103 protein-coding genes, 1 tRNA gene and 1 pseudogene (1 of these 105 only partly in view) are annotated in these 115,343 nt (G+C 42.9%); 53 read left to right on the top strand and 52 right to left on the bottom strand.

What is annotated here, in order from left to right:
* Together L2729_RS02635 and L2729_RS02630 are read left to right on the top strand one after the other, a co-directional pair.
* A protein-coding gene (locus tag L2729_RS02635) for a peptidoglycan DD-metalloendopeptidase family protein (RefSeq protein ID WP_248986853.1) crosses the window boundary here: on the top strand, positions 1-381 show its final stretch. Its footprint begins 1,041 nt before the window's first position; 381 of the gene's 1,422 nt are visible here — the last part of the coding sequence; its start codon lies beyond the left edge, outside the window; the stop codon is at positions 379-381.
* Positions 382-713: 332 nt separating this feature from the next.
* Positions 714-1,823 (top strand): anhydro-N-acetylmuramic acid kinase, encoded by a 1,110-nt coding sequence (locus L2729_RS02630; RefSeq protein WP_248986852.1) that lies wholly within the window; start codon positions 714-716, stop codon positions 1,821-1,823.
* A gap of 18 nt (positions 1,824-1,841) precedes the next feature.
* On the opposite strand, the gene L2729_RS02625 is transcribed toward L2729_RS02630, so the two are convergent.
* A complete protein-coding gene (locus L2729_RS02625) occupies positions 1,842-3,980 on the bottom strand; it encodes a winged helix-turn-helix domain-containing protein (protein WP_248986851.1) in 2,139 nt (712 codons plus the stop codon).
* 360 nt (positions 3,981-4,340) lie between these two features.
* Here L2729_RS02625 and L2729_RS02620 point away from each other — a divergent pair, with 360 nt between their 5' ends.
* From L2729_RS02620 to L2729_RS02600, 5 genes are all read left to right on the top strand, one after another.
* Positions 4,341-7,100 carry a TonB-dependent receptor plug domain-containing protein gene (locus tag L2729_RS02620; protein ID WP_248986850.1) on the top strand — a complete coding sequence of 920 codons (2,760 nt, stop codon included), beginning with the start codon at positions 4,341-4,343 and terminating at the stop codon, positions 7,098-7,100.
* 90 nt (positions 7,101-7,190) lie between these two features.
* Positions 7,191-8,642 carry an alkaline phosphatase gene (locus tag L2729_RS02615; protein WP_248986849.1) on the top strand — a complete coding sequence of 484 codons (1,452 nt, stop codon included), beginning with the start codon at positions 7,191-7,193 and terminating at the stop codon, positions 8,640-8,642.
* 188 nt (positions 8,643-8,830) lie between these two features.
* A complete protein-coding gene (gene aqpZ / locus L2729_RS02610) occupies positions 8,831-9,526 on the top strand; it encodes an aquaporin Z (protein ID WP_248986848.1) in 696 nt (231 codons plus the stop codon).
* Between the two features lie 134 nt (positions 9,527-9,660).
* Positions 9,661-10,041: a DUF2750 domain-containing protein gene (locus tag L2729_RS02605; protein WP_101090528.1), complete on the top strand. Its 381-nt coding sequence runs from the start codon at positions 9,661-9,663 to the stop codon at positions 10,039-10,041.
* Positions 10,042-10,117: 76 nt separating this feature from the next.
* Entirely contained in the window at positions 10,118-10,549 is a 432-nt protein-coding gene (locus tag L2729_RS02600) for a hypothetical protein (RefSeq protein ID WP_248986847.1), read from the top strand.
* A gap of 82 nt (positions 10,550-10,631) precedes the next feature.
* On the opposite strand, the gene erpA is transcribed toward L2729_RS02600, so the two are convergent.
* Both erpA and L2729_RS02590 read right to left on the bottom strand, forming a co-directional pair.
* Positions 10,632-10,982 (bottom strand): iron-sulfur cluster insertion protein ErpA, encoded by a 351-nt coding sequence (gene erpA / locus L2729_RS02595; protein ID WP_101090530.1) that lies wholly within the window; start codon positions 10,980-10,982, stop codon positions 10,632-10,634.
* Complete coding sequence (locus L2729_RS02590; RefSeq protein ID WP_248986846.1) at positions 10,975-11,778, bottom strand: DUF6776 family protein; 804 nt, start codon at positions 11,776-11,778, stop codon at positions 10,975-10,977. Before L2729_RS02590 ends, erpA begins: the two co-directional genes overlap by 8 nt.
* A gap of 66 nt (positions 11,779-11,844) precedes the next feature.
* Between L2729_RS02590 and L2729_RS02585 the strand changes: the two genes are divergently transcribed.
* The 10 genes from L2729_RS02585 (at position 11,845) to L2729_RS02540 (ending at position 21,542) form a co-directional block, all read left to right on the top strand.
* A complete protein-coding gene (locus tag L2729_RS02585; RefSeq protein ID WP_248986845.1) occupies positions 11,845-13,560 on the top strand; it encodes a chloride channel protein in 1,716 nt (571 codons plus the stop codon).
* A gap of 552 nt (positions 13,561-14,112) precedes the next feature.
* Positions 14,113-14,433, top strand: a complete 321-nt coding sequence (locus L2729_RS02580; protein ID WP_248986844.1) for a c-type cytochrome — start codon at positions 14,113-14,115, stop codon at positions 14,431-14,433.
* Positions 14,433-15,659 (top strand): sulfite oxidase, encoded by a 1,227-nt coding sequence (locus L2729_RS02575; protein WP_248986843.1) that lies wholly within the window; start codon positions 14,433-14,435, stop codon positions 15,657-15,659. Before L2729_RS02580 ends, L2729_RS02575 begins: the two co-directional genes overlap by 1 nt.
* Complete coding sequence (locus tag L2729_RS02570; RefSeq protein ID WP_428848216.1) at positions 15,656-16,066, top strand: cytochrome C; 411 nt, start codon at positions 15,656-15,658, stop codon at positions 16,064-16,066. Before L2729_RS02575 ends, L2729_RS02570 begins: the two co-directional genes overlap by 4 nt.
* A 1-nt stretch (position 16,067) precedes the next feature.
* The gene (locus tag L2729_RS02565; protein WP_248986841.1) at positions 16,068-16,475 is read left to right on the top strand and encodes a c-type cytochrome; all 408 of its coding nucleotides are present in this window, start codon (positions 16,068-16,070) and stop codon (positions 16,473-16,475) included.
* A gap of 326 nt (positions 16,476-16,801) precedes the next feature.
* Positions 16,802-17,914, top strand: a complete 1,113-nt coding sequence (locus L2729_RS02560) for a glucosaminidase domain-containing protein (protein WP_248986840.1) — start codon at positions 16,802-16,804, stop codon at positions 17,912-17,914.
* Between the two features lie 348 nt (positions 17,915-18,262).
* Positions 18,263-19,210, top strand: a complete 948-nt coding sequence (gene lhpI / locus L2729_RS02555; protein ID WP_248986839.1) for a bifunctional Delta(1)-pyrroline-2-carboxylate/Delta(1)-piperideine-2-carboxylate reductase — start codon at positions 18,263-18,265, stop codon at positions 19,208-19,210.
* 222 nt (positions 19,211-19,432) lie between these two features.
* A complete protein-coding gene (locus tag L2729_RS02550; RefSeq protein ID WP_248986838.1) occupies positions 19,433-19,966 on the top strand; it encodes an RNA polymerase sigma factor in 534 nt (177 codons plus the stop codon).
* Positions 19,967-20,073: 107 nt separating this feature from the next.
* Positions 20,074-20,604: a hypothetical protein gene (locus L2729_RS02545; protein ID WP_248986837.1), complete on the top strand. Its 531-nt coding sequence runs from the start codon at positions 20,074-20,076 to the stop codon at positions 20,602-20,604.
* Entirely contained in the window at positions 20,601-21,542 is a 942-nt protein-coding gene (locus L2729_RS02540) for a DUF4097 family beta strand repeat-containing protein (protein ID WP_248986836.1), read from the top strand. Before L2729_RS02545 ends, L2729_RS02540 begins: the two co-directional genes overlap by 4 nt.
* 411 nt (positions 21,543-21,953) lie before the next feature.
* Here L2729_RS02540 and L2729_RS02535 read toward each other — a convergent pair whose 3' ends face one another.
* Entirely contained in the window at positions 21,954-22,646 is a 693-nt protein-coding gene (locus L2729_RS02535) for a pseudouridine synthase (RefSeq protein ID WP_248986835.1), read from the bottom strand.
* A 183-nt stretch (positions 22,647-22,829) separates the two neighbouring features.
* On the opposite strand from L2729_RS02535, the gene L2729_RS02530 reads away from it, so the two are divergent.
* From L2729_RS02530 to L2729_RS02510, 5 genes are all read left to right on the top strand, one after another.
* Positions 22,830-23,384 (top strand): sugar O-acetyltransferase, encoded by a 555-nt coding sequence (locus tag L2729_RS02530; protein ID WP_248986834.1) that lies wholly within the window; start codon positions 22,830-22,832, stop codon positions 23,382-23,384.
* A 505-nt stretch (positions 23,385-23,889) separates the two neighbouring features.
* Positions 23,890-25,974, top strand: a complete 2,085-nt coding sequence (locus L2729_RS02525; RefSeq protein ID WP_248986833.1) for a M13 family metallopeptidase — start codon at positions 23,890-23,892, stop codon at positions 25,972-25,974.
* Between the two features lie 184 nt (positions 25,975-26,158).
* Complete coding sequence (locus L2729_RS02520) at positions 26,159-26,941, top strand: RelA/SpoT domain-containing protein (RefSeq protein WP_248986832.1); 783 nt, start codon at positions 26,159-26,161, stop codon at positions 26,939-26,941.
* A 132-nt stretch (positions 26,942-27,073) separates the two neighbouring features.
* Positions 27,074-27,475: an SMI1/KNR4 family protein gene (locus tag L2729_RS02515; RefSeq protein WP_101092905.1), complete on the top strand. Its 402-nt coding sequence runs from the start codon at positions 27,074-27,076 to the stop codon at positions 27,473-27,475.
* Positions 27,476-27,501: 26 nt separating this feature from the next.
* Complete coding sequence (locus L2729_RS02510) at positions 27,502-28,002, top strand: DUF4447 family protein (RefSeq protein WP_248986831.1); 501 nt, start codon at positions 27,502-27,504, stop codon at positions 28,000-28,002.
* 148 nt (positions 28,003-28,150) lie between these two features.
* On the opposite strand, the gene L2729_RS02505 is transcribed toward L2729_RS02510, so the two are convergent.
* Complete coding sequence (locus L2729_RS02505; RefSeq protein ID WP_248986830.1) at positions 28,151-28,774, bottom strand: glutathione S-transferase family protein; 624 nt, start codon at positions 28,772-28,774, stop codon at positions 28,151-28,153.
* Between the two features lie 203 nt (positions 28,775-28,977).
* Between L2729_RS02505 and L2729_RS02500 the strand changes: the two genes are divergently transcribed.
* From L2729_RS02500 to L2729_RS02465, 8 genes are all read left to right on the top strand, one after another.
* Positions 28,978-29,508 (top strand): PH domain-containing protein, encoded by a 531-nt coding sequence (locus L2729_RS02500; RefSeq protein WP_248986829.1) that lies wholly within the window; start codon positions 28,978-28,980, stop codon positions 29,506-29,508.
* 66 nt (positions 29,509-29,574) lie between these two features.
* The gene (locus L2729_RS02495) at positions 29,575-30,840 is read left to right on the top strand and encodes an Nramp family divalent metal transporter (protein WP_428848215.1); all 1,266 of its coding nucleotides are present in this window, start codon (positions 29,575-29,577) and stop codon (positions 30,838-30,840) included.
* A 15-nt stretch (positions 30,841-30,855) separates the two neighbouring features.
* On the top strand, positions 30,856-32,013 hold the full coding sequence (locus tag L2729_RS02490; protein WP_248986828.1) for a serine hydrolase domain-containing protein: 1,158 nt from the start codon (positions 30,856-30,858) through the stop codon (positions 32,011-32,013).
* A 77-nt stretch (positions 32,014-32,090) separates the two neighbouring features.
* The gene (locus L2729_RS02485; RefSeq protein WP_101092916.1) at positions 32,091-32,573 is read left to right on the top strand and encodes a YehS family protein; all 483 of its coding nucleotides are present in this window, start codon (positions 32,091-32,093) and stop codon (positions 32,571-32,573) included.
* Positions 32,574-32,773: 200 nt separating this feature from the next.
* Complete coding sequence (locus L2729_RS02480; RefSeq protein WP_102038171.1) at positions 32,774-34,462, top strand: NAD-dependent malic enzyme; 1,689 nt, start codon at positions 32,774-32,776, stop codon at positions 34,460-34,462.
* 333 nt (positions 34,463-34,795) lie between these two features.
* A complete protein-coding gene (locus tag L2729_RS02475) occupies positions 34,796-35,488 on the top strand; it encodes a YajG family lipoprotein (protein WP_248986827.1) in 693 nt (230 codons plus the stop codon).
* Positions 35,489-35,883: 395 nt separating this feature from the next.
* Complete coding sequence (locus L2729_RS02470; protein WP_248986826.1) at positions 35,884-36,504, top strand: DUF1326 domain-containing protein; 621 nt, start codon at positions 35,884-35,886, stop codon at positions 36,502-36,504.
* A gap of 130 nt (positions 36,505-36,634) precedes the next feature.
* A complete protein-coding gene (locus tag L2729_RS02465) occupies positions 36,635-37,282 on the top strand; it encodes a DUF2182 domain-containing protein (RefSeq protein WP_248986825.1) in 648 nt (215 codons plus the stop codon).
* Positions 37,283-37,400: 118 nt separating this feature from the next.
* Here the strand turns inward: L2729_RS02465 and L2729_RS02460 are convergent, their stop codons facing one another.
* Positions 37,401-37,838 carry a DUF3069 domain-containing protein gene (locus L2729_RS02460; RefSeq protein ID WP_248986824.1) on the bottom strand — a complete coding sequence of 146 codons (438 nt, stop codon included), beginning with the start codon at positions 37,836-37,838 and terminating at the stop codon, positions 37,401-37,403.
* A gap of 32 nt (positions 37,839-37,870) precedes the next feature.
* Positions 37,871-38,395 carry a phosphatase PAP2 family protein gene (locus L2729_RS02455; RefSeq protein WP_248986823.1) on the bottom strand — a complete coding sequence of 175 codons (525 nt, stop codon included), beginning with the start codon at positions 38,393-38,395 and terminating at the stop codon, positions 37,871-37,873.
* Between the two features lie 213 nt (positions 38,396-38,608).
* Between L2729_RS02455 and queG the strand changes: the two genes are divergently transcribed.
* Entirely contained in the window at positions 38,609-39,793 is a 1,185-nt protein-coding gene (queG, locus tag L2729_RS02450; protein ID WP_248986822.1) for a tRNA epoxyqueuosine(34) reductase QueG, read from the top strand.
* Positions 39,794-39,836: 43 nt separating this feature from the next.
* Here the strand turns inward: queG and L2729_RS02445 are convergent, their stop codons facing one another.
* From L2729_RS02445 to metE, 6 genes are all read right to left on the bottom strand, one after another.
* On the bottom strand, positions 39,837-40,046 hold the full coding sequence (locus L2729_RS02445; RefSeq protein WP_101092934.1) for a dodecin: 210 nt from the start codon (positions 40,044-40,046) through the stop codon (positions 39,837-39,839).
* A gap of 205 nt (positions 40,047-40,251) precedes the next feature.
* On the bottom strand, positions 40,252-40,776 hold the full coding sequence (locus tag L2729_RS02440; protein ID WP_248986821.1) for a protein disulfide oxidoreductase: 525 nt from the start codon (positions 40,774-40,776) through the stop codon (positions 40,252-40,254).
* Positions 40,776-41,555: a DsbA family protein gene (locus L2729_RS02435; RefSeq protein WP_248986820.1), complete on the bottom strand. Its 780-nt coding sequence runs from the start codon at positions 41,553-41,555 to the stop codon at positions 40,776-40,778. Before L2729_RS02435 ends, L2729_RS02440 begins: the two co-directional genes overlap by 1 nt.
* A 120-nt stretch (positions 41,556-41,675) precedes the next feature.
* Positions 41,676-43,739, bottom strand: coding sequence for a protein-disulfide reductase DsbD family protein (locus L2729_RS02430; protein WP_428848214.1), 2,064 nt, complete (start codon positions 43,737-43,739; stop codon positions 41,676-41,678).
* Between the two features lie 215 nt (positions 43,740-43,954).
* Positions 43,955-44,290, bottom strand: coding sequence for a hypothetical protein (locus L2729_RS02425; protein WP_248986819.1), 336 nt, complete (start codon positions 44,288-44,290; stop codon positions 43,955-43,957).
* A 228-nt stretch (positions 44,291-44,518) separates the two neighbouring features.
* Positions 44,519-46,789 carry a 5-methyltetrahydropteroyltriglutamate--homocysteine S-methyltransferase gene (metE, locus tag L2729_RS02420; RefSeq protein WP_248986818.1) on the bottom strand — a complete coding sequence of 757 codons (2,271 nt, stop codon included), beginning with the start codon at positions 46,787-46,789 and terminating at the stop codon, positions 44,519-44,521.
* 175 nt (positions 46,790-46,964) lie between these two features.
* Here metE and L2729_RS02415 point away from each other — a divergent pair, with 175 nt between their 5' ends.
* Complete coding sequence (locus L2729_RS02415) at positions 46,965-47,867, top strand: LysR substrate-binding domain-containing protein (RefSeq protein WP_248986817.1); 903 nt, start codon at positions 46,965-46,967, stop codon at positions 47,865-47,867.
* Positions 47,868-47,923: 56 nt separating this feature from the next.
* On the opposite strand, the gene L2729_RS02410 is transcribed toward L2729_RS02415, so the two are convergent.
* Positions 47,924-48,652 carry an HDOD domain-containing protein gene (locus L2729_RS02410; protein ID WP_248986816.1) on the bottom strand — a complete coding sequence of 243 codons (729 nt, stop codon included), beginning with the start codon at positions 48,650-48,652 and terminating at the stop codon, positions 47,924-47,926.
* A gap of 336 nt (positions 48,653-48,988) precedes the next feature.
* Positions 48,989-49,582, bottom strand: a complete 594-nt coding sequence (locus L2729_RS02405; RefSeq protein WP_248986815.1) for a GDSL-type esterase/lipase family protein — start codon at positions 49,580-49,582, stop codon at positions 48,989-48,991.
* 125 nt (positions 49,583-49,707) lie between these two features.
* On the opposite strand from L2729_RS02405, the pseudogene L2729_RS02400 reads away from it, so the two are divergent.
* Positions 49,708-49,905: pseudogene (locus L2729_RS02400) on the top strand (hypothetical protein); the annotation flags it as partial.
* Positions 49,906-49,996: 91 nt separating this feature from the next.
* Here the strand turns inward: L2729_RS02400 and lgt are convergent.
* Positions 49,997-50,782 carry a prolipoprotein diacylglyceryl transferase gene (gene lgt, locus L2729_RS02395; protein WP_248986814.1) on the bottom strand — a complete coding sequence of 262 codons (786 nt, stop codon included), beginning with the start codon at positions 50,780-50,782 and terminating at the stop codon, positions 49,997-49,999.
* Positions 50,783-51,461: 679 nt separating this feature from the next.
* Here lgt and L2729_RS02390 point away from each other — a divergent pair.
* From L2729_RS02390 to nhaD, 3 genes are all read left to right on the top strand, one after another.
* The gene (locus L2729_RS02390; RefSeq protein WP_248986813.1) at positions 51,462-52,481 is read left to right on the top strand and encodes an aspartate carbamoyltransferase; all 1,020 of its coding nucleotides are present in this window, start codon (positions 51,462-51,464) and stop codon (positions 52,479-52,481) included.
* Between the two features lie 28 nt (positions 52,482-52,509).
* Entirely contained in the window at positions 52,510-53,799 is a 1,290-nt protein-coding gene (gene hemL / locus L2729_RS02385) for a glutamate-1-semialdehyde 2,1-aminomutase (protein WP_248986812.1), read from the top strand.
* Between the two features lie 653 nt (positions 53,800-54,452).
* The gene (gene nhaD / locus L2729_RS02380) at positions 54,453-55,700 is read left to right on the top strand and encodes a sodium:proton antiporter NhaD (protein ID WP_248986811.1); all 1,248 of its coding nucleotides are present in this window, start codon (positions 54,453-54,455) and stop codon (positions 55,698-55,700) included.
* Positions 55,701-55,792: 92 nt separating this feature from the next.
* On the opposite strand, the gene L2729_RS02375 is transcribed toward nhaD, so the two are convergent.
* Entirely contained in the window at positions 55,793-56,809 is a 1,017-nt protein-coding gene (locus L2729_RS02375) for a general secretion pathway protein GspB (RefSeq protein ID WP_248986810.1), read from the bottom strand.
* Complete coding sequence (locus tag L2729_RS02370) at positions 56,809-58,428, bottom strand: ExeA family protein (protein ID WP_248986809.1); 1,620 nt, start codon at positions 58,426-58,428, stop codon at positions 56,809-56,811. Before L2729_RS02370 ends, L2729_RS02375 begins: the two co-directional genes overlap by 1 nt.
* A gap of 313 nt (positions 58,429-58,741) precedes the next feature.
* Between L2729_RS02370 and L2729_RS02365 the strand changes: the two genes are divergently transcribed.
* On the top strand, positions 58,742-59,971 hold the full coding sequence (locus L2729_RS02365) for a multifunctional CCA addition/repair protein (protein ID WP_248986808.1): 1,230 nt from the start codon (positions 58,742-58,744) through the stop codon (positions 59,969-59,971).
* Positions 59,972-60,200: 229 nt separating this feature from the next.
* On the top strand, positions 60,201-60,467 hold the full coding sequence (locus L2729_RS02360) for an Lpp/OprI family alanine-zipper lipoprotein (protein WP_101092969.1): 267 nt from the start codon (positions 60,201-60,203) through the stop codon (positions 60,465-60,467).
* Positions 60,468-60,699: 232 nt separating this feature from the next.
* On the opposite strand, the gene L2729_RS02355 is transcribed toward L2729_RS02360, so the two are convergent.
* From L2729_RS02355 to L2729_RS02335, 5 genes are all read right to left on the bottom strand, one after another.
* Entirely contained in the window at positions 60,700-61,623 is a 924-nt protein-coding gene (locus tag L2729_RS02355; protein WP_248986807.1) for a WYL domain-containing protein, read from the bottom strand.
* Between the two features lie 83 nt (positions 61,624-61,706).
* Positions 61,707-63,029, bottom strand: coding sequence for a phospholipase D-like domain-containing protein (locus L2729_RS02350; protein ID WP_248986806.1), 1,323 nt, complete (start codon positions 63,027-63,029; stop codon positions 61,707-61,709).
* Positions 63,030-63,092: 63 nt separating this feature from the next.
* Positions 63,093-63,806, bottom strand: a complete 714-nt coding sequence (locus tag L2729_RS02345; protein WP_248986805.1) for a M48 family metallopeptidase — start codon at positions 63,804-63,806, stop codon at positions 63,093-63,095.
* A 2-nt stretch (positions 63,807-63,808) separates the two neighbouring features.
* On the bottom strand, positions 63,809-67,024 hold the full coding sequence (locus L2729_RS02340; protein WP_248986804.1) for a type I restriction endonuclease subunit R: 3,216 nt from the start codon (positions 67,022-67,024) through the stop codon (positions 63,809-63,811).
* Positions 67,025-67,099: 75 nt separating this feature from the next.
* A complete protein-coding gene (locus L2729_RS02335; protein ID WP_248986803.1) occupies positions 67,100-68,257 on the bottom strand; it encodes a PDDEXK-like family protein in 1,158 nt (385 codons plus the stop codon).
* A gap of 225 nt (positions 68,258-68,482) precedes the next feature.
* On the opposite strand from L2729_RS02335, the gene L2729_RS02330 reads away from it, so the two are divergent.
* Complete coding sequence (locus tag L2729_RS02330; protein WP_248986802.1) at positions 68,483-68,638, top strand: hypothetical protein; 156 nt, start codon at positions 68,483-68,485, stop codon at positions 68,636-68,638.
* 212 nt (positions 68,639-68,850) lie between these two features.
* Here L2729_RS02330 and L2729_RS02325 read toward each other — a convergent pair whose 3' ends face one another.
* The 11 genes from L2729_RS02325 to folB form a co-directional block, all read right to left on the bottom strand.
* Positions 68,851-70,215: a hypothetical protein gene (locus L2729_RS02325; RefSeq protein WP_248986801.1), complete on the bottom strand. Its 1,365-nt coding sequence runs from the start codon at positions 70,213-70,215 to the stop codon at positions 68,851-68,853.
* Positions 70,216-70,280: 65 nt separating this feature from the next.
* Positions 70,281-71,567: a restriction endonuclease subunit S gene (locus L2729_RS02320; RefSeq protein ID WP_248986800.1), complete on the bottom strand. Its 1,287-nt coding sequence runs from the start codon at positions 71,565-71,567 to the stop codon at positions 70,281-70,283.
* Positions 71,567-73,477, bottom strand: coding sequence for a type I restriction-modification system subunit M (locus L2729_RS02315; protein ID WP_248986799.1), 1,911 nt, complete (start codon positions 73,475-73,477; stop codon positions 71,567-71,569). The genes L2729_RS02320 and L2729_RS02315 overlap by 1 nt, the downstream gene beginning before the upstream one ends.
* A 287-nt stretch (positions 73,478-73,764) precedes the next feature.
* On the bottom strand, positions 73,765-74,331 hold the full coding sequence (locus L2729_RS02310; protein WP_487250769.1) for a YagK/YfjJ domain-containing protein: 567 nt from the start codon (positions 74,329-74,331) through the stop codon (positions 73,765-73,767).
* A 395-nt stretch (positions 74,332-74,726) separates the two neighbouring features.
* A complete protein-coding gene (locus L2729_RS02305; RefSeq protein ID WP_248986797.1) occupies positions 74,727-75,080 on the bottom strand; it encodes a hypothetical protein in 354 nt (117 codons plus the stop codon).
* Positions 75,081-76,227: 1,147 nt separating this feature from the next.
* Positions 76,228-77,508 carry a tyrosine-type recombinase/integrase gene (locus tag L2729_RS02300; protein WP_248986796.1) on the bottom strand — a complete coding sequence of 427 codons (1,281 nt, stop codon included), beginning with the start codon at positions 77,506-77,508 and terminating at the stop codon, positions 76,228-76,230.
* A gap of 387 nt (positions 77,509-77,895) precedes the next feature.
* Positions 77,896-78,792: a L,D-transpeptidase family protein gene (locus tag L2729_RS02295; RefSeq protein ID WP_248986795.1), complete on the bottom strand. Its 897-nt coding sequence runs from the start codon at positions 78,790-78,792 to the stop codon at positions 77,896-77,898.
* Positions 78,793-78,845: 53 nt separating this feature from the next.
* Complete coding sequence (locus L2729_RS02290) at positions 78,846-79,679, bottom strand: putative RNA methyltransferase (RefSeq protein WP_248986794.1); 834 nt, start codon at positions 79,677-79,679, stop codon at positions 78,846-78,848.
* 51 nt (positions 79,680-79,730) lie between these two features.
* Complete coding sequence (locus L2729_RS02285; RefSeq protein ID WP_248986793.1) at positions 79,731-80,531, bottom strand: undecaprenyl-diphosphate phosphatase; 801 nt, start codon at positions 80,529-80,531, stop codon at positions 79,731-79,733.
* Between the two features lie 24 nt (positions 80,532-80,555).
* Positions 80,556-81,047 (bottom strand): 2-amino-4-hydroxy-6-hydroxymethyldihydropteridine diphosphokinase, encoded by a 492-nt coding sequence (gene folK / locus L2729_RS02280; RefSeq protein ID WP_248986792.1) that lies wholly within the window; start codon positions 81,045-81,047, stop codon positions 80,556-80,558.
* Entirely contained in the window at positions 81,048-81,401 is a 354-nt protein-coding gene (folB, locus tag L2729_RS02275; protein WP_248986791.1) for a dihydroneopterin aldolase, read from the bottom strand.
* Between the two features lie 312 nt (positions 81,402-81,713).
* On the opposite strand from folB, the gene plsY reads away from it, so the two are divergent.
* The gene (plsY, locus tag L2729_RS02270) at positions 81,714-82,325 is read left to right on the top strand and encodes a glycerol-3-phosphate 1-O-acyltransferase PlsY (protein ID WP_283104099.1); all 612 of its coding nucleotides are present in this window, start codon (positions 81,714-81,716) and stop codon (positions 82,323-82,325) included.
* A gap of 94 nt (positions 82,326-82,419) precedes the next feature.
* Here the strand turns inward: plsY and tsaD are convergent, their stop codons facing one another.
* The gene (gene tsaD / locus L2729_RS02265) at positions 82,420-83,436 is read right to left on the bottom strand and encodes a tRNA (adenosine(37)-N6)-threonylcarbamoyltransferase complex transferase subunit TsaD (protein WP_248986790.1); all 1,017 of its coding nucleotides are present in this window, start codon (positions 83,434-83,436) and stop codon (positions 82,420-82,422) included.
* Positions 83,437-83,664: 228 nt separating this feature from the next.
* Between tsaD and rpsU the strand changes: the two genes are divergently transcribed.
* The 5 genes from rpsU (at position 83,665) to L2729_RS02240 (ending at position 88,443) form a co-directional block, all read left to right on the top strand.
* Positions 83,665-83,880 carry a 30S ribosomal protein S21 gene (gene rpsU, locus L2729_RS02260; RefSeq protein WP_020911290.1) on the top strand — a complete coding sequence of 72 codons (216 nt, stop codon included), beginning with the start codon at positions 83,665-83,667 and terminating at the stop codon, positions 83,878-83,880.
* 7 nt (positions 83,881-83,887) lie between these two features.
* A complete protein-coding gene (locus L2729_RS02255) occupies positions 83,888-84,331 on the top strand; it encodes a GatB/YqeY domain-containing protein (protein ID WP_101092985.1) in 444 nt (147 codons plus the stop codon).
* 104 nt (positions 84,332-84,435) lie between these two features.
* Positions 84,436-86,166, top strand: coding sequence for a DNA primase (dnaG, locus tag L2729_RS02250; RefSeq protein WP_248986789.1), 1,731 nt, complete (start codon positions 84,436-84,438; stop codon positions 86,164-86,166).
* Positions 86,167-86,292: 126 nt separating this feature from the next.
* Positions 86,293-88,122 carry an RNA polymerase sigma factor RpoD gene (rpoD, locus tag L2729_RS02245; RefSeq protein WP_180960981.1) on the top strand — a complete coding sequence of 610 codons (1,830 nt, stop codon included), beginning with the start codon at positions 86,293-86,295 and terminating at the stop codon, positions 88,120-88,122.
* Positions 88,123-88,366: 244 nt separating this feature from the next.
* Positions 88,367-88,443: transfer RNA gene (locus L2729_RS02240), tRNA-Ile, on the top strand.
* 768 nt (positions 88,444-89,211) lie between these two features.
* Here the strand turns inward: L2729_RS02240 and L2729_RS02235 are convergent.
* The 8 genes from L2729_RS02235 to L2729_RS02205 form a co-directional block, all read right to left on the bottom strand.
* A complete protein-coding gene (locus tag L2729_RS02235; protein ID WP_248986788.1) occupies positions 89,212-90,786 on the bottom strand; it encodes a right-handed parallel beta-helix repeat-containing protein in 1,575 nt (524 codons plus the stop codon).
* A gap of 345 nt (positions 90,787-91,131) precedes the next feature.
* Positions 91,132-92,319, bottom strand: coding sequence for a site-specific integrase (locus L2729_RS02230; RefSeq protein WP_248986787.1), 1,188 nt, complete (start codon positions 92,317-92,319; stop codon positions 91,132-91,134).
* 68 nt (positions 92,320-92,387) lie between these two features.
* On the bottom strand, positions 92,388-92,864 hold the full coding sequence (locus L2729_RS02225; protein ID WP_248986786.1) for a DUF2787 family protein: 477 nt from the start codon (positions 92,862-92,864) through the stop codon (positions 92,388-92,390).
* A 55-nt stretch (positions 92,865-92,919) separates the two neighbouring features.
* Positions 92,920-93,045: a hypothetical protein gene (locus tag L2729_RS21610; RefSeq protein WP_283104098.1), complete on the bottom strand. Its 126-nt coding sequence runs from the start codon at positions 93,043-93,045 to the stop codon at positions 92,920-92,922.
* Between the two features lie 15 nt (positions 93,046-93,060).
* The gene (locus L2729_RS02220; RefSeq protein WP_248986785.1) at positions 93,061-93,456 is read right to left on the bottom strand and encodes a hypothetical protein; all 396 of its coding nucleotides are present in this window, start codon (positions 93,454-93,456) and stop codon (positions 93,061-93,063) included.
* Entirely contained in the window at positions 93,446-93,832 is a 387-nt protein-coding gene (locus L2729_RS02215; RefSeq protein WP_248986784.1) for a hypothetical protein, read from the bottom strand. Before L2729_RS02215 ends, L2729_RS02220 begins: the two co-directional genes overlap by 11 nt.
* A gap of 54 nt (positions 93,833-93,886) precedes the next feature.
* Positions 93,887-95,062 (bottom strand): DUF262 domain-containing protein, encoded by a 1,176-nt coding sequence (locus L2729_RS02210; protein ID WP_248986783.1) that lies wholly within the window; start codon positions 95,060-95,062, stop codon positions 93,887-93,889.
* On the bottom strand, positions 95,062-95,793 hold the full coding sequence (locus L2729_RS02205; RefSeq protein WP_248986782.1) for an FRG domain-containing protein: 732 nt from the start codon (positions 95,791-95,793) through the stop codon (positions 95,062-95,064). The genes L2729_RS02210 and L2729_RS02205 overlap by 1 nt, the downstream gene beginning before the upstream one ends.
* A 1,189-nt stretch (positions 95,794-96,982) precedes the next feature.
* Between L2729_RS02205 and L2729_RS02200 the strand changes: the two genes are divergently transcribed.
* Together L2729_RS02200 and L2729_RS02195 are read left to right on the top strand one after the other, a co-directional pair.
* On the top strand, positions 96,983-97,663 hold the full coding sequence (locus L2729_RS02200; RefSeq protein WP_248986781.1) for a hypothetical protein: 681 nt from the start codon (positions 96,983-96,985) through the stop codon (positions 97,661-97,663).
* Positions 97,656-98,780: a helix-turn-helix domain-containing protein gene (locus tag L2729_RS02195; RefSeq protein WP_248986780.1), complete on the top strand. Its 1,125-nt coding sequence runs from the start codon at positions 97,656-97,658 to the stop codon at positions 98,778-98,780. The genes L2729_RS02200 and L2729_RS02195 overlap by 8 nt, the downstream gene beginning before the upstream one ends.
* A 120-nt stretch (positions 98,781-98,900) precedes the next feature.
* Here L2729_RS02195 and L2729_RS02190 read toward each other — a convergent pair whose 3' ends face one another.
* The 3 genes from L2729_RS02190 to L2729_RS02180 form a co-directional block, all read right to left on the bottom strand.
* Positions 98,901-100,352 carry an ATP-binding protein gene (locus tag L2729_RS02190; protein WP_248986779.1) on the bottom strand — a complete coding sequence of 484 codons (1,452 nt, stop codon included), beginning with the start codon at positions 100,350-100,352 and terminating at the stop codon, positions 98,901-98,903.
* 5 nt (positions 100,353-100,357) lie between these two features.
* Positions 100,358-101,245 carry a DNA polymerase gene (locus tag L2729_RS02185; protein WP_248986778.1) on the bottom strand — a complete coding sequence of 296 codons (888 nt, stop codon included), beginning with the start codon at positions 101,243-101,245 and terminating at the stop codon, positions 100,358-100,360.
* Positions 101,246-101,440: 195 nt separating this feature from the next.
* Positions 101,441-102,328, bottom strand: a complete 888-nt coding sequence (locus L2729_RS02180; RefSeq protein WP_248986777.1) for a hypothetical protein — start codon at positions 102,326-102,328, stop codon at positions 101,441-101,443.
* 344 nt (positions 102,329-102,672) lie between these two features.
* Between L2729_RS02180 and L2729_RS02175 the strand changes: the two genes are divergently transcribed.
* Entirely contained in the window at positions 102,673-103,239 is a 567-nt protein-coding gene (locus tag L2729_RS02175) for a helix-turn-helix domain-containing protein (protein WP_248986776.1), read from the top strand.
* 1,199 nt (positions 103,240-104,438) lie between these two features.
* Positions 104,439-104,795: a hypothetical protein gene (locus L2729_RS02170; protein WP_248986775.1), complete on the top strand. Its 357-nt coding sequence runs from the start codon at positions 104,439-104,441 to the stop codon at positions 104,793-104,795.
* A 502-nt stretch (positions 104,796-105,297) separates the two neighbouring features.
* On the opposite strand, the gene L2729_RS02165 is transcribed toward L2729_RS02170, so the two are convergent.
* Positions 105,298-105,888 (bottom strand): HAD-IB family hydrolase, encoded by a 591-nt coding sequence (locus L2729_RS02165; RefSeq protein ID WP_248986774.1) that lies wholly within the window; start codon positions 105,886-105,888, stop codon positions 105,298-105,300.
* A gap of 147 nt (positions 105,889-106,035) precedes the next feature.
* Positions 106,036-107,505 (bottom strand): carbon starvation CstA family protein, encoded by a 1,470-nt coding sequence (locus tag L2729_RS02160; protein ID WP_248986773.1) that lies wholly within the window; start codon positions 107,503-107,505, stop codon positions 106,036-106,038.
* A gap of 495 nt (positions 107,506-108,000) precedes the next feature.
* Here L2729_RS02160 and L2729_RS02155 point away from each other — a divergent pair, with 495 nt between their 5' ends.
* Positions 108,001-108,417 (top strand): hypothetical protein, encoded by a 417-nt coding sequence (locus L2729_RS02155; protein WP_248986772.1) that lies wholly within the window; start codon positions 108,001-108,003, stop codon positions 108,415-108,417.
* 22 nt (positions 108,418-108,439) lie between these two features.
* On the opposite strand, the gene L2729_RS02150 is transcribed toward L2729_RS02155, so the two are convergent.
* The 4 genes from L2729_RS02150 to L2729_RS02135 all read right to left on the bottom strand — a co-directional run bounded on the left by L2729_RS02150 (position 108,440) and on the right by L2729_RS02135 (position 113,114).
* Entirely contained in the window at positions 108,440-109,468 is a 1,029-nt protein-coding gene (locus L2729_RS02150; protein WP_248986771.1) for a hypothetical protein, read from the bottom strand.
* 315 nt (positions 109,469-109,783) lie between these two features.
* Entirely contained in the window at positions 109,784-110,974 is a 1,191-nt protein-coding gene (locus tag L2729_RS02145) for an alginate export family protein (protein ID WP_248986770.1), read from the bottom strand.
* A 305-nt stretch (positions 110,975-111,279) separates the two neighbouring features.
* Complete coding sequence (locus tag L2729_RS02140) at positions 111,280-112,143, bottom strand: nuclear transport factor 2 family protein (protein ID WP_248986769.1); 864 nt, start codon at positions 112,141-112,143, stop codon at positions 111,280-111,282.
* A 95-nt stretch (positions 112,144-112,238) separates the two neighbouring features.
* The gene (locus L2729_RS02135; protein WP_248986768.1) at positions 112,239-113,114 is read right to left on the bottom strand and encodes an AraC family transcriptional regulator; all 876 of its coding nucleotides are present in this window, start codon (positions 113,112-113,114) and stop codon (positions 112,239-112,241) included.
* A gap of 141 nt (positions 113,115-113,255) precedes the next feature.
* Between L2729_RS02135 and L2729_RS02130 the strand changes: the two genes are divergently transcribed.
* The 3 genes from L2729_RS02130 to L2729_RS02120 all read left to right on the top strand — a co-directional run bounded on the left by L2729_RS02130 (position 113,256) and on the right by L2729_RS02120 (position 115,316).
* Entirely contained in the window at positions 113,256-113,495 is a 240-nt protein-coding gene (locus L2729_RS02130; RefSeq protein ID WP_248986767.1) for an HP1242/YdcH family protein, read from the top strand.
* A 211-nt stretch (positions 113,496-113,706) separates the two neighbouring features.
* Positions 113,707-114,612 carry a prohibitin family protein gene (locus tag L2729_RS02125; protein WP_248986766.1) on the top strand — a complete coding sequence of 302 codons (906 nt, stop codon included), beginning with the start codon at positions 113,707-113,709 and terminating at the stop codon, positions 114,610-114,612.
* A gap of 413 nt (positions 114,613-115,025) precedes the next feature.
* On the top strand, positions 115,026-115,316 hold the full coding sequence (locus L2729_RS02120) for a putative quinol monooxygenase (RefSeq protein WP_248986765.1): 291 nt from the start codon (positions 115,026-115,028) through the stop codon (positions 115,314-115,316).
* The last annotated feature ends 27 nt before the right edge of the window (positions 115,317-115,343 follow it).

Genomic DNA, 115,343 nt, shown 5'->3' with positions numbered 1-115,343 from the left:
GTGGGAACACCGATTAAGGCCGCAGGTAAGGGCCGAGTGATAAAGTCGAGCTATAATCAATATAATGGTAATTACGTTTTTATTAAGCACAACGATACGTACACCACTAAGTACTTGCACCTTAAGAAGCGTAAAGTAAAAACTGGCGCTTCGGTTAAGCAAGGGCAAATTATCGGTACACTGGGCTCAACAGGCCGTGTCACTGGCGCTCATTTACATTATGAATTTATTGTTAATGGGGTTCATCGCAACCCGCGCACGGTGAAGCTACCTAAGTCAGAAGCTATCGCCAAGAAAGAAAGAAATCAATTTGCCATCGTCAGTAAAACGTTGATGACCGAGCTTGAACGTAATAAGCAGGTACAGATAGCATCGCATTAGGGGCTGTTGATCTTTCGAGCTTAGTTTTTGTTCGACTCTTTCCCGTAAAGAATAATGATTTTAGTACAGGGCTTGAGCGATGATTTAGCAATCTAAGCGAAAGCGCGTAACGCATTCTAGTCATAAAAGACTAAAAGCATTGAAACGAACCCGAAGGGCCGCGCTTCTTGGCTATTTTCACGGTGTTGTAGGCTATTTGTGGAGAATGACTAAACGACATAGCCTCCGCCTTGTCAAAATAGCCAATAAACGGCGGCAAAAACAACCGTGAAAGATCTACAGCCCCTAGTGTTTCTTATGCTTAATCAACGCCAACAGAAGAGTTCAATACTATGAACAAAAGCTATTACATTGGCCTCATGTCAGGCACCAGTATGGATGGTGTCGATGCCGTGCTGGTTAAATTTACCGCTGACACACCTACTTTGGTTGAATATCATTCTGAAGCTATTCCTGCGCCGCTGTTAAACAACTTACAGAAGTTATGTTTGCCTGGAAACGACGAGATAAACCGTTTAGGTCACCTAGACCGCGCTGTGGGTAAGCTATTTGCTACAGCCGTCAATAACTTACTTGAGAAAGCAGGGGTTGATAAACTTGCCGTTATTGCCATCGGCAGCCATGGCCAAACCGTCCGCCATATGCCGAATTTGGAGATGGGCTTCACATTACAAATTGGCGATCCCAATACCATTGCCGCCGAAACGGGCATTGATGTTATCGCCGACTTTAGGCGTAAAGATATTGCGCTCGGTGGCCAAGGCGCTCCATTGGTACCCGCCTTTCATCAGCACGTATTTGCAATGCCAAACCACAAGCGCATCATTCTCAATATTGGTGGCATCGCCAACATTACTTACCTGCCGGGTAACACCGACGCAGTGACGGGTTTTGATACGGGTCCAGGCAATACATTAATTGATGCATGGATCCAGCATCAGCAAGATCTCCCCTATGACAAAGAGGGAGCATGGGCTAAAGCAGGAACAACCGATGAGAAAATGCTTCAGCATTTGCTATCGCACCCTTATTTTGCTTTAGCGGCACCAAAAAGCACCGGTCGAGAACTGTTTAACCAAGCGTGGCTAGAGCAACAACTGGCCGAGTTTAATTATTTATCCGCAGCGGATATTCAGTCAACCCTACTGGACTTAACCTGTTACAGCATTGCCAATGACGCATTAGCACTGGCAAATGAGGCTGAGATGTACGTTTGTGGCGGCGGAGCTTACAACACCGAACTGATGTGTCGTCTGCAAAAGTTACTGCCTAATTACAAAATAGTCACCACCGCAGAGCTTGGTATCAACCCACAATGGGTTGAAGGTATTGCCTTTGCGTGGCTCGCAATGCGCTTCCATTTGGGGCTACCGGGCAATTTACCCGCGGTCACGGGAGCCAGTCGAGCAGCAATACTGGGCGGCAAGTTTTACGCCCTTTAGTCAAATACAAACGTTCTGTTATTTGAGCAGCTTGTGCTGCAGCATCATGACATCGCGATCAGAATATTTGAGCGTCATCAACAGTTGTTGCTGATGCTCATTAAAACTCATTGAGCCAAATGAGCTTAAGCTTGATGAGGGCAGACGCAGTATTGGCTCAATCACCTTTAGGGTAAAGTCCCAGTAATTTATCTGTTGATAACCCACGCTATTCGCTTTAAAAAAGATGCCATTATCAGTCACTGTCCAATTATGATTTTCTTTAAATACCTCTGACGGTACCTGCATAGTAAGCTTATCAGGGGCGGCTAATGATAGCGCCCACAAACCATTACGATCCTCTCTGGTAAACAACAATCGATTATCACTGGTTGCGTGAGCCAAACGTACTGCAACGCTAGAGATAAGTCTCACCTGGGGCTTACCGAGATAAAACTGACTTAAACCATCTTTGGTCGAAGTGAAAATTGAGGCGTCATCATAGCTCCAGTTCAAACGGCCATGATCGATATAGGGCGAGGCTAAAATGCTTAAGCTTTGGCTCGCCAAATTGAGCACATGGATCACATTGCCCTCGCCTTTAGCATCTGGCGCTAAAAAAGCGATATCCTTGCCATCGTGAGACCAACGAGGATAAGCCACTCGTTGATTGAGCGTTGTTAACTGGCGGCGATTCTCGCCATTATTATCTGCGGTCCAAAGCTCATTTGCGCCAGTAACATTCGATACATAAACAATGCGTTTAGTTTGGGCTGAATAATCAGGATTACGAAAACTAAAGCCGGACTGCAACAAAGGAAACGGCGCACTTGGCACGGTTGAATGTGTGGGTAAATAAACAATTTTATACTCTTTGTTATGACGTTCGAAGACTAACGCATCACTGTTGTCTAAAAACTTAGGATAACTTAAGCCTTTGATATCTAATGCGTGTGTCTGATTACTATTAATATCAATAATAAAACCATTGCGTACACCTGATGTCTCAGTACTAAACACCACACGCTGATTATCATGGTGCCAAGTAATCCCTCGAATATCTTCCAAGCCTTCCGTTAAGCGCACCTCTTCACCGGTATGACGGTTGCGAATAAAGATATCTTCGGAAATATTGCCAAAGCGCCGTGCAATGGCTAACCATTTTCCATCATGGCTATAAGCCAGATCGCGGTCTCTGTAGTTACAATCCACTAAGCAAGAAAGCCTGACAGGCTGTGCTCCCGCTTCAGCTAGCTTAAATAGATACAGCCCACCAATGTCATACTCAGAGTCGAAGCCTATATAGGCAAGTTCGCCGCCGTTAGGTGATATATCAAGTGCTGACATATAACTATTACAACGGACCAATGGAACCGTCTTGGCCGTCGCGACAGTAAAGTGATTAATAATACACTGGCCGCTTTGTTTGTCTTCACTTGGAAAATACAGCGCGGTGCCATCTTGACTCCAAACTGCACGCGCTTCTCGGCTAGAATTAGAAGTGAGTCGTTTCGGGCTACTGTTAAAATCGCTGAGGTCTTTCAGGTATAAGCTATAGCTTTGACCATTACTACGACTGCCAAACACTAGCCATTTGCCGTCTGGCGATACCGCCGGAAATCGTTCAGCTTCCCCGCCCCAAGATAAGCGGGTTATCTGCGTCTGCATCATTTTAATACGATCATGATAGAGGTGATAGCCGAGCGTCATCAGGCTAATAACACAGATAACAAAAATACTTATCCAACTACGTTTAAGAGCAATGGTTAGCTTATCGACTTGCCTTTGCACTTGCTGCAATACATCGACATCATCAACCAAATCCGCTGGATTATATTTGGGTTCTACCAATAAACGATAACCGCTTTTACGCACCGTCTCGATAACAGGCTGGTCAGAGATCGGGTTGAGTTGCTGGCGTAAATGCCATATTGCATTAGTTAGCGCTTTACTGCCGACATACGCATTGCCGTCCCAAACGTGTTCAATAATCTCTTCACGAGATACCACTTCAGGGTATCGGCTAGCAAGGTACGTGAGCACTTCAATAAATTTGGGTTGCAGTGTAACGTTGCCATCAGTCGAAGTATGCTCGTTAGCTGCCGTAAAACGTAAGCTATGATCGCTTGGGTCAATAATGCAGCTTGCAAGCTCAAACCTAATCATTAATTTCTTCATTGCCGCTACACCTCTGTGCATATTTAGCCAAACATGAACTGACTCTGCACGTTATCCATTACTGCCGCTGTGGCCATCATAGTGATCACGATCATTTAACCCACACATTTAACATTACAAACCACGCCCCAAAAACTATACTAACTCATTAATTAAAAACAGAATAGATATTAAATAGATATATAAACAACGAATAAACGACACACAAACCATTGCTAGAGGTTAACAAAGTATTTACAAGTTAAGTCCGGGCAAACTGAAGGGACCGCACCACACCTAAAGACATAGCTCCTATAAAAAAATAGCCAGAGAATCTCCCCACTGTTATTGGCTAAATAAAACAAAAAAGGACGACAACTGATGAAACGAACAATATTGAGTATGGCGATTGCGCTCGCCACAGTAGCACCGACTACGGCACTTGCTGCAGACATCACTCCAGCGCAAAATGCAGAGCAGCCAATAGAGAAAATTCAGGTAACAGGTTCGCGGATCAAACGTACCGACTTTGAAGGTGTCGCCCCGGTAACCGTTATTACTGCCGAAGAGATAGCCAATAGCGGACTCAGCTCTATCGCTGAAGTACTGCAATCATCAATAGCCAGCAGTGGCGGCTCTTTAAATGGTGAAAGCGATGGCTTCACCGACAGCGCTAGCTCAGTCAACTTACGCGGTATGGGTGCCAATAGAACCTTAGTTCTCATCAATGGCCGTCGTCAGGCATCTTTTCCAAGTGCAGCAGGTGGAACATCAAACTTTGTTGACGTTTCAGACATCCCTACCGCCGCCGTTGAACGTATTGAAATACTAACGGGTGGCGCCTCGGCAATTTATGGCTCTGATGCTGTTGGTGGTGTGGTGAACATCATATTAAAAACCGAATATGAAGGCAGTAAAATCGCGGTTAAATATAACGACCCAACACAGGGGGGTGGCGAACAGCTCGACCTATCTTACCTGCAGGGCTTTAATACCGATAAAAGCCAAACGCTGCTGATGATCGAATATAAAAACGTACAGCAGATCCAAACGGACCAGAGAGATCTACTCTACAGTCCTGCTTATTACGAAGATGAAGACGGTGATAAGCGTTGGGGAGCTGGCCCATACGGCGATGCATCAGCCTCTAGCTGGGCATCATGGGTTCGCGATTACGATAGCGTCTACACTGATGATAAATACAGCCCAGTCGATGAAGCACAATGTGAAAACCTATTTGGTGATAAAGGTGTTTATACGCCAGTGGGTAAATACGATTGTTACTATGACAAGTATGCAGACCGTGGTTTGCAATCAGCATATGACCGCATCAACTTAGTTCTCAGCAGCACTTATGATCTCAATGACGATTGGCAGCTTTACGGCATGGTCAACGCCTCTTATAAAGAATCGACCAAGTACAAAGATGAGAAAGGCTTCGGCACTTATATCTACGAAGATGATGCTACCGGCGCACTCAGTTATGAAAAAACTGACTTTGACGATTACAACAAGTTCCAAATGCGTCGCCGTATGGAAGAATTCTCTGGAACACGTACTTACGATACCCAAAATACCAAAGCAGCGCTCTCGTTTGGCGTCGACGGTAATATCGGTGAGTATGAGCTCGATGTCTCTTGGTCAAGCAGTTACAACAAGTACGAGAAGCAAAATCATCACATGGTCAAAGCGGATGCACTTTTGGACATGCTGACATTCAATCCTAGCGATACAGATGCCGCTAAGTGGTATCCAAATAACAAGCTCAGCACGGAACAAGCAAATGCATTGATTGGTGATTCAACCAAAGAATCAGACTCAAGCATGCATCAATTTCAAGCGGTATTCACTGGCGACTTGATGGAGCTATCTGCGGGTACTGTTGGCTTTGCAACAACCGCTGAGTGGGCTCGAGAAAGTTATGAAGACACACTAGATGCCGTCACTACAAGCGGCGGTTATATCGGTATGGGTGGCACGGGCGGTAAAGGCGACCGCGATCGCGTCGCCGTTGCGGGTGAATTACAGATCCCACTGCTCTCCAATATCACTGCGGTTAAATCACTCGAGCTTTCAGCTGCACTACGTTATGACCAATATTTAGATGATTCCGACGTTGGCGGCGCCACCACACCGCAAGTTGGTCTGATGTATCGCCCAATTGATGAAGTGCTTGTTCGTGCCAACTGGGGCAAAAGTTTTAGAGCACCAGATATGCATCGTCTATACGCCGGTATCACCCGTAGTTTTGGCAGCACTGAGTACCCTCATCCAACCATACCTGATGAAGTTTACGACGATCAATATGATGGCATCAGCTCGGGCAATATCAATCTGACCGAAGAAAAAGGTGATTTCTGGAACCTAGGTTTGGTCGCTAATATCACCGACAACGCAGACTTAACCTTAGACTGGTGGAACATAGAACTAGAAGGTGCCGTAAAAACCATCTCAACCGATGAAATGTTAGATGATGCCGCTCTGTATGATCAAACAGGCAATTACACCAGCTGCGATCAAATGAATATTGTTGGCTACTTAAATGAACTTGATGACGACGGTATTGAAAACCTAGCCTGCATGCGTAAAGGCCCAATTAACAGCGCTTATGAAGCCTCTGAAGGTATTGACGCAAGTTTTAATTATCAATTCCCAGAAACTGCAGCAGGTGAGTTTAAATTGAAACTAGCCGCCTCTTACTTAATCAAAAAAGAGTATCAAGAAACTGTTGAAAGCGAGATTGAGGAACAGACTGAAACCGATTATTTTCCTAAATGGAAAGGTCAGGCAAGCGTAAATTGGAAGATGGATGATTTCTCAGCCACGTTAGCCTATTACTACACCGGTGAAGCCAAAGGCCAAGATACCTTTACCTTAATAGATGCCGATGGTGACGAGTATGAAGAAGAAGACTACACCGATGTGCTTGGTGCCTATCAAACCCTTAACCTGACGCTAAGTTACAGTGCGCCTTGGGACGGAAAGTTCACCGCCGGAGTCAAAAACCTGACTGACGAAATGCCGCCTCTCTATGATGAGCGTAACGACGAGCATGACAGCTGGCCTTTCTACGAAGAGGATAACAGCAGCTACTCGGCTGTAGGCCGTAGCGTATTCTTCGGTTATTCACAGAAGTTCTAACATCGCCCTTTATGGCGCCTAACTCTCTTTCTAGGCGCCCTTTTTAAATGCACACTAAGACACTCGGCTTAGCCTCCCTTTTTTAGGGGAATGTTTACTATCGAAGCGACGCCGAGCCTGCTCTTTACTGCCATTATTGTGTTTCAATTTAGGGATATTCCTATGCAGTACTTATTGAAATCCTGCGTGTTACTGTTTCCACTTTTGACCGTTTTTACAGCTCAATCGGTAACAGAGTCAGTACCAATTTCCGCTCAAAGCACAGCCCAAAAGAGTGTTGGACAATCAAGCACTCAAGCACCTAAAAACATCATCTACGTCATTGGCGATGGCATGGGGCCAGCCTACACCAGTGCTTATCGTTATTTTAATGACGACCCAGCAACTCAAGCCGTCGAGCCAACTATATTCGATCAACTCTTGGTTGGCATGTCGAGTACCTATCCCGACGATGACACCTATGTCACCGATTCAGCAGCCGCTGCCACGGCACTGGCCACCAGCCATAAAACCTATAACGGGGCTATCTCTGTCACCAAAGATCAGCAACCTTTAACCACCCTGCTTGAGCAAGCGAAAGCGGCCAACAAAACCACCGCGGTAGTGGTGACCTCTCAAATTAATCACGCGACCCCAGCAAGCTTTTTGGCGCATAACGAATATCGTCGCAACTATGACGCCATCGCCGACAGCTATCTGACCAACCTTATCAATGGTCAGCCAGTAGCAGACCTGATGCTCGGCGGCGGGCAAAAGTACTTTGTCCGGGATGATAAAGACCTCACTAAAAGCTTTATCGACCGCGGCTACCATTACATTGATAACATGGACAACCTCAATCAGCTTACAAAGCTGCCCGCTCTCGGTCTGTTTGCGAACAAAGGATTAGCGCCAGCACTGGGCAGCAAATATCCAGCGCGTTTAATGCAGATGACGGATAAAGCGTTGCAGCTTGTTAGTGCACGTGAGCAACCTTTTGTGATGATGGTAGAAGCGAGTCAAATCGACTGGTGTGGTCACAGCAATGATATTAGCTGCGCGATGGCCGAAATGGATGATTTAGCCAAAACGGTAAGCTTAATCAAAGCCTATATTGATCACCATCCGGATACCTTGCTAGTGATGACCGCTGACCATTCAACCGGGGGGTTAAGCTTAGGCCGCGCGGGCACTTATCAATGGAAAGGCCAGGCATTGAAACATGTCACTATGATGCCCAGTGCCATTGCAGCCAAGATGCTTGATTCTACGCAGCCGCTAAAACTGTGGCAGCAAGCGACTCAACTCCCCTTAACTGAAGCGCAACAAGCATTGTTAACCGCCAATGTTGCAACGGCAAAAACAGCAAAAAAACCGCTTAAAAAACTCACCCACTCAGTAAAGCTATTAATTGATGAAGTGACTTATACCGGATGGACCACCAGCGGCCACGATGGCGTAGATGTTCCGGTGTTTGCCTATGGCATGGGCTACCAAGCCTTTATAGGTCATCAGGACAATACTGATATCGCCAAGACCTTAATGCAGATGATCGCCCTTTAGTCCCCCCTCTCGTCACGCTTGTAGATCAATTCAAACAAGCGTGGCGAATATCATCAAATTAACATTTCTTTGAATTATGCTTTATATTCAATAGCGAGTGCGCAAGTTTTATACATAAACCACATAATGAATGGTGAGTGCAGTCTGTTCATTGAGGTATGTCGGTAAAATCAAAAGGATCAGGATTTATGAATATATCTCAAAAAATGATGGCTGAATTTATTGGCACACTATGGTTAGTACTAGGCGGCTGTGGTAGTGCAGTAATGGCAGCCGCTTTCCCCGAGGTTGGTATTGGTTTACTGGGGGTTGCATTTGCCTTTGGTCTTACCGTTCTCACTATGGCATTTGCGATTGGTCACATATCGGGCTGCCATTTAAACCCTGCGGTTTCTTTCGGTTTATGGGCGGGTGGCCGTTTCCCTGCATCGGATCTGGCACCTTACATTATTGCTCAAGTTGCTGGCGGCATTGCAGGTGCTGGCATTTTGTACTTGATTGCGTCAGGCCAAGATGGCTTTAGCTTATCAGCAGGCTTTGCCTCAAATGGATATGGTGAGCACTCGCCAGGAGGTTATAGCTTAACGGCCGCGTTGATTTGCGAAATCGTGATGACCCTTTTCTTCCTCATTATTATTCTCGGTGCCACTGATGAGCGCGCACCAAAAGGCTTTGCGCCCATTGCTATTGGCTTAGGGCTAACGCTTATCCATCTGATCAGTATTCCAGTGACCAACACCTCGGTAAACCCAGCCCGCAGTACAGGTCCGGCACTCTTTGTCGGTGATTGGGCATTGTCACAACTTTGGCTATTTTGGGTCGCACCGATTATCGGCGCTATATTAGCGGGTGTTATTTATAAGTTCTTTAATGCTAAAACATAGCAATAACTAAAAGCAGAGCCTATTCGGCTCTGTTTTCTTTTTCATTCCCCTGCTAAATGTTACTATCCGTTCCAATTCGGCGCATTGAGTGCATAGCTTACGCCCGCCCCATTTAAAATTAAGAGATGTAGACCATGAGCAACAAAAGCAAAAGCATGAAGCAGATTACTGAAATGACGCCAGAATCTCGTTACGACTACCTTGTAGAGCAAGTAACAGAGCACAAAACATTGTGGTCTCTACAGGATGCAGATGGTTGCGTAATGCTAACCACCGATGATGAAGACTGTATCCCAATGTGGCCAACCGAAGAAGCTGCTGCGCTTTGGGCTGTTGATGACTGGCAAGATTGCCAAACATTGGCTATCCCACTTGATGAATGGTTAGAGCGTTGGGTTCCTGGCATGCAAGATGACGACCTTTTCGTTGCTGTATTCCCTGTACAAGAAGATCTTGGTGTAGTGATTCAACCGTTTGAGTTAGAAGAGCGCCTTGCACCAAAAAAGAGCCACTAATTTAGTAAAGCTTCACGGCTAGCAACTTCCTGCTAGCCGCAGCCAAACTATCTGCCTGCCTAAAAGAGAATAAAAAGTGGATACCAAGAACCCTGTCACCGCTTCCAATACGCTTAGCAAAGTTATCCTGCCGAAACGCCTTATCGCCCTATTAGTCTTTTTGGTATTGATATCTATCACTGGCCTGATAATGAAGCAAGGGGTGTTGTTTTGTATTCTCACCCTGTTCATGGTGCTAGCCATTATAGGTAAGCAAAAAGCGGGATTAATCATGCTGCGTGTATATACCTCTTTGCAGCTGGCCATTGTGAGTATGTTACCTTTAGTGCTTTACGATCCTGAAAACTTGGCATCAAGTTTTGCTATCGGCAGCTTTAACGCACAAGTGCCTGACTGGATAATATTTAGTATTTTGATTTTGATAGCCATCGTACAAGTATGGATAGCCTTCACACGTAAGGTTGGACAATACTTTAATCGGGAAGTTAATCTCAACATTATGCGTTGATTGAAACCACAGACACAAAAAAGCCGTCAATTGACGGCTTTTTTTATTGAATGACACTTCAGTGCCTAGCGCTATAATCAGTTTACACTGAGAAGCTAGCACCACAACCACAGGTTGTCGTTGCATTCGGGTTTTTCACGAAAAAGCGTGAACCTTCTAGGCCTGTAGTGTAATCCACTTCACCACCAACAAGGTATTGTAGGCTCATAGGGTCAACAACTAACTGAACACCCTGCTTCTCTACAGTAAAGTCACCCTCGTTTACTTTTTCATCAAAAGTAAAGCCGTATTGGAAACCAGAGCAACCGCCACCTGTTACGTATACACGTAGTTTAAGTGCGTCATTTTCTTCTTCATCAAGCAAGGTTTTTACTTTTGACGCTGCCGCATCAGTAAAGCGGATTGGCAGAGCATCTTCAGCTTGTTCAGTCATTATTACCTCTTACATCTAATTGCTGTGCAGAATTATCTAATACCTGACCGTTTTGTTCAAGTACTATGCTCTGCTCATTTTCAGTGACTCGTAATTCTTGTGAACTGTATTCTTGTTCAGTTTGTGAACCTTTAGCCCAACGACTCGCTGGCACGGTAACTTTGGCCTTCACTCTAGACAAGATAAAGCCATCTGGCAAAGTGAATTCTGTCTCTAACACCTGAAAATACCTAAACTTAAATTTAAAAGATGCATCACTTAACTCAGATAACTTAATCGACTTAGGTTTACCGTCTTCAAACCCGATAAATGTCACTTCACTTCGCCCTGATACTGAACGCTTGCGCTTTTCGAGTTGAGTGAGTACTAATTTAAGCCTATATTGACCAGGTATAAGTTCAGCAGATACCTCTAAGCCATTAATCGCAACGCCATCGGCGCTGTTTTCCGGTGCCATTACACTGCGATAAAAAGCCAGTTCTCGCGCTAACGCTTGCTGCTTACCCTCTTGCTCAACAAACATGGTGTGCATATTGGCATTAGCCTCTCGCGCTAATGCTAATTCAATATTGCGTGCGGCGAGGGTCTTTGCTTGTGCATGTAGCTGCGCTGAAAGCGCCTCAGTTCGATCAACTGGTTGCTCTACTTTCACTGCAAAATAGGGAGAGCCAACATCAAAGCACAGTGCCCCTAATACTAATGAAGACACTACCAACAAAGATAAATATACGCTTGAGGTACGAAATTGTCGTTCAATCACTTGCAAGCGATCGATCCAACGATGATAATTTGCCATTAAGTAACAGCCCCTTAATAAAAATCTCACATTTCAATGCGAATGTGACAATCAAAAATTTTGGAAATGTCTGTGTATCAAACAATCACTAAAATGCGACAGCAAACAAAAAAGTATCTCAACACTGATCTCAAAGATACGCTTTCTCAAGCGAAAGTCAGTGTTCAGCTGTGTTTACTCGCATTGCTTTTTGCGTTGTTTGCGTCAGCTGTCATCCTACTTTTTAGATTGCTCTTAGTGTGGTTTGACACCTATACCCAGACTCAAGCTCTGAATTTTACGGATATCATCGACGACTGGCGAGTGTTATTGCCACTTTTCGGCGCTTTTTTAATTTGGGGTGTGGCAAAGATGGGATCTCAGCGTTATAAGCGCATGGGAATAGCCTATGTAATTCATCGTGTTAAGCTTCATTACGGCAAAGTCCCATTGCAATCAGCTCCAGGGCAATTCTTCCAAGCCTTGTTTGCACTTGCCACTAACTTTTCGGTCGGACGTGAAGGTCCCGCCGTTCATCTTGGTGCTGTCAGCGCCAGCGTACTGGCCGAAAAATTTAAACTGCCCGACAACAGTGTTCGCATTATGTGTGCCAGTGGCATCGCTGCCGGTATCGCTGCCATTTTTAACGCTCCTCTCGCCGCTGTAATCTTTGTTTTTGAAGTGGTGTTGCGTGAGTACAAAATCCACTACTTTTTCCCGATTATGCTATCTGCCATTTGCGGTGCATTAAGTAGCCAAGTGGTTTTTGGCAACGTCCATGAATTTGAACAGATTGGTGCTGCCGTCATTCCTCTGAGCCAGTATCCCTTGCTTGCACTGTTTGGCATTGTGTTGGGTTGCATTGCCGCTGTGTTCAATCACACCTTGCTTAGCGTCACCGCCATGGGGCAACAGTGGCCACTGCTGCAACGCTTATTATTGGCAGGTGCGATCACCACTCTCGTCGGCCTTATCTTGCCCGAAGCTATTGGTAGCGGGGAGTTAGCCATTGCAGAAACCATTAGTGAGCATCCCAGTATTCTCTTTTTAAGCGCCATATTGATTGGTAAAATGGTGGCAACGATTGCCGCTATTGGACTTGGGATCCCTGGTGGTTTGATTGGTCCGCTTTATGGCATAGGGGCATTGCTCGGTACTATCTTGGCCTTGGTTTGCGCCATGTTTTTCCCCTCTATTGCGCCTTATATTGGCTTATACACCATCATTGGTATGACAGGCATGATGGGCGTCTGTTTAAGCGCGCCGCTTGCCGCATTAGTCGCTCTAATAGAGCTGACTGATAATGCATCTATCATTCTGCCATCGATGTTTGTGGTTATCCCGGCATTTTTGATTTCACATCAAGGATTTAAAACCAAATCGATTTTCTTCAAACAACTTGAGATTATGGGCCTGGGATATAAGGTGGCCCCGGTTAATTTAGGGCTGCAAAAAGTCGGTGTTCGTCACCTTATGGACAAACGTTTCGTAATTATTAGTAATAATGACGAGCTGCTGCTTGAAGTGTTAAAACGCGCAGAAGGTCGCTCGGTGTTAGTGCGTAATGCCATAAACGAAGTCGAGATGATACAACTTGAGCTGCAAGCGAGTGATGATGCGACGACGTTGACTCGCCACCCTATTCAAGGAGTACCTGATACCGCAACACTCAATGAGGTGTATTTGATTTTGTCGAAAGCACGACGAGGCGAAGTTTACATTTACCAAGAAAATAAAGACTATATAGTCGGTGTCATCAACTGGGCCTCGCTGCAAAAAGAGATCCGTTCTGGCCAGGTTTAATTAATGAGTTTAATCATCATTAAACGCTCTTCCCTACAGAAAAATAACAACTATCCCGCATTGGTGTTAGTCAGTTTTAAACAATGATTAGCGCCATATTAGTCCATACATAATCAATATTGTTGCTTCTAATACCCACTGATAACACCATCAAAATGGCTCAGTCAACACTTCCCCTGTCGCTCCTAGCGGCTAAAGCCCCTTCAGTCAACATTCACTCACCAATAACTAAACCTCTAACCAAGTTCGGATTAATAGGTTAATTCTCGTTATAAGAAGCAATTTACATTCTATTAAATGGGTTCTTTTATAACTTTTCACAACTTTTTACAGGCTAAAGATCACATTTATCTGTAGTTTTACGATCTCAATCGCCGCACAGGTTAGCGATGTACATTTTCATGTGCTGTTCCAAAAGGCATTGGCAACTATTGCGTACACGAAACATGACGCAACGGGTTAGTGAGCAAAAACATCGTCAGATAATCACGCTAAAGGCATCGAGCCTTCGGCGTAGGAATAGCAATAATATCATCCCGAAAAGGGCTATCTATGAGTGTAATGAAGATTAAGTTAGCTGCGTTTATGTTAGTACTTGCTCCGCTTACTGGGCAGGTGCAACAAGCACAGGCACAAGACAATCAAAAACTGCTCAATATGTGTATCGCCTGCCATGGTATTGATGGCAGCAACAGCTATGGCTCTATCCCTAACTTAAAGGGCCAAAATACGCAATATATGGTTGAACAGCTTAAACAATTCAAGTCAGATCAACGTCAAGATAAGACAATGAGCAAAGTCGCCAAACTGCTAACAGAAGAGCAGATGCAGTTTATGGCACATTATTTTAGCACTGGGAAGGAACAATACTGATGGCAATCGATAGACGTAATTTTTTAAAAGGGGCTGTCGCCACCTCGGTAACTGCAATGCTTCCAGCAAGTTGGGCCTTTGCCCAAAACCGCCCAGCTGGAATGGCACCACTTGATGTGTCAGCGGTCACTTGGTCAAAAGTAGATGATCTGCCTAGCCACTTTAAAGTACTGAACTCCAACCCATTGAATGCCTTTCCCCCTGAGCATCTGCTTGCACCGGTAAAGACCCCTGCCGACGTTGCATTTATTCGTTGGAATGGACAGATGCCAGACTTTGCTAGCATCAATCCCGACACTTGGGAGTTCACCGTTGACGGTGAGTCGATTGAAACCCCAAAAACCTACACCATTGCTGAGTTAAAGGAAAAATTCAAAACCGTGACCCAGCAACTGGTACTAGAGTGTGGCGGTAATAGCCGTGAGAACTTCTACCCCAATGCCAAAGGTAACCAGTGGAGTAATACCGCTGTGTTCTGCGCCGAGTGGACCGGCGTATTAGTAAAAGACGTACTGGCTGACTGCGGCGTAAAAAGTGATGCAGTGTATACCGCTCACTATGGCGTTGATAAACACTTAAGTGGTAAAGGCGCGGCCATCTCACGTGGGGTTCCTATTGAAGCTGCCATGAATGAAAACGCGATGATTGCTTGGGGCATGAATGGCGAAGATATCCCTTATATGCACGGATATCCTTTACGCATTGTTTTCGGCGGCCGCCCAGGATCCGTATCTCAAAAATGTGCCATCGGCATGGGTGTTCGTGATCGTGTTCACGACGGCAAGAAGATGGGTGCTCCCGCTTATCAAGTACCAAAGAATCCTGTTGCACCAGGCGAGAAGGTCGATAATAAAGACTTTAAAATTATCGAAGAGATGATTGTAAAGTCTCTTATTACTGCACCACAAACTGGCGGTGAGTTATCGCTAGGCGATAAATTGCAGGTCAGCGGACACGCCTGGGCCGGTACTCGCGATGTGGCTAAAGTGGAAGTCAGCTACGACTATGGCACCACATGGCAAACAGCTTCGTTAACCAAAGCCGTTAACCCGATGGCATGGCAGCAGTGGAGCATTAATATAACACTGCCTCAAACGGGTTATTACGAAGTTTGGGCGCGTGCTACTGACATTAAAGGTGATAGCCAACCTATGGTACAACCACAGTGGAACCCTAAAGGATACCTCTTCAACGGTTGCCATCGAGTAGCAGTAAGGGTTGTATGATGAAAAAAGCACTCTTATTAGTAGCAGTGCTGAGCGCGATGTCTTTACCTGCCGCTATGGCGGCAGATACCGCCCCAGTCAAGAGCTATCCGGTTGACCCCACTACAGGTCTTATCATGGCACCTGGCTGGGAAGTGGTTAAGCATCAATGTAACGCATGCCACACCAGTCTTATCATTCCACAGAATGTCGGCAGTCGTGAAGTATGGCGCGAGACCATCCAATGGATGATCGATACCCAAGGTCTTTGGGATCTTTCTGATACTTGGGACCCTGTACTCGATTATCTATCGACCTATTACAACGAAACGGAGATTGATATGAAGATCTTCAGACGTAAGCCATTAGATGCAGACAAAATGCCACCAATGCCAGTGGTATTGTCATCATCGAACAAGGAACATTAATATGGCTAACCGTATATCAAAGGCGATATTGGCCAGTGCGCTAATATCAGGTTTACTGTGCAGTAATGTTCAAGCTACTGATAGCTCATTTAAGGACACGCTTGCCGTTGCCGAACTAAAACTTGATAGCAGAGTGCTTAATTATCAAGCCGATGCCAGCAAAGGGGAAGTATTGGTCAACCAACGTTGTATTGCTTGTCATGGAGATGCCATGCTTAAAATCATGGCAACTTACCCTAACCTTAAAGGGCAAAAGGGTGCTTATTTGTTTAAGCAGCTAGTCCAGTTTAAACGTGGCGAACGTACTAACCCAATAATGCAAGGTCAAGCAGGTATGCTTTCTGAAACTGAAATGAAAGATGTGGCTTACTATTACTCCCAACAAGTCCCTGCTGATTTGAGCAAGTAATCCCCTATACTCGCTATTAACATAAAGCCCAGATTAACCCTCTGGGCTTTTTAGCACTTGCCAATGAGCCTTGCACAATCTGTTATCACAACTTGAAAAAACAACTTAACCACCTGCATTAATGTGTAATATGTGAAAAATGTAAATATTCACACGCCATAACCTATCCGAAAACCGACTGATACCCATCGCCATATTTCGCCACAATAAAGCGCCAACTTTACAAATGAGTAACAATAAAGGAATATTGAATAAGGATCGACTAGATTTAGGCTGTGGCAATGACATTGATACAGCCTCATCGTTATCACCTAAAGGACGCTTCGATGCTTAGAAAACCTCAGACCCAACTTGCCCTGCTTGCCGTCTCAGTCCTGCTGCTACTTTATGCTGCTAACTCTCAGTTCAATCCCGACAACAGTGACGTAGTCGTTAATACTCCAGCGCCCGTCACTAGCGCTAAAGTGGCACTCAAAAACCAAGTTAATCAAAGCAAATCAGAGCCAGATAAAATAGGTTCCGCACAGCAACGCATAGTCGCAGCTGATCTTGCTACTGCATCAAATTCAACTGAAACCCAAATGAGCTTTATTAATGTCTCGGATGCTCGCCCCACTAAGGCACCTAAAGAGATAAAAATAAACTCACTTGATGAATTGTCGTCACTGTTTGATTCGCTAAATTATAATACTCAAAGCTGGATCGATGGCAATCGAGAGGTCCCTAGGCTAACGTTTGAGTCGGTCAGTGAACGCTGGCAGGAAACCTCTAATAACATCCCCGTGCAGCAAAAGAAGATGGTATTTTTCAGGCTAATCGCACCGCTTATTTTAGTTGCGAATGAAAATATCCTTTTAGAAAGGCGATTAATTGAATCAGCACCATTAGATGATATTGTATTGCTCAATATCGCCGCTAAATATCGGATAATAACCCGCCTTGACCAGACGATTACAGAGCAGCAGAGACAGATGCTATTAGAGGAGATAGACATACTGCCGCCGTCATTAGTATTAGCGCAAGCGGCTGAAGAAAGTGGCTGGGCAACCTCCAGATTTACGGTCGAAGGCAATGCATTTTTCGGTCAATGGGATTTCAGTGGTAATGGCATGATCCCGAAACAGCAGCGTAAGGAGCTTGGCAATTATGGCTTAGCGCGTTTCGACACGCCTTTAGCATCTGTTGAGGGCTACATGCTTAATCTGAACACCAATAATGCCTATAAAAAGTTACGTAGCCTAAGGGCCAGCCTTCGTGCCAGCAACGCCGCTATTACCGGCATTGAACTGGCGGGTACTTTAGACAAATACTCAGAAAGAGGCCAAGCCTACATTGATGGAATAAGGCAGATGATCCGTTATAACAAGTTAGACCAAGTTGACGAAGCCTACTTAAGTGACGCTGCGCCGCTACACCTGCTTTCAAGTGCCAAGCAATAGCGAGTTTTTTAAGAGAGTATCAACACTGCTAAAGCGCTGCATATTTAACAAACGCAAAGTAAAAAGGGTTAGCTTATTCAGCTAACCCTTTCGATAGATGAAACTTTACCTTTAACTACACCTTAAATTTACTCACGGCATGCAGTAAAAACTCAGCCCGCTCTTTAACGTTCTCACTGCACTTATTCACCATTGCATTACTCATCAATAAAACATCAGACTCTTTTGGGTTTGCACGCTTTTGGTACTGTTGCTGGTCGCGCTAAATTAACCATATAGCAATATAAAGTTGATTGATTCATACTGCGACAACAAATGATATAAAATATACCGTTATCAGGAGCCCTTATGCTAGTCATCAATGCCGAGTCTGTGCACCAGTCTTTAAATTTTAATGAGCTTGTCGACGCGCTCGACGAAACATTCTCTCGTCCCGCAGGTATGCCCCAAAGGCAGGTTTTTAGTCTGGATGAGTCAGCAAGCCACAGTGATGCATTTGCGGTATTACCCTCTTGGAACGACAAAACCATTGCCGTTAAAGCCTTTACTTACTTTCCGGATAATCCACAAAAAGATCCTAAGCTCGCCAGTCTCTATTCCAAAATATTAATCTTTAATCGGGTCACCGGTGAGCCACAAGCATTGGTCGATGGTACCAGTGTGACGTATTGGCGCACGGCGGCTGTTTCTGCACTGGGTAGCCGTTATTTGTCGCGTGAAGACTCGAGTCAGTTACTGGTATGTGGTACCGGTAACTTGGCATCATTTATGGCTTTGGCTCATGCTAGTGTGCGGCCGATCACCCAGATTAGCGTTTGGGGACGTAATCAAGATAAAGCGCATGCGACAATGACGCTTATCCGCAATCAACGTCCTGACATTGAGGTTATCTATTGTGACAATCTCGAAACCAGCGTACGTAATGCAGACATCATTAGCTGTGCAACAGGCTCACCTACCCCCCTGTTTCCTGGCGAATGGGTTCAAGCAGGCACCCATACCGATTTTGTCGGCAACCACAACCACGATCGCCGTGAGTGTGATACAACACTCATCCAAAAATCGGCAGTATTTGTTGATTCAAAAATCAATGTCTTTGCCGAGGCGGGAGAGCTACTCATTCCAATTGCAGAAGGGCAATTTTGCTTAGATGACGTCAAGGGCGAACTGGCACAATTGAGCCAGTCTACAATCTCCGCGCGCGAAAGCGCTGAGCAGATCACCCTATTTAAAACTGTTGGCACTGCGTTATCAGATCTTGTCGGCGCTCAACTCGTCTACGCCAAGTTAACTTAAGCTAGAACTTAGCTTTTTATCCGGTGAGGCCACAGATACTGGCCTCATTGTTAGCAGCATTTCTTATCTCCTTCCCCCTAAAATCGCATCCCATCGAGGCATATTCCCCCTCACTAATTAAAATGGCGATTGCGCAAAAAATAATTTATTTTATTTTCGTTTAAACCTTTTTATAGGTTAGCTTTGTCTTATCTATATCGGCAAGCTCATAAGGAACATGTAGTGACAGCACAAATAAAGGTCTTGCAGCAGAGTTCATTCAACGAGCCGGATCTTATCGATAGCGCAAAAAAAGGCGACAAAGCTGCATTTAAACAGCTTTACCAACAACACCATCAACGTGTGTATGCGCTGTGCTTTCGCATCACCGGCCAAGTCGCCTTAGCAGAAGATGCCACCCAAGACTGTTTTGTCACCTTGTGGCAGAAATTGCCGCAATTTAAAGGCCAAAGCCAATTTACCACTTGGTTGCACAGTTTATCGGTTAACCAAGCGCTCAATAGCCTCAAGAAACATCGTTCGTTTTGGTCTCGATTTGTGGCAGCAGAGACCGATATTGCCGCGGTACAAGATGAATATGAAGATCTGGATAAAATTTTAGTTAAATTGCCAGAAAGAGCTCGTATTGTTTTTGTGCTCTATGCACTCGAAGGCTATAAGCATGAAGAGATTGGCCAACTTATGGGGATTGCCTCAGGCACCAGTAAAGCGCAATACCATAGAGCCCAAAAGTTACTGGCGCAGATGTTGGAATAAGTATAAGCGTCAGTCTATAAGCCTTTTTGTTAAACTGCTTACCTTTATTTTATCAACTTAAGAGTGAGCAGTTATCCCAGTAATACATTGTGTAAGAGGTCAGTAAAATGAGTCATTCAGAGGATAAATTAGAGCAGCTCATTACCAAAGCGCCTAAGACGATGAGCCCTGAGCGTTCGCTGTGGTCGGATATTGAAAAGCAGCTGGATAAACCTGAGTTCATTCAGCCCAATCATTGGCGCCGCGTCGCGGTGGCAAGCGTGGTGTTTTTGGTGGCAGTGCTAAGCACCGTGATGTGGGATCGTCAGCAACTGGTTTCTATTGAAACAGCTCAAGTGGAGGTATCGCCGCTGCTGAACACTTTGAATGACATTCGAACGCAACATCAACAACAAGTCGCCCTATTACAGCAAAGTCAGAAGGTGAATTGGCAAGCAACAGAGAAAGGGTTGCCATTAGAGAAAGGCATTGAGCAGCTAAGAAAAGCCGCACTGCAGATATTTGAAACACTACAGAAAAGCCCCAATGACAAACAGCTATGGCAGCTATGGCTTTGGACACAACAAAGAGAATTAGAGTTACTGCAACAGGGACAACAACTTCCAGCAGTCACACAACATCAGGGAGCACTAATATGAATACAGCAAAGCTTACCAGCCTAACCATAGCAGCACTTTTACTCAGTCAATCTGTCATCGCAGCTGAAGCCGTTGAAGAATCAAAACAAGTTAAGCCGAACTCGAAAGTCGACGTCAGCATACAGCGGGGCAATGTCACCTTTAAGTCTTGGGATAAAAGCGAGATATCTGTAAAAGGCCAACTCGACGAGTTAAGTGAAGGATTCACTTTCACGGTTAAGGGCGGCAATGTTGTCATCGAAGATAAGATGCCAAGACAATATAACGGCAGCAATAAAGATGGCTCTGAGCTGACCATCACACTGCCTAGCCAAATCAAGCTTCAAGCCGAAGGAGTATCAGCCAATTACACCTTAAGCACCCTCAATGGTAAAATTAGCATCAGCTCTGTGAGTGGGGATATTCGCGCGACTCAGCTGAGTAAAAAGGTAATGATCCGCACGGTTTCAGGCGATATTTTAAGCCGCGATTTGAGTGGTAAAGTGATGTTAGAAACGGTATCAGGCGAAATTAAAGATACCGACAGTGATGGGCAGATTGCCTACAGCCTCGTCAGTGGTGAGCTCACCGCGACAACCAAAGCTGCGCAAGTGTCGGTTGAACTGGTGTCAGGAGACGCAACTGTCACCTTAGCAAACGTAGATAATTTAAATATCAAGAGCGTCAGTGGCGATCTCGATGTGTCATTAAACTCGCTCAATGACAGGGCTAAATTAGCCAGTGTCAGTGGCGATATGAGTATTCAGTTTATCAGTAAAGCCAATGTGTCCTTCGACATCAACGGCGGCCCAAGTGGCAAGATCAGCAATAAATTAACCGATGATAAAGTCACCAAAGAAAAGTATTCGCCACAAACCTACCTTAAGTTTCAGTCGGGTGATGGCAGCGCAAAACTCAGCGCATCCACCATCAGTGGCGACATAGCCTTGTCTCATTAGCCATACCAAGCAAAGAGCAATCGATTTCGCGATTGCTCTTTGCCAGCCGAAACATGGTTACCCACTACAATGATTCGGGTGGTAGCTTAGGTTTATTAGCGTTAGCACTATTGGACTTACTAGGAGGGGCGCGTAAAAGATACATTAATCTGTAAGAGCACTAACGTTAAGCATTTACGATTTTCTAACCTTGTCTTTGGGCCCTCAGCTGAGGCCTTTTTTTATCCGCTTTGTTCAATACTAAAAGAAACTTATTCAACTGTTACGAATAGTTAATGATAGCTCCAAATACAAAAAAACACCGAACGCAGCCACGTTCAGTGCTTTATCTAACCAGCGACTATCCGCTATCTATTCCACTTAGCTACGCTGATATTACTTATCCAAATAGCGTCACGCTGACTTAAAGAGCTACTTTACGGACTTGGCCTCAGCGTCAGTTAAAAAGCGCCATTCACCTAGCTCAAGCGTGCTATCAAGTTCAATTTCGCCCACTTTTTCACGGTGTAATTTAGTCACGTGATTACCAACCGATGCCAGCATACGTTTAACTTGATGGTACTTACCTTCGGTAATCGTTAAGCGCGCTTGATGCATGCCCAATAATTCAAGGATTGCAGGCTTAGTGAGGCCATCTTCATTATTGAGTTGTAACCCTGTGGCAAACTGCTCAACCAAATCAGCGCCAAGTGGCTCTGCCGTTTCTAGCAAGTAGCGTTTGCCACACTCTTTTTTAGGCGAGGTTACTTTGTGCGACCATTTACCGTCCGTCGTAATCAAGGTTAGACCAGTGGTGTCAGCATCAAGGCGCCCAGCAATATGCAAGTCTTCAGGTCGAATAACATCTAATAAACCGATAACTGACGGATACTCTTCATCAATAGTTGAACAGATAGTATCAACCGGCTTGTTAAGCATGATGTAACGTGGGCCAATGACCTTAAGGACCACACCTTCTAAACGAATTTCATGGTCATCAGTGACTTTAAAACCCGAGGTTTTAACCACTTCACCGTTGCAAGTCACATCACCACGATGCAGTGCTTTCTTTGCCGAAACACGAGAATGGGAAGTTGACTCACAAATATATTTATCTAAACGCACTGTAACACTCAGCTATATGACCATAATGGCCGACATTATGGGGCTAGTCAGGCTAAAGGGCAAAGATTTGCTGGTAATACCTATTCCATTAAGTATGTGATCAATTCAGAGCTCTTTAATGGAATTGGTATAAGCTCTCCAACGGAAAGACTATTGTGCCATGAGTTAAACAAGGATTGATCGATGACGCCATTACTGACTTCTGCCCAAAACAAACAATTTAATAAGATGGTGAGGGGTGAACAATACAATTGTTTTGATCCTGAACTATCAAACTATTGGCAACAGCAACAAGCACTTAACCATCGAGTTAATCTCTCTTGTAACATTGACCGAGATTTACTGCCTAACATTGCGACAGATACAGTGATCCGAACACCTTTCTTTATCAGTTACGGCATTAACCTTTTTATTGCGGAACAAGTCTTTATTAATGCCAACGTCACGCTACAAGACAACGCTCCGATCCACATTGGCCGTCAAACGATGCTCGGGCCTAATGTACAACTTTACACCGCCAACCATCCATTAGATCCGACAAAGCGTTGCCAAGGGTTTGAAATCGCTCAATCGATTCATATTGGTGAACGGGTATGGATTGGTGGCGGCGCGATAATTTTACCGGGGGTGAGCATTGGCGACGATGCAGTCGTTGCCGCAGGAGCTGTTGTCACTAAAGATGTCCCGACAGCAACCGTGGTAGCTGGAAACCCTGCGAAGTGGTTAAAGTCGATATAATTAGGGCTCAAGCTAGGGGCTGTTGATCTTTCACGGTTGTTTTTGCCGCAGTTTATTGGCTATTTTAACAAGGCGGAGGCTATGTCGTTTAGTCATTCTCCACAAATAGCCTACAACACCGTAAAAATAGCCAAGAAGCGCGGCCCTTAGGGTTCGTTTCAATGCTTTTAGTCTTTTATGACTAGAGTGCGTTACGAGATTTTAGCTTAGATTGCTAAATCATCGCTCAAGCCTTGTACTAAAATCATTCTTCTTTACGGGAAAGAGTCGAACAAAAACTAAGCTCGAAAGATCAACAGCCCCTAGACTAATGACCGATAAGGAAACCTTTTCTTACAGATCATTAAGCGATTATTGCTCTGAGTTAGCAACATAGGCTTGTTCACGCAAACAAAAAAGCCTTAACATGTGTTGCTTGATGTAACTTGCAGCTTATTAACATGCATTTTAGTTGTCATTAATTGCAAAAATAATAACAAATTGACGGTATATAAAAGGAAGAAAAATGAAAAAAGTACTCGTTGGGGGCTTATGCGCTTCCCTTATCGTTGGCCTAAGTGCGTGTAATAGCGACACTGCAGCACCGAAGATACCAGAAACAACTAAAACGGAAACGGCTGTAGCCGTACAAAAAGCCCTTTCATCAGGCATTGATTTTGCTAATTTCGATAAGTCAGTTCGTCCGCAAGATGACTTTTACTCTTATGTAAACGGCACTTGGATAAAGAACACGACTATTCCTAGCGACCGCACTAGCTCTGGTGCATTTTACGATCTCCGTGAAAAGTCACGTGATGATGTAAAAGCCATTATCGAAGAAGTTGCTGCAACACCCAACCTGAAAGCCGGCAGTGACGAGCAAAAAGTTGCCGATCTATATCGTTCATTCATGGATACTGAAACCCTCAATAAATTGGGCATTAAGCCAATCCAAAGCGAACTGGATAACGTCAGCGCGATTAAGTCAAAAGATGAACTCGTGACTTACTTTGCCCATAGCCAAGTTGTCGGTGGCGGTACGCCAATGGCATTTTACATCGGCGTAGATGCTAAAAACTCTAGCCGTTATGCTACGCATATCTGGCAATACGGCCTAAGCCTGCCAGAAAAAGATTACTACTTTAACCAAGATGAACGCTTCGTCAACATCCGTAAGGCGTTTGTAGAGCACATCGAAAAAATGTACACCTTGGCTGGATTGGCTAATCCTAAAGCCAGTGCTGAAGCGGTACTTGCACTTGAAACATCAATTGCTGAAAAGCATTGGGATGTGGTTGAAACACGCGATAGCACTAAGACTTACAACTTATACCAAGTTAAAGACTTAGCGACACTGGCACCGGACATGAATTGGGACGGTTACCTAGCAACACTGGGCGCTGATAAGCAGGCTGATATCATCATCAACCAGCCTAGCTATATCTCAGGTCTAAATGACGTTATCAAAAATACTGATCTTGATACTTGGAAGACCTACATGCAGTGGCAGGTACTGACACATGCAGCAAGTAGCCTAAGTGAAGCACTTGATACTGAAAACTTCGAGTTTTTCTCTAAAACTCTTAACGGCCAAGAAGAGCAAGAACCTCGCTGGAAGCGTGGCGTTTCCTCAGTCAACAGTCTGCTCGGTGAAGTCGTTGGTAAAGTCTATGTTAAGCGTCATTTTGCTCCTGAAGCAAAGACGCGTATGCAAACGTTGGTTGAAAACCTACGGGGCTCTTACGGTGATAGCATTGAGTCTTTAGAGTGGATGAGCGCTGACACTAAAGTCGCCGCGAAAGATAAGTTAGCTAAATTTAATCCTAAGATTGGTTATCCCGACCGTTGGGAAAGCTACGACAAGCTAGCCATTAAAGCTGACGACCTATTTGGTAACAACCTGCGCGCAAGCCAGTTAAGCCATGAAAAAGATCTTGAGAAACTAGGTGGCCCAATCCGCACATGGGAATGGGGTATGACTCCACAAACGGTTAATGCTTACTACAATCCAACGATGAACGAAATCGTATTCCCTGCCGCTATCTTACAACCTCCATTCTTTAATATGGAAGCTGATGATGCAGTAAACTACGGTGGTATTGGTGCGGTTATCGGTCATGAAATGGGCCATGGTTTTGACGACCAAGGTGCTAAGTTTGACGGCGAAGGCAACATGCGTGACTGGTGGACTGAGCAAGACTTAAAAGAGTTCTCTATTCGCGGTAAAGCGCTAATCAATCAATATAATGATTATGCTGTATTTGATGACCTAAACGTTAATGGTGAATTGACACTCGGCGAAAACATTGGCGACCTATCGGGTGTAACCATTGCTTATCGTGCATACAAGAAATCACTTAACGGTCAAGAAGCACCTGTGATTGACGGTCTAACCGGCGATCAGCGTTTCTTTATTGGTTTCACGCAAATTTGGCGTGCAAAAATCAAAGAAGAGTCAATGCGTAACCGTGTCGCAACTGACCCACATTCACCAGCACAGTTCCGCTCACTTGGCGCACTATCTAACATGCCTGAATTTTACAGCACCTATGATGTTAAGCCTGGCGATGCGATGTATATTGCGCCAGAAAAACGCGTAAAAATCTGGTAATTACCAACAGGTAAAAGCCTTTTATAAGCTCAAAAACAAAACCGCTGATGATAATATTCATTAGCGGTTTTTTATTGATTTTTTGCCCCCATATCTCTTTATGAACAAAGCTTAATTTGTCATTCAGCATAGCTTAAGTGTTGAGAGGGTAAGTTAAGCTCACAGCCAACATAAAGGGACTGCTATGAATCGTATATTACGAACTTTTTTCATCTTCTTACTGTTACTTTCTACCCGCTCAGCCTTCGCACAAACGGTGCCGATGGAGCGAGATAGCAACGGCGAAAATGGCAGCTACAGTGCTAAACTTGCATTTACTAACGACATCGACGGACTAACCGCAATTGAGTCGATTCAATATCAACTGCCCAGACAAACCAGTGCCAACCTTGACGCACTGTATGCTAAGGCTCCGACAGCACAGCAAGAGCTGGCAAACTTATTAGCAAACATAAGCAGCCAAACTCAAACCAAGTCGATTCTCGCCGGCATAAAAAGCCGCGAAAGAGCTGAAGCCAAAGTCCACAATAAACTTAACAATGATGCTAGCCAACTAACCGATCTGGTTAGAGCAAGTATTGTGAGTAACGATATTGAAAACTTAATGCAAGCATTTGCATTAGTTAAAGCTGATAGCCAGATCATAAAAGTTAAAAACCGCTTCGCCGAGCCAAAAGACTCTGGCTATCGTGACCTTAACTTGTTGGTTAGATTGCCTGAGTCACAGATGATTGCTGAAATCCAGCTGCATCTATCTGACATTGCAGAGATTAAAAGTGGTGATGAGCATGAGGTTTATCAACAAGTACAAAGTCTACAAGCTAATGCACAGCAACAACAACGCACACTTAGCGACTTTGAAACGGCAAAAATAGTTCAGCTACGTCAGCAGTCGCATAAGCTTTACCACAAAGCTTGGCTCAGGTATAAGCGCTTAGACCAAGCAAGCTTACTCACAGCAGCATAAAGATTATCAAGTTGGGGCTAGGTTAGGCCTATGCCCCATGTTGTAATGTCATACTTTTCCTCAACAGCTTTTTGTGACTTCCCCGATAAAAGTCTATACTCCCGCCCAATAGCCTTAACACACGAAAAAATTATGAACGATATCATTGAGCAGCTACAAGAGATGAGCGAGACAGTTCCGGTACCATTAGAGCTGGCAACCTTTGAACAAATTGTTGAAGTAGAAGAGGAAATTTTAATGCCACTTCCTTTGGCGTTGAAAGAGTACCTGTTGGATGCCAGTGACCTTATCGTTGGCAGCTTAGAGCCAGTGACTGCCAGCGATCCTCACTCGCACACCTTTTTATCAGAGGTTACAGCATACGCTTGGTCTATCGGTTTACCGCGTGAATATATCCCTATTTGCCAGCAGGGTGATAGTTTCTTTTTCATCACCCAAGAAGGCGAAATACAATTATGGCAAGACGGTGAAATCCATGAAGACAGCTGGGAATCATTTTGGGAATGGGCCGAGAATGTTTGGATGCGTAGCTAACCATAAAAACTAACTAAGGAAACACAATGTCTAAAAATATCGGCCTCAATGCCATTGAAATGCAGTATCTTCGCCACTCTCTGGCACTCACAACTGCGCAAGTAGCTGCAATAGGCAAAGTTTCAGAAGCTGATGTTATTGCTTGGGAAGCAGGCGAAAAGCCAGCACATATGCCAGTACAAAAGAAGCTGATAGAAATTGATGAAGTTATCGAAATGCAGGTTCTTAATACGTGCGACGGTATCGAAGCGCTCTTTTCTAAAGAGCCTAAGCGCACTTTAAGTTTTGTGGTTTACCCAACACAAGCGCTATACGCACAATACAATCCTGAGTTTTTAGGCAGCTTACCTTTAGCTGAGTTGTACAACACTTCAGCATGGCGCATTAAAAAAGAGTGCAAGCTGGTACTTGAAGTTGAAGTGGTACTCGTCGCGCTTGAATTCGAATCGTATAAGGCTTACCGCGACAAAGACGGCCTTAAAGAGAGCAGAGAAAATCGTGCTAAGTGGGCTGCAGCTCAGTTATAAAAGCTAGGTTATAGAGTCTAGGAACAAGCTAAGACGAAACAGCCGGATAATCTGAGACGGATAGATTAAAGATGGTTCTAGTCGCTTAATTGAACTCAAAATAAAAAAGCATCCATTTGGATGCTTTTTTAATGACTGTTTATGACTCTTAAACAGCGCATGCTTCCTCTTTTTTCAGAGCACTGGCCATCGCCTTACGCGCGGTTATACGATCTCGATATGCCGCAAGCTTAGGCGGAATATCTTGCTCAAAACGAGTCGCCCACGACAAAGTATGTGCTAATAATATATCGGCAACGCTAATCTCTGCACCGAGCAAGAACGGGGTATCAGGCAACCACTGCTCCGCAATAGCCGCCGCTTTATCAAACTCCCACTTAGCCACGGTAAACATCGCCTCAAGCCTAAGTTCCTCTGGTATCGCAAACTTATGTTTGCCGATAGTCCATAGGGGTTGTTCAAGCTCATTGGTGATAAAGCTTATCCATTGATGGTGCAACGCAGAGGCATCAGAGCCCGCTTTTGGCAGTAAGCGTCCTTTTCCATACTTTTCAGCTAAGAACACAGCAATAGCGGCAGATTCTGTAATAACGTTACCATTGTCGATAAGCGCGGGGACTTTTCCGCACGGGTTAACGGCTAAAAAATCGGGATGTCGGCTGTCGCCTTTTGAGAAGTTAATGAACTGGTAGTCCCACTCAAGTCCTAACTCTTCTAACGTCCATGATACTCTCAGTGACCTGCTCCGTGGGACTCCATATAAAGTAATCATCTTGCGCTTCCTTTGCTGCTTTAACATGTATGAAGTTTTAAACTACTCCGATGAAGTAAAAATTGAAACCAACAAATTATTCTAAAATCATAAAATACTTCAAATTAGATTCGATTTTGCTTAAGTTAACCTAAGGGCAATAACAATAGCCGCCTCAAGTCATAATTACGCTCCATCATCCGTAGTGAAAATAAGGGTTAACCATGCAAAGCAGTCTGGAAAAAAGCATTAAACGAGCAGAGTTTGCTAATAATTTAGGCCTGTATTGGTTAACGCCAGTCACTATCGTACTGACGCTATCCATCATCGGTATTCCATTGTTACTGCTGTGGCTACCTATTGGAAATATTTTTACTCGTCGCTATATCGACAATATGAGCACCGAGCTAACGGACCGAAAACTCATTGTCCGCAAAGGTATTTTCACCCGAACTGAAAACACAGTCCCATTAGATAAGATTACCGACATGGCGTTAATCCAAGGCCCATTGATGCGAGTATTTAAGCTGCATAAATTAACGATTGAAACCGCGGGTCAATCCGGTTCTGGTGCACTATTAAATTTAACAGGGATCATCGACGCTGCCGATTTTAGAAGCCTTGTGTTAGCTCAGAAAGAAACACTAAACCAAATTGAAATGGACAGTACCGCAGATGAAAATAATGACACCCATCTGGTCACACTTTTACAAGAGATCTCTGATACCCTTAAACGCATTGAAAAACAAAACTAATCATTAAATTTCAATTTATTAACTCACCGACCTCCTTTTTATATTTTTTAATAAAGTAGCTAAACAATGAGCAACGGCAGTATTCCTACACTTTCAAAGTCCACTTTTCAGCTAGGTTCTGTCATCGGTGCCATGGGCCCTGGCATTTTAATGGCCGCCGCTGCCATTGGTGCCTCTCATTTAGTTGCCTCTACCCGAGCTGGCGCCGAATTTGGTTGGCAATTAGCTTGGGTTATTTTAGCCGTCAACTTACTCAAGTATCCCTTCTTTGCGGCTGGTGCTAGGTACACTGCTGCCACCGGCGAGAGCTTACTCGATGGCTATTTAAAACAGGGCCGCAACTATTTAATCTTGTTTACTAGCCTTAATGTCATTGCCGCCATAGCAAGTACTGCGGGGGTGGCGATGTTAACCGCGGCAATGTTGACCCAGTTTGTCCCGCTCTCTATCGACCTATTAGCGCTACTGGTGCTGATATCGAGTTTAGTCATACTCATTTTTGGCCATTATGCGCTGCTCGACAAGATGACTAAGGTCATCATGTTGGCACTAACGTTAACCACCTTAATTGCAGTTGCACTCGCATTTAATGCGCCATCGATTGTGCAACCAGGCTTTGTGTCGACTTCACCTTGGCAATGGGCTTATATCGGCTTTTTAGTGGCGATGATGGGCTGGATGCCAGCACCAATTGAAGTCAGCGCTTGGAACTCTCTCTGGTTACTGGAGAAACAAAAAAGCCAACAAGTGACAAAGCAGCAAGCCTTATTCGACTTCAACTTTGGTTATATCATTACCGCCCTGCTCGCAATTGTATTTCTAGCGCTTGGCACTTTGGTGATGCATGGCAGCGGCGAAACGTTTTCAGCCTCTGGCGTGCAGTTCTCTAAGCAGCTAATCAACCTTTATAGCAAGGTAATGGGTAATGAAAGCCGATACTTAATTGGTTTAGTGGCCTTTTTATGTATTTTTAGTACCACAGTTACGGTCATTGATGGCTATAGCAGAACCTTGAATATGGGTTGGCAACTGCTAAAAGGCAGCCAATACAGCCAAAAGAGACTTAACACAGTGATGTGTTTAATGAGCTTATGTGGACTGGCCATTATTTTATTTTTTAAAGGGGCGTTACTGCCATTGCTTGAGTTTGTTATGATCCTCGCGTTTATGACCACAGTTATTTTCGCTTGGCTTAACTATAAATTGATGATCAGCACAGCACTTCCTGTTGAAGACAGGTATGGTAACGCAATGAGAATACTCTCTTTGTTTGGCTTAACTTACCTTATTAGTTTTGCGGTTTTATTCATCTACTGGATGCTTACTAAATAACGGACTACACCTGCGATGCATTTTTTAACGAAAACAATTCTGAGTGTTATATTGCTCACTCTTTGCTTATGGGCTGCGAATAAAGCCAGTGCCAACCGCATAGCCAACAGTGATATAGCCAAACAACTACCCACAATCATTACCCAAAATGAGCGGCCGTTTAACGGGATCATTATGGTGAAACGCAACAACCAACCGCTGTTTACCTATATCTCCGGTGATAATGTCAGTCTGAAATCTGAATTTATTATCGCCTCGCTATCTAAACAGATCACCGCCACGCTAGTGCTTAAAGCCGTTGATGATGGCAAGCTAGCGTTAGATCAATCGGTTAATCATTATCTGGGAACGCAGCCATCACAAAAGAGTCCCGACAATATCCCTGACAGCGTAACCATCTCGCATTTACTCAGTAATACCTCTGGGCTCGTTGAAGCAGGTAAGCCGCCGTTGTTTGAGCCTGGCAGTCAGTTTAAGTACTCAAACTATGGTTATGCCCTACTTGGACAACTACTTGAGACCGTCAATCAACAACCCATTACAGAACAAATCAACGCATTCAACCTGCTGGCAGGATTGGGCGGACTGAGTGCGCACTTAGGCAAAACATCAACCATCAAAAAGACATCCCCACTACTGTTACTTGGCCAAGAAGAAACAAGGCATCAGCAGCAAGACGGCAATGACACCTCAAGTTATGCCGCCTCTGATGTCGAGATTAATCAGCAGCTGCTCACCGCTGGTGGCATGATGGCGTCAGCCGATGCCTATAGTCATTTTCAATATGCGCTATTCACAGGCCAGCTTATTAGTGAACAAAGCCTACTAGAGATGACGACTTCCCATAGCACCCGAGAACATCGTTGGGGAGCATTGGGCTATGGCTATGGCACGCAAATCAGTAATATCAACGGCATAACTGAATATAGTCATAGTGGTTACCTTCCTGGCTATGTCAGCCTTGCACTCTATTACCCACAGTCGAACGTCAACGTGGTCATTTTAGAAAATACCTCTTGGGATCTGCAAGATATCAATCGCACTTTTGGGCTGCACGATAAGATCCGCAATAGTATTAACAGTAAACTGGTGGCGTTAGAAGACAGACCCGTAGCCAAATTATACCAAGCAGGAAAAGAAGCAATCACAGCAACTTTGCTAGCAGCAAAGTAAATACCAAACGATTCTGCTATAATACGCACCGATGATTACGCAGCCGCGCAGTCAAATAGCATAAAGAAAATACAAATATGATTAACAACGATATTATACGTAAAGTCCGCTACATCCTTGATTTAAGCAATGCAAAAATGCTACGCATTTTTGCTAAAGCTAATCACGAAATCAATCAAGAAGAAATCATCAACATGTTGAAAAAAGAGTCTGAAGAGGGCTATCAGCCTTGTAACGACAAAACCATGTGTATGTTCCTTGATGGATTTGTGATCTATAAGCGCGGACTAAAGCCTGGTGCTGAAATACCAGAGCCATTATCACAGCTAACAAACAACCTTATCTTTAAGAAGTTAAGAGTTGCTTTTGAATTGCGTGAAGACGATATTATTGAAGCTCTGACGCTAGCCGAATTTAATATGTCTAAATCGGAACTTGGCGCACTGTTTAGAAAACCTGGCCACAAGCACTATAAAGCGTGCGGCGATCAGGTTTTACGAAACTTCCTAATGGGTTTATCCCTGAAGCATCGTCCAAAACCCGCTGAAACTGAAGCTTAGGCTTTAGTTTGAGTTAAGGAATAAAGCACAGCATTTGCTGTGCTTTTTTGTACCTGAAAAAGTCCACTACTGAACAATATTCTCTGATTAAAAAATTCATCTTATCGGCAGACAAAACGCAACAAAGATCACGGTTTGTGTTAATCTTCCGTGATTAACATCACCTCCTTAAACTAACAAAAACAGAGAAAAGGTTTCTAATGGACGATAACAAACGCCCGCTCTATCTTCCTTTTGCCGGTCCTGCCATTCTTGAAGCACCTTTGATTAACAAAGGCAGCGCATTTTCCGACGAAGAACGTATTTTTTTCAATCTTGAAGGCCTATTGCCGCATGTGATTGAGACAATCGAAGAGCAAGCATCACGCGCCTATGATCAGTATAAGAATTTTTCTAATGATTTAGACAAACACATCTATCTTAGGAACATTCAAGATACTAACGAAACGCTCTATCATCGTTTAGTGCAAAACCACATTTCTGAGATGATGCCTATTATCTATACCCCTACTGTCGGTATGGCATGTGAGCGTTTCTCAAAAGATTATCGTCGTAACCGCGGGCTGTTTATCTCTTACCCGAACAAAGATCGTATCGACGACATCTTAAATAACTCGACTCGCCAAAAAGTAAAAATCATCGTAGTCACCGACGGTGAACGTATTCTAGGTCTTGGCGACCAAGGTATTGGTGGCATGGGGATCCCGATTGGTAAGCTTTCGCTCTACACCAGCTGTGGTGGTATTAGCCCCGCTTATACTTTGCCAATCACGCTTGATGTCGGTACCGATAATCCACATCTACTTGAAGACCCTATGTACATGGGTTGGCGTAACCAACGCATTGGCGGCGAAGAATACAAAGAGTTTGTCGAAGCCTTTATGCAAGCGGTTAGCCGCCGCTGGCCAGATGCACTGATTCAATTTGAAGATTTTGCGCAAAAGAACGCCATGCCATTGCTTGAGCGTTACAAAGATCAATACTGCTGCTTCAATGATGATATTCAAGGCACTGCTGCTGTTACTGTAGGTTCACTACTCGCAGCCTGTAAAGCGGCTGGCACTCAGCTTTGTAAGCAACGAATCACCTTCTTAGGTGCGGGCTCTGCAGGTTGTGGTATTGCCGAAGCTATTGTGGCGCAAATGGTATCTGAAGGCATTAGCGAGACCCAAGCACGCCAACGAGTATTCATGGTTGACCGTTGGGGTTTGTTACAGTCAAACATGCCGAACTTACTGCCTTTTCAACAAAAACTAGCGCAACAATGTAGTGATGTAGAGAGCTGGAATAATTTCAGCGACAACATATCCCTACTCGATGTCGTCAGTAACGCTAGGCCAACCGTGTTGATTGGTGTCTCTGGCTCACCAGGATTATTCAGTGAAGAGATCATCAAGGCGATGCATAGCCATTGTAAACGCCCAATTGTGTTCCCGCTGTCGAACCCTACAAGCCGCGTAGAGGCCACACCAAAAGATATTTTGCATTGGACAAACGGCCAAGCATTAGTTGCAACAGGTAGCCCCTTTGAGCCTGTTGTGATTGATGACATTACCTATGAAATAGCCCAGTGCAATAACAGTTATATCTTTCCTGGCATCGGCCTTGGTGTGTTAGCTGCTGGTGCAGCCCGCGTCAGTGACGCAATGCTAATGGCGTCTAGCCGTGCATTAGCCGAGTGCTCACCTCTTGCAATTAATGGTGAAGGCTCTTTACTACCGAAGCTTGAAGATATCCATAGCGTCAGTAAACATATCGCTTTTGCTGTCGCTAAAGTGGCAGTTGAAGAGGGTCATGCACTGCCGAGCAGCGATGAGTTATTGACTCAAGCAATCGAAGATAACTTTTGGACAGCTGAGTATCGCCGTTATAAGCGAACTTCGTTCTAATTTCAGTTGTGAGCGATTGATCTCAGCGGTTAGAGGCTAAGTTCACAACTAGCACTAAGAATTTACGCTAAAAAAGCTGTCAGTATTTACTGGCAGCTTTTTTTTGTTTTTAAATTAGAGGATACACTTGCAGATTTAATTGCGAATAAAGGTACGGCCTACGGCCAAGGTTAGTCGTAAGCCTCTGCAATATCCGTACATACGGCCGTTCATTCACATCTAAGCGAGATAGAAACCACAATAAAGTACTAATACAATTGAGTTATTAGTATTTTGTTATATATAATCAGCGCCGTTACAACAAATTAATTACAAATGAAAAAAGGACTTACAATGTACAAAATTTTATTAGTGGCATTTGCCATATTAACGTTATCAGGCTGCGTTTCTCCCATTGCTTTGCAAGAACAAACACCTACCCCTGAATATAATAACGCTGCCCCCATTCTTATCAGTGTTATTGATAACCGTAAAAAGGTTAAAGAAGGTAAACCCGAAACTTTCGTTGGTCGCGTACATGCAACCTTTGGTATTCCAGTTGATTGGGATGTAGATACCATCTTGGCAACGGAAAAAGACGATAAGTCGTTAACCTTAAGTCAGTGGCTACAAAAAAGAATCGTAAAAGGGTTAACGGAAAAGGGATGGCAAGTAAAACCTGCTGATTTCAAAACAATACCGACAGAAACCATAGCGAGCTATACGTTAACAGAGCAAGGGTCACAACATCTTTTAGTTCTCGACTTGCAAGAGTGGTTCTTCAGCATCAATTTAAACTGGGTTTCATCATTTAATTTTGATACCAATGTTGATACGTACTTATTTGATAAGGATAACGGCTTAACGTATCAACACAACACTCAAGAAAGAGATGTGATTGAGGAAGAAGCCAATGAGTCACCTCAAAACAACGTCCTTCGCGCTTATCACGACCAATTATTACAGATTCTTTCAGACCCCGCGCTAAAAGCACAAATTCAAGAAAAGGCGCAAACACAAATGGCTGAGTCTACAACGACACTCTAACGGCCATATTAATAAAAACGTCTGTTCCGCCTCGTTATTGCAAATGATATTTTCTATAACGAGGTTGGTTTTCACCCATGTATATAGAGTATTCACTTACGTTCATTCGCATCATGTGACTATAGGAATAAGTCCTTATCGGTTACTTCCACTCTCAATGATCGTTATATTTATTCCTAAACTTCTCGTCCGTTATTAGACTTTTTATGACTGACAGAAAACTGTTAACCCCTTTCTGATATATGCTTTTAAGAACATAACAATAAAAACAACAGTTTGAAAATTGGCGCGAATACCAGAGACTATTTACCGACATTTCCCCCTTGCCAACACCCTATTCCTCAAAGCCACAAGACTATACTTAAACGCACCTTTTCATGATTTGGACAGCCATTATGAGTGTTAATAATAACTGGTCATTGAATATGCACCAAATTGAAACCTGCAACTGTAATCATGGTTGTGGCTGCCAATTTGCAGGCTTCCCCGATTTTGGTACTTGCGAGGCTTTACTGGGTTTCAAGGTCAATGATGGCCACTTTAACGATGTGAAATTTGATGGCTTAAAAATAATACTCGCGATTAAATGGCCAGGAGCAATCCATGAGGGCAATGGCAGCTGTATTTTGTTTATTGATTCGAGTGCCAGCGAAGAGCAAGTGACTGCGTTAGCAACCGTATTCACCGGCCAAGCAGGCGGAATGCCTTTAGAGGCATTAGCGGCAACGTTTAGCAGTTTTCATGGCCCCGTTCTGGCAAAAATCAATATGGATACCAGTGAGAAAACGGCCTCGTTCGATATTGAAGGCGTGGTGGGGGTTCAACAAAAACCACTAATTAATCCGGTGACAGGCGAAGAACAACATGTGCATATTGGCTTTCCTGATGGCGGTTTTATTTGGAATGACGGCCGTATTGGCACCACCGAAAGCATGTGGCTCAAACATGATGCTTTCAGTTTTGACCATGCTGGTAAGTTTGCGGCTAAGGCGAATGTACAATGGCCCAACGGCTAACGCAAACCTCTGGCAACAGTGCTAATCTGACGTTTTGAGCATAATTAGCGCAGCTTGCCGCACTCAACAATTACACTCTCCCATAACTTGGCTGAGTATTGTCCTGCTCGTTGGGCTAAGTTGGTATTACATGCTATTTGGCATGACCATGGTCATGTCTAGCCATTGGCATATTAATGAACTGGCGTTGGTTTTTATGATGTGGGCGGTGATGATGGTTGGCATGATGATGCCCTCGGCCACGCCGATGATTTTACTGTTCGCCAAAATAAGTCGTACGCGCCAACAACGATCGGCCGAGTTTGTCTCGTCTAACTTGTTTATATTGGGCTATCTGCTTTTATGGAGTTTATACAGTCTGGTGATCACTCTAATCCAATGGCAACTTCATCAGTACTCCTTAATGACCCCCATGATGCAAAGCAGCAATGATATTGCCAGTGGTATTTTGCTGCTTGCTATTGGTCTATATCAGGTCTCGCCATTAAAACAGCGCTGCTTACATTACTGCCGTTCACCGCTCAATTTTTTAATGTCCCAGTGGCAAGAGGGCAAACTCGGTGCCATTAGCATGGGGCTCAAGCATGGCCAATATTGTGTTGGTTGTTGTTGGCTATTAATGGCGCTACTGCTAATTGTTGGCGTGATGCATATCGGCTGGATTTTAGCGCTGTCAATTCTAGTTCTACTGGAAAAGGTCCTTCCTTGGCCCAAAGCACTCAACCTTGGCATTAGCGTCTCTTGCCTAGTAGCAGGGCTGTACCTCTTACTTTTCTAATTGAGAAAAACACATAACGACAGATCGTTAGAGGCAATAAATTCCAGACACAAAAAAGGCTATGGTCTCGTGTTCCCATAGCCTTTGTCTTTAACCCATTTGCCGCAAACGAAAGTATTTACTTACCGTCGATAACCGCTTTAATGCTGTTAAGCATTGAGCGATCGGTACGGGCTTTTTTCAGCTTACGTACACTCTCTTTTAGCGACGCATCTGATAAACGGGTGAAAATACCGTTGTATTCTTTCTCGGCGATCTCATCATCTGAGTCGGCCATGTCGGCAATATCTTGTGCTACGCGGCTCAATTGAAACCAAGCATTAGCAATATAAAAACCGTGAAAATCTTCTTGCGGCAATAGCGCTCTGGCACTCGCGGGTAATGCGTTCCAGCCACTATTGAACTTAAGATCGGTATCTTCAATCAACTCATTACAAAGGTTGGCATAGGCTTCTAACAAGCTCTCTGGGATCTGATTCATTGGCATAACGGTATTGCACACGTTTAATGCCACCAGCTCAGCACGAGCTCGATATTCAGCGTTTAATTCAGTCATTTTTTAATCTCTATTACAATTTACAATACGGCCTAGAAAGTGCCGCTAATATACACGCCATAATTGCCGTTACCTACAATTGGCGTGATGGTAATACCTTTATAAGGGTCAGTAAAGTATAAGCCCGATAACACCCCTATCGCCGCGCCGGCTAACACGTCTTCGACCTGATGCTTATCGCTTGCAACCCGTGTATAGCCAACATAAGCTGCACCAACATACGCAGGAATAGCCCACTTCCAACCATAACGCTGCTGCACAAACGTGGCCGCCGCAAAAGTATCGGCAGCGTGCCCTGACGGAAATGAATCATCACCCGAACCATCTGGACGCTCTTTATCTACCGTATATTTAAGCCCTTCAACAACAAGACGAGAAACCACGCCAGTCTTCACCAGTTGCCATGCGCCCTCGTAGTCATCTTCATAGATTAAACTGCCGCCGAGCGCCGCAACAGGGATGAGGAGATGCAAAATATCACCTGATTGCTCTAAATCTGATTTAGCAGATACTGAAAAGCTCATCAGCACCAACAAACAAACCAAAATCTTTTTCATTGAGTTACCTTTGGAGATGAGTCCTCTAAACACGGCGTTGTTATACAGATCCCAACGAGTAATTGCAAAGACTTGTCTCAAGCAAAATGAAATGCAGCAGTCAGCGGTAATATAGTTGCGGATGAGGCTAGCCTTGTTATTTCTCGTAGAAGATTACAGCCTGTAAGTAAATACTGCTATTATTAGCTGTCTCTCTTCATCGCCTCCATCTCTATGCCAAACTCAGTCAATAATCTCGAATCCATCTCTCTGTTAACTCCCGCTGCACTGCGCAAGCTTGCTGAACAGATAAAAGCCTGGGGCAGAGAACTTGGTTTTGCTCAACTAGGCATTTGCGATACCGATCTCACCGCCGAAGAGCCTAAACTGCAGCAATGGCTAGACAACGACTACCATGGTGACATGGGCTATATGGCTAACCACGGCATGATGCGTGCCCGGCCACATGAGTTACACCCAGGAACCCTGCGAGTGATATCTGCCCGTATGGATTACCTGCCGCCAGAGGCCGGTTTTGCCACTAACCTTAGCGATCCTAACTTAGCTTATATCTCTCGTTATGCAGGCGGACGCGACTACCACAAGATGATTAGAAGTCGACTCAAAAAACTGGGGGACCGAATAGAAGCAGAGCTAAAAGAGATGGGTTTCAGTCAGCCAAACTCACGTCCTTTTGTCGATTCAGCCCCCATATTAGAAAGGCCATTGGCTGATAAAGCCGGGCTCGGCTGGACCGGTAAGCACAGCTTACTGCTCAATGCTGATGCAGGTAGTTGGTTTTTCCTCGGTGAGTTGTTTATCAACCTGCCTTTGCCTGTCGATATTCCGGTAAGCGAGAACTGTAACACCTGTGTCGCCTGCATTAAGTCATGCCCGACTAACGCCATTGTCGAGCCTTATGTGGTTGATGGGCGCCGCTGTATCTCCTATCTTACCATTGAACTACAAGGGGCTATTCCAGTCGAGTTTCGTGAGGCCATAGGCAATCGAATTTACGGTTGTGATGATTGCCAACTCGTTTGTCCGGTTAATGGTAAAGCGCCACTTACAAATGAGACTGACTTTCACACCCGTACCCCGCTTAAGCAGCCTCAACTACTGGCGTTGTTTGCATGGACTGAAGCTGAGTTCCTTAAATTGACTGAGGGCAGCCCCATCCGCCGCATTGGCCATAAACGCTGGCTTAGAAATATCGCTATCGCCCTCGGGAATGCGCCTTCCGAGCCCTCTATTATATCGGCACTTGAAGCCCGTAAATTATCAGATGAAGTCGATGAGATGGTAGCAGAACATATTGACTGGGCACTCGAGCAACAAGCAAACAAACAGCGCCTATTAAACCGTAAAACACAGCGGGTCATTCGGACGGTAGAGAAAGGATTGCCACGAGATGCGTAAAGGCTGCTCATTATAGAGCAGCTCTTCGGTATATTAACGGTATTTATTTGGGATTAAGTGTAAAGCCCACTTTGATTGTCACTTGCCAATGAGCCACCATTCCCTCCTCCAAATGACCCCGAGTTTCGGTCACCTGAAACCAGCGCATATGCTGTATTGACTCATTTGCCGCCGCAATGGCATTTTTTATTGCATCATCCGAACTTATCGGGGATGAACCTGTAAGCTCAATAATCTTGTAAGTATGACTCATGGCTAGCTCCAACGCGGTTAAACACAAATATGTTAACCAGTATAGAACACCAATGACGGCGGTGTTTTCCATTTCATTTATAAGATGAGGTGCTTACTAGAGTGCAGATCACCGATGACTCTTTAGTGCGAAAATATAATGGATAATAAAAAGGTAGCCAACTTGGCTACCTTAGACTGAATACAACATGAGGGAACAGCTGGCTTTATGCCAACAGCATTCGCCACCACATTCCTGGTAAGCTCGTAAAGCCGCTGGTATAGAACTGCAGTTCACCGTCTTTAATCACCATCAACGTCGGCGTCACATTGACTGAAAAGTCTCGGGAAAGTAGCCCCTTCGTGTCATTTACCACGGGGAAATCATATTGCTTGTGCTTCAAATACTGGCTGAGTTTTTCATCACTGCCAGAGTTCATCGCCACCGTCACCACCGAGTATTGTGTTGACATCATATCCACCGATGGACTAACAAAGCTGCATACTGGGCACCATGTTCCCCAAAAGTACAGCAGAACAGGCTCTTGATAACTCATCGCCAGAATATCGACGGCATCGCCATTAAGAGTCATCGCTTTTAAGTCTGGCAGATTATCGGTGGGAATATCTTTACTGCGCCACAGATCTAATGCCGCAGAAAACAGAGTAAAAACCACCAGCATAATGGCTATTTGTCTAGCACCATAAAGTACTTTACTCAATAGGGATTTAGAGGCATTCGGCTTCGTCATTATCCTTGTGCCTTAAGCGCTTTTTCAACCTCTTGTTTAAGCGTTTCAAACGGCACTAAACCAGGGATTATCTGCTCACCAATAATCATACTTGGGGTTCCCCGAAGACCGAGTTGTCGCATTAACTGTAGATTTTCATCCACAATGGCGTCCACTCGGCTGTCATTTTTACTCAGCCACTTCTGCGTGTGTGTTAACTTGGCCACTTTGGCGATAGTCGCGGAGTCGAGTCGGCGAGGCGCTGCCATCAAAGTATTTTTAAGTGCAAGGTATTTTTCAGGTTCATTCAGCCAAACCGTTTGCGCCAATTCGACCGCTTCTACAGCACTTTGTCCCTGTAACGGTACCATTTTGATAATGATTTTCAACTGAGGAAATTCGGCTATTAATTTTTCCAACTCTGGCTCTAACTTTTTACAATAAGGGCAGTTAAAATCGGTAAAATAAACCATGGTAACATCTGGTGACTCAGCGCCTTTCCATGGATCTGTTTTTGTATTAAATAGCGCCTGTTCATACTGCTTGATGAGCGACTTAGCGCTCGCTTTCTGCGAACCTTGCTCGCGTACTTGCATAGCAATAATCGCCTCTTTAAGCAGATCTGGGTCATTGAGCAGCATCTCTTTCAATATACCCTTAACTTCTTGCTGCTGCCCTGGACTAAGCTTACCTTCATCCGCATTAACACTTGCGCTACTCACCGTTTTAACCCCGATAAATGTGAATATGACCGCTAGAGCCACGCCTATTATGCTTTTTGCTTTTACGCTTAATGTCATCTTAATACTCTCTTAAAAATGCTATCTTCAAACGGCCCTTTTAGCCATTCTCAGTCATATAGGTTTAGCTCGCTAGCGTCTGTCACTATAGTTGCTAGCGAGTTAGGTTTGCCGTATACGCTAAAAAGGACCTTTAGCTGATGCTTTATTTATCGCCGCCATCACTTGCTCTGTAGATAAGATCACTGGGAGCTGGATCCCATCAGGAGCATTCGGTCCATAAACCACATTAAACGGTACACCATAGCGATTATGACGTTGTAAATAGTCGGTAATAGGCGCCGAAGGTTTAGTCCAATCACCAATAACAAGGTCAATATCAGCTTGTTTTAAGCGGCTATAAACAGGGTCTTGTAATACCACACCCACTTTATTGGCTTTACAGGTAATACACCAATCCGCAGTGACATCAACGAAGACGGTCTGCCCTTTAGCAACCTTTGCCTGAATGTCACTTTGTTGAAGTGGCGTCCAGCTGAGATCGGTAGGTAACGGACTCGCCCATCTATCTGATGTGGCAAATGCACCGATCGCACTCATAATAATACCCATGCTAATACTGGCTATCACAGCAGCGGAGCCATGTACCTTGCCGACAAAAGTGATAAATAACAGCAGCAGTATCGCCGCCACAATCCATAGAATGCCCGTTGCGATGAAGTTTGCTAACAAACTAATAAGCCAAAGACTGGTGAGTAACAGCAAGCCTGAAAAAATAACCTTAACCACATTCATCCAGCGGCCGGGCTTGGGAAAGTAATTAGCCACTTGCGGGACTGCCGCGACCATCAACCATGGCAACGCCATTCCGACAGCTAAAGCGGTGAAGATGACAAATAGGCTGATGACATCAGCGCCCAATGCGAATGCAACTGCAGTACCTAAAAAAGGTGCGCTACAGGGTGTGGCCAATAGTGTCGCGAACATCCCTTGTAAAAAGTGACCACGGTTGTCATTGCCACCGGTCGTCGCCAGCTTTGTTTGCACACTAGAAGGCAAGTTAATTTCAAATGCCCCTAACATGTTTAAGGCAAATACAGAGGTGATCAACGCCATAAAGCCAATAAACCAAGGGTTTTGGAATTGCACGCCCCAACCTATTGCTTGTCCGGTGACTTTTAGGGTAAGAATAAAGCCCGCTAACAGCCAGAAAGAGACCAAAATACCTAAAGCTGACGATAAAAATTGTTGTCTTATCTTAGTTTTATCAAATGCTGGAGCGGCCACCACAGCACTTAATTTCATCCCCAGAACTGGCAACACACATGGCATAACATTCAAGATCAAGCCACCCAGTAGTGCTATCAGCAACATCGTCAGTAATGACGTTCCACTATCAATAATGTCCACCGCAGTCACCGGTGCGCTGTACTCAATAGCCGTATCAGCCTCTATCACAGTGACATTTAACGATTTACCAATGAGATCCGTTTCTCCTAACCAACTGCTACCATCAAAAATGGCTTTTAGTTGTTTAACCCCTTGATCATTGGTACTGGTTTCTACCTTTTTTAATTTAAAGGTAACGTCAGGTTCACCATCAATAATCAGTTGCGGATATTGCCAATCGCCCTCGTTTAGTAAAACTTCTAGTTGTCGCTTTTCTTGATCCCAACCAAGGTTAATGTCGGCGTCAGTCTTATGCTGTGGCACGCTCGATGTTGCCTTGTTATAGGCAAACATCGCGGCGGGATCCGCTGTCATACGCTTAGGATCAATGCTTAAGTGCATTTCATAATCGGTGAGTACGCAGATATTGGTACAGCTGGATAACGTGATGACCGCTTTCAGTTCAAGTGGCTCATTAATATCTTTGCTCTGCAACAACATCGGAAACATCACATCATGCTTATAACCAAATGTCTGTAAACCAAGCAATGAAAACGATTCTGGCGCCGGCCAGTCCCATCTTACATTGGCAAGATTTTCCGATTGTTCCCAATCAATACTCGGCGCTATCCCGCCTTCTCCAGGGCTACGCCAATAGGTTTTCCAATCATCTTCAAGTTTAACCTCTAACACCGCTGGCAAGGTCTTACTCACAGGATCTAGCTCACCAGTAAGCATAAACTTAACTTGAACGGGCGGGTGATTTGGATTTTCAATCCACCCAGTAGATTGGGCAAAGGTTGAGCTCGATATTAACAAGCCAAACATCAGTAAAAAGGATTTAACAATTTTCAATTTCGTCTCCGTAACGATGCATAATCTCAGCTCTCTAATCGATAAAGATGCATAACTTTTGAGCTGAGTTGTTATGTTGTCAGCGCATTTTAAAAAGGCTTACTGATAGCAGCAAGCACACAATATATGGATAAAAGATGGTGTAAAGCGCTCATCAAGCCAATCTAGCGATAAAGGCTGTGGCTGTAGATGTCGATTATAAATGTCATTAAGTCTTACTCTTGAAATCGGCAAAAAGAGAGATGTATTCGTCGTGGTTTAGGCAAAATGGGGACATCGAGAACCCAATGCAATTGGCGGAAAACGATGGGTAACAACGGAATAAAAAACAACAATAGCAATACTAGACTTAGATGCGGTACATCCATGCAAGCCCGCAAAGATTTCTCAGACAGTTCACAAGGCTTTAGCGATAATTCATCCAAAAATGATGCTGCCGTTAGAATTTGCGTACTTAATTGTGGCGCGTCATTACCAATAACCTGATTAATCGTACGCAACATCCCACTATTTTGCATCAAACACAAAAAGACCAACACAGTAAATACCATGATGATCTTACTTTTCGCGGTTTGTATTTTGCAAAAAAAGCGAATAATGAACTCCAAAATTATCGATTATCACCAGCGTCATGCGATAAGACCGAGCTTAAGCGGAATTAGTTCATCAAGATATAAAAATAGTTTGCTATTGAGCCCAAGGACACTCAATTAAACTGAGCGACATTGGACTCTAGGTTATTTTAAGCACTGAAGGCTCCCGTAAAAAGATCAGCGACCTTAACTGAGCTTTCTTCGGAGCTGTTTAGTGGCTTCTACAAGATTGACTAAGGCTGGCTCAACTTCATCCCAAGTACGCGTTTTAAGGCCACAATCGGGGTTAATCCAAAGTTGCTGCACATCAATTTTAGCGGCGGCTTTCTCTATCAATGCCACGATGTCATCAACCGACGGAGTGTTCGGGCTATGAATATCGTAAACGCCTGGACCAATTTCGTTCGGATAATTGAAATCTTCAAATGCATTCAGCAACTCCATCCGTGAACGTGAGGTTTCAATGGTGATCACATCCGCATCCATTGCAGCAATTGCGGCGATGGTTTCATTGAATTCGCTGTAACACATGTGCGTGTGGATCTGGGTGTCATTGACCACACCTGCAGCACTTAATTTAAAGGCATTAACCGCCCAGTTAAGATAGTACTGCCAATCACTCTTTTTAAGCGGTAAGCCTTCACGAAACGCCGGTTCATCGATTTGAATAATACCAATCCCCGCATTTTGCAACTCGACCACTTCATCACGAATAGCCAAACCAATCTGAGTCGCTATCTGTTCACGGCTGATATCTTCTCGGGCAAATGACCAATGCAGGATGGTTACCGGACCTGTTAGCATGCCTTTCACCGGTTTTTCAGTCAGACTTTGAGCAAATTCAGCCCACTCAACCGTCATGGCACTGCGCCGCGATACATCTCCATAAATAAGCGGCGGCTTAACACAGCGAGAGCCATAGCTTTGCACCCAGCCAAATTGCGTAAAGCCGACACCATCAAGCTGCTCACCAAAGTATTCCACCATGTCATTGCGCTCAGCCTCACCATGCACTAATACATCAAGACCAAGCTTTAGCTGACGTTCCACTGTATCTCTTGTGACTTGGCGTAATTGCTCATTGTAGGTGTCTAGCGTGATCTCTCCTTTACGCCAGCGACCTCGTAAGCCCCTAATGGCTGGTGTTTGTGGAAAGCTGCCAATGGTAGTGGTGGGTAATAATGGCAGTTTATATTTCTGCCTTTGCGCTGATTGACGAACGGTAAATACATCATCACGCTCGTAATCAGCAACGCTTAACCCTGCTACTCTGGCAATAACATCTTGATTAGCTGCTTTTGCTCTAACGGCTCGTCGCGCTACACACTGCTTAACAATCTCAAGGCTTTGCGCTGAATTAGCATCCGTTAACAGCTGCTTAAGTTTACTCAGTTCAGAGAGTTTCTGTTTTGCGAAAGAAAGTTGCTGTTTCAATTCTGGCGCTAATTGGGTTTCTACATCCAAATCGACAGGGCTATGCAGTAATGAACATGAAGGTGCTAACCAGAGTCGCTGCTTAAGATCATTGGCCACACTTGAGATAGATTCTGCAATATGGTCCAGGTCTGCCGCCCATACATTACGGCCATTAATGACACCGGCAGATAGCACCTGTGTAGCGTTTAACGTGGCAACAAATGGCGCGAGCTGCTCAGGTGCGCTAACAAGATCAAGATGTAACCCTGCTACGGGTAACTTAGCCACCAATGTATGATGATGGGCGATGCTGCCGTAATAACTTGCCAGTAGAATACTCACTTCACTGCTAGCTAGCGCTTGATAAGCTTGAGTAATCGCTTCGGTCCACTGGCTATCTAACTCGAGCGCTAAAATGGGTTCGTCTAACTGCACCCATTCAACGCCTTGCGCTGCAAATCTAGCCAAAATTTGTCCATAAGCGATTAATAGCGCTGGCAACAATGACCGTTTATCAAACTCACTATCGACCGTTTTTGCCAAGTAAAGAAATGACACAGGCCCAAGCAGTACCGGTTTGGCTTGATAGCCTAACGCCTGTGCTTCTGCGACCTCTTCAAATATTTGTTCATAGCCAATACCGAATTGTTGATTTTCGGTGAGTTCCGGCACGATGTAGTGATAGTTAGTATTGAAATACTTGGTCATTTCTGCGGCGGGAGCGTCTTTTCCTGTTGGCGCTCGGCCACGACCTACGCGAAACAAAGTGTCTAGGTCTACCCCATGTTCACCGCGGTGACGAGCGGGGATCACATCTAAAGTGGCACTCAAATTGAGGATCTGATCATAATATGCAAAATCCCCAACCGGGATTAATGAGACTCCAGCATCAGCTTGCCAGCGCCAGTGTGTTGCACGTAATTCTCGAGCAATATCAAGTAGATCATCCTGACTACTCTCTCCTCTCCAATACTTCTCTACAGCGAACTTCAATTCACGTAACCGACCTATTCTAGGGAAACCCAAACTATTTAATTGCATACTGTATACCTTCTAGTGTTAAGATGAGCAAAATTCAGACATACGCTCATTTGAATAGCATTATTTCAACACCCGCAAGGATGTCTGGACGTCTAGAAGTTTATTGTGATAGTCTCTTTCATCGCAATCGAAATGAATTCAAGAGCAACATGAGAAAACTTCATCTGAGGATAAAATGATAGAGCTTAGACATTTACGTACATTAGTAGCCCTTAAGGAAAGCGGCAGCCTCGCGGGAGCTGCCAAGAAACGCTTTGTCACACAGTCGGCACTGTCTCATCAGATCAAGGAACTTGAAACCAGGATTAATTCGACCATTTTTGTGCGAAAAAGTAAGCCTCTCTCTTTCACCCAAGAAGGTGCCAGATTGCTAAACCTGGCAGAAGATATTTTACCTAAAGTCATTGAAACTGAGTTTGACCTCAAAAAGGGACTTGAAGAGGGTGATAGCAAACTGGGTGTCGGTATTGAATGCCATAGCTGTTTTCGCTGGCTAATGCCCGTTATGGAGCAATTCAGGCAGGAGTATCCACAGGCCGATCTCGACCTTTCGAGTCGCCATCTTTTCGACTCTCTCAACGCGCTTGAATTAGGGGAACTGGATGTGGTGTTAACGTCAGATCCAGTGCCAGGACAAGCAATTGCTTACCAACATCTTTTTGACTTTGAAGTGCGACTTGTTGTGTCCAGCGATCACCCGCTTGCACAAGAGCAATTTGTCACCCCAAAACAACTCGAAAACTTGGCGATTTTAAGTTACCCAGTGTCGCTCGACCGTTTGGATATTTATCGTCATTTCATGGAACCTGCTGGCATTCAAGCAGGACCAGTGATTAAGTGCGATCTCACCATGATGTTACTACAACGTATCGCGTGTAAAGATGGTATCGCAGCGTTACCAAACTGGTCTATCAGCGAAAGCCACGGCTTAAACCTCGTGAGCATTAAATTAGGTAGAGAAGGGTTAAAAAGACCCTTGTTTGGTGCTTATCGCAGAAATGGGGCTAATGCACGTTTAGCGCAGCATTGGCTAGAGATGGTGGCAAAGGAAGGGATTTATCAACAGAAACACGATTAGCGATTTAATACTGTCGCTCATAAAAAAGCCTGCTAACAGCAGGCTTTTTTTATGTTCTATAACGGTCGCAATAATAACTTTCTTTTAGCGAGCGTGCGCCGAAGCACCAATCCTGGTGAAGCAGCATTATGTGTTTGGCGTAAATTATGTGCGATCAAAAACTCATCACGTAACTCTTCATCGAGCCCCAACGATTCGAAAGCTTCCATCGTCAACGTTTGTTGCTGATTTTCAATGACGGCTTTAAGCACACTAAGCGAGTAGGGCTTATCGTTATCATGGTTTAAATAAGCAAACGCAGTCAACGCGATGATGTCACCAAATACGCTAAATAATGCCAATGTTTGCACTTCATCTGGGCTGATGTCAAAGCTGTTCATTTGATGTAGGCTATCAACAGCTTCTGTTGCAACGGCTTCAGTCAGTGCCCAGTAGCCATGAACTAATTTTTTATATGGTTCTTTTAGCTCATCTAACCTTTCTTTCAAATAAAAGGTAAACGCATAACGATAGATGTTCACCTGCCCTAGTCTCACTAAAGCATCTTTCAATGAACGATTCTTTATGGATGGTGCCGAGATTTGATTCGCCGTACTGCTGCGCCACAGTAAGTGTGCCGATAACGCCGGATCTGACGAGACAATATCAATCACATTTCGAATATCACCATCAGCAATGATGGCTTTTTTTAACGGGATAAGTATCCCTCTACGACCAATTACCTGCTCTTCATTGCTGATAATAGCGCGTACTTGAGTAAATACCTGCTGCTCAAGATCTGTCATTTCAAGCGTTAAACCTTTTATTATATTTATTGATATACGCAATCAGCTTAAAGCTCTTAGCCATTGGTATTTGGGGCCAAGCCCTCTTTCCCTAGCTTACCAAGTTTCAGCCATCTAATGCGCATTTAATTTCGTTCAGTGAATAAATCTGTGATTCGATTAACAGTCCAAATAAAGACTGCACTAGAGGTTAAAATCCAAGTAATTAGTCTGTTTTATTAGCTGGCGATTGCTAAAGTCCTCAGCCACTCAGTCAAGAGTCCAATTTACGTTGAGCATTCCTTGGCTAATTCTTTGCTGATAACACTGCCTACGGGATCATTTCCCTATTGATTATCACTGGTTTATTCTTTCAAATATGGCCTTGGCGAGTGCTAAGTAGCCACTATCATTAAGGTGGATGGCATCTGACTTCTGACTCGAACTACTCAGCAAGTCGCTGAGTGCGTCCTCAATGAGCACTAATCGATACTCCTCTGCCAATTCAGCATAAATAGGCGATGGTGATAGAAACAGACTTTTTTGGGGTACCGCTACCAGCAATACTGTCGTCCCTTGTAATTGAGCTTGTTCTATCATGGCTGCCAAATTAGCTTTAGTGCTCGCTTTAGACTGATTTCTGAGAAAGTCATTACCACCTTCAAGCAAAATGAGCAGTTCAGCCGAGTGTTTTGCTAATACGCTAGGCAACCTCTTAGCACCTTGACGGGTTGTTTCTCCCGACACCCCTGCATTAATCACATTTAAACCACTAATATTCGCCAGCTGACTAGGATAATCCATCCCTTTTGTCGCCCCTACACCTGCTGTTAGGCTATCACCGAATGCGATAACGGTAGCGTTATTCGACAATGCTGTCACTTTGGGTTCTTGACAAGCTTGTAGCAGCAATGCGAGCGACAATATAATAAAAAGTAGACTATTTCTCATTAGAGGCCTGTTATCTCAGTTGCAAGGAAAGCGATGCCAGTTAGCATACAAGTTATTGGGTTCAATTTGAAAGCTCAACTTAGCACTCGCTTTAACGACAGAGCGTCTGTAAATTTGTGTTTATGTACGCCCAATTTGATGGCTACACCACGGTTGATGCATCTATCGCTATTCCAGTCTACGAAGGCACCCTGAGCATCGGGATCCAGAACTTGCTCAACGAAGACTATTACACTTACTACTCGCAGACTGTCGGTACAGACACACGTTACTTCAAAGGCATGGGCCGCACCGCCACTATCGGCTTTACCCTGCCGTTTTAATAACGAAATAAGTAGACATTAAAAAAGCCGCTAGCGTTTAACGCTAGCGGCTTTCTTTTATCTCTTATCAAGACTCAAATTTAGCAGTTCATCATGCCTTACGCTTGCGCACATAAGGCAGTATTAATAGTGCGACACCGACGATCAAGAATGGAATACTCAGCAGTTGACCCGCGCTAAATGTCCATGCATCAGCATAAACTGCTTGTTTAACCTTGACCATCTCGATAGCGAATCGCGCACTAAAGACTAATACCAAGAACAAACCAAAGATAGCGCCGTGCTTCTTCTTCATCTCAGTCAGCTTATAAACCGCCCATAGCAACACAAATATTAATAAGTAAGCTATCCCTTCGTACAGCTGCGCTGGGTGGCGAGGTAGCATATCAACTCGCTCAAAAATAACTCCCCACGGTGCATCTGTCGGCAAGCCCAAAATCTCTGAGTTAACAAAGTTGGCCATCCGCACAAAGAAGCCAAAGATAGCGGTCGCTATCGCTAGGCGATCGAGTAAAAACAAGAAGGGGAACTTAACCTGACGCTGGTAATAGTAGAGTGCCAAAATAGCCCCCACACCACCACCATGGCTGGCTAACCCACCTTCCCATATAGCAAAAATCTTCAGTGGATGACTGAAGTAATAGGCCGGATCATAAAATAGACAATGCGCTAAACGAGCACCAACAATAATGCCGACAACGCAATACATCAGTAAGTTATCCAGCGACTCTACCGGCAGTTTTTCCTTTACATAGATACGCTTCATTACCTGAAAGCCCGAGGCTATCGCTAGCGCAAACAATATGCCGTACCAATGTACTTTAAGCCCCATAAAGCTAATCGCTACAGGGTCTACATTCCAAATTATATGGTCCAAATTTAACCTTCCAGATCTATGTCTTTAAATCAAAACGCCTAAAACTATTGCGCAGTTTTACCCTGCAACAAACGATTTAGCAAGTGCTAACAACCATATACCTAGGGGCTGTGGATCTTTCACGATTGTTTTTGCCGCCGTTTATTGGCTATTTTGACAAGGCGGAGGCTATGTCGTTTAGTCATTCTCCACAAATAGCCTACAACACCGTAAAAATAGCCAAGAAGCACGGCCCTTCGGGTTCGTTTCAATGCTTTTAGTCTTTTACAACTAGAGTGCGTTACGCGCTTTTCGCTTAGCCAGCTAAGCATCATCGCTCAAGCCTTGTTCTAAAATCATTATTCCTTACGGTAAAGAATCGAACAAAAACTAAGCTCGGAAGATCAACAGCCCTTGACTCATGGGAACTTAATTAGTTATCTAAAATGTGACCTCATTATTTCAATCAGATCATCAGCACGGCCGATATCTTCAAGTTGCGACGATATTGACCATCATTTGGGGTCTAAAATCCATCCAACTGCAAACATTTAGGTGAGCATATTCAATTGCGCGCATATTCCACTGCAACAGATTTTTTGCTATAGTGCCGCCTCAGCCACCCTACATAAATTTAGGGCTCACTAGCTGCGATTTATCGCCTGCTATAAAGCCCCCCAGAAATTGGAAATATAGGCTGATGACTCAGTTTCAAGGTTCACATATCCTCTCGGTAAACCAACTTAGTTTGGATTCCGTACAGAACATATTCAACGTTGCCACCCGAATGACCCCTTATGCTTTAAGACAAAAACGGACCACCGTCCTTGATGGGGCTGTATTGGGCAATCTTTTCTTTGAACCAAGTACGCGTACTCGCATCAGCTTTGGCTGTGCCTTTAGCTTGCTCGGTGGCAAAGTGAATGAAACCGTGGGTATGGCGTCATCCTCTTTGTCAAAAGGCGAATCCTTATACGATACCGCCAGAGTGCTATCGAGCTACTCTGATGTGATTGCGATGCGTCATCCTGAAGCATTTTCAGTTAAAGAATTTGCCGAGGGCAGTCGTGTTCCAGTCATCAATGGTGGTGATGGCTCAAACGAGCATCCAACTCAAGCATTGCTAGACCTGTTTACCATTCAAAAAGAGCTCGCTGCAGGTGGACGTGATATTAGCGGTATGCATATCGCTATGGTAGGCGACCTGAAATTTGGCCGTACAGTGCATTCACTTTCTCGACTCTTGTGTATGTATAAAGATGTCAGCTTCACGTTAGTGTCACCGAAAGAGTTAGCAATGCCTGACTATGTGATCAATGACATTGAAAATGCTGGGCATACGATCACAATAACAGATCAACTTGAAGGCAATTTAGACCGCGCTGATATACTCTATCTAACGCGTATTCAAGAAGAACGCTTCCCTTCGCAAGATGAAGCAAATAAATACCGTGGAAAATTTAGATTAAACCAAAGTATTTATACAAAACATTGTAAATCGAACACAGTGATCATGCATCCGCTGCCACGAGATTCTCGTAAGCAAGCAAATGAACTGGATAACGATCTTAATAACCACCCTAACCTCGCCATCTTTAGGCAGGCTGATAACGGTTTATTAATTCGTATGGCACTGTTTGCACTGACGCTTGGTGTTGACTCTCAATTAGAGCAATATGAGCGCCCAGTTAATTGGTATTCACGAAAAGCTGACTTTTAATCAAGCTACTGACTTTTAAGGATCTAAAATGACCCGTTCCGACGAACTCTTTGAACAGGCTAAAAAAACCATTCCAGGCGGCGTTAACTCTCCAGTCCGCGCATTTAGTAGTGTTGGTGGTGCTCCACGTTTTATTGAAAAAGCCGATGGCGCATATATCTTTGATGCCGACGGTAAAAAATACATCGATTATGTTGGCTCTTGGGGCCCGATGATCTTGGGTCATAACCACCCAAAAATTCGTGAAGCTGTACTAGCTGCGGTTGAAAACGGCTTATCATTTGGCGCGCCAACTAAACTTGAAGTCACTATGGCTGAAAAAGTCATCGAAATGGTGCCTTCAATGGAACAAGTTCGTATGGTGAGTTCAGGTACTGAAGCCACTATGAGTGCTATCCGTTTGGCACGTGGCTTTACTAACCGTGACAACATCTTAAAGTTTGAAGGTTGCTACCATGGCCACGCTGACTGCTTACTCGTAAAAGCGGGTTCAGGTGCACTCACTTTAGGTCAGCCAAGCTCTCCTGGTATACCTGAAGATTTCGCCAAGCACACGTTAACGGCGACTTATAATGACCTTGATTCGGTTAAGGCAATATTTGAGCAGTATCCAGACAGCATCTCTTGCATCATTCTTGAGCCTGTTGCTGGCAACATGAACTGCATTCCACCAGTTGAAGGTTTCTTACAGGGCCTACGTGCAATCTGTGACCAATACGGTGCATTGATGATTATCGATGAAGTAATGACGGGTTTCCGTGTCTCTAAGGGCGGCGCACAAGGTCACTACGGCGTAACACCCGATCTAACAACACTTGGTAAAGTGATTGGCGGCGGCATGCCAGTGGGTGCTTTTGGGGGCCGTAAAGATGTGATGCAGTTTATTGCACCTACAGGCCCTGTTTATCAAGCGGGTACACTTTCAGGTAATCCAATAGCAATGTCTGCAGGTCTTGCACAATTGGACGCGCTTTGTGAAGACGGTGTTTACGAGCAACTCGCCGCTAAGACACAGTATGTTGCAGAAGGCCTTAAAGCATCTGCAAACAAACACGGCATTCCAATGGCAATCAACTACGTTGGTGGCATGTTTGGTTTCTTCTTTACAGAAGAAGAGCAAGTGACCTCATTTGAGCAAGTGACCAAGTGTGATGCTGAGAAATTCCCAGTGTTTTACCATGGCATGCTAGATGAAGGTATTTACCTAGCACCAAGCGCTTATGAAGCAGGTTTCATGTCTCTCGCTCATGGTGAAGCAGAACTAGAAGCAACGCTTGCTGCTGCTGATCGCGTTTTTGCAAAAATGGCAAAAGGCTAGACTTAGCGCATACAGCTAAGGTTATAGACCAAGTTAACGTTAAAGGAACACCTAGGTGTTCCTTTTTTATGGGCTTAATTTTAGATAAAAAAAGAATGCTTTCGCATCCTCTTATATCAATCACCGTTAGCGTGTTTCAAACGTGTCACTTAACGCTCACGAGTAGCTAAGCTATTGCGCCTAAAATAGGCCAGTTTTAATGATAAAACCCATGATACTGCTCCTAAACACCCAATACCGTAAGGGCATTCTATTATGGCCACAACATACTGCTCATTTAACCCTCAGTAAATAATTTGCCCTAGCCGATATCCCGCTCTTAAGTTCAAGTATAGGTTTTTGCTTAATGGCGATAACTTCTGATTCAATTCCCCTTAGTCAAGCCATCTGTTTGTGTGTATTTTAACCACGAAAAAACAGTCATTATCGCTACACATTAATAACAAGTCAGCGGTTAACACTAAGTTATACAAAATCCACAGTGTTAAGCTCACGTTTCTGCAATAACTTTGATCCAGATAACGGTTGCGTTCTTATTTATGCTGTGGTCTGATCGCCGCGCTCTAGCAAGGAAAGCTTAAACAAACCTTAAATTAGAGCAAGCCTGTACTGATTTCAGTATCCAATATAAAAATCTGTCTGTGAGTAGCCCTATGTTGTACGCATTTTTAATATCGCTAGCTGTACTCGCGTTGTTGAGTATTGTGTTTGAAGAAGTTACCCATCTAAATAAAGCTAAAACCACTCTGTTTTTTGGATGTATCTCTTGGATTGTGCTCTTTATGGCCGCGGGAGATCCCAGCCATGAAAAGTTAGTCGAAGAACAACTAAACGAAAATCTGCTGGAAATTGCCACCTTATGGTTGTTTCTGATGTCTACCATGACCTTTGTTGCGTATCTCAATGCCAAAGGTATGATCCAAGTACTGGTGCAAAAGCTATTTCCTGAACGTGTATCGGTGCGCATGTTAATGCTGCAAGTGGCATTGTTCTCACTGGTACTTTCCGCCATTTGCGACAACGTGACCGCTACGCTGGTTTCTCTAGGCTTACTCACCACTTTCAACCTAGAAAAGAACATACGTAGACGCATGGCCGTGCTCATCATTTTTGCGGTTAACTCGGGTGGAGTCGCGCTTATCACAGGTGATGTGACAACCTTGATGATCTTTCTTGGTGGCCATGTCCATATGTCAGAACTGCTGATGCTATCTATACCTGCTGCGGTTAGCGTCATGCTGCTAGCAGTGCTATTTTCACTTAAAGCTGAAGGTGAAGTCTGTACGACACCCATTAAAACAGAGGTTCGCGCAGTTGATATAGGTATCGCTGTCATCTTCTTTACCACGATTGTAATGACAATGGTGTTAAACATATTATTTGGGATCCCTCCAGTACTCACCTTTTTAACCGGACTGTCGGTGATGTTCCTTGTTGGCCATACAACACGCAGCAATAAAGAGGAGCTGCAGATCCTGGAGTATATCCGTCAAGTTGAATACGACACCCTGCTGTTCTTTTTAGGGATTTTACTGCTTGTAGGCATGCTTAAAGAGATTGGCACCTTGGATCTATTAACTCAGGTTTATACTCAGTTTGACCCTAACATCTCCAACTTTGTTGCCGGTATTGGTTCTGCGTTACTTGATAACGTGCCATTAACCGCGGCATTATTAAAAGCCGAACCCGCGCTTAATACACCGGAATGGTTAGGGCTGACATACTCAGTTGGTGTTGGCGGATCTTTACTTGTTATCGGCTCAGCAGCCGGCATTATCGCCATGAGTAAAGTAAAAGAACTGACCTTTGTTAGCTATCTTAAATATGTACCGGCTCTAGCCCTATGTTATTCCGTCGGCTACGCACTGACCTTACTGCTGGCTTACCATTTCTATGGCTAGCACGATCAACAACAGAAAGTGATACGCATTAAAAAGGCCTAACGATTGTTAGGCCTTTTTGGTGACGTACTGTCCGAAGAGCAGTTGACAATTTAGATGGCAGGAACCTTAAACTCAGTGCCCTGTATCGACAACACCACATCTCGAGGTCTAATCTCTACAATGGTGAGTTTACCTTGGATCTTATCGCCCTGCTGCAGTTCAGCGCCATCCACATTCAACCAGCGATTATCCTCAACACTTGAGTATACATGCGCATTAATAGAAAATTCTGGTACCTGTAACTGCAAGCCTGCGGGTAACTGCCCGTACTTAGGAATACTATCCGTTTTCGGCGTAGTGGGGATAGGGTCTAATGCTGGCTGAGTCACCGGAGTGGCGAAGGCATTTTCTCGCTCAATATCTTTAAGCGCAGCTTCAAAAGCAGCAACGAGGTTATTGTCATTTTGTGGTTTCGGCTTTGAATCTAAACCAACGTCTGCAGCAGCAAGATCGACTTCGTATTGCAGTGATGCCAACATATCCTGACCACGTTGATTTGCATTAGCGCCCAATATAATCGGATCGGGTTCATTGCTAACGGCTTGGCGCTTAACTTCAGCAGGGCTGTCATCCGCTTCAACACTCTGTTGCGCTTTAAGTACTGCCGCGAGTAAGTCGTTACCTGCTGCATCGTTCGACGTTGTCACTCTGCCAGCGGGTACAAACGATGTTTGACGGGCTTGAGATCCACTGTTAGGCATTGCCCTTACTACAGGTAACGCGACTTTGCCAGCAAGCTTTATGCTTGCGTCATTAGCCTCAAACTGACGACTCGCCGCTGATTGAACATTTCCCGACGTATTCGATTTATTCTGCTCTGCTGGCATTGCAAACGTTTGATTAGCGACGTTATCGTTATTAATTTTTTCTGCCATGAAAATTTGGCTCAACAACCACGCTAACGCAACGCTAAGTAACAGTAAAACCGCGAATGCCACGGCGCGTTTAGCCATTTTATGTTCATGACTAACCGTCTTATATTGGGCTCTAGGCGTCATTACAACATCATGTTGTATGCCTTGAGACTGCTGTTTATCTCTCGTCACCGCATCGAGTAAAATTGACATTAATACAACCTCTTAGATTGACCTAAACGAGGTCCTATATCACTTAAGTAGAGGTTTAGCTGTACCAATGTTTGTGCTCCCGCAATACCGTCAGCCGCCAATCCATGTTGACGCTGAAATGCTTTTACTGCTTGCTCTAACTGGCCATCAAACTGATACACTAATCGAGGTGATGATTCCGTCACAATGGCTAAACTATTTTCTAACCACTGCAATTGAGCCTGATTGGCAGATTTACCAATTTCACTGACTTGATTGTGAGGAGCTTGCCAAAGTATTTCGAACGTACCGCTAAAGTGTCGCGTAAACCAATCTCGTTTAACCCACAACTGTTGCTCATTAAGTTGCAGTAACATCTGTTCACCTTGTCTTGCGACAACGGTGCCATAAAATGCTTGTTGTTGCTCATCGACAAGGTAAACAACGGCGGGGAAGTTTAACCTCACTATCGAATTCCAGTTACCCTGCTGCTGATAACAAGACAAGCCTTGTTGCTGCGCAGATTGACAGGCGGATAAGCCGATATAAGGCGCTTTCTCCCACAAGCCTAAGATACTGGCATAAGCGGTGTCGATATCACGACTTTGTGCCATTGCATTTTTGAGTACTCGCTGACTGCTGCTCAATGTTGCTGTAGTGGTATTCACCTCAGTGCTCGCACTTCCATCATTAGAGGCTGAAGCTGGGAAACGATTAGGTTCTGAATTTGTGGTTTCGCTTCCAGGTTGGCTAAAGAGGTAAAATGCCCCCGAGAAAGTCAATATTATTGATGCTGCTAAACCGATGGGAAACCAGATATTTTTCTTTTCAGGTTCTTCACCTAACACTTCTCGTGATGCCATATTGATCATATTTTTATCAATAGGCACTTTAGATTGCGCATAACTGGCCATTAGTGCACGTTCGCACAACAGGTTAATTAACCTAGGGATGCCATCACTGTGCTTATGTAATGTCTTAATGGCACTTTTATGGAATAAAGGTTCATGTCGACCCGCCACTTGCAGTCGATGCTGAACATAGAGTCCAACCTCTTCGAGCGTTAACGGCAATAGGTGGTAACGAGCGGTAATTCGCTGTGCTAACTGGCGCAACTCTTGCCGTTTAAGCAGCTGCTGTAACTCTGGCTGGCCAATTAGAATCACCTGCAATAACTTCTTGGTATCGGTTTCTAGATTAGTCAATAACCTAAGTTGTTCAAGCACTTCCGCTTTAAGGTGCTGCGCCTCATCAATGATAAGTACTGTATTACGGCCGTTACTGTGATTATTGAGCAAAAATGTACTGATGCGGTCCGTCAGTTGTTTAAGGCTTGGAGATTCACAGTAACTTATCTCTAATTCATCACATAATGTCGCCAGTAGCTCTAACTCCGTCAAAGCTGGGTTGAGAATAAAGGCAGTATCTGTGTTCTCGGGCAGTTGATTGAGTAAGCAACGCGACACAGTAGTTTTTCCCGTACCCACCTCCCCCGTCAGCAACACAAAGCCACCGGTTTCACCTAATCCATAGGTCAGATGTGCTAACGCTTCTCTATGGCGATCGCTTAGAAACAGATAATGTGGGTTTGGCGCTATAGAGAAAGGGTTATCTTTCAACCCAAAAAAAGCCTTATACATACTGCTTTTAATCCTTGTTAGAGGAGCAAAACCGCCGATTGGGCCGTTAATCACTCTGCTATTTAGAAAACGTTTGAATGGCTGCAACATAACACTTTGAGTGCCACTAACCTATCAGCTTAATGCTCAACGCTTTGACAATAATCTAGAAATTACACTCACGTTAAAGCCAAGCAGATCAGTTGTCAAAACTTGCGACAACTTAAGCGGCTAAAGTAAGAGGTCTATCGGCTCAAGTAAGAGGTCTATTTTGACAGCGAACATCGATTTATCCATGCTAAACTGCTACTTATGTCCATAAGTGAGCTTTATTGTGAAAATCTATCTCGTTGGCGGCGCTGTCCGCGATAATTTGCTAAATCTGCCGATAAAAGATCGTGACTATATGGTGGTAGGTGCCACGCCAGAGCAGATGCTGGCCTTGGGTTATAAGCAAGTCGGTAAGGACTTCCCGGTATTTCTGCACCCCAGTACCCAACAAGAGTATGCCCTTGCCAGAACCGAGCGAAAAACCGCGGCAGGATATGGGGGCTTTAGCGTGGATGCTGCACCGAATGTGACCCTAGAGCAGGACTTACTCCGCAGGGATCTGACCATTAATGCCATCGCCCAAGATAGTGACGGAAACCAATATGATCCGTACTTGGGTATTGCCGATCTTAATGCCCGTATATTAAGGCATGTGTCCGATGCCTTTGTAGAAGATCCACTTCGCGTACTGCGTGTTGCCCGTTTCGCCGCGCGTTTTCATGCTCTGGGTTTTACCATTGCAGCAGAGACTCTCGAGTTAATGAGAAAGATTAGCCAAAGCGGTGAACTTGAGGCCTTAACGCCTGAGCGAGTTTATATTGAACTCGACAAGGCATTATCGAGCAATGCCCCGCAAGTCTTCTTCAGCGTATTAAAAGACTGTGGTGCTTTGAGTGTTTTATTTCCAGAAATTGATGCGCTTTTTGGCGTACCACAGCCTGAACAATGGCACCCTGAAATTGACACTGGTATCCATACGTTAATGGTGCTTGAGCAAGCCGCAAAGTTGTCTAATGACAATGCTGTTAGGTTTGCCGCACTACTACATGATCTCGGTAAGGCGTTGAGCCCTAAAGAATCGCTACCAAAACATTATGGTCATGGACAAAAAGGATTGCCCCTCATTAAAGCGCTTTGTCATCGCTTTAGAGTGCCAAATGAATACCGCGATCTGGCATTACTGGTCAGCGACCAACATCAAAACATCCATAATGCGATGGATCTTAGGGCTGACACCATCGTTAAGCTGTTCGACAAAGCAGATTTTTGGCGTAAACCGCAACGCATAGACCAGCTCTTACTCAGTTGTGAGGCCGATGCTAGGGGGCGTAAAGGTTTTGAGCTAAATGAGTATCCTCAGGCTGACTACATACAAGCGTGTTTTGATGCCGCATCGAGTGTGGCAGTAAAGACCATTATTGATGACGGTTTTAAAGGTGCGGACATTAAGCAACAACTCAGTATCAAGCGAATTGCAGCGGTACAAGCACTTAAAAACAATCAGCCAAATTAAGACGAAAATAAAAACTCAGCTTAGATTGATATTAATAGACTAAGATTATGATTGTGTGAATTAGCATTAAAATTGCACTTAGCTTGCAATTGAGCAATTATTCGCTAAGGTATTCAGAGCTTAGCATTAAAATTCATAGCAAATTTTTTTGTCTATGACATAATTAAGCTGCTCAGTTGTTATGTGCAGCTGTGCTAATTAAATCCAACCTAAATAAAGGGAATTCCCGATGAATAACAAAATACTTTTGATTGCTGGTGTAGCAATGACTACCCTTCTAGGTGGCTGTGCAAACACTACTGCTCTTGAAGAAAGCGTTGCAAACCTAGGTAACAAAGTTGACCAGCTTTCAGCTGAAGTTAGCTCTCTAAAGTCAGATCATGGCAAAATGTCTGCTGACATTAATGATGCTAAAGCGGCTGCTATGGACGCACAAGCAGAAGCTAAGCGTGCTAACGACCGCATCGACAACGTAGCCACTTCTTACAAGAAGTAATTACGTTGGGTTTATAACTTATTTATCAATAAGTTAAAACCAAAGGCTTGGTTAATGGTGATAAAATGTGACACGCATAGTGACACACGCCAGACCAAGCCTTAAACTTTTCCGCATTAGAAAATATCGTTTATCCACTTAAATATCCGTAATCCCCCAAAAAGTAAACACCGACAAATTTCATAAAATTTAAGTTTTCAGATGAGCAGTTACAGGTTCAGACTGTAACGCACTAAGTTACTTTAAGCCCCTTCATTCGCTTAAGAGCAAAATGACGTTCTTCTTTTCTAAGCTCACAATAGCCACGAATACAAAGCGTGAAACCTTGACCATCTTGGTGCGTAATACTGACTAGCTCGATGGGCTTTATAAGTCTAGGCATATGCGATTTTTCATTTGGTTTTTTATAAGAAAATTTTATATGCTTATCGTGTTTAATTGCATGCCTAATGTTCGCAACACGTTTGGAATATGCTGTTTCAGAAGGAGAAGACGCACCCGAAAATTTTTTGCAGTGATGTTCTTCATGGTGGCAATCCTCACAAAGCAGTTTTAGGTTTGATAGCTCATTAGTACCTCCTCTGCCTAAAGGACTAATATGGTGTAGATGAAGATGCCTTGTATCACCGCATTTACTGCACGCTTTCCCATCTCTTAAAGCTACTTTTCGCTTTCTGTCATCCCAATCTGGAGGATATGATAGAAATAATTCATACACCTCATCAATCCTATCCTGCTGCTCATCAGAGGTCTTGGTTAGGTCTTCAAGTGTACACTCAGCTAAAGATATTGATTCATTAATAGCTTCGACATCGACTTTTGGATCAAAGAAAATAGAACTGATCTTAAAAAAAAAGCCATGGACCTTCTGAAGCTTTTCATACAAAAGCTGAAGCTTAGCTTTTAGTGCTGTGATTTCGATTTCAGTTTGTCTTTTTCTCTCTTGGATAGAACTCAGACAAAGCTCATGAACCATGGAACCATCTGAAAGGTTGACACCATCTGAAATACATTTCTTACAAAATCTGCACGTACTTTTCCCGACGCCAGTAATAAACTGTCCACATGAGCCACATTTTGCTCTCTGAACAATACCATCTAGAGGAACCCTGTTTTTCTGAGAACAAAAAGGACATTTAATGATTTCAGATGACATAACTCAACCTCTATGCAGAATACAAGCAAGGCGCACATAAATATGTGGGGATGATATCCATCCCCACGAATACCAAAACGAAGCTATATCAATTTTCCAACTAAGATTGGACTGTCATTTATCTTTACTGCTCGCAACGCATAGCTAGTTCCTACATCCCCCAAAAAAATGTAGGCGGAGCTTCCTGTTAACTTCTTTTTATAAACAAAAGGCTCTAGTAATACCTTAAGCACTGAATCTGCAAACACGTCTTTATTCTCTTCAATCCAATCTCGCATATCATAACCCAAATTAAAATAATTTCGCTGCTTATCAATAACTTCCATATCTTCGCACCTGATATTTAGACTATCAACGCCAAACCAAGCTGGACATTTAACGCTTATATCAAGAAGCCTATGCTTTATTAAGATAGTTAAGTTAGCATCCGTTGCCTTATCGACATCCCAGTTAGCCTCAAAGCTAACAGAGCAAGACATACCCTTAACAACAGTTACTCCAACATTAGAAACACCATCACAGAAGTATGTAATGCGCCTTTTAGCAACACGAGCCCAAGCTATTTTTCCTGAGTCTTCTAGTAAGAAAAGATAACGGTAAATACGCGCTAGTCTTACGACATCATCATTATTCATAGACCATCGAGTAAAATCACATTTACTGTTGGACGTGAAAGTAAAACTGCTAGTATATTTTTTTGTCTCTGTATCAGGGTTATTTTCAACCCATTTAACCTTTCCTTCAACGACTTCGCTTTGACTAGCTTGTTTTGACAGTATTTCCTCAAGCAACTCCAATGAACGTCTTCTTTCGGCGAGTTTCCTTTGCTCCTCAACTCTTGCTAATCGTAGCTTTTCTTTTTCCTCTCTTCTCTCTAATTCAAGCGATTTTATGTCAATATCTATTGCCTCAGCATCATTAATGAGGGCTTTATAAATTTTGACAAATGGCTTAATAAGTTTTGCCATATCTTCAAGCATTGAAAGAGATATTTCACTTCTTTCACCCGTCCACTCTTCAGTTTGCAAAAGTAGTTTATCAATTTTGTTTTTACTGGTTATTACAATACTAGCTTCTAAATTTTTTGTTCCTCTTGCCGTTAGGTTTTGGCTGCCAACGCTAGCAAACACTCCAGGGACAATAACTAGCTTTGCATGCAGTTTAGGTAAGCCATACAAGGTCACCCCCTTCTTCTTGAGGCTAATTAAGGTCGAAACCGAAGAACTAAGATTGATGAATAACTCTGCAGAAAAAAGAGTGTAAATAACGCATTTTTTACCTATAGCTTTTTCTATCACTACGTCAGCAGTTTTTGAGGATATATAAGGCGAGAATATAATCAGTTGGTCAGCGCTATGCGCTTCAGACTTCCAGCGTTTAGCTATATTACGCAGGTATAATTCCATTTATTTGTCCTTTACCATTTTGAAAATAACGAGAACAGCCCAATTAGTTATAGCGCAATTTGTCTATATCACCAGCCTGCCAGAGTTCAACTTCAGCCACTCTTTGTGCTCGGCGTAATCAGGCATGACTCGCTCTACTTCTTTCCAAAACTTGGGGGAATGGTCGAGCTGTTTCAGATGGCACAGCTCATGGATCACCACGTAATCAACTACTCGATTGGGAGCCATCACGATAAGCCAATTAAAATCGAGTTCGCCTTTAGGGCTGCAGCTTCCCCAACGACTTTTAAACGTCTTAATGCTTACAGACTTCGCTTCTATGCCCATGGCGCTAGAATAGCGACGAACCTTCTCTTTTATCTTGCGTAAGGCATTGAGCTTATACCAACGGATTATCGCATCTCGGACTAGGTTACTGCGTTTAGCGCCATCAGGCAGCGTAGCAACCAAACGCCCTTGGGTAAGCTTTACTGGAACATACTCACCTGTAACCACTTTAAGGCGATAGTTACGCCCAAGATAGGCATAGGCCTCACCAGATATAAATTCTCGGTCACTCGCAGGCTTTGACGCATCATGCAGTGCAATCTTCTGTACTATCCACTGATATTTATCTTCCACCAGCTGCTTAACACGTTCAATGGCAAGCGTTTTAGGCACGACAACAGATACTAAACCATCATCAATCTTAATCGAGGCAGTCTTAGTTCTGCTTGTTCTGACGATATCAACACAAAGCCCTTTGACTTCAACCTGCTCAGGAATCACTGCTTTCACTGCTACTTATTCCCAAACTTAGTCTTGGCCAATTCCATAAAGCGATTTTGCAAGACCAACACTAACGCCTTATCACCAAACGGCTGGTCGAGTACGGCACGCTTAATCTCTTTCTGCATGCGTTTAACTGCATCGCCTTTACTAAAGAAATCGATAATGTCCGTCGCTTCATCAAGCATCGCTACTAACGTTTGTGTGGTTGCTTTAATCGCATCATGAACACTCTCATCAATCACATCGCCATCACTAACTTGAGTCACTTCCGCCATCAAAATACCGTAGAAGGCATACTCGGTTTCAGTTAAACCAACATCTTGTGCCGCTTGCTGGTGGGCGTTTCCAATATCTCCAGTAAGCTCAAATAGCAGTTCAAGCTGCTCGCCCCATTTACCATGGGTCTTTTCGATAATGTCACGTAAGCGTAAACTTAAAGAACGGTAATACTCAGGGTCTTCATCAAGGTTGATGGTGATGTGATGTTGAATCGCACTCTCAATTTCAGAGGCTTTTGACTCATCTGATTTAGTAGGCTTAATGCTCTCTTTAAAGTTAGCATCTAATAGATCAACGGGTGGGATCTTAGGGTCGACTCCCGTACTCAGAATATGCTCATCCACCAGCTGGCGAACCTTCTCACCAATCTCATGCATATCTAAGCCTGCATCGCGATATAGCGTTTTAGAGGCGTTATGGATTTTACCGAGTAACTTCATATCAGGGATAAAAGGTGCGGCAGCAGCATCAGGTAAGATCACATTAAGCTGTGTAGCAAATTGCTTAAACGCCATATCGAACTGAGCGCGGACAGCCTCATCCTTCAGCACAAGCACATAGTCGTCAATATCATCACTACTGATATCCTTAAAGAATGACATTGCACGAGTATGCTTCGCCTTCAACTTAGGGATCTCATCTTTAAGACTTTGAATCGTCCCCTCGACATCTTCACTACTAAACAGATCTAACGCTTCGGTTAAGTAAGTCGCTAAGCCGTGATAATCGACCACATAACCACAGGTTTTACCTTTGTAGGTACGGTTCACTCGGGCAATCGCTTGCATCAAGGTGTGATCTTGTAACTTGCGATCTATATACATTACCTGCGCAATCGGAGCATCAAAGCCCGTGAGCAGCATATCCTTCACAATAAGAAAGGCAGTGTTATCAAACTTTCTATTTTTATCTTCAGTACCCTGCTTATCGATACCAAAGGGCTTTTTAAAGTTACTAATGACTCTTTTCTGACGAACACTATCGGTATGTTCTGCAATGTAAGCTTTGTCATTATGATCACCCGATATAATCACTTCAGACGGGGGTGCATCAAGCTCATCTAAGGTCTTTTTGAAGATAGCTGCTGCATGGCGGCTACCAACAACAATCATGGCTTTAAAACCATCTGGGCGAATGTGCTCTTTGTAATGCTTTATTAGATCTAAACACACCCAGCGAATACGGGCAGGGGCTTCACGTACCGCTTTCGCTACGCCATATTTCTTCTTAATCTCACGCTGCTCTTCCTCAGTGTAATCCCCGAAGTATTCTTCAAACAGCTTGTCGAGTGACTCACCAGCAACCTCAGATATAACCTCACGACCTTCGTAAAGTAATTTTACCGTCGCACCATCTTCCACCGCTTGGTTAATCTTATACTCATCGATATAGCCACCGAAGGCTTGCCCCATCTTTTGGGTTTTGAGCAACGGTGTACCTGTAAAGCCAATCTTTGGCGCATTAGGTAATGCAGCGTTAATGGTCATCGCCAAGCCGCCAAATTGCGTTCGGTGCGCCTCATCGGCAAGTACGATAATCTTGTCGCTAGGGTTAAGGTCAGCAAACCCAGCAGCTACGCCTTGCTGCTTTTCTTGTTCTTTCTCAGTCTCTTTTTCTAAGTCAGAGAACTTCTGCACCATAGCCGTCACAAGGTCAGAACTGTCTTTCTTAAGTAGCTCTTTTAACTGCGCCACAGAGCCCGCGTTATATACTGTTTCACCTTGCGCGTCACGGAAAGTATTAGAAAGCTGTTCATCGAGCTGGGTACGGTCAGTAATAAATACCAACTTGTACTGTTTCAGCTCAGGGTCACGGCGCATCTTCACCGCCAACATCACCATGGTTAGCGACTTACCGCTGCCTTGGGTGTGCCAAACTACACCAGACTTCTCTTTTCTATCTTTACCGCTTTTAAGGCGTTCTATCACCTTGTTTACCGCACGATACTGCTGGTAACGCGCCACTTTCTTAATCAGACGACCATCATCGGTTTCAAACAGAATAAAGTTTTGCAGGATATCTAAGAAGTTCGCTTGGCTAAACATGCCAGCTAATAGCCTTTGTTGCGCCGTCACATGGGTGAGTGCTTCATAGCTCGCTGGTGGCTCATTATATTGGACTGAGGGCTCAGCCACTTTCTGCCAATCTTCCGATGGATCAAGCTCATTAATTAGTGCATCGTCAGGAAGTTCAATCTCAACACGAGAGCGTAAGCCCACCACGTTATCCTGCAGTGACTGCTTAGCCAGTTGTTCATCACTGAAAGGGTAAGCATCTTTCCAGTCACCATAGTGCTGTGCACTCGAACTAATAGTGCCGACTTTGGCTTGGTCGCGACAAGTTGAAACCATTAGCTGGTTATACCAAAACAGCTTTTCTGCCCCTTCATGGTCTTCACTGTGGCGAAGGTTCGCATAGCGGCGTAACTGGTTTATCCCTTCGCTCATCGGGCTGGCGATATAAGGCGACTTGCACTCAATCACGGCTAACGGGATACCATTCACGAAACAGACTATGTCGGGAATGATGTTCTGGTTAACGCCTTCGATTTTGAATTGGTTAGTACAGACAAACTCATTGTTTTCGGGCTGTTCAAAGTCCACCAGCTTAACGGTTTGTCCCTTGCGCCCTTTACCTAAGTCTTGCTCTACCGATAGATAGCTCACTAAGATTTGATAGAAACCGTGGTTATACTCCATCAAGGCGGCAAAGTTAGGATGTGTCACTTCACGCGAGACCTTGCGCAGGTTCTCATCACTTATCCAGGGATTAATGCGCTTTATCGCAGCTTCAAGACGTTTCACCAGCACCACATCACGCAAATAAGCTCGTTCACCGTTTGAATTTTCTGGTGATAGTGCTTTGCCTGGAATGTATTGCCAGCCTAAGCTCACTAACTGAGAAATGGCTGGGGCTTCTACTTTGTTGAACTCATCTTGATTCATAACTGCAGGCTCTGCTTATCATTTAGAAAAAATACATACCGCTGGTACTGCCAATAGAACTTACCTACTTTTGATTCACTGATTAAGCAGTGAAACCACATCCTGTAGCTTAGCGATAATGAAGTCGGCATACGCCTGTCTATTGTTCTCACTAGATAAATACGCAAGATCATCAGAGCTTAAATTCTTAAAGTTAATCTGAGGCTCGGCATAAAACCCTAATGGCATACTATCCCAAACTTCTGCTTTTAAGTCGCTGGAAAAACTTTTTATCTGAGAGAAACTGTCAGTTGTATTTCCGTCGGAGCAATAAACCCCAAAATAAATATGATGGTCTTGCTCCACTAGGAGTGAGGTATTCTTAAAGCCGTCTAACGGTGTGCTGATGTTCAAATATTTTGAGTTGCGACGATTTTCAACATATGACTTGATCAATTTTCTTGGTGCTGGTTGCTTCGTAACAGACTCCTCAAGTAAATCACCAAACTCACTGCTAATGCCTTTATCTATTCGTTCCCATATATCAAGCTGATAATCAACCAAGACTTCGTTATATGCAGCGAGAACATTGGGTATTGCCGCTAGGTTATCGCTTGTTTTCAACAACTGCTTTAACTCTTCCATGTGTTCTTTATTCTCAAGTTTGTGGGTTAATTTAGAAATGATGTCTGAATATTGAATGAGAGCTTCTCGCAAAGGCGCATCAGTCGCTGACACCTCAATATAACGATGAATTAACTCATAAATATCTTGCTCATAACTTGCAAGAGTTAGGTGCTCATCAAGAAACTCTTTCGTGAGGTTTGCTGTACTATCATCACTTGGAGGGTAGCCAGTTAATGTCAGGTAGATGATTTCTATATTGCGAAAACCTTCACTTATCATCACTTCATAGTAACGAGACAGCTGCTCATTCTGATCACCTGCATAAATCTTGTTTTCAACGATGATCGCAGTGTCACCAGACCTAATAAGAATATCAATATTCTTATACTCAACATCAACCAACGCGTCGGTTGTAATGCTCAAGTCAAACTTTTGCAAGAAAAGCTGAAGTAATCTATCCCCATGTTGATGCCCGCCTTTAGGGTTGAGTAAATCACCTAGAAATCGAGAGTGTAAGCGCACTTCGTCAGATTCTGAGCGGAGAACTCTAAAAAGGTTGTATTGTGGCTTTCTAAAATACTGTTTATCTAACAATTTGACGTAATTGAAAAACTGCTCGTTTATCATTTTAACTAATCCCTGTCATTAAGCTTTTGATATAAAGCTTATTATTTTAATAGTACCGTGACTTAGCCTCATTTACAGCAACCGGCTTCTCGTTCACCTTCAAAAAGTTTCAATTAATCTCAATTTGGACAATTCCCCCCCCACTGCAACAACAAATTACTCAGGCATTATTCTCGGCGTTGGCAGAGGCTTCTACCAACATCACTTTCAAATTGGAGATACACAATGAGTAATAACAAAACACCAATGACACCTCAAGCAGCCGCTCGCATTCAAAGCGCGACAGCTCAGAAAGGTAACGTAGCTAAAGGCAGCTTTGCTGCTAAGGCTCAAAGTGCGGCAGCTAAGAACTCTGGCGGCGGTAAAAAGGGAGGTAAGTAACATGTCAAAACATGACGATGATAATCATAGTAATCAACTCAACCCCAATAATGATGAATACTGGGGAAGTCGCGGTGAAGATGAGCGCCCAGACGATTGGGAAGATCAGCTTGATGATTAATCATGGCGTAAAAAACGCCCAGTTTCAGAAAAATTGTTAAGCCCAATCCGCTCAAATAAAAAATAGTCGCTAACTAAACCAGCGACTATTTTTATAAATATTGCTTCAGTGAGTGCTGGTAGTACTTATTATAAGTGGTAAGAACAGCCCTTACCTCAGACTCTATCTCACCCTTTGATATACCTTCCCGCTCAGCTTGCTTTGACAAATAAGTGACTTGCCTATCAATCCCCGTAGCTATCACAAACAAATCGCCAAGAGCACTACTGCCTTGCTCCCCTATAGACTCGTATATATTTCCTAAGAATCGCCGTAGTAAGTCGTTCGTGGGCAAGTCTTTTTTATTTCGCCATGCTTTTAACCTGTCAACTTTCTTACGTTTAAGCTTCGTCGCTGAGTATTCAAGCTCACTTTCATCAACATTAACAGGAATAAAAGCAGCTAAATCTGTCCATGTCATTTTGCGTTCTTGGTTAGGAATGACATCTCTAATCTCATCTAATAACGCCTCAAGACACGATTTAACTTTAGGGGTTGTCGAGTACGATGTAATAGCTCGATTCAATATGCCTTTCTTTGATTCAAGCGATTCATGCTCATCACGATAATAAAGCACGCATCCCACTTCAAAACTTGCAAACGCACCAAAGTAAAAATCAAAATATATAGGTAAATAACAACTAATAAATGATAGCTTTTGTGTGTTTGAATATGTCTCTTTTGAAGCTATTTTCTTAAAGTGGGAAGAAAAATCATTCAGTATCGTTTCATCTACAAGTGAAGATGTATTCCATAAAGGTAGCTGTAGCTGCCAAGCCATACTTGGGTTATTGGTGTCTAACTGCTGTTGTTTGATTTGTTTTTTGGCTAATTCAAGAAAGCTTACGTCTTCACGACATCGTTTCTCTAAAAACTTTATTAGCGGTACCAACTCAAAATAATCATCATTATGTTCTAATTTTGCTTTAGCTTTATACCCCGCAACCCCTGACAACCAATCTCCTGCGTTAGAACCTACTTTGCTAGCTCTATCCATATCGAGTTGGAGCTTTGAACAAGATTGCTTAAAGAAGGGGTCTGCCGCTGTCGTCATCCAATTGAAAACTTCAAAACCAGCTCTTTCAGCCACTCCTTTTTGAGTGAACAAGTCATAACGTGCCGTTCTAGATACCTTTAAAGGCACGCCTGTATGACCTTCTATAAAAGATAACATCTTTAAACTTGGGTTCGTCCAGCCCAAAAGCTGCATAACGGTTGCCCATGAGGGCAAGTATGCTGATTGGGTTCCAAATTTGCTAAAGCGCAACTTATCACCCTGCTCAAAAATACTTTCTAAACCATCGGCTAGATAATCGTATAAGGTAGCCGAACCATCATATCTTTCAATAGGCAATGATGTTTTAGCCTCTGTGGTTTGGGGATACTGGCTTGATTGCGGCAAAGCGTCCTTGCTCATGGTTATCCTTGCTGTTGTGCTTATATGTATTGTCTTGTTACTCAATAGCTAAGTTATGCAGCTTGTTAATCGACTTTCACGCGCACCTTACCCGTGAGTAGATCTTGCATCAGGGCTTTTTTTAGAGCTTTGATTTGTTTAAGTTTTTCATTAAGTTTGTCGACTTTTATCATTGACGAATATATAGAATGCGCGATTTCCTCTTGCTCAATGAGAGGAGGCACTGCAAATATAAACTTTTCAGTTGTACCAATCCCAAAGAAGTTCATTGCACTCCCCGAATCAAGCTGACGCAGTTGCTTTTTGAAATAATCAGATTGAAGTGCAATGTACAAAAATAATGAAGTCACTTTATGTTCATTAACGCGAAGGAATGTAAGTTGCGGTCCAATATTGGCGTCTTCAAGTACTTCAGGAACCAATGCAACATTACCTACATTTGCACCTCGGTTGGTAAAAAGTACGTCGTTAGTCTTAATGTGTGCTTTAGCAAGCTGAAAATGCTTTTCCTTAGAAATAAACTTAAGCTTCGAAAGGTTAACCTTTTGATCATTACCTACTACTGTTGATGTCAAAAATGGTACGCCTTCATCAAGCATTTCAGATGCTTTAGGGTAATCAGCCCCATAGTTACCATCCCTTATTTGAAGCATCATTTGCTTAAGCCTTACAACCTCCCAGCTCTTGGGTATTCTGCCGACGGGTGAGTCTTTGAACTCGGTGTGGGGAATGTAACGTTCTCTACTAGCAGTGCTATTGTTAAGAGTAGCGTCGCCTTGCTTAGTGCCAACACCGTTCGTCAACAGCGTTTGCATCATGGCGGTTTTGAGGTCTTTAAGCTTATCGATTTGCGCTTGGGTCTTTTCAATCACCTCATCCACAGAAGTCAAGATCGCAGCAATTTTTTGCTGTTCTGGGAGTGGGGGACGCAAAAACTGAATATCTCTCATGTCAGATTGATTCAATTTCGCTCTAGTTCCACCATTGATATGCTTCAAAATATTTTTATGCACCAGACTGTAGTGCATAAATTTAGTTATATTCTCATATTTGGCTTTTAAAATATGAGCATGATTATTGACCCAAAACTTTCCATCAACGAGGTACGATATAGGTCTATGTTCCCACTGGTCAAAATTACCTCCATCTTCAGCTAAAAGGACATGTTCTCCTTCAAAAATATAATCATCGATGTAACCTTGAACACCATTAGCTCCATAATATGGATAGATACCTACTCTTTTTGCGCGTTCCTGTGAATTTAATGGAATACGTTTTGAGTCCAAGATCTCGCATGTGTCATTAATTTTTGAGATTCCCCACCCGGTAGGAACAGCATTCGAATTAGCCATTACTCAACCGCTCCTGCGCATCCATTCGCTCGCAGTACTTGTGCATCCTCGGCAACTGTTCCCGACGTTGCTCTACCTCCTGCATCCTTGCAGTCGTGCACATCGTAACCCAGCTCCTTCAGGTAGCCTTGCATCACTTGCTCAGCTTCAGTCACTTCTGCATCGAGCTGGTGGAGTGATACGTGGTACTTATCCCACCAGCGCTCTAGCTGGGCTAATACCACTCCCGCCGCAGGCGCACTTTTTCCAAGAACCGTCGCAGACGCACTCTCATTAAGAGCCGCAGGCGCTAGCTCAGAGCTCTCAACACGCTCAAGGCTGCTCTCGACAAGCGGGCGGATCTGTTCTTTGGTTTCGATTTCAGGCTTAAATGCGTAGTAGCCTTCACTTTTGGGCTCAAACACCACACTGACATCAAAACCCTTTAAGATTTCGTCCCTAATGTAAGTATCTTCCACTTCACGTACAGGGACACCGCCGTGAAGGATGGCGCGTACATCAAAGATCTCTGCTGGTGGCGAGGTGTCGGCGTAGCGGCGAATGTTGAGGTTATAGTCGTTGTCCGCTATCTCGCTCAGTTCGACCAATTTTGAGTAACGCTTAATCTCGGCGTAGCACTCAAATGTTTCGACGATCTTGGTAATATCTCGTGGACGAAGCTTGTTCTGGTTTTTACCCTCTTCAAACTCAAGCTCACTGTTGATGAACAGTACCTTGCCTTTACGTGCTGCAGGCTTTTGCTTATTGATGATCAACAAACACGCTGGAATACCCGTACCATAGAACAAACCTGATGGCAGACCGACAACCGCTTCAAGCAGGTCATCTTCTAGAATGCCTTGGCGAATCGCTTTCTCGCTTGAACCACGAAATAACACCCCATGCGGCATCACTACACCGACCATGCCATCGTTATTGGTACTGGCTATCATGTGCTGCACGAAGGCTAAGTCACCGGCATCTTTTGGCGGTGTGCCGTAAGGGAAGCGACCGAAACCATCGTTATCGCATTCATCCTTGCCCCACTTTTTGAGGGAGAAAGGCGGGTTAGCGATAACGCGGTCAAAGTGCATCAGCTCACCGCCTTGAGTGTGCTTAGGCTCGCGCAAGGTATCGCCCTTACGGATATCAGCACTGTGTACCCCATGCAAGAACATGTTCATCTTACAGATTGCCCAGGTATTGAGGTTCATCTCCTGACCATACAGTGACAAGTTAGCAGCGTTCTCACCATGGACGGCTAGATAGTTGCGCATTTGTACCAACATACCGCCCGAACCTGAGGTCGGGTCATAGATACGCATACCCGCATGGGGCTTAAGCAGTGACACTAGTAGCTGTACCACTTCACTCGGGGTATAGAACTCACCGCCCTTCTTACCCGCGCTATCGGCGAACATCTTGATCAAGTATTCGTAAGCGGTGCCCAATAAGTCGGGGCGCTCGAAGTCTGCATTACGCAGGCGGTGTTTATTGAAGTGCGATAGCAAGTCTTGCAGCTTCTTATCAGACAGCTTGTTCTTGATATTGAAATCGATAGTGACTAGCACGCCTTCAAGGCTTGAGTTGTGCTCTTCAATCGCTTCGGCGGCGGTATTAAGCGCCTCACCTATGTTGTGCTTCAGATCTTTCAGCACTGACCAACGGGCGATAGCAGGCATGAAGAAGGTGTCATCGTACTCATCTTCATCCTCGGCTAACTCTTCTGCTTGTGCCTGGGTCTTACCCTTATCGAGATAGTATTGAACCACCTTCTCGCGCTCTTCATCGAAGGCATCAGACAGACGCTTGAGGAACATCATGCCGAAGATGTAGTCTTTAAATTCAGACGCATCCATATTGCCGCGAAGAATGTCGGCGGTTTCCCACAGAAAAGATTCAAGGGTTTGAAGAGTGAGCTTGTTAGTCATTATTGAGTCCCGAAACTGAAAGCTAAAGCTGAATGCTGCGCCATTAAAAATGCGAGTGGCGATAAGATGTTTAATTGTGCCGGAGAGTGTACTGGTAAGTTCTATTAGGCACAATGAAACTGACTTAAACTTGTTAATGTGTACTGCATCTCTCTATTTAATCGATGGCATTTTTACACGAAATTTGTGCCCTACAACTAACGACCCTAAATCGAACTCATCACGCGAAGTAGCAACCATAAACAACCCAGCTGTACCGATTTTCATTCTAGTTTTATCTAGTTGAGTTAAGGTACTTTCTGCTTGATACGACTTGGCGAGGAGTCTTTGGTTTGCGGTGGGCGATTACCTTTACCTCTGCCTTTAGCAAGGTAACTTATCCGGTAGATAACCTTTCTAATACGCGCGTCATCTGAGCGATGAAAATTGTAAAAGCAATGCTTGGGCACAAAATAACTGCCGCTCATGTTCAGCCACACCTCACGGATATAACGCAGTACCAGATTGGGATAATCTACCTTGCTACCATCAAGAAACAGTACACAATGATAATGCGGTGCAGGGGCAGTCTCTTGCTCTCTAACCCAGAAATAACCGATACGTTTAACACCATACTTCCGCTTTAACCGTTTAAACAGGTTTCGATTGAATCTGGTGATCCGTTTATTGTCTGGCTGATATTTTGCTTGATGTAGATCGAAGCGCAATGCATGCAGTTTATTATGATGACTAAGCATGTTGAATAGTTGGCCCATCATACTTTTTAACATCTTTGTGTAGCACCCACTCACCTTGGCATTGACCAAATATAGCGAAGCGCCCCACTCAATTACACGGGAATGACTTAAATACATAAGGAACAACCTCTCATAGATATTATTAAATACCCACTGACTCGCAAGTTGTCCCATAGGCTGAAAGCCTGTGGTGATGCGGTTTGTTCGGCTGATAATTTGAATTTTCCGGGGTAAGAAACCTCGAACTGATGTTGCAGTTTGTTCTCACGGGTAAAGTCAACATGAGTAAAGATGGTGCCTAAGATAATTTTATAACAGGCGTGAGTTAGCCTTCCAGCTGGAATATTATTCATAAGGTGTTATTCTCTGAAGAGGCTGAGGTGATAGGTCTCCAAACTTCACACCTCAGCCTGTTAAACGGACGACTCTGAGTTTCTACTCAGGGTCGTTTTTCATTTCGCAATCGTTGCTATCACATTGAGATCTCCCCCTTCAATAAAATACGCTCGAAATTAGTCATCATTCGCTGCCACGCTTGGATCCCCTCCAGTTAATATTGCCATAACCCGATCAAATCCCAGCTTCTGCTTGGCGTCGAGTACTCCCTTTTCTAACCGTTTTGTTTTACCCGCAAAGACTGAAGCGCTAACTCGCCGCCTCATCGTATCTCTGTCGTTAAAGAACTCGAAAATCAGCTCATCGGACATCCGGTGTATGCTCTGATTCTTCCAGATTCTTACCGTCTCTATATCGACAAAACATTTAGTGCGTAGCCCACTGATGGTGGTGTCTTCCTTAATACATTCGTGGTCTGCGATGCAGTAGCCTGCAGGCGCTGTAGTGCCGCCATTTAGAAAGATTAACATCACAGTCCTTAATTCACTTTCCATATTGGAAAGCTCCTTAAATACCTCCGGCGCCTGTTGTTCAAGCGAGTCCAGAGTAAAGGGGATTGTCAGTCTTTTGGGCTGAAAACAGCCAAAAACACAATCGAAATTAGTCATCATTCGCTGCCTCCGTCCAATCACCATTGATAAACTGTTCATGGAGGTCGGCACGATACCTAACGCAACGCCGAGTGAGCCGGATTCCCTTGGGATAACGCCCCTCTTTTTCTGCGCGCCAAAGCCAAGTCCGTCCGACGCGGAGTGACCCGCACACTTGCTTTTGAGTCAGAAGTTGTTGAAGATATTCAACCATAATTTAAATCCTTATTAACGGTTGCAAGGTTAAAATTGAACCTGGCAATATTGTTGGATTTGCTTGTGACGCTATTCGTCTTTCAAGCAGATATGTCTCAGCTCTTAACGCACTGAATGGGCTGAATCGATGGCGGTGAGTTTAAGCAAAACACGGAGATTTTGAGTTACGAAACCATAATAGCGCAGAGCTCAAACTCACAAACACCAACATGAACATAACCACTAAAAGTAAATGACGCAACCCATATATTAGTGATAATTAGGTTTGTGCGGATACGCACAAAGTGCTTTACTATCAGTTAGCTAGCTCTATCAAGGGGTTATTTGTTTCTCGACTACAAATACCCCTTAAATATATTTTTATTCACGGCTGAAAGAACTAGCTTTTAACTATTACACACGAAGGTATTCAACCCATGCGACGATTTAGGGGAAGTAGAGAAGTTTAACCATTCCAGTAAAACAGATCGATTAGGTAATCAGAATTCCGAGGTGAATTAAGGCAAGCTGTCGGTAGAGCAGTAATACTTGATAGCGAACCCATGACCATATCTGAGGCAAACAATGTCGGAAACTCCAGCGGTGTACCGAATGAGCGATAAAGTGATCAAAGTTAATATGAAAAAGTCTTATTCGCTTAGTCCACCGCGAGTCATTTATAGCTCAAACAACAAAGTGCATCACTGCCAAGTTATTCCCATACCCACTCGAAGTATGTCTAAGGCGAAGTGAGCTAGGTTTATGCCAGCTTCGCAGGAGAGTTCCTGAGTGTCACTGCGATTTAGTCGCTATGACAAAACCAGCTGATGTTTTAGCTCTGCCTCACTCTAGTTAAGTCTGTAGCCCTTGGCAGAATACTGACATTATCGTCGTCATTTATTAGCAGCTCCAGCCTGTTTAACCATAAAACCATCGCCGCGTCCTTTTCTGGCAGATAATCACTTCGATTATAGATACCTGCTACACCTTTTAGCATATGACCTAGCTGCGACTCTATAACATGGGGCATAACACCTAAGTCAGCTAATCCTGTTGCTACCGTTCTTCTAATATCATGTAGACACCATCTTTGTTGATGACCTAGTTTTTTATGGAGTGATCCGCCCCACACTGATACAGCTTTATCGCTCTTCAATTCTCCTAAAATGTACTCACTGCCACTTAGCTCAGAGACTTCAATCAATGAAGTAATCCAAGGCAGCAGCACATCTGGAATTGCGCGTCTAATTTCAGACTTTGTTTTGCTGTTATCTTTTGGCACTGTCCAAAGCCTAGATTCAAGATTCCACTCACTGATTTTCGATAATCGAGCCTCTCCGGTTCTACAACCGAACGTATAGAGCAGCCTCAAAAGATTGCAGTAGTAAGGAAGACATTGCTCAGACTTAATCCATTTAACGAGTTCAATTAGTTCTTGCCAATTGCCATCTCGAATGAGAGTTCTATCGCGACTTTGAGCTTTTTGACCTCCAATGATATCGATGTCAATTTCAAATAACTCGTTGTTTGCTCTTACATACCCCCTTTTTGCACAGTACTTTAAAACTAGCTTGAGATTTGACAGAACCGTATATGCTGCGACAGGATATTTCTTGACCGCCTCTTTGGGGAAGATTTGAAGTAGATTATGCTTTTCTAGTCGATTAACAGGAAGGCTTTTTACATCGATAGGGAGCCACTTATCCAATTGCTGCTTATTCAACAGTGCATTCTTTCGTGCGTCTAAAGCGTAATTATCAATCCAATAATTCACAGCATCCCACAGGCTAATAGGCATTAGGGTTTTGGCTTCCCCCAGCTTCAACTCGATTGCAGGGTCTTTGCCTTCGGCTAACCACTGGCGACATCGGTCGCGCTTCTTACGAGCTTCCGCAATACTTAAATCAGGATATTTACCAAGCGCTAATTGTTTTGGACTTGTCGTTCGGTCACCAACTCTATATCGAAATAACCACAGTGCGCTTGCTTCATCTTTGCTTGATGGGGTGACTCTTAAGGTTAGCCCTAAACCATCAGCAAAAGTTTGCGCTTTTGCCTTTACCTCTTTTCTAAGCTTATTGATTTTAGCTGCGGTGAGCTTGTTTTCTGCCATTAGCATTTACCCCATTTCGGTGACACACATAGTGACACGCAACAGAGTATACATAGCGAAATAGAGGTGAACAATAAGGAACGCGATTATTCGTAAGCCGATGAAAAATATGGATTAGAAAATTAAATGTCAAACAACAGAATACAAAGATAAACATTGTTTTGGAAATTCTTACAAGAAGTAATTACGTTTAGGCATTAGCTTAATCATTAAGCTAGTACCCAAGGCTTGGTTTCAAGGCAACTTGACCAAGCCTTAAATTTATCTGCACTAACCTCATCACCCTCTCGACGTTCAAACGCGATTAAACTAGCCACTGATTTTAAGCGATAAAAAAGCGCCCAAGATGGACGCCTAATAAAGTTGGTCAAATACACTCGCTCAAAGCTACTGGATATTGGTTGGAATACCACGCTGACTGAGTAAAGCATCATTGGCTTTACTGTAATCGACAACATCTTGACCAATAAACTCGATGACGTCACGACTCATCTCAGTCACACGATTACTTTGCCCTTCAGACTCAGACAATGGCGAGTGAACTTCAATTAATTGTTGTCCATCAGGTTCGGCTGAGGTTTTTACAGCTTGATTAATGACGGTAACAGAGTCGCCGTACTTAACTTTATCAAATAACCATTCAATATCATCAGGGTTTAGGCGAATACAACCCGCACTCACCCGCATCCCAATACCAAAATCTTTATTAGTACCGTGAATAAGATAGCTACCGTCACCATAGGATAGTTGAATAGCAAACTTGCCTAGCGGGTTGTCAGGCCCCGCGAGTACCACTCTTGGTAGCTCTTCGCCACGTTGCTCTAAATGCTCTTTTCGAATACTTGCTGGCGGCGTCCAACTTGGATTAGGGATACGAGATTTAATCTTTGTCACCATTTCTGGTGTTTCTCGCCCCACTCTTCCTATCCCGACAGGGAATACATGGACCTCTTTGCCACCTTTTGGAAAGTAATAGAGCCTCAGTTCGGCCAGATTAATCACCACCCCTTTATGAGGCACATCTGGCAGCAACATTTGCGTTGGGATCAACAAACGGCTTCCTGGCGTAGGTAAGAAAGGGTCTACACCGGGGTTAGATTCCATTAACTCCAAAATACCAATGTTGTACTGTTTAGAGATGGTTTGGAAGTAGTCGCCTTTTTGGACCACATGCTCTTGTAATTCACCGACTAAACGACTGCCGCCTTGAGGGATTTGATAAACATTAGCAAATGAAAACAACGGTAAAGTCGCTAAGATGAACAACAGCAATATACGCATCATCAGTATTTATAATTCCATTGGGTTGAATAAGCAAAGGTTACCCTGAGCCAAGACTATTTTCTAGTCATCAAGTTAATTACAAAATCTATCTCTAGTGAGTCAAACTTTGCGTGTTGTATATGGTGTCGCATACTGTCATTCGCTCGCCAAGCATAAGGCGTCATGTCAAGAAGTGCGATCGCTTGCTCCCCAGACACCTTAACACTGATTGATAGACGCTCGCTCTGCAGTAATTCAAGCTCTTTCGGAAGATTATTACTGACCGACTTTTCGCTAAGCTCTGGATAGATAAACTCTCGAATTTGCCATAAGTGTCTAGGACCAGCTGCCACTTGCAACAAAATACCATCTTGTTTAAGCACTCGAGTCAGCTCTTTTCCCTTAAGCGGTTTATCGATTAAAGTTATCAGGTCAAAACTGTCATCTTTGATTGGTAGATGTTTTAAGTTTGAGACAATATAAGTCGGACCACTTTGTGATTTAGCCGCTGCGAAAATAGCATTCTCAGCTTCAGAAACCCCAGTTTGCTCCAAGGCGGTTTCGGGTTGTTGCTCAGCTAAGATATCCTTAACCGTTCTTAAGAAGTAACCTTCTCCACAATCATAATCTAACTGCGACAATGACGCCCCTTCAGCAAACTGAGGCAAGTTAGCAATGATCTCAGCCAGTTTCTCAGCTAGGGGCACATAGATGCCGGACTCAAGCACATAACGCTTAGCACGCATTACAGCTCGTGAGTCTACTTTAGGTTTTTTGACTAGACCAAAGAGCCAATAGCCCTGTTCATTCTTGTCAAAGTGGTGCTTGTTTTCACAATGCATGCCTTTTGACTCTTCGTGCACCATTAGTGGTGATTGGCAAGTTGGGCAAAGATAAATACTGTTCATGACACGCTCGCTGTTAAAATAAATAAGTAATTAAAGTGTGTGTAAGTCGCTTTAAAAGAAGATAAAGCCACACAACACCGCCCCTAGAACTAGGCGATAAATAACAAACGGAGTCATGCCCATTTTGCTGATAATTTTCAAGAAATAGTGAATACAAACATAGGCTGCAGCAAATGACACAATAATGCCTAAACCTAACGCTTGATAGTCGATAGCTTGACCACTGGATAGGAGATCTTTAGTCACTAATATCGCCGCACCTAAACTGACTGGCACCGACATTAAAAAGGAAAATCGCGCCGCGGCTTCACGACTTAAGCCAAGCATTAACGCTGCCGTAATGGTGGCACCAGAGCGGGATGTCCCTGGAATAAGCGCCATTGCCTGCGCAATACCAATCACCAGTGCTTTTTTCCAACCGACTTGAAACTCAGTAAAACCTTGACGCTGCATTCTGTCTGCCCACCAAAGCAGTAAACCAAAGATAATGGTGGTTGCAGCAATCACTTCAATATTACGAAGATGAGTTGCAATAAAGTCTTTTGCCGTAAAGCCAACAATCACCGCAGGGATCGTCGCCAGTATAATCCACCAAGATAGCTTACTTTCTTCCGTTTGCTTGCCGCTGACCATGCTGCCTATCCACGCTTTAAACATCGAGAGCAGCTCTTTACGAAAATACATCACCACAGCCAACAATGAGCCGGTATTAACTGCCACATCAAACGACAACCCTTGATCTTCCCAATTCAACAATTGAGCAGGCAAGATAAGATGTGCTGAGCTGGAAATGGGTAAAAACTCGGTGAGGCCCTGGATCAGCGCCAATATAATCACCTGAAAAGTGTCCATAACTATCCTATATTAAAAAGCTTTTTATACTGACCAGTCGAATTCAATCGGCCATAAATGTTGTTGAGTCTTCTCATATTCATCCCAAAGGATTTGATATGGCTCATGGGTAACCGGATGAGTTAACTGCGGCGCAATTTCAGCCAACGGCCAAAGTACAAATGCGTTGTATAAAATCTCAGCACGTGGCAGCTCTATTGGCGCCTGACAAACCACGTCATCATAAAGCAGCAAGTCGAGATCTAATGTTCTCGCTGCAAACTTCTTGGCGCCTTTCACCCGACCATGGTCTTGTTCAATCTTTTTAAACGTCGCGACAACGGTCTCTATTGGCATTGCTGTTTCAGCAGCAACGACCATATTTAAAAAATTGGTGCCGTCAAAACCTACCGCTTCACTTTCAAAAACCGACGAAAGCTGCAGTTCATCGAAATGGTAATCCAAATCAATTAAAGCCGCCTTAAGGTGACGAATAGGTTCAATGTTACTGCCTAAACTTATATAAATTTTAGCCATTTATGCATGACCTCGTTCAATCTCGACGCCTACCGCTGCCGCAGTAGGTACAGCGCCAGGCTTCATTACTTTGACTTTCACCCAAGGCACGTTAAATTCCACCATCACACAATGTGCGACTCGCTCAGCAACCGTCTCAATCAGCTCGATTGGCTTTTCCGTGATCAGCGCCGTGAGTCGATTCGACACGGTTTCGTAGCACAAAGCATTTTCATAATCGTCACTCGCGGCGGCTAAGCGATTATCCCAAGCCATATCTAAATCCAGTAACAAGGTTTGATGGATCTGCTTTTCCCATTCATAGACCCCAATGACGGTTTCTATTTTAAGTTCTCTGATCAGTACTTTATCCATGATTTCTCCAAAACCTTAATCTTTACCATTGAGGTCTGATTAGCTAAAGCGAACAAAAAGGATATAATCCGTCGCAAAGCTAAGATATTACTCTTTGGCTCTTTCGAACGAGAGAAAATCCAAGTAGGATAATTCCTCGTAAATAAAGAATTTATAAAAAACAGCGGCTCTATATGCAAGGTAGCTAAGAAAGCTGTAAAAGCTGTTTTTTGTGCTCCAATTCATTGGCTAATTTACAAGTCAGTCAGCTGAGTCTAAAGAGCATTTTTTTATGTTGCGCGATAATACCCTAAGACGGATAAGGAAACCAATTTGACCAGTACTGCACTAACAATAATGATGATAGTGGGCGCCTATTTGGCAGGCTCAATATCGAGTGCTGTACTTGTGTGTAAAATGCGCGGCCTCCCCGACCCAAGAACCGTAGGTTCAGGTAATCCTGGGGCGACCAATGTATTGCGTATCGGCGGCGCGAGTTCCGCAGTACTGGTACTTTTTTTCGATATGCTTAAAGGCGCTGCTCCAGCATATCTCGCTTTTAGATTAGGTGTGGATCCCATAGCGCTTGGGCTTATCGCCATTGCTGCTTGCTTAGGCCATATTTTCCCCATCTTTTTTGGCTTTAAAGGCGGCAAAGGCGTTGCGACCGCATTTGGCGCAATGGCGCCCATTGGTCATTATCTAGCACTGTTTTTAATGCTAACTTGGGCCGCTATAGTCCTAATCACCCGCTACTCATCTTTGGCAGCCATCTGCACAGCATTGCTCGCGCCTGTGTTCACATGGTGGATTGACGATAGGTTTACCATTCCGGTTGCGATGCTATCAACCCTGATTGTCATTCGTCATCGCGATAATATTAGGCGCTTACTAAAGGGCGAAGAGGCTAAGCTGTCGCGAAAGCGTCGTAATAAAACCTCTTAGATAAGTATCCTCATAAATGTCCAAGCTCATACTCGAAACTGCGCCATAAAAAACGGCGCTTAAAAGCGCCGTCATCATGATTAACGATTCAGTACTAATCGACCGGTGCTAACGTATCTAAAGGCCACCTTGGTTGGCCTTTAACGCTTAAATCATCAGTTTGGCCCGCCTTTAAACGCTGTAAGCCCGCATAAGCTATCATCGCGCCGTTATCGGTACAAAACTCATCACGAGGGTAATACACCTTGCCGCCGAGATTTTTCATCATCTCGGCCAATGAAGCACGCAAGCGCGTATTAGCGCTGACACCGCCCGCAATCACTAAACGTTCATAACCCGTTTGCTTTAATGCACGCTTACATTTAATTGCTAGCGTGTCGACCACCGCTTCTTCAAAGGCACAAGCGATATTAGCGCGTGTTTGGTCATCTTTTGGCTCTGCAGCTATCGTATTGGCTGCAAATGTTTTAAGACCTGAAAAACTAAAGTTAAGCCCTGGTTTATCTGTCATAGGCCTTGGGAAGCGATAACTTTTTTCAATACCTTTGGCCGCAAGTTTCGCTAATCTAGGTCCGCCGGGGTAATCGAGTCCCAACAATTTGGCGGTTTTGTCGAATGCTTCACCTGCTGCGTCATCAACCGACTCACCCAGTACCTCGTAGCGACCAATGCCTTCAACACCCACTAACATAGAGTGCCCACCAGACACCAACAATGCCAGGAATGGGAACGCCGGCACGTCATCTTCTAACATTGGCGCTAATAGGTGTCCCTCCATGTGATGCACCCCAATAGCAGGTTTATCCCATGAGAAAGCTAATGCACGACCAACACATGCACCTACCAGCAACGCGCCAATAAGCCCTGGGCCCTTGGTATAAGCGATACCATCGAGATCTTCAATTGTCATATCGGCATCAGCCAACGCTTGACGAATTAAGGGGACGATTTTACGAACATGGTCCCGAGACGCCAACTCAGGCACTACGCCACCGTAGTCCGCATGCAACTTTACCTGACTATAAAGGGCATGTGAAAGTAGCCCTTTTTTATCATCATAAACTGCTATTCCTGTTTCATCACAAGATGTCTCTATTCCTAAAACCCGCATTATCTCTCATCTTTACTTCATATAATTACCGCCAATTCTACCTGCTGTGCTTTAATTACTCCAGAGTCCGATAGCGTTCTAAGCGCATTATTACCAAATAGACATAATCCCGATCGTTATAAGGGGTTTACAAAAGGTGCCTAGTCGTTATAGAATTCCGCACCATTTTTAAATTATCTGAGTCAAGTAATTGTCTCAATGCAACCGACACCTAAGGGGTGATGGCTAATGCCAATTATTAAAGTACGTGAAAACGAACCATTCGACGTAGCTCTTCGTCGTTTCAAGCGCTCTTGTGAAAAAGCTGGTATCTTAGCTGACGTTCGTGCTCGTGAGTTCTACGAGAAGCCAACGACTGCACGTAAACGTGCTAAAGCCGCTGCTATCAAGCGTCTTGCTAAGAAGCTTTCTCGCGAAAACGCACGTCGCGTACGTTTATATTAATCTCATTATGAGCCTAATCGATCAGCTAAAAGAGCAGATGAAAGACGCCATGCGTGCCAAAGAAAAGGTACGCTTGGGGACTATTCGTATGGCACTAGCCGCCGTCAAACAAATTGAAGTGGATACCCGCGAATCTTTGGATGACGACCAAGCTATAGCGGTCTTAACCAAAATGGTAAAACAGCGTCGCGATTCTATTGCTCAATATACAGCAGCAGGCCGTGACGAATTAGCGCAAAAAGAAGCAGAAGAAATTCAAGTACTTGAACACTTCTTGCCTCAGCCTCTTACTGAAGAGGAAATTCTTGCGTTAGTTGATGCTAGCATCTTAGAGATGGGCGCATCCTCCATGGCGGACATGGGTAAAGTAATGGGATCGCTAAAACCAAAAGTAATGGGTAGAGCAGACATGGCGGCAATTGGCGCTATGATCCGTGCAAAACTCAAGTAGTTTTAGTTTTAGTGATGAATGAGCCGTGCTTTTGCGCGGCTTGTTTGTTTTCGATTTTCTCTATTTAAACTTCACGAAATTAAAGGCGGCATTTAACAATACTAATGGCGATACCTCGTGATTTTATCAATGAGCTAGTAGCTCGCATCGACATTGTCGACTTAATAGACCCTAAAGTACCCCTAAAAAAGGCGGGTAAAAATCACTCTGCCTGTTGTCCTTTTCATAGCGAAAAATCTCCCTCTTTCACCGTTAGCAGAGACAAGCAGTTTTATCATTGTTTTGGCTGCGGCGCACACGGAAATGTTATTGATTTTGTCATGGAATATGACCGACTCGACTTCGTGGATGCAATTGAAGAACTCGCCGGACAGTTAGGACTTGAAGTTCCACAGGAACAAGGTACTGGTAAGCCTCGCGATCAAGAGTTAAGTCGTGATTTATACCAACTGATGGAGGAGTCGAGTTTATTCTTCCAAAGTCAGCTAAGACAACACAATGACAAACAAAAAGTGCTTGATTATTTATCACATCGAGGGCTTTCAAAAGACGTAGTAGAACACTTTAACATTGGCTTTGCCCCAGATGGTTGGGATGGTCTGTTAAGCCGCTATCGTCAGAATCAAGATTCACAGAACAAACTGCTTACTGCGGGTATGGTCATTGAAAATGACAGTGGTAAGCGATATGACCGATTCCGCGACCGATTAATGTTCCCAATCAGGGATAGACGTGGACGAGTCATTGGCTTTGGTGGCCGTGTTTTAGGAGAAGGTACGCCAAAGTACTTGAATTCTCCAGAAACGCCCATATTTCATAAGGGCAATGAGCTCTATGGATTGTATGAACTGAAGCAACGCCATCGAGACCCGCAACAAGTATTAATTGTTGAAGGCTATATGGACGTCGTAGCACTTGCGCAATTTGACGTTGATTATGCAGTAGCCTCATTAGGCACCTCGACCACCGCAGAACAATTTCAGTTGTTGCTGCGTAGCGCAAAAGAAGTTATCTGTTGTTACGACGGCGATAAAGCAGGTAAAGAAGCCGCTTGGCGTGCACTTGAAACCGCTTTACCACTGTTAAAGCCTGGTAATCAGGTTCGCTTCATGTTCCTGCCTGAAGGCGAAGATCCTGACACTCTCGTCAGGCAGATTGGTAAAGAGAAGTTCGAAGAAAGTATTGGCCACGCCATGGCACTGCCAGAGTTTCTATTTGATAATTTGGCGAAAAAATTTGGCAAAGAAGACAAAAGTGTATTGGCAAAAAATGCCATTAAACTGATCGAAAAAGTGCAAGACACAGTATTACAAAGTCTATTGCTTGAAGATTTAGCACACAAGCTAAGAATGAACGGTGCTGACGAGCTTAAACGAAAATTTAACTTTTCGACTAAGTCGGCCGATAAACCTAAACAACACAAAGCGTTGAAAGGACGTGGCACCCCAATGCGATTAGCCATTGCATTGTTGGTACAACATCCACGCTTAGGTGAGAAATTGCCTCAGCAACCAGCGCTAAAACATATACAGATGGCAGGTATTGACTTACTGACCCTTGTATTAGATTTAACTCGCGGCAAAGTAATGAGCAGCGCACAACTACTTGAACAGTTCAGGGGCGATGATAAATTCAGTACCCTAAAAAAACTGACCCAATGGGACCATCAAGTGGCGGACGAAAACTTGCTCCGAGAGTTAAAAGAAACACTCGTGTGGCTAAATAACCAGTATATTGAGCAACGTTATCAACAGCTGAGTTTAAAACAGAACCACACGAAAGAAGAACGGTTGCAGCTTAAAAAGCTAATCGCAGTGATCCAAAAGCAAGCTTAAAGGCAATTTTTGCCCCTAAAGTAAGCACTTGGACTAGCACAGCGAAGCACCGAAGGCTATAATTAACGACTTAAGTGGCTGTTTTTTGCCCGTCGTTTTAACTGTTTCCCAACTTGGATGATATCTATGGATCATACTCCGCAGTCGCAACTTAAATTGTTGCTTGCCAAAGGTAAAGAGCAAGGTTATTTAACCTATGCAGAAGTCAACGATCACCTACCTGCTGACATGGTCGATGCCGACCAGATCGAAGATATTATCCAGATGATCAATGACATGGGTATTCGAGTCTATGAACAGGCTCCGGATGCTGATGATATCATGATGTCTGAAGACAGCACCGATGATGATGCTGCCGAAGAAGCTGCTGCCGCACTGGCTACAGTAGAAGCTGAATTAGGTCGTACTACCGATCCTGTACGTATGTATATGCGTGAAATGGGTACCGTTGAACTACTGACCCGTGAAGGCGAGATTGTAATCGCTAAGCGTATTGAAGAAGGGATCAACACGGTTCAAGCTTCAGTCGCCGAATATCCGCAAGCAATTGCGATGATCCTTGAGCAATTCGATCGTTATGAAGCGGAAGAAGTTAGACTATCTGACATCATATCTGGTTTTATCGACCCAAATGCTGAAGATGTTGCTCCAGCAGCAACTCACGTCGGTTCTGTTTTGTCTGAAGCTGAATTAGAAAATGCTGATGACAAAGACGATGAAGATGAAGAAGAGGAAGGTCCGAAAGGTCCCGATCCTGAAGAAGCAAAAGAGAAATTTACAACGCTTCGCCTAGCTCACGAAAGAGCATTAGAAATCATCGCAGTAAAAGGTCGTGGTCACCCAGAGTCGACTGTCGCACTATTTGAAATCGGCGAAATTTTTAAAGAATTCCGTTTGATGCCTAAGCAGTTTGACCGCTTAGTAAAAAGCATGCGCGCAATGATGGACAAAGTCCGTGTTCAAGAACGTTTGATCATGAAGCTTTGTGTTGAACAAGCTAAAATGCCAAAGAAAAATTTCGTTAAAGCTTATACCAGCAACGAAAGTAGCATTGAGTGGTTCAACCTAGAATTAGCATCAGGAAAATCACACGTTGAAGGCCTAAAAGTCGTCGCGTTTGACGTACAGCGTTGTCGTGCAAAGCTTGACGCAATTGAGAAAGAAACTGGCCTAGCTATCGGTGCGATTAAAGACATCAACCGTCGTATGTCAATCGGTGAAGCGAAAGCTCGTCGCGCTAAGAAAGAGATGGTTGAAGCCAACCTACGTCTAGTAATTTCTATCGCTAAGAAATACACCAACCGTGGTTTACAGTTCTTGGATCTTATTCAAGAAGGTAATATCGGATTGATGAAAGCGGTTGATAAGTTTGAATACCGTCGTGGTTATAAGTTCTCGACTTATGCAACATGGTGGATCCGTCAGGCAATTACTCGTTCAATTGCTGACCAAGCTAGAACTATCCGTATTCCGGTACATATGATTGAGACGATCAACAAGCTAAACCGTATCTCTCGTCAAATGCTACAAGAGATGGGTCGTGAACCTTCTCCAGAAGAGCTTGCTGAGCGCATGTTAATGCCTGAAGACAAGATCCGTAAGGTACTTAAGATTGCTAAAGAGCCTATCTCCATGGAAACACCTATTGGTGACGATGAAGATTCGCACTTAGGTGACTTTATTGAGGATACCACCCTCGAGTTACCGCTGGACTCTGCGACAGGCGAAAGCTTACGTAATGCAACACACGAAGTACTTGCTGGCCTAACGGCTCGTGAAGCTAAAGTACTGCGTATGCGTTTCGGTATCGACATGAACACTGACCACACGTTAGAAGAAGTGGGTAAGCAGTTCGATGTAACCCGTGAGCGTATTCGTCAGATTGAAGCGAAAGCGCTACGTAAGTTGCGTCACCCTTCTCGTTCAGAGATTTTGAAGTCATTCCTAGACGAATAGTCCCAAGGTAAGAGGTGAATAGTCTTACACTAGAGACTAATCACCTTAAGATAGATTCTACCTCTGTTTAAAAAGCTGCCTATGGGCAGCTTTTTTTGTATAAATTCAACTAAGCGGGCTTGAGATTGATTAACAGATAAGCAGTTGAATCAATAGACGTGCATTATGCGCAGAACGCAGGTGACAATCGCTTTTAAACCTCGTATACTTTCCTCGCTTTCGATAGTGACGACTATCTTAAGTCGGCCCCTTAGCTCAGTTGGTTAGAGCATACGACTCATAATCGTCAGGTCCTGTGTTCGAGTCACAGAGGGGCCACCAATTCTTGATAAGCCGTATGGAGAAATTCATGCGGCTTTTTCATGTCTATAAGATCCACCCTGTCTATCTCCGGTATTCTCCAATATCAATCCGCTTCAAAATCATCAGTAAAACCACTTACCAAAATTCATCTCCATAACTCAGATACTTAATCTCATTCAGATATACAAAACTCCTTAGATTAATGTAATGGCTAGTCAATTCCAGCATCAGAACCTTACTCATTAAAACCAATGTCATTCACCCATAAATGCTGGCAACTATCGTCGGCGTCGTCGAACTACTGCAATTTTGAATTTACACTCAGAACTCTAGGCATTAGGTAGATAGATAAGTCGATAGGTTCAGTGAATACTCAGGCCCTCAATAGTAGAACCCAATCAACTAGTCCGTAACGAACGATAGCGAGCCGCAACGTAATTACACTCAATACTGAGACTCTAAGGCTATAGAGGGCGTGATGGCCTAGCTGGATAGCTCCGGGAGATAGTTCAGGCTAATAGTTAACTGGATTAGATGGAGTTAGCTCAACCGTCGACGCCGACAACAAATCACTTCAAAAAAATAATGGTTGGACGCTAAATTGAAGGTGAAAGACCGGAATAGGACCGGAGCGTCGTCACCGTCGATGAATGGAGTGAAACTAGGATTGATTCAGTTCAGTCATACCAAGGGCTAGAGGCAGATGAATGGGCCAATCTAAGTAGACAGGCCCAGCGACTTAGGATTTAGGTTAAGGTGAAATGGCTGCTCTTTTTTTTATAACTATTACAGTTCGTTGATATTACCTTTAACAAGTAACTCAGTTTCAGCTGTATTGTTTTCCAGTGTCATGTTGAAATATGTAAAATCGCCAGCAGTTAAAATAATACTGGTATCTTCTTCACCGTATATATACTGACCTTCTGGCGCATATCGTTCACCAATATTGTTTTTGAATACTGAATTTTCGATATATACATTGCCAAACTGAAAACTTGAAGCAGTGTCAAATTTACCAACAGCCAATACTGCGCCATGATGAGAGATGTTACCATCAAACGTAGAATTTTTAACGACTAAATCATACTCTTCAGGTTCAATATCACTATTAAACATTTTAACGGTATCACATCCAGCATAAGACGGATTTAGTGTAGTTTCACAATCAATACCATTACCCATGCTAATTACACCTCCGTAATCTGCAGCTTTGTTACGAGTGAATTCAGAACCATCAATAGTAACTACGCCAACATTTCGTTCGTATTTACCCCATGATAATATCCCACCTGTAGCACACCATGTAGATCCACCATTTGTGCATTTATATCCAGGTTTAAGCTTCTCCTGATTATTATCAAACTTTGAGTTAATTAAATTAACATCGCCACCATGAACATTAAGTACTGAGTATTGGGTAGTATTATTAGTGAATTCAGAGTTAATAATATTAACTTCACTGTCTTCACCATGTTCACATCCATAGAACAATACAGCGAGTGCTTGACCAGAATTATCAAGGAATTTACTATTGCTAATATTTACTGGATCTTGACATGAATTAACATATGCACTAACACCGCGATATATTGAACGATAATTGTTGCGAGTGAAGGTTGTATTATCAATGTCAATTAAACCTGATGCTGAAACAGTGCCTCCGAAGATACCACCTACATAGTTATCACCAAAGTGCGAGTCTTTAATAATAAGATCAATTGCCCCTTTAACTGCAGAACCTTCAGTCATAGTTGAGTTATTGGTAAAGTTAACATCGTGCATTGTAAGATTGTAACTTTCAACTAAGATGCCTCCGCCTGAACGTCCATGCTTATTACATCCTTGAGATTCATAGCAAAAACCATTTTGCACAGTTATTCCCGATACTTCAGATGATGCAAATGGTGCAGTTTGTGTTTCTTTTTCATTATTCCAATCGTCGACATCGCCAATATCGCCATCTTTCTTGAAATGAAAAACCTGTACTTCACCATTGCCATCAAAAACAACATCTGCTGAGCCACATCCCAATACTGAGATCTTTTCATCAACTGCACCTTGTGCATCATATTCGATTGTTTCATGAACATCATAGAAACCTGATGCAACATAAACAATGTCATCTTGACCATTATTGGATGCAGCGACTAAAGCATCACGAAGATCTTGAACTGAATCAACTAAAACACCATCACTTGTATCATCGTGGGTACACGTTTGAGGATCAATAGGGGCAACAGGATCAACAGGGGCAATAGGGGCAACAGGATCAACAGGATCAACAGGGGCAGATGTTCCCCCACCACCACAACCAATAAAAGTAATTGTAAATAGTATTAACGCTATATTTTTAATTTTCATATTATGCTTAACGCTTTGACTGTAAAAGAACATTGTATCAACAATACCTCAGTGTAGGTATAACAATTAAAAAACGCACCAGATTACTTTACATCCTAGTGCGTGTCCTATATCAATATTTAAGCTGTATTAGATCTACTATTTTTAGGCTCTTCTCTAGCCGCAAACAAGAACCCTATTACAACCCCATATCCGAAGTAAATTAGTGGTATTGGCATATTATGATTCCTTATTCATTTCTTTATAAATGGCATAACCGACGATGAAACCCAATCCAAAAATAGGGTTAGTGAAAAGTACAGGCATAGTATTTCCTTAATATTGATGGTGAATAGACGATGGTTGTTACTGGGTTGCTTCCAATACAAGATCTGACACATTAGCACTAACCTCTCTTAATCTTGATGAGGCCAAATGTGCATAGCGAGTACTCGTTTGAGGTGATTGATGCCCTAACAAATGCTGAACATCGTATAGAGTGGCATTACCTGAGTTAATCAAGATTGAGGCGAACGAATGTCGTAAGTCATGGATACGTAACCCATCTAATCCACCTGCAACTTTTTTGATTCGGGCAAATGATTTCTTAGGATGACTAATGGGTTTTCCCTCTGCATCACCGGGAAATATGTAATTATTTCCGGCAATACGTTGATGCTTCTGTTCTTCAGTGACCCCCATGGCTAATGAATTGAGTAGTACCGTTCTAGATAATCCCGATTTTGTATGGGGTAGAAAAAGGCTCCCATCACCGACGTCGTCGACGGTTAGGTTGCACCATTTCGAATTACATATTTCACCCATTCGCATTCCAGTCAGTAGGGCAAACTTAAGGACGTTACCTTGGGTTCTACTGGGTTCTTGATTACAGGCCGTAATGAACTTAGTAACCTCCTTTTTACTGAGGAATCGTTGCTTTAAATTGTTCTCCTTGAGTTTTTTGATGTAAGTACCAGGATGCTTATCTACAAAACCCCATTCTAATGCTAGCCGGAACATACGAAGCACAAGACTTCTGAGGCGATTGATGGTTGCTGGTTTTCGGTTAACTAACAACTCATCGAGTCGCTTTTGAATGTCATGTTGACCAATTTTATTCAGTGGTTTTGAGCCCCATTGTGGATAGAAATGTAGCTTGAGTAGACTGTCATCACTCCCAGCCGTTAGCTTGTTGACCCGAGCATAAGGTAGATAATGTTGAACCGCGAATTGTTGAAAAGTTAAAATCTCCTCTTTCTCATCCCTGAGTTGTTTAGGATCATGACCAAGGGCTAACTCCCTTTTATGTTCATTAGCGATCTGTCTAGCCATGGGGATATCTAATGCGGGATACTCACCTAGCTGAAGTGATCTCTTAATACCATTAATCGTGTAACGAAATAGGTAACGCTTACGGCCCTGTTTATTCACAATGAGCTTTAAGCCTGAACAACCTTCGTCGGTATATTCAGTTTCATTACTTCGACTATCGGGCAGTGTTGGCGGTAGGTTATCCATTTGGCGCTTATTGAATTTAAATTTACGCGATTTCATGAGTCTCCCTAGTGATTAAGTATTAAGGGGAAGTATTAGGAATTGAATATTGGGGGGAATCGTGAGCATTAGTCATGACAGGTGATAGTCAGCTCAAATACTTCTAGATTAGTGGCATATTCAAGGAAGTTAGCCTCCCAGACTAGGTAGAATTCAGCAGCATCACTTAGCCTAGTAATGCCTAACTGAGATTGAAATTCATCATGGGTGAAATCAAAATCAGCATCCTTCGCTAACTCCGCAAAATATCCACTACCAACATAGGAAAAATCAGTGATGTAACTCAATAGCCAGAAATCACCTTTACGTTCAATACTAATTTCTACGGGGTGGTATCCGCCATATTCAGCACTGTAGTCAGGTGAGCGAAAATTAAATGTTATATAGTAAGTGTTGACGGTGACGTCGGGGATATCTAGTTCGTCGACGCCGTCGATACTCAGCTTATTTTCAATTGATTTGTGGTTGAGTGATTTGGTAAGTAATGCCGTAAGTGATTGACTTACAGGTACACTCAAGCCTTCAGTTTTGATCTGAATAGTCATGTTGATCCCTAGCTTGATTGAATAGAGGTTAAAACGTGATTAGATGTAAATGGTATTACTTTATGGATTTCTCAGTGGTATCCAATTCAACATCATCAACTAGATTACCTTCGATTAGACTTACAGCTATGTCATCAGCCTGAACCACTAATTGATGCATGAATAACTTCTTATCTGCCACTTTCAGTATTCCCTCTTACCTAAGTACAGCACCGAGGAATCCTGCATTGTTATTACTTTTTTGCTTAAATAGTGAATGGAATATTCGAGAGGTGAACGTTGAGCCATTAGCTAAACCAGAGAGGCATTTTTGTATTGATTCAATAGCTATCAGCTCGTCAGAAAACAGTCCGTTGTTAGTGTTAGATATGAGCTGCAATACATCAGTACCGTTACTTTTACCGATGCCATAGTGAATGAGTTGAGTACTATTCCTGATCTTAGGGGCTGAACCTTTACGTATGCCGCTCAATTCAGGCTTAGTATTCTCTTTAGTTGATATGACAGTGCTATCTTGAGCCGTTATGTCCTTAGAGATTTTAGGTAGCTGAGGTTTCTTCGTATCTTGCTTTCTATTCGTTTTAGAGTTCATGAATAACTCCTAGAGCATCCATTAGCTCAGGTTTTAGTGATTTAGGCATCAGTAGATATAGGCCCTGACCAGAGCTATTTAAGATGGTAAGTGTCAGTAAGTAATCTTGTTCTAGCTCATCTTCAAATTCGATGTTCTCTAGAGCAAAATTAAGTAGGTTCCTACTGCTGGTTGTCATTGAATTTCCGTCGACGCCGACACTAGAAATGTCTGAAAGTGATGAAATCAACCACAGCTCACATTCGAGTTCAGTCCATATCGATTGAGTTTCATTTTCATCGTTAAATGGTGATTGAAGATGTTGTTTTAGTTGATTTAATAAGGCAGGATTGATTGGTAGTGTCGGTATGTTTTTCCAGTTTGTGATTTTGAACATGAGTAACTCCATGAAGTTGATATCATGAAGTTAATATATGTTTACACCATGTGTTTAATACGCTAATTCAGTACATATCTTATTCGTAAGCTTTTCTATTTCTATAGGGTTAGTTGTCGAAGCGTTATAATCCGGATCTTCAAGATAGCTATTAATCAAGTTTTTTTCTATCGTTTCATGAAAACGTAGGATTTCTTCATCCTCTAACAAAGCATCTATATTTATTTTGCTAGATATATCATGATATATCGAAGAAAGTATCATCGATATTGACACTTGAAACTTATTGCTTCGACTCGACACACCGTATATTTCTTTTGAAAAAGGTGTCACTGTTTTACTTGTGAGTTTTTTAATTAATCGGTTGAAATTTGTAAATAGAGTCTTTGTGATTTCTAAGTTTCTAACTATATCTTCTTCACATACAGACATTTTTTCAAATTCATTTTTACTTTTCATATAGCTTTCAGCGTATTCTGGTGATTTATTTAACCTTTGAGATATACCATTTTCAAGAATACTTAATATAACAAATATACTTTCTTGAATTTTCTTTTTCTGATATTTTTCTTTCGATATTGCATATGCTATTTTCAGTTGGTAGTTATCATCTTTGTTAGTTAATTCTAATGTTTCTTTACAAAAAGTGTTAACCATATCATTTATCCGAGAAGAGTATACAGCGTGTCTTATTTCTTGAGGAGTTAGTGGCTTCGTCCCTTGATTATATCGTTTAAATATTTCTAGCTCGAAATTTTCACCCGGGAAATCTTGAAAAATAACTGCTGAGATATTTGTACTATTGAAAATGTGAACTTCATCAATCTTAAGGTCCTTAAACCTTTTACCTTCAAAAGTCTTAAGTATTTTTAAATCTTTTAAAGCGTATGCGTTATTCATGAAACGATAAAAAGCACGAAGGCGGTGCTGTCCATCAACAACATTAAGAACTGGCACCAAATTAACTTTACGACTTGCAAAAAATATTGCAGGAATAGGGATTCCAAGTAAAATAGATTCGATCAGTGAACTTTCATCAGCAATTGAAGACCTATACTCTCGCTGATAATCGGGAGCAAGAATAATCGCATTACTATATTTTATAGCTTCATCTCTGCTTTGAGTTTCAAAATCTAGTTCTTGTAACTCAAACCCTTTATCAATTTTAGGCTTTATATCTTGTAGACTGATATCACTATTTTTAGGATTAATTCTAAATTGATCTAACATTATATATCCTCTCTGAGAAAATCACGGATATCCTGTTGAATAACAATATCTTTTGCGACAGAAGAAAGTTCTGGATATATGTGGGTAAAATTAATACCAATACTATGGAGTGATGATAAAATATTTTTTTTCTTACTTCCATCTATCACTAATTTTATTAGTATACCTTCTGTTGTTTCTAAGGGTTTATCATCATCTTGAAATAAAACAAATACACCATGCTGGGCATTGACTCTAGGATTTATTTTTCTAGCTTTAATAACAATAGGCCCGTCAGATTCATTGAAATTACTGTTATCGTATTCAGTGATTATTTTACTCTGTTGTATATTATTATTATTCAAGGCTTCAGGATTCAGGAAGTAAACAACAGCATCAGTTTCATCTGCATCTGAAAATGCCTTTTCAACAGCAAATAAAAGAGATGTTATATGCGATGAAGTGAAATCCATTAATCTAGTTGGAATTCCATAATGTTGAGCATGTAACATCCATTCAATTTCATTTTTAACATCCCACGGGGAAGTCATATATTGATGGGAGTTGATTTTGAAATTATTTAGAAAACAATTCACTGCTCTCTTGCTGTATTTTCGTGTGCCCAAATCTAAGCGTAATGCGGAAGGCAAGAGTTCGTAATCTTTTGATTGACCTCGGGACAGTGAAAAATCAGATGGAAATGCTTCCACATGTTCCATAAATTGGCTTAGGCTTGTAATCTTTTCACACATAATGAGATTCCATGAGCAAATAGTATGGTGATATTTATTCTATTTTTAAACTAGTTTACCACTAATAATTGGGTACATCTGATCTACATTTCCAATTAACGTCACTTTATCACAACAAATCAACACATTAAACGCTCTTTCATCACAAAAATCACCTTAACCTAAATCCTAAGTCGCTGGGCCTTTCTACTTAGATTGGCCCATTCATCATCCTCTAGCCCTTGGTATCACTCAGTTCAATCAATCCTAGTTTCACTCCATTCATCGACGGTGACGACGCTCCGGTCCTATTCCGGTCTTTCACCTTCAATTTAGCGTCCAACCATTATTTTTTTGAAGTGATTTGTTGTCGGCGTCGACGGTTGAGCTAACTCCATCTAATCCAGTTAACTATTAGCCTGAACTATCTCCCTGAGCTATCCAGCTAGACCATCACGCCCTCTATAACCTTAGAGTCTCAGTATTGAGTGTAATTACATTGCGGCTTGCTATCGTTCGTTACGGACTAGTTGATTGGGTTCTACTATTGAGGGCCTGAGTATTCACTGAACCTATCGACTTATCTATCTACCTAATGCCTAGAGTTCTGAGTGTAAATTCAAAATTGCAGTAGTTCGACGACGCCGACGATAGTTGCCAGCATTTATGGGTGAATGACATTGGTTTTAATGAGTAAGGTACTGATGCTGGAATTGCCTAGTTATTACATGAATATTAGGTGTTTTGAATATTTGAATGGGATTAAGTATCTGGGTTATGGAGATGAATGTTGGTGATTGATTTTACTGATGATTTTGAAACGGATTGATATTGGAGAATACCGGAGATAGACAGGATGGATCTTATAGACATGAAAAAGCCGCATGAATTTCTCCATACGGCTTATCAAGAATTGGTGGCCCCTCTGTGACTCGAACACAGGACCTGACGATTATGAGTTTTAGCAAAATCGAATATACCTAGCTATCTTCTAGCCTAATCTCCCAGTAGATCACCTACAGAATTTCATAAACTGATGCCACTGCTGACGACGTTGACGGATTTAGTTTCGACGACGCCGTCAGTGAATGGGTTGAATTTTTGGTGAAGAATGGTAGTGGAAACAAAAATTCAAAAACCAAAGCATTCATTTCTTGTTTTCCTACCTCGATCGAGGTTACAATATAGGAAATCACTTTGGAGGCAAGATATGAATTCTGCACTAACTAACAACTACCTAGAACAAGGTAGAGTTAATGATGATACCAATAAAGAACATCTTGTATCCAACATAATACATGTACGTGAAGCTTTGCTACGCGGTCTCAGTGCAAGAAAAAGAATGACTGAAAATAACCCAGTCACGAGTGGTGGACAATATTTTTACGGTGACGTTGTTCGAGCACTACGAGAACTATTAAAGTCATCAGGCTACGAAAAAGAATCTACACGAAATGTTGAATTAACTATCAATAAAAATAAAGCTATAGCGATATACCTATGTAGTGGATGTGAGCAAACGGGTAATCCATTAGGAGTCCCACAATCCAGTACTGATAAAGGCGATTTCACTCTTGAATTATTTGGCCTAAATTATGATAATGCGCCTAATTTAGATCTTTTCCCTGAATTACTTCCGTTGTCAAATCCAAAGAATAAACTGAACTGTGATATTTGGTTTCTTCTTCACAACTTTGACAAAAGTAACAATATGCTAAAAGCTGAACTCACAAGACCAATTTCGTACGATAAGAAAGGTTATGTAACAGGATTTGATCTTGAAAACCGTATAATTATTGACATGGAACGCGACGAAATTATTAGTATAAAACCAGATTTCAACGAAGATATTGACTTTGAAATCGATGAAATAAGTAAAGATAATGTTTAACTCCTTACGACTAAAAATTGCTAGAGAAAGAAGAGGGCTAACTAAGAAAACGCTAGCCGAACGAACTGGAATTACGACAAGAACCCTATCTACATATGAAAATAAGGGACTTTTAGATGCGGCAGACTCAAACTTAGTCATTCGCATAGCTGAAGTTCTCAATTATCCCATTGAATTTTTCTACTCAGATAACCCAGAACAAATAGTAAAAGAAGGCGTTAGTTTCCGAGCGATGACCAAGCTTAGTGCCTCTAAAAGAGATGCTGCATTGAGCGCTGGGACTTTAGCTGTCGAGTTCAATCAATGGTTAGAGAGCCGCTTTAACTTGCGTCAACACGATATTTTAGACTGCAGTAATGAAAGCTTTGCGGAACCAGAGAGTGCAGCTCAAATGTTAAGAGAGCACTGGAACTTAGGTGAATTATCGATATCCAATATGATTCATATTATGGAGTCTAAAGGAGTTAGAGTATTCTCCCTTACTGAAAACTGTATTGAAGTTGATGCTTTTTCATTCTGGCTAGATGAAAAGCCTTTCATATTCCTTAATACAATGAAAACTCCTGAGCGTAGTCGTTTTGATGCAGCACACGAATTAGGCCATTTAGTTTTACATAAACATGCATCTAATAATGGACGTCAGGCAGAAGAACAAGCTGATAAATTTGCCTCTGCTTTTCTTATGCCAAAAGGTAGTATTTTAGCTACAGTTCCTTCTTATCCATCACTTAACCAACTATTAGAATTGAAAAAACACTGGAAAGTATCTTTAGCCGCGTTAATTAGAAGAACTTTTGATTTAGGACTTTCCTCTGAGTGGCACTATCGTCAACTTAACATTGAGCTATCAAGTCATTACGGTAGGAAAAGTGAACCTGAAGGTTTAAAGAATCGTGAAACATCACTAATATTTCAAAAGATTTTTAGTAAAATAAGAGCAAGCAGCACATCTAGATTGGAAATTTTGAATCAACTGAAATTACCTAGAGATGAGCTTTCCTCTCTTACATTTAACAACCCATTCTTTATGCTGCAAAGTATTACAAGTGGGAAAAAACATAAAGAGAATACCTTTGTAAATAGCCCTAAAGCTCCTCAACTGAAAGCAGTAAACTAACTATCCACAAACTTTGTCGTCGTCGACGGTTCAATCACCCGACGACAGCGTCAACAAATTCAGAACAAAAAAAAAGCCCGCTCAATTAAGAACGGGCTTCGATTCAACACTTACAACTATCTACACCAATGGCTTAGCTGAAACCATTATGTATCGTTCAGCAGCACGGCCAAATTTGAAGTAGATACCGTTGGCATTCAAGCTAGACTCTTGGCCTTTAATCTTGGATGACAACGCTGCTGCACCTCGCGGCAAATACATACCGTCTTCATAGTCTTGGAGCTTATCTAGCAGGTCTGATGGCGAGTATTTCACAGCCTTACCACTTGGAACTGTTTTGAGTAAATGGGTAAATGCGATGGTTAAGCTATCATCAGCCATACCAGAGGCCATTAACGCCTTCACATTCCCCTGATACACCTTTTGCAGCTTACCCTCCGGCAATTTCCAGATTCGTTCTAGCGCACCAATCCATTTTGAGAAGTCCATCATTCGAGCAGAATGCATCACTTCAACACTAGGTAACTCAGCCAATGCTTGAGACGCTAGTGTCAACAGAGCACCAAATATCTCTGGCATCGCAGTATCTAACTCGGCTTTAAGTTCTAGCTCAGGGCGACGAGTACCTTCCTTCATTGCGTTGAGGTTCACACGCAAGCAACGTGAAGCCAAATCAGACTCCTTCACAAAATCGTGAATACCATTCAGCACTAAAGGTGCGTGTAATTCTAACAATGTCACTTCTGACGTTTTATATAGCGTACGTTTAGGCATTGTGCCTTTAGTTGCAACAGTACACAGTAAGTCACTTTGTTTTTTCGTCAATTTTCTCAAGTTATCAATGACAACGAGAGACATACCATTGATCGTAATGACGAAGTCACTTTGTTGTGGAAGTGCCATTGCTCCTATAGCACTAGGATCTAATAAGCCACGGAGCACGTTATTACAGAAGAAGCTTTTGCCTGAACCTTTCTCACCTTGAATCATCAAGATAGGATACGGGACACCTTTTGCTTTCGGGTGAGCCATGATGTAGGTAATGTAGGCCACTAACAGGAAGAACGTACTGTCATCGGTGTTTATGTATTTCCGTAATTTCGCCAATTCCTCCTTAGTATTATCGCAAGGTAATGCTGGAGTCACCATTGGCAGTTGAAAAGTAGGACGTTTGAAATACAGATCTTCATTGCTTGCAGGCATGACATCTAGCACCTTAACCCCAGCAGAACTTAGCTGAACAATTTGACTATTCATCAAATCGATCGTTACCTTATCTGAATTGGGTGATAGGCCATAACGGATCTGAGGCTTAATCCGTGATTGATCATGCTCCCAAGCTATGGCTTCAACTTCTTCTCTAGCCTCTTTTACTGCACTACCGACTAAGCGCATTCCATGAGCTTTCGCACGTTTACGGAGCAGCTGCTCACCCGGTTCAGAGATCAATAAGATGGCTTGTTTCAATTCAGCAGTCTGTTTAATCAAATAAGGATTACTAGCATCATCCTGCTTAACTACATCGCTAGTGAAATCCTCAAAAAAATCTTTTACTACACTCTTCTCTGACATTGTATTTATCTCCGGGTTAATAATTTATCTTGGAAAGGTAACTGCATTTCTACGGCTACCTTCAGTGAAAAACCATCTAGAACGTCGACGGCGGCGTCGTGTAACGCCTGAGTCGTGCGATCTAATTGGACTTGGAATTGCTCTAGATCTAGCCTGACTAAAAACGAATCGTGATTAGTCAGTAGAAGCGGAATATTGCTTTCATCAAGCTTGATACAAGCGCGACGCATAATGTCTGCACCTGTTGCCTGAATAAGCCAGTTTCGTAGAGATAGATCACCATCAAGATCAGAGATGATGTGCTGCCAATCTAGTGACTTGGCAACTCCATTTTTACGAATATTTATTGCGTTATTATTGAGAAAAGATTCTATCGGTTGAATCACCTTCGATAAGTCAGTGAACAAAGCTTGCACCTTGCCCACTGACATCTTCAATTTTTCAGCTAATGATTTAGCTCCGATGCCATACAAGCGACCAATCATTAATTGCTTGCATTGCTCACGATCCAATCCTCCGCCAATGCGCTGCAACAACTGCGCGTAAATATCCCCCTGCTGATACCAATCAATAAGAACTTGATCCTTCGCAAGATAAGCGGCAATCATAGGTTCTTGTTGTTGGTAATCTAAAAGGACATAGACACTGCCTTTTGGTGGATTAATTACTGATTTCCAGTACCTTTTCGGAACCTGATTCAGAGCTGAACCAAGTGAATGATCACGACCTGTTTTAGTGTGGAATGCTGAAACATACGGACGATGCCAACACCCCTCAACATCAACAATTAGCCGATCAACTATTCCTTTATATTGCTTCGCGACGAACTGACTTGTACCTGATTTTGACTTTGAGTACTTATCAATTCTCTTTAGCATTGCAGACTGGTTCATCCGAATGCTTTCTCGGCCCTTCAGGTGGTTTGTATGTCGAGTAATACGACTCACGACACCTTTCGGAGCATAGATAATTGATTGCTTTAGTTGCTCAATAAGATGATCAGGTAAGCGACCTTTCGATAAATGACAAGTTACCTGTCGATTTATCGAGTAGCTATACTTACCTAACCCGTATCTAGCAATAGTTGTTCAAGCAGCTAAGTCATCGAAATGGATTTCAATTTCGTCATCCTCCTCATCCAATTCCAAACTCTCATCAAGCTCTGAGTCCAAATCCTCATCAAGCTCTAGGTCCAAACTTTCATCAAGCTTTAACTCCAAACTCTCATCAAGCTCTAGGTCCAAACTTTCATCAAGTTTTAACTCCAAACTCTCATCAAGTTCTGAGTCCAAACCCTCATCAAGTTCTAAGTCCAAACTCTCATCAAGCACTGTTGCTTTCTTATAGGTTTCAGCCTGAGTATTGCTGACGTCGTCGACAGTTCCCTCAACCTTTTCAGATTGCTTATCGTCGACGACGACAACATCAACGAGCTCACCTTCACTTCCGAGCAGCTTTTTCACTACTGGATGGTCTAGTGAGTCGATATAGAACTCACCACCAAACGTTTCATCAAACTTTGTCGAAACTAGATCCATGTCAATATCGAATAGGTTGATGTCATGCTCAATCATTGGAGCATAAACACCGGCATCTCTATCTCGTGTAACTGAAATAACCTTCCCTTCATCACTCATTTTCACTGCTTCTAACTTCGATCTGTTCCATGAATTACTGACCTTATGGTTCAATAAAACAAAGCGAACTTCACTGTCATCAGTTTGTAATATATGCAGTACTTTTGAAGCTACCTTTTTCTTAGGTAACGATTTAGCGATTTCATAGTCGACATAATAAGTAGACTTGAATCCGTCCTCTTCATATTCCTCAATTACTAAGATAGGTTGCACGTTAGACTTAGCCACGAATGGAACACCATCTGACGGCATCATTAGCGCAAGGCTATTGACTGGTAAGTCAGCCTTAAAGGTTGATACCGAGTTCGCTTGCTTTTCTAGGTGTTTAAATAAATTCATTGTTCTGCCTCTCTTGTCATTAATTGAATAATGCTGTCAATACAGCACCTTAATAAGCACGAATATGAGTATGAGTATGCTCATTGAGGTACTAAATCGACATTGAACGCAGAACTCTAAATCTAGAGCATTACTACCAAATTGCTAAAGAGCTAGAGACACTTTTTGAAAAGTATACCCTAACGACACATTATGCCGATAAGGAGCAATATACACCTATAAAAAATTAGGTCAACAACTTTATTAAATAAATCTTAAAATGATACTTTTTGATAAGTTGTGTTTTGAGGTGTGTTTGAGTAGAATTACTCAATCAGCCGTAGCAATATAAGTAGAGTAGAAAGATGGGCAGTTTTAAGCTACAAAAACAAACTAGTGTATCAACGGTCATTGCTGTGCTTCTTAAGCAATTAAGGCTATATGGTGCGGAATATTTACTCTCTGGCGGTGATCGAAATAAAGCTGAACAAACCCCTGAAAGCCAAGAAACAGTAGCTAAAGAATTAAATATAACAAAAGCGGCTTACTCTAAGATTGAAAATGGCGATGTTGTCATAGGGATCTACCATTTGAGTCATCTTTGCATTGGCTACGGGATCTCATTAGGTGACTTCATGGGCTGCGTCGATGAGCAAACCAAAAAGCTGCAAGATGATGGTATACAGGTTATTAATTCAAAAATAACGCTGCGACTAGATCATATTAGATGGATTGATAAAATATCTGAAAAGTCTGAGGCCAATTTCAATAAAGCTATACGTGAATTGAAAAAAAACAAAACGTACAGTTTACACTCAGAAAAAGAACTTGAAGACATCAGGCTAGACTGTAAAAAGAAGGCTGAATCTGAATTAGATAAAAGATATGATTTGGGAGAAGCTATTTCAATGCAAACTTCTGGATTGGTCTAATCTACGCTAGAAGGATAAGTGATTTCCCCTGTTCAGTTCCGGTCTCTCTCCGGTACTTCCACTCATTCTTCACCAAAAATTCAACCCATTCACTGACGGCGTCGTCGAAACTAAATCCGTCAACGTCGTCAGCAGTGGCATCAGTTTATGAAATTCTGTAGGTGATCTACTGGGAGATTAGGCTAGAAGATAGCTAGGTATATTCGATTTTGCTAAAACTCATAATCGTCAGGTCCTGTGTTCGAGTCACAGAGGGGCCACCAATTAAAACGAAAAAGCCTACCTTGTGTAGGCTTTTTTGTGTCTGAAATTCAATACCGGCTACAGTCCTTATTTTTGAATTTAGGGTCCATCGCGCCGATACTACACATTATGCCTAAACAATTTCAAAGCATGTCGAGAAGTGATAGCGTTCAGGTCGCTAATGGCATCGGCATTAACGACATTTCCACCGTCCGTAGTACTCTTCATTAAATAGCTGGATTCGTTATTCGAATTCAATATTTGTGCTAAATTTAAGATCCATGACCCAAAGCCAAATAGAGCTCATTTCACCGTTATAAACTCACGTAGTTCAAGTTATGCAGGCTAAACAACCTTGATAGGCCGTTCAAACGTTTTCAGCCCTAAGCTTCAAGTCAATAAACCCAGAGCCAGCTTTCACTTATGTCATCATTATCGATTCAGACAACTCTCCTCTTCCTAAGAGGAACCACCACATAACCCCTACTATTTATAGGTTATTATATATAGGATTTAGGTTAGATTTCTTAATGACATTGCTCACAGAACAGGGGTAAATATAATGTGATTAGTTATATTTGCAGTAACATTATTTACGAAGATAATGTTTGCTGATTATTGACTCCATCTTTATGCTAGCAGTATCAGTTTAATCTATCAAAGTTTGGCTGATCCAATTTTTCAATGTGTTGCCGGAAACATCAATATGAGCAAAGCATGCGGACAGTGACGCTGTGGCTTAAGTACCGTAAAACAAACATTGATCATTAAACATGGGCTTGATAAGTCAATCATTGCACTCTAGCATAGTTCAAAACAACATGGTCACAGCTTGACAGCTGAAGAGTCAGCGTCAATATTTCTACATGATTCTATTATTTGTTGCCATGATTTGTTCAGCACGCAAGCTAACGACGGCAAACACAAACTGATTATAAATAATGAGGCAACACCCAATGAGCATATTTAAAAAAGTACTACTCGCTTCAACTTTTGCTGCTGTAGCACTTACAGGTATGGCGCATGCAAGTGATCTAACATGCAAAGTATCCGGTGGTGACAATATCACCATGAAGAATATCAATATTCTGCGTTCGAATGAGTCGATAGTTAAGATTGATGGTAGCTACAAGTCACCTGTACTAAGCGACATTTATAGAATCGATGGCGTTGATGGTAAAGACATTAGCGAAACGCCTACTTATTTATTATACAGTCAGTATCCGGTAGCTGACCACGCGTTACGCGCAACAGTACAAGTCTACGGCGAAGATGCTGTAATAGGCCTTTGTACTGTGACCGAAGAAATGTAAGCAATAGCGTTATCTGTTGATTCAAATTGCCGCATAAAGCAAACATGGTTTGTTGTTGTACTATTGACGGACAAGGCATCGATATTCACTTGATGCTTTGCTGTTCAATAACAAGTTAATGGTGAAATTCCCGTTCTACGGATACCTATATGCTCAAACAACCTCGAAATGCAGGATTCAGCATAACGAGACGTGACAGAGTTCAAGGTCGTTAATTGCGCCTGCATTAACGACATATCCATCGTCCATGGTCTCTTCATGGAAATACAGTACTCGTCATTACCAGCTCCGGCATCCTCGGTGACACCTCCAGCCTTATTCAACCTCCTAAATCTGGCTTCTATGCCATCATAATTCAATATTGATGATCATGAATTTGGAATGCAAAATAAGATGACTTATCACCAGCCCTTCGACTGTTCACGTAGAAGCCTGCGTTAATAGCGGCGAAAAATAAAGCTGGGATCAAGCAATGAGTCATCAGTGCGATCAGCTTCAAAGCCTATACTTTGATGCCATTCATATAGGCATGGTCTGCTATCGCTAACATAGCAAGATCTTCGTGAGTATCTCCGTAAGCAAAGACCTCAACATAATCACTTAACGTGAACTGGTTTTGCACCTTAGTTGCTTTCATATCACAGCTACAATCACCTGACACATAAAGCCCGGTGTAGGTCCCCTCTTTAACAGACATTTCGCTACAAATTAGCGTTATTCCCATTGATTCACACCAGGGGCGTAAATAGAGATCTAACGAGGCTGAAACCAACACCACTTGAGCACCATCCGCTTGGTGCTGTTTCAGCGCTGCTAGCATCTCAGGACGGATTGATTGTGGGATAACATTGAGTGCGTACTGCTTACCAAGAGCGGATATAACGGTTTTATCTCGACCAACAAAAGCACAGTAGCTGACTAAAGGCCTTAGCTTTCTCGCTGGGATAACCCGCAACCGATAAAGAACATATAACGGGGAAAGGAAAACAGAACCAAGTACCAAGCGAATGGGGCTTGCTGAATAAAGGATAAAACGAGTGTACATGTCATGATGGGTTAGCGTGCCATCAAAATCAAATAGCGCGAGTTTCAAGCTGTACTCCTCTAATCAACTATCCGTGTAGTAAGGTAATGCCATAATCTATAACCAGTTTAACAGCAGTCCCAAAATTAAGGATTAATAAAAACAATAATAAAAAGGACTGCAATTGCAGTCCCTTTAAAGGTCACACCGATTGTACTATGACTCAGTGGCCACTTTACGTTTTTGGTGGGCTAAAATCAGTCCTATTAAGCAAATGACACCTACTGCAAGCCCTGCAGGCTGGCTCATCGATTGAGGTAAGCCTAAACCAATCCCTGCTGTCATAATGTAAGACACAGTGATGCTGGTTCCCACAATAGCAGGCAAGCTCACTATCCAGTGGAACGTTCCGCGGTCAAACAAATACTTAGTCGCTAACCAAAGCACACTGGTAGACAACAACATATTTGAGAATGCGAAGTAACGCCAAATCAATGAGAAATCAATTTTAGTCATGAAGTAGGCAATCACTAAGATAGGAATGGCTAAAAGTAAACGGTTACGCATACTTTGCGGGATCTTAAATGCATCAGTAATGGTTAAACGTAATGACCTGAATGCCGTATCGCCCGAAGTGATAGGGAATATTGCAACCGCAATAATCGCCATAATACCACCCGCGGCGCCGAGGTAAGTTGTAGCAACTTGATTCACGACAAGACCAGGGCCACCTATATCTAGAATACTCTTAAGTTCAATATAGCCACCTGGGAACGCTGCAATACCCGCTAGAGCCCAAACGCAAGCCACAATACCTTCAGACATCATCGCACCATAGTAGACTGGGCGAACATACTTCTCATTGGTTAAACAGCGCGCCATGATTGGGGCTTGGGTTGAGTGAAAACCACTAATAGCGCCACAAGTGATCGTCACAAATAGCAGCGGCCACACTGGTAAACCGTCAGGGTTAGGCTCTAAAAGATCGTTGTTATAATGGCTGTGGTCAAAATAGGCAAAAATATCACCAACCTCGGGAAGCTGTGGCGCACTAATTAACAGTGCAATAGCAATAGAGACGGTCATAACAATCATCAATAAGCCAAAGATTGGATAAAGCTTAGTAATAATTTTATCGATAGGCAGCATAGTGGCTAAGAAGTAATAACCTAAAATGGCTAATACCCAAAAAGTATTATTGGCAAAAATAGTACCTTCAAAGTATTCCAAGTTACTTAACAGACCCGCTGGGCTCATGATAAACACAACCCCAACGAAGAATAACAACATCGCGGTAAAAACGAGCATCACACCTTTGAAATAAATATTAAAATAGTGTCCCGCTATTTCAGGAAGGCTTTTACCGTCTTCTTTAATGCTTAAAACGCCGGAGAAGTAGTCATGCACTGCACCGCCTATGATATTTCCCAGCACGATCCATACCAGCGCTATAGGTCCATACAATGCACCTAAGATAGGACCAAATATCGGTCCAACGCCTGCAACATTCAAGAATTGAATTAAGTAAGCTTTTACCGGATGTACTTTTACGTAGTCAACGCCATCTTCAAAACGAGCTTGAGGCGTTTGAGCTTTAGGGTCAATCCCAGCTTGCCGCTCTACGAAAGGGCTGTAGAACTTGTAAGCGAGCACTAACAGCGCAATACAAATAAAGAAAATAAGCATTTTATGTTAATCCATTTTTGTAGGGTAATTATTGTTATTCAAGTGTCAATCACATCCATAGTGCGGTCAAGTAACAATGTGTTATACCAAAGTCGGGCTTGCGGTTATGACAAATTTAGGTAGGAGATATTTTACTTTTTACCGTTCCTAATAGAGGGGGGAGTTAATGAATATTAACGCCGTTGATAGGCGGTTAAATCAATAGGCCTTTATTAACTGCGTTTGAATTTAAAGAGCAATAAAAAGTGCCAATGCTTACTGGCAAAAGCCAGCGTTAAAATAAATGTATTGATTTATCATATGCTGTGGAGCTTGAACATGCCGAAACATAACCTTGTGACTCTATCGATCAAAATTGCGATATTAAATCAGGCGAAGGTGGCTTATTTACGCCCTGAGCACAGAAAATACAGCTCAACATTACGCTACCCATTCCTACGCTGTTCAAAATAGGATAGCTTTAGAGTACTAATCAAAATGAGAATTTGTAGGCACATGAAACAAAAGAGCATATTAGTAAAGAGCTACTTTGCAAAAATCGAAACCGATAAGCGTGAAGAGATGTGGGCCGCTAACCCCAAAACCTCACAGTGGGAATACTCAAGCTGTAAAATCGATTCCGAAAGACTCAATAACGATCTGCAACAAGCGATTGAAACCTTAAATGAGCAAGGTTATCGCGTGATGCAAATCACTACGATAACCTCAGGTGATTATCATTTTAGTGATCACTTAAGTGATCCCCATCTGCTTGGCAATGGCGTCACAACCGAAGGCGGTTATGGTTATGGGTTTTCCTATACCGACAGCTTAGTTATTTTGGCAGAACAAACACAGCAACAAGCAGTAATGGAAACAGAGTCAGTAATCGATCAAATAACACTATCTGACGCTGTTATTATTGTCGATTAATAACCGTCTATACCCTGTGACGTCAGACATTGTGGAATAATATCTCTAGCGTTAAGGTGATGATCACCTGATTAATACGTTCAGACTCTGCATTTTCTTTACTCCAGTTATATTCTGGCGTCACCGAAAAAAACAGCCAATCTCGGGCAAAATTTTGTCTATAAGTTAACCCGACATTTGCGTCCTTAATGTAGTAATAGGGTTCATCGACACTGTGTATCGCCGCTTGATAACTAATTGCCTGCTTGCTGCTAATATGTTGATAAAGCTGGATACTCGAGCCTAACTCCCAACCAATGCCACGAGATTCATATTGAGCTACAGCACTCCAGCGGGCCAAGAAAGTTTCATTAAATGAATGTTCAATATCGAGTTCACTGGATTCACCAGTGACCTTCTTGTCTTGGTACAGCTTTTGAGTAAATCGAGTAATGGTGTTTTCCGATAATGGATAAATATAGCGCCACCGAGCCTCCACTTTAGGGTTAAAGTTGGCCTGAATATTAAAGCTGCTGCGCCCTTTGGCATACCAATCATAGCGGAGGCCTACTTCCGTTTCTCTTTCTGCACTAGGCCCTTTAGAGGGAGCAAACGGATCATCTTCATCCGACGTTTCCAATACCAATTTGAGACGTTTATTAACACCGGGTAAATTTAAACGTGCACTGATATTGGCTCGATAACTAAAGTCTTCTTTCTCATAAAAAGAGAAATCATTGAACCAACGAATAATGGTGCCAGCTCTGGCATCATCCGCAACTCTGTCATCGACAAAAAAAGTGTCGAACCAAATAGCGGGTTGGCAAAACTTAGTATTGAGGTAATCAAAAGCACGATCAATAGCATGATCATTTTGGGATAGGCTAAAACAGGGATCGATGGGGTCTTCACTAGCATTCTTGTCAGCAACAGGCGAGCTCTGTTTTGCGTCAGTTTTACTCTTAGCTTTTATTTGAACTTCATGTTCAACCAATACTTTGTCAGCCGCAAAGGCGGGAGTGAGTGACAGTAGACTCACTATAGATAGACAGAAGATTGATTTAAGCTTCAATGACAAAAACCACACTCAGCAATGCACTCGACAAAAAACACTTGTCGCAATAGTAACACCGCTTACAACTTGGCTACACTTTTTTAACAGTTTATCACTGTGCCTACTTACACGGATAATAAATAGGCTAAAGCGCATAGACCTCAGCTCCCAAACGTATTTCCAAAAGTTGTTCATCCGTGCATTTCGGCTTTTAAAAAGCGAAAAAAAGCAGGAATAAAATAATTTTCCTGCTTGGAAGGGAGTCCGAGCTGCTAACGGTATTGACTTGATATAGCTAACGAGTCAATACCGCAGCGGCAAAATACTCAGTTATTAATATTTAGCCTGCAACGTTAACCAAAGCTTGTCGGTATCATTTGAGAAGCTATAACCTTCGTCTGCTCCACTAAAACTGGCATATTTAACACCTACACTATAATGCTTTGCAAACGGATACGTTGCTGCTACGCCCCACTCTTGACCCATATCAATATCGCCAAAATCTGAATCAAATTTGTGATATTTAGCCAATAGTTTTAATCCAGCGACTTTAGCCGTCAGAATCACATGAGCATCAACCAGACCATTGTCCCAGTTACCTTTACCACCGAATAGAAACTTATCAGTCCAACCGTTAAATGCATGCAGAGTCGCCAGTGGAGTGATGAAACCCGCCTTACCGTCGTCAGAACCAAGGACTTCGTAGCCAGCTTTAAAACCAAAGCTAGCTAAATTAATACCCGCACCTAACTTATAGTAAGAAGCACTGTAGCTAACAGGGTTGTCACCCGCTTCAGATTGCTGTGCAAACTCCGCTTCATAACTCAATTTAAGCGCATCTAATTTCACATCACCCGTGGCGCGAATACCATAAGTATCGCTAGAGAATGCAGCAACATCTTGGTTATCAATTAAGTAGCCATAACCGGTGATGTTTGCAAAATCCAAGCCTGAGTAGTTAATGTTAACGAGGTTAGTTTCGTTCTCATGCTCTTCTTTACCTGAGCCTTCAGGGAAAATACGATTAACAGTAGCAACATAAGCGTAGTAAGCAGTAAGCCCTTCTACTACCGTGTTCTTTACCGAAAATGCATCATATGTTTGCTCATTTTGACGGAAGCCCACACCACCAACAAAACGTTGATTATCAAGTAAAATACGTTGACGACCAAACTTAGCCAGTGTTTCAGCTGGACCTCTATAACCAATAAACCCCTGATTAATCTGAGTGTAGGCATAGTCGGCGATAAGTGGCTCATTATCCGTAGAGCGAACATCATCAATTTCAGCTACAGCAAACAGCTTATAGATATCGCCTGTTTGATAGTTTAATCGAGTACGTAAAGTGGTTTGATTTTCTTGGTCAACGTTCGCAACATCAACATCTTCAAATCGAAGACGGAATTGGACTTTAACTTTTGAGTCATCAATAAAAGCTTTCTTTAGTGGATCAACGGTGTCGGCAGTGGCGGCAGTAGAAGCTAAACTTGCAAGTACGGCTAATGTTAGGGCATGGACTTTCATTTATTGTAATCCTTTTGTTTTCATCATTCTTATGGATTGTTATAAAGCTGAAGACAACTTGATAACTTGATCTAGAACAATGTTGCTAAATGATTACACTTTTGTGTTAATAACTGTGAGCAGGATCATTACTAACTACTAATTTAGAGGTACCTATAAATAGGTATTTAGTTCATTTTACTTAAGTTTATATTCCTAATGCAGAAAGCTATAAAGATAAATAATATCTAATTTACACATAAAATCAAAGCATAAAGCCTGCCTATACTCATGGAGTACAAGCAGATTTTATAAAGCATTAACCGCTATAGATTGCCGAATTTACCGTTAGCATTCTTCCATTGCTCTTTGTTTAAAATGGTTTCCATTACATCCCAATGCTCAGCAATTTTGCCATTTTCAATACGGAATAAGTCATAATATGAGGTAGGTTTTCCCGCAAAGCGACCTTCGCTAATGGCTAACACAAAATTACCTTCACCTAATATTTTAAAAGCCTTATCGTACTCCATGGTGATCCCTTGTTGCCCCATCGCCTCAATCGCTTGGCCTAAACCAGATACGCCATCGGCAATTGCGGTGTTATGTTGCAGATAATGATCACCATCGAAGTACTTTGTAAGCTTGTCGTACTCAGCGTTGATCAAAATAGTTTCCACAAAACCTGCTACTAGCGCTTTATTTTCTGCCGTCTTATCTAAATCTAATACTGTCGTTACACCATCTAACTGCGTTCTACCACTTGGGTTAGCCTGTTGTGCTTTTTGAGCTAAGTTATCCCAATGCTCAACAATCTGACCATTTTCAAATCGGAATAGATCAAAGCCAACTTTAGGACCAAAAAAATTATAATTGGTATGAGTAAAAACATAGTCACCATCTTCAAATACACGCTCAACATTGACCTTAGCGCTCCCTTTTGGCTGCGCCTGTAGCGCTTCGCCAAAACCTGCTAAACCGTCTGCAATCGCCAAATTGTGCTGTGTATAGTCACTGGCATTAACATAAGAGATTGCTTTACTGTCACCGGTCTCTATCGCATTGAGTAGCGCTACCGCTTTAGTTTTATTTGAAATATTCATCGTTGACTCCGATTCTGCAGAAAGATTTGAACAACCGCCCAATAAGCTGCTGCTCACCAGTAGTGTTGCAAGTAATTGGGTTTTCATTGTGTATCCCTAACAATTGAATTCGGAGCCATTGTAGGGTTTGAATGCAGGTTTCAGCAGGTAAAATCAAGCAGTAAAATGGTAAATGTTGAACCTTAAGTGTTTCGTTTAAATTGACTTGGCGTCATTAAAGTATGCTTCTTAAAGTACTTAACAAAATTAGTAGGCTCATCAAACCCTAAATAATCAGATAGTTGCTGAACCTGTATGTTATCAATCGACAAACGTCTCTTCGCCTCTAAGATGGTATAAGAGTCTATCAACTGTTTAGCGGTACGATTCGTCGCCATCTTACAAACTTTATTCAATGTCTTATAAGTCGTCCCAACCTGTAACGCTAATGCCTTAGCATCTCGCGTATGAGTAAAGGCGTCACTTAATGTTTCAGTAAAGCGATCAAAACAGTTAATTTGTGTCGGTGTCATCTGATGGCGATAAATATCAGGTCTACATTCACTGACTTTAGTCAGAAGTGCCGCAAACAACACCTGTAGATAACTAATATTAGGAGTTGTTAACTCGTACTCGGTGAAGATTAATTCCATCAATCTAACTAATGAATGTGCTTGCTCTGTAGATAAATTAAAGTTTTGCAGATATGAGCTCACTAAATGAGTGGGTGCAAAAATCTTGATGTCGATGGCAGCTGCCACCCTATCTAAATACTCATCGGTAAAAATAACCACCTTGCCTGCGGGTTTATTGGTGAGATCAAACGCATGTACCTGACCTTTATTGACCAACACGACGCTGCCTTTTTCTACCTGAAGAGTATTAAAGTCAACGAAATGATCCCCCTGATTGCCAGTAAAGAAGATCAGGTTATGAAAATCTATCCTGTGGGGTTTACCAAAAAAGCTTATCTCCCCTGCCGCCACTCTGTCATACAAGCTGGAGAGCTCAATAACTTCAAATCCAACATCCGGAAGCTTGGTATCTCTGAAACTAATTTCAGGCACTAATTCATTCATTTGAACTCACTTATCATTACGTCACCTCCCCAGTATACCTAAAGCGTAAAATCTGTCTTTATCGACTTGAATTTAATCAAACAATTGACTTTACTTAACCGGTTAAGATTGTATTTACTCATATAAGATTAAGGGGTTTTTATGTTAGGCGAAGATCATTCTCTGCTCCATGAGTTTCCTGAGCACCAGGCTATTATTATGGAACGGTGTAAAAGTGATGCAGCATTTAATAAAGATGCCAAACACTACAACGCATTGGATAAAGAGATCCGAGTGCTGGAATTAAATGGCGCACCAATAGATGATGAATCCATGCACCAACTAAAGCATGACCGAGCTGAATTAAAAGACTCGTTATATATGCGTTTATCAAACAAATAGTGTTTCGCTAAGCTAGGTATGATGCATCGGCGCTAACGTACTGCGAGCTTAGATTAGCCAAATAACGATTAAGGCCAAGGGTAAGTAACTTGGCCTTTTTTATTGCAGTTGCAAATCAACACTACATTTTGGCAACCTAAAACAAACAAATGTTTCATGACATAGAGTTAACTGGTATCTTTGCCGCGCATATTTAGAAAGGATACCTAACATGTCGCTGTTAAAACCGTCACCACTTGCATTTTTAAAATCAATTTCAATAGTAAAATCTCTACCAATACTGCTCATTATCATTGCCTTATTTAACTCTTACTTTATTGTAATTGAAGGGCATGTGGGTGTTGTTAAGCGCTTCGGAGAAGCGAAAGAACAACAAAATCCAGGCTTACACTTCAAGATCCCATTTATCGAAACCGTTGAGCTGATCGAAGTTCGTACCCGTAAAAATGCCGAAAAAATGGCATCAAGCACTAAAGAACAGATGCCCGTCACGATTGAGGTTTCGGTTAACTGGACCGTTAACAAAGAAGCTGCTTTAGAGCTATTTAAACGTTATGGCGGCTTAACCCAGTTTGAACAACGTATTCTCGACCCACGTTTTCGCTCAGCGACAAAAGATACCATTCCTCAATTTGAAGCAGAGCAACTGATTCAAGACAGAGCCAGTGCGATACAAGGTATAGAGAAACGCTTGGCTGAAGAGATGGAAGGCTTTCCAGTCGTGGTTGATAATATTCAAATTGAGAATATTATCTTGCCGCAAAAATACATCAACTCGATAGAGATAAAGCAAACTGAGAAAAACCTTGCAGCAGCAGAGGAGCATAAGCTTGAGCGTCAACGTTTAGAAGCACTGCGAGCAGTAAACACTGCAGATGCTCAGGCAAAAGGGATTTTGAAAATTGCCGAAGCTGAATCTAAAGCAATATTACTGAAAGGTTTAGCTGAGGCACAGGCGATTGAAGCAAAAGCTAAAGCGCTCAAAAATAACCCACTGATTGTAAAGTTAACCGAAGCGCAAGCTTGGGATGGAAGACTGCCAAGTACCATGATGGGTAACGGCGTAATGCCAATAATGGATATTAGAGCTGAAGCTGAAGCTAAATCTAATAAATGATATAGATATTATTCATCGATTCCTTTAATAAAAAGTGGTTAACAAAGCGGGGCCTTATAAGGCCTCGTTTTCGTAATATTACTGAGATTTCTATTCAGAACTAGCGGATCCGTTTACTGACGAGTTTGCCTACAGCGTCAACTTTCTCAACCATCACCTACAGACATCACAGCTAATTTTATGGTCAGACTTGGCAGATAAATCCTCTGATTTAGCTATCCTCAAGTAATACCCATTTTTAAATTTAAATAGCGTTGGTTGCAAACAAGCATATTATCAATTTTTTATTGATAATAATTCAAAAGCTAAGCTGTTTTTGTTTTGAATCGTTAGCGCTATTATGCACCGCATAGAAAGCACGTATCAAATGCATTGCCAAGAATGACAGTTAGACTTAAACACAGGAGTTCAGCATGACCAAGCTCACTATCGTAGCGAACATCATCGCTAAAACAGACAGCATCGAATTAGTCAAAGCTGAGTTAATCAAGCTTATTGAAATTACCCGCGCTGAAGCAGGTTGCATCAACTACGACTTGCACCAAGACAATGAAAATCCAGCCCATTTTGTGTTTTACGAAAACTGGCAATCGCGTGAGCACTTGCAAACACACTTGGCTAATAGCCATTTAGCGGATTACATTGCCGCCACAGAAGGTTGCATAGAGCTATTTAGCTTAAATGAAATGACTCAAATTGGCTGATACGCTTTTTTAATCCCAACTGACAAA

It is taken from the genome of Shewanella gelidimarina (assembly GCF_023283945.1).
In the GTDB taxonomy this organism is placed as follows: Bacteria; Pseudomonadota; Gammaproteobacteria; order Enterobacterales; family Shewanellaceae; genus Shewanella; species Shewanella gelidimarina.
This window is presented reverse-complemented; position numbering and strand designations above follow the sequence as displayed.

Excerpts from the sequence above, each read along its gene's own strand:
- L2729_RS02630 (WP_248986852.1), top strand. The coding sequence starts at position 714 with ATGAACAAAAGCTATTACATTGGCCTCATGTCAGGCACCAGTATGGAT.
- L2729_RS02625 (WP_248986851.1), bottom strand. The coding sequence starts at position 3,980 with ATGAAGAAATTAATGATTAGGTTTGAGCTTGCAAGCTGCATTATTGAC.
- L2729_RS02620 (WP_248986850.1), top strand. The coding sequence starts at position 4,341 with ATGAAACGAACAATATTGAGTATGGCGATTGCGCTCGCCACAGTAGCA.
- L2729_RS02615 (WP_248986849.1), top strand. The coding sequence starts at position 7,191 with ATGTTTACTATCGAAGCGACGCCGAGCCTGCTCTTTACTGCCATTATT.
- aqpZ (WP_248986848.1), top strand. The coding sequence starts at position 8,831 with ATGAATATATCTCAAAAAATGATGGCTGAATTTATTGGCACACTATGG.
- L2729_RS02605 (WP_101090528.1), top strand. The coding sequence starts at position 9,661 with ATGAGCAACAAAAGCAAAAGCATGAAGCAGATTACTGAAATGACGCCA.
- erpA (WP_101090530.1), bottom strand. The coding sequence starts at position 10,982 with ATGACTGAACAAGCTGAAGATGCTCTGCCAATCCGCTTTACTGATGCG.
- L2729_RS02590 (WP_248986846.1), bottom strand. The coding sequence starts at position 11,778 with ATGGCAAATTATCATCGTTGGATCGATCGCTTGCAAGTGATTGAACGA.
- L2729_RS02585 (WP_248986845.1), top strand. The coding sequence starts at position 11,845 with ATGTCTGTGTATCAAACAATCACTAAAATGCGACAGCAAACAAAAAAG.
- L2729_RS02580 (WP_248986844.1), top strand. The coding sequence starts at position 14,113 with ATGAGTGTAATGAAGATTAAGTTAGCTGCGTTTATGTTAGTACTTGCT.
- L2729_RS02575 (WP_248986843.1), top strand. The coding sequence starts at position 14,433 with ATGGCAATCGATAGACGTAATTTTTTAAAAGGGGCTGTCGCCACCTCG.
- L2729_RS02570 (WP_428848216.1), top strand. The coding sequence starts at position 15,656 with ATGATGAAAAAAGCACTCTTATTAGTAGCAGTGCTGAGCGCGATGTCT.
- L2729_RS02565 (WP_248986841.1), top strand. The coding sequence starts at position 16,068 with ATGGCTAACCGTATATCAAAGGCGATATTGGCCAGTGCGCTAATATCA.
- L2729_RS02560 (WP_248986840.1), top strand. The coding sequence starts at position 16,802 with ATGCTTAGAAAACCTCAGACCCAACTTGCCCTGCTTGCCGTCTCAGTC.
- lhpI (WP_248986839.1), top strand. The coding sequence starts at position 18,263 with ATGCTAGTCATCAATGCCGAGTCTGTGCACCAGTCTTTAAATTTTAAT.
- L2729_RS02545 (WP_248986837.1), top strand. The coding sequence starts at position 20,074 with ATGAGTCATTCAGAGGATAAATTAGAGCAGCTCATTACCAAAGCGCCT.
- L2729_RS02540 (WP_248986836.1), top strand. The coding sequence starts at position 20,601 with ATGAATACAGCAAAGCTTACCAGCCTAACCATAGCAGCACTTTTACTC.
- L2729_RS02530 (WP_248986834.1), top strand. The coding sequence starts at position 22,830 with ATGACGCCATTACTGACTTCTGCCCAAAACAAACAATTTAATAAGATG.
- L2729_RS02525 (WP_248986833.1), top strand. The coding sequence starts at position 23,890 with ATGAAAAAAGTACTCGTTGGGGGCTTATGCGCTTCCCTTATCGTTGGC.
- L2729_RS02520 (WP_248986832.1), top strand. The coding sequence starts at position 26,159 with ATGAATCGTATATTACGAACTTTTTTCATCTTCTTACTGTTACTTTCT.
- L2729_RS02515 (WP_101092905.1), top strand. The coding sequence starts at position 27,074 with ATGAACGATATCATTGAGCAGCTACAAGAGATGAGCGAGACAGTTCCG.
- L2729_RS02510 (WP_248986831.1), top strand. The coding sequence starts at position 27,502 with ATGTCTAAAAATATCGGCCTCAATGCCATTGAAATGCAGTATCTTCGC.
- L2729_RS02505 (WP_248986830.1), bottom strand. The coding sequence starts at position 28,774 with ATGATTACTTTATATGGAGTCCCACGGAGCAGGTCACTGAGAGTATCA.
- L2729_RS02500 (WP_248986829.1), top strand. The coding sequence starts at position 28,978 with ATGCAAAGCAGTCTGGAAAAAAGCATTAAACGAGCAGAGTTTGCTAAT.
- L2729_RS02495 (WP_428848215.1), top strand. The coding sequence starts at position 29,575 with ATGAGCAACGGCAGTATTCCTACACTTTCAAAGTCCACTTTTCAGCTA.
- L2729_RS02490 (WP_248986828.1), top strand. The coding sequence starts at position 30,856 with ATGCATTTTTTAACGAAAACAATTCTGAGTGTTATATTGCTCACTCTT.
- L2729_RS02485 (WP_101092916.1), top strand. The coding sequence starts at position 32,091 with ATGATTAACAACGATATTATACGTAAAGTCCGCTACATCCTTGATTTA.
- L2729_RS02480 (WP_102038171.1), top strand. The coding sequence starts at position 32,774 with ATGGACGATAACAAACGCCCGCTCTATCTTCCTTTTGCCGGTCCTGCC.
- L2729_RS02475 (WP_248986827.1), top strand. The coding sequence starts at position 34,796 with ATGTACAAAATTTTATTAGTGGCATTTGCCATATTAACGTTATCAGGC.
- L2729_RS02470 (WP_248986826.1), top strand. The coding sequence starts at position 35,884 with ATGAGTGTTAATAATAACTGGTCATTGAATATGCACCAAATTGAAACC.
- L2729_RS02465 (WP_248986825.1), top strand. The coding sequence starts at position 36,635 with ATGCTATTTGGCATGACCATGGTCATGTCTAGCCATTGGCATATTAAT.
- L2729_RS02460 (WP_248986824.1), bottom strand. The coding sequence starts at position 37,838 with ATGACTGAATTAAACGCTGAATATCGAGCTCGTGCTGAGCTGGTGGCA.
- L2729_RS02455 (WP_248986823.1), bottom strand. The coding sequence starts at position 38,395 with ATGAAAAAGATTTTGGTTTGTTTGTTGGTGCTGATGAGCTTTTCAGTA.
- queG (WP_248986822.1), top strand. The coding sequence starts at position 38,609 with ATGCCAAACTCAGTCAATAATCTCGAATCCATCTCTCTGTTAACTCCC.
- L2729_RS02445 (WP_101092934.1), bottom strand. The coding sequence starts at position 40,046 with ATGAGTCATACTTACAAGATTATTGAGCTTACAGGTTCATCCCCGATA.
- L2729_RS02440 (WP_248986821.1), bottom strand. The coding sequence starts at position 40,776 with ATGACGAAGCCGAATGCCTCTAAATCCCTATTGAGTAAAGTACTTTAT.
- L2729_RS02435 (WP_248986820.1), bottom strand. The coding sequence starts at position 41,555 with ATGACATTAAGCGTAAAAGCAAAAAGCATAATAGGCGTGGCTCTAGCG.
- L2729_RS02425 (WP_248986819.1), bottom strand. The coding sequence starts at position 44,290 with ATGGTATTTACTGTGTTGGTCTTTTTGTGTTTGATGCAAAATAGTGGG.
- metE (WP_248986818.1), bottom strand. The coding sequence starts at position 46,789 with ATGCAATTAAATAGTTTGGGTTTCCCTAGAATAGGTCGGTTACGTGAA.
- L2729_RS02415 (WP_248986817.1), top strand. The coding sequence starts at position 46,965 with ATGATAGAGCTTAGACATTTACGTACATTAGTAGCCCTTAAGGAAAGC.
- L2729_RS02410 (WP_248986816.1), bottom strand. The coding sequence starts at position 48,652 with ATGACAGATCTTGAGCAGCAGGTATTTACTCAAGTACGCGCTATTATC.
- L2729_RS02405 (WP_248986815.1), bottom strand. The coding sequence starts at position 49,582 with ATGAGAAATAGTCTACTTTTTATTATATTGTCGCTCGCATTGCTGCTA.
- L2729_RS02390 (WP_248986813.1), top strand. The coding sequence starts at position 51,462 with ATGACTCAGTTTCAAGGTTCACATATCCTCTCGGTAAACCAACTTAGT.
- hemL (WP_248986812.1), top strand. The coding sequence starts at position 52,510 with ATGACCCGTTCCGACGAACTCTTTGAACAGGCTAAAAAAACCATTCCA.
- nhaD (WP_248986811.1), top strand. The coding sequence starts at position 54,453 with ATGTTGTACGCATTTTTAATATCGCTAGCTGTACTCGCGTTGTTGAGT.
- L2729_RS02375 (WP_248986810.1), bottom strand. The coding sequence starts at position 56,809 with ATGTCAATTTTACTCGATGCGGTGACGAGAGATAAACAGCAGTCTCAA.
- L2729_RS02370 (WP_248986809.1), bottom strand. The coding sequence starts at position 58,428 with ATGTATAAGGCTTTTTTTGGGTTGAAAGATAACCCTTTCTCTATAGCG.
- L2729_RS02360 (WP_101092969.1), top strand. The coding sequence starts at position 60,201 with ATGAATAACAAAATACTTTTGATTGCTGGTGTAGCAATGACTACCCTT.
- L2729_RS02355 (WP_248986807.1), bottom strand. The coding sequence starts at position 61,623 with ATGTCATCTGAAATCATTAAATGTCCTTTTTGTTCTCAGAAAAACAGG.
- L2729_RS02350 (WP_248986806.1), bottom strand. The coding sequence starts at position 63,029 with ATGGAATTATACCTGCGTAATATAGCTAAACGCTGGAAGTCTGAAGCG.
- L2729_RS02340 (WP_248986804.1), bottom strand. The coding sequence starts at position 67,024 with ATGAATCAAGATGAGTTCAACAAAGTAGAAGCCCCAGCCATTTCTCAG.
- L2729_RS02335 (WP_248986803.1), bottom strand. The coding sequence starts at position 68,257 with ATGATAAACGAGCAGTTTTTCAATTACGTCAAATTGTTAGATAAACAG.
- L2729_RS02330 (WP_248986802.1), top strand. The coding sequence starts at position 68,483 with ATGAGTAATAACAAAACACCAATGACACCTCAAGCAGCCGCTCGCATT.
- L2729_RS02325 (WP_248986801.1), bottom strand. The coding sequence starts at position 70,215 with ATGAGCAAGGACGCTTTGCCGCAATCAAGCCAGTATCCCCAAACCACA.
- L2729_RS02320 (WP_248986800.1), bottom strand. The coding sequence starts at position 71,567 with ATGGCTAATTCGAATGCTGTTCCTACCGGGTGGGGAATCTCAAAAATT.
- L2729_RS02315 (WP_248986799.1), bottom strand. The coding sequence starts at position 73,477 with ATGACTAACAAGCTCACTCTTCAAACCCTTGAATCTTTTCTGTGGGAA.
- L2729_RS02310 (WP_487250769.1), bottom strand. The coding sequence starts at position 74,331 with ATGTATTTAAGTCATTCCCGTGTAATTGAGTGGGGCGCTTCGCTATAT.
- L2729_RS02305 (WP_248986797.1), bottom strand. The coding sequence starts at position 75,080 with ATGTTAATCTTTCTAAATGGCGGCACTACAGCGCCTGCAGGCTACTGC.
- L2729_RS02300 (WP_248986796.1), bottom strand. The coding sequence starts at position 77,508 with ATGGCAGAAAACAAGCTCACCGCAGCTAAAATCAATAAGCTTAGAAAA.
- L2729_RS02295 (WP_248986795.1), bottom strand. The coding sequence starts at position 78,792 with ATGATGCGTATATTGCTGTTGTTCATCTTAGCGACTTTACCGTTGTTT.
- L2729_RS02290 (WP_248986794.1), bottom strand. The coding sequence starts at position 79,679 with ATGAACAGTATTTATCTTTGCCCAACTTGCCAATCACCACTAATGGTG.
- L2729_RS02285 (WP_248986793.1), bottom strand. The coding sequence starts at position 80,531 with ATGGACACTTTTCAGGTGATTATATTGGCGCTGATCCAGGGCCTCACC.
- folK (WP_248986792.1), bottom strand. The coding sequence starts at position 81,047 with ATGGCTAAAATTTATATAAGTTTAGGCAGTAACATTGAACCTATTCGT.
- folB (WP_248986791.1), bottom strand. The coding sequence starts at position 81,401 with ATGGATAAAGTACTGATCAGAGAACTTAAAATAGAAACCGTCATTGGG.
- tsaD (WP_248986790.1), bottom strand. The coding sequence starts at position 83,436 with ATGCGGGTTTTAGGAATAGAGACATCTTGTGATGAAACAGGAATAGCA.
- rpsU (WP_020911290.1), top strand. The coding sequence starts at position 83,665 with ATGCCAATTATTAAAGTACGTGAAAACGAACCATTCGACGTAGCTCTT.
- L2729_RS02255 (WP_101092985.1), top strand. The coding sequence starts at position 83,888 with ATGAGCCTAATCGATCAGCTAAAAGAGCAGATGAAAGACGCCATGCGT.
- dnaG (WP_248986789.1), top strand. The coding sequence starts at position 84,436 with ATGGCGATACCTCGTGATTTTATCAATGAGCTAGTAGCTCGCATCGAC.
- rpoD (WP_180960981.1), top strand. The coding sequence starts at position 86,293 with ATGGATCATACTCCGCAGTCGCAACTTAAATTGTTGCTTGCCAAAGGT.
- L2729_RS02235 (WP_248986788.1), bottom strand. The coding sequence starts at position 90,786 with ATGAAAATTAAAAATATAGCGTTAATACTATTTACAATTACTTTTATT.
- L2729_RS02230 (WP_248986787.1), bottom strand. The coding sequence starts at position 92,319 with ATGAAATCGCGTAAATTTAAATTCAATAAGCGCCAAATGGATAACCTA.
- L2729_RS02225 (WP_248986786.1), bottom strand. The coding sequence starts at position 92,864 with ATGACTATTCAGATCAAAACTGAAGGCTTGAGTGTACCTGTAAGTCAA.
- L2729_RS02220 (WP_248986785.1), bottom strand. The coding sequence starts at position 93,456 with ATGAACTCTAAAACGAATAGAAAGCAAGATACGAAGAAACCTCAGCTA.
- L2729_RS02215 (WP_248986784.1), bottom strand. The coding sequence starts at position 93,832 with ATGTTCAAAATCACAAACTGGAAAAACATACCGACACTACCAATCAAT.
- L2729_RS02210 (WP_248986783.1), bottom strand. The coding sequence starts at position 95,062 with ATGTTAGATCAATTTAGAATTAATCCTAAAAATAGTGATATCAGTCTA.
- L2729_RS02205 (WP_248986782.1), bottom strand. The coding sequence starts at position 95,793 with ATGTGTGAAAAGATTACAAGCCTAAGCCAATTTATGGAACATGTGGAA.
- L2729_RS02200 (WP_248986781.1), top strand. The coding sequence starts at position 96,983 with ATGAATTCTGCACTAACTAACAACTACCTAGAACAAGGTAGAGTTAAT.
- L2729_RS02195 (WP_248986780.1), top strand. The coding sequence starts at position 97,656 with ATGTTTAACTCCTTACGACTAAAAATTGCTAGAGAAAGAAGAGGGCTA.
- L2729_RS02190 (WP_248986779.1), bottom strand. The coding sequence starts at position 100,352 with ATGTCAGAGAAGAGTGTAGTAAAAGATTTTTTTGAGGATTTCACTAGC.
- L2729_RS02185 (WP_248986778.1), bottom strand. The coding sequence starts at position 101,245 with ATGAACCAGTCTGCAATGCTAAAGAGAATTGATAAGTACTCAAAGTCA.
- L2729_RS02180 (WP_248986777.1), bottom strand. The coding sequence starts at position 102,328 with ATGAATTTATTTAAACACCTAGAAAAGCAAGCGAACTCGGTATCAACC.
- L2729_RS02175 (WP_248986776.1), top strand. The coding sequence starts at position 102,673 with ATGGGCAGTTTTAAGCTACAAAAACAAACTAGTGTATCAACGGTCATT.
- L2729_RS02170 (WP_248986775.1), top strand. The coding sequence starts at position 104,439 with ATGAGCATATTTAAAAAAGTACTACTCGCTTCAACTTTTGCTGCTGTA.
- L2729_RS02160 (WP_248986773.1), bottom strand. The coding sequence starts at position 107,505 with ATGCTTATTTTCTTTATTTGTATTGCGCTGTTAGTGCTCGCTTACAAG.
- L2729_RS02155 (WP_248986772.1), top strand. The coding sequence starts at position 108,001 with ATGAAACAAAAGAGCATATTAGTAAAGAGCTACTTTGCAAAAATCGAA.
- L2729_RS02145 (WP_248986770.1), bottom strand. The coding sequence starts at position 110,974 with ATGAAAGTCCATGCCCTAACATTAGCCGTACTTGCAAGTTTAGCTTCT.
- L2729_RS02140 (WP_248986769.1), bottom strand. The coding sequence starts at position 112,143 with ATGAAAACCCAATTACTTGCAACACTACTGGTGAGCAGCAGCTTATTG.
- L2729_RS02135 (WP_248986768.1), bottom strand. The coding sequence starts at position 113,114 with ATGAATGAATTAGTGCCTGAAATTAGTTTCAGAGATACCAAGCTTCCG.
- L2729_RS02130 (WP_248986767.1), top strand. The coding sequence starts at position 113,256 with ATGTTAGGCGAAGATCATTCTCTGCTCCATGAGTTTCCTGAGCACCAG.
- L2729_RS02125 (WP_248986766.1), top strand. The coding sequence starts at position 113,707 with ATGTCGCTGTTAAAACCGTCACCACTTGCATTTTTAAAATCAATTTCA.
- L2729_RS02120 (WP_248986765.1), top strand. The coding sequence starts at position 115,026 with ATGACCAAGCTCACTATCGTAGCGAACATCATCGCTAAAACAGACAGC.